General features: G+C 72.4%; 105 protein-coding genes and 1 pseudogene (1 of these 106 only partly in view). 39 read left to right on the forward strand and 67 right to left on the reverse strand.

All coding sequences use genetic code 11. From position 1 onward, the window contains the following. Nucleotides 1–1196: 1196 nt before the first annotated feature. The gene (locus ACI2LW_RS02340; protein WP_404729230.1) at nt 1197–2606 is read left to right on the forward strand and encodes a PspC domain-containing protein; all 1410 of its coding nucleotides are present in this window, start codon (nt 1197–1199) and stop codon (nt 2604–2606) included. Beyond that, nucleotides 2593–2844 carry a hypothetical protein gene (locus ACI2LW_RS02345; RefSeq protein ID WP_404729231.1) on the forward strand — a complete coding sequence of 84 codons (252 nt, stop codon included), beginning with the start codon at nt 2593–2595 and terminating at the stop codon, nt 2842–2844. Before ACI2LW_RS02340 ends, ACI2LW_RS02345 begins: the two co-directional genes overlap by 14 nt. 56 nt (nt 2845–2900) lie before the next feature. Here the strand turns inward: ACI2LW_RS02345 and ACI2LW_RS02350 are convergent, their stop codons facing one another. The 3 genes from ACI2LW_RS02350 to ACI2LW_RS02360 all read right to left on the reverse strand — a co-directional run bounded on the left by ACI2LW_RS02350 (nt 2901) and on the right by ACI2LW_RS02360 (nt 6120). Then, nucleotides 2901–3431 carry a DoxX family protein gene (locus tag ACI2LW_RS02350; RefSeq protein ID WP_404729232.1) on the reverse strand — a complete coding sequence of 177 codons (531 nt, stop codon included), beginning with the start codon at nt 3429–3431 and terminating at the stop codon, nt 2901–2903. Nucleotides 3432–3749: 318 nt separating this feature from the next. Continuing rightward, complete coding sequence (locus ACI2LW_RS02355; RefSeq protein WP_404729233.1) at nt 3750–5027, reverse strand: hypothetical protein; 1278 nt, start codon at nt 5025–5027, stop codon at nt 3750–3752. A 298-nt stretch (nt 5028–5325) separates the two neighbouring features. Then, a complete protein-coding gene (locus tag ACI2LW_RS02360; RefSeq protein ID WP_404729234.1) occupies nt 5326–6120 on the reverse strand; it encodes a class II aldolase/adducin family protein in 795 nt (264 codons plus the stop codon). 139 nt (nt 6121–6259) lie between these two features. Here ACI2LW_RS02360 and ACI2LW_RS02365 point away from each other — a divergent pair, with 139 nt between their 5' ends. After that, entirely contained in the window at nt 6260–6742 is a 483-nt protein-coding gene (locus tag ACI2LW_RS02365; protein WP_404729235.1) for a pyridoxamine 5'-phosphate oxidase family protein, read from the forward strand. A 9-nt stretch (nt 6743–6751) separates the two neighbouring features. On the opposite strand, the gene guaA is transcribed toward ACI2LW_RS02365, so the two are convergent. Next, the gene (gene guaA, locus ACI2LW_RS02370; protein ID WP_404729236.1) at nt 6752–8332 is read right to left on the reverse strand and encodes a glutamine-hydrolyzing GMP synthase; all 1581 of its coding nucleotides are present in this window, start codon (nt 8330–8332) and stop codon (nt 6752–6754) included. Between the two features lie 321 nt (nt 8333–8653). On the opposite strand from guaA, the gene ACI2LW_RS02375 reads away from it, so the two are divergent. After that, complete coding sequence (locus ACI2LW_RS02375) at nt 8654–8941, forward strand: chorismate mutase (protein ID WP_404729237.1); 288 nt, start codon at nt 8654–8656, stop codon at nt 8939–8941. A gap of 767 nt (nt 8942–9708) precedes the next feature. On the opposite strand, the gene ACI2LW_RS02380 is transcribed toward ACI2LW_RS02375, so the two are convergent. Beyond that, on the reverse strand, nt 9709–10896 hold the full coding sequence (locus ACI2LW_RS02380; RefSeq protein WP_404729238.1) for a hypothetical protein: 1188 nt from the start codon (nt 10894–10896) through the stop codon (nt 9709–9711). A 218-nt stretch (nt 10897–11114) separates the two neighbouring features. Between ACI2LW_RS02380 and ACI2LW_RS02385 the strand changes: the two genes are divergently transcribed. Next, nucleotides 11115–12110: an LAETG motif-containing sortase-dependent surface protein gene (locus ACI2LW_RS02385; protein ID WP_404729239.1), complete on the forward strand. Its 996-nt coding sequence runs from the start codon at nt 11115–11117 to the stop codon at nt 12108–12110. Nucleotides 12111–12305: 195 nt separating this feature from the next. Here ACI2LW_RS02385 and ACI2LW_RS02390 read toward each other — a convergent pair whose 3' ends face one another. From ACI2LW_RS02390 to ACI2LW_RS02425, 8 genes and pseudogenes are all read right to left on the reverse strand, one after another. Continuing rightward, complete coding sequence (locus ACI2LW_RS02390; RefSeq protein WP_404729240.1) at nt 12306–14138, reverse strand: GMC oxidoreductase; 1833 nt, start codon at nt 14136–14138, stop codon at nt 12306–12308. A gap of 40 nt (nt 14139–14178) precedes the next feature. Continuing rightward, nucleotides 14179–15792, reverse strand: a complete 1614-nt coding sequence (locus ACI2LW_RS02395) for a succinic semialdehyde dehydrogenase (protein WP_404729241.1) — start codon at nt 15790–15792, stop codon at nt 14179–14181. A 163-nt stretch (nt 15793–15955) separates the two neighbouring features. Further along, nucleotides 15956–17775 (reverse strand): annotated as a pseudogene (locus ACI2LW_RS02400) (protein kinase). 588 nt (nt 17776–18363) lie between these two features. Then, nucleotides 18364–20127, reverse strand: a complete 1764-nt coding sequence (locus ACI2LW_RS02405) for a serine/threonine-protein kinase (protein ID WP_404729242.1) — start codon at nt 20125–20127, stop codon at nt 18364–18366. Nucleotides 20128–20240: 113 nt separating this feature from the next. After that, a complete protein-coding gene (locus tag ACI2LW_RS02410) occupies nt 20241–21914 on the reverse strand; it encodes a protein kinase (protein WP_404729505.1) in 1674 nt (557 codons plus the stop codon). Between the two features lie 245 nt (nt 21915–22159). Next, the gene (locus ACI2LW_RS02415) at nt 22160–25108 is read right to left on the reverse strand and encodes a protein kinase (RefSeq protein ID WP_404729243.1); all 2949 of its coding nucleotides are present in this window, start codon (nt 25106–25108) and stop codon (nt 22160–22162) included. 152 nt (nt 25109–25260) lie between these two features. Then, on the reverse strand, nt 25261–27489 hold the full coding sequence (locus ACI2LW_RS02420; protein ID WP_404729244.1) for a serine/threonine-protein kinase: 2229 nt from the start codon (nt 27487–27489) through the stop codon (nt 25261–25263). 213 nt (nt 27490–27702) lie between these two features. Next, nucleotides 27703–29409 carry a glycerol-3-phosphate dehydrogenase/oxidase gene (locus tag ACI2LW_RS02425; protein ID WP_404729245.1) on the reverse strand — a complete coding sequence of 569 codons (1707 nt, stop codon included), beginning with the start codon at nt 29407–29409 and terminating at the stop codon, nt 27703–27705. Nucleotides 29410–29702: 293 nt separating this feature from the next. Here ACI2LW_RS02425 and ACI2LW_RS02430 point away from each other — a divergent pair, with 293 nt between their 5' ends. After that, nucleotides 29703–30911, forward strand: coding sequence for a nucleotide sugar dehydrogenase (locus ACI2LW_RS02430; RefSeq protein ID WP_404729246.1), 1209 nt, complete (start codon nt 29703–29705; stop codon nt 30909–30911). 144 nt (nt 30912–31055) lie between these two features. Here the strand turns inward: ACI2LW_RS02430 and ACI2LW_RS02435 are convergent, their stop codons facing one another. From ACI2LW_RS02435 to ACI2LW_RS02450, 4 genes are all read right to left on the reverse strand, one after another. Further along, nucleotides 31056–32180: a GuaB3 family IMP dehydrogenase-related protein gene (locus ACI2LW_RS02435; protein WP_404729247.1), complete on the reverse strand. Its 1125-nt coding sequence runs from the start codon at nt 32178–32180 to the stop codon at nt 31056–31058. A gap of 128 nt (nt 32181–32308) precedes the next feature. Next, nucleotides 32309–33811, reverse strand: coding sequence for an IMP dehydrogenase (gene guaB, locus ACI2LW_RS02440; protein ID WP_404729248.1), 1503 nt, complete (start codon nt 33809–33811; stop codon nt 32309–32311). 164 nt (nt 33812–33975) lie between these two features. Further along, nucleotides 33976–34563 carry a sigma-70 family RNA polymerase sigma factor gene (locus ACI2LW_RS02445; RefSeq protein WP_404729249.1) on the reverse strand — a complete coding sequence of 196 codons (588 nt, stop codon included), beginning with the start codon at nt 34561–34563 and terminating at the stop codon, nt 33976–33978. A gap of 830 nt (nt 34564–35393) precedes the next feature. Beyond that, nucleotides 35394–36005: a response regulator transcription factor gene (locus tag ACI2LW_RS02450; protein WP_003948568.1), complete on the reverse strand. Its 612-nt coding sequence runs from the start codon at nt 36003–36005 to the stop codon at nt 35394–35396. 381 nt (nt 36006–36386) lie between these two features. Here ACI2LW_RS02450 and ACI2LW_RS02455 point away from each other — a divergent pair, with 381 nt between their 5' ends. After that, the gene (locus tag ACI2LW_RS02455) at nt 36387–36716 is read left to right on the forward strand and encodes a WhiB family transcriptional regulator (RefSeq protein WP_404729250.1); all 330 of its coding nucleotides are present in this window, start codon (nt 36387–36389) and stop codon (nt 36714–36716) included. A 248-nt stretch (nt 36717–36964) separates the two neighbouring features. On the opposite strand, the gene ACI2LW_RS02460 is transcribed toward ACI2LW_RS02455, so the two are convergent. Continuing rightward, on the reverse strand, nt 36965–37861 hold the full coding sequence (locus tag ACI2LW_RS02460; protein WP_404729251.1) for a LysR family transcriptional regulator: 897 nt from the start codon (nt 37859–37861) through the stop codon (nt 36965–36967). A gap of 80 nt (nt 37862–37941) precedes the next feature. On the opposite strand from ACI2LW_RS02460, the gene ACI2LW_RS02465 reads away from it, so the two are divergent. From ACI2LW_RS02465 to ACI2LW_RS02485, 5 genes are all read left to right on the forward strand, one after another. Continuing rightward, the gene (locus ACI2LW_RS02465) at nt 37942–38658 is read left to right on the forward strand and encodes an MOSC domain-containing protein (RefSeq protein ID WP_404729252.1); all 717 of its coding nucleotides are present in this window, start codon (nt 37942–37944) and stop codon (nt 38656–38658) included. A 67-nt stretch (nt 38659–38725) separates the two neighbouring features. Next, on the forward strand, nt 38726–39499 hold the full coding sequence (locus ACI2LW_RS02470; RefSeq protein ID WP_404729253.1) for an SDR family NAD(P)-dependent oxidoreductase: 774 nt from the start codon (nt 38726–38728) through the stop codon (nt 39497–39499). A 149-nt stretch (nt 39500–39648) separates the two neighbouring features. Continuing rightward, nucleotides 39649–40356 (forward strand): ester cyclase, encoded by a 708-nt coding sequence (locus tag ACI2LW_RS02475; RefSeq protein WP_404729254.1) that lies wholly within the window; start codon nt 39649–39651, stop codon nt 40354–40356. 178 nt (nt 40357–40534) lie between these two features. Beyond that, on the forward strand, nt 40535–40753 hold the full coding sequence (locus ACI2LW_RS02480; protein ID WP_404729255.1) for a DUF6191 domain-containing protein: 219 nt from the start codon (nt 40535–40537) through the stop codon (nt 40751–40753). Between the two features lie 71 nt (nt 40754–40824). Beyond that, complete coding sequence (locus ACI2LW_RS02485) at nt 40825–41274, forward strand: DUF3995 domain-containing protein (RefSeq protein ID WP_404729506.1); 450 nt, start codon at nt 40825–40827, stop codon at nt 41272–41274. A 163-nt stretch (nt 41275–41437) separates the two neighbouring features. Here ACI2LW_RS02485 and ACI2LW_RS02490 read toward each other — a convergent pair whose 3' ends face one another. Beyond that, nucleotides 41438–41644, reverse strand: coding sequence for a DUF397 domain-containing protein (locus ACI2LW_RS02490; protein ID WP_404729256.1), 207 nt, complete (start codon nt 41642–41644; stop codon nt 41438–41440). Beyond that, complete coding sequence (locus tag ACI2LW_RS02495) at nt 41641–42480, reverse strand: helix-turn-helix domain-containing protein (RefSeq protein WP_404729257.1); 840 nt, start codon at nt 42478–42480, stop codon at nt 41641–41643. The genes ACI2LW_RS02490 and ACI2LW_RS02495 overlap by 4 nt, the downstream gene beginning before the upstream one ends. Before the next feature lie 256 nt (nt 42481–42736). On the opposite strand from ACI2LW_RS02495, the gene ACI2LW_RS02500 reads away from it, so the two are divergent. The 6 genes from ACI2LW_RS02500 (at nt 42737) to ACI2LW_RS02525 (ending at nt 47606) form a co-directional block, all read left to right on the forward strand. Beyond that, complete coding sequence (locus ACI2LW_RS02500; RefSeq protein WP_404729258.1) at nt 42737–43810, forward strand: hypothetical protein; 1074 nt, start codon at nt 42737–42739, stop codon at nt 43808–43810. Between the two features lie 37 nt (nt 43811–43847). After that, nucleotides 43848–44624 carry a hypothetical protein gene (locus ACI2LW_RS02505; protein WP_404729259.1) on the forward strand — a complete coding sequence of 259 codons (777 nt, stop codon included), beginning with the start codon at nt 43848–43850 and terminating at the stop codon, nt 44622–44624. 222 nt (nt 44625–44846) lie between these two features. Then, the gene (locus ACI2LW_RS02510) at nt 44847–45104 is read left to right on the forward strand and encodes a hypothetical protein (protein WP_404729260.1); all 258 of its coding nucleotides are present in this window, start codon (nt 44847–44849) and stop codon (nt 45102–45104) included. Then, nucleotides 45101–46366: an RNase A-like domain-containing protein gene (locus tag ACI2LW_RS02515; protein WP_404729261.1), complete on the forward strand. Its 1266-nt coding sequence runs from the start codon at nt 45101–45103 to the stop codon at nt 46364–46366. Before ACI2LW_RS02510 ends, ACI2LW_RS02515 begins: the two co-directional genes overlap by 4 nt. Before the next feature lie 23 nt (nt 46367–46389). Beyond that, complete coding sequence (locus ACI2LW_RS02520) at nt 46390–47058, forward strand: contact-dependent growth inhibition system immunity protein (RefSeq protein WP_404729262.1); 669 nt, start codon at nt 46390–46392, stop codon at nt 47056–47058. A 128-nt stretch (nt 47059–47186) separates the two neighbouring features. Beyond that, nucleotides 47187–47606: an ATP-binding protein gene (locus ACI2LW_RS02525; protein ID WP_404729263.1), complete on the forward strand. Its 420-nt coding sequence runs from the start codon at nt 47187–47189 to the stop codon at nt 47604–47606. Nucleotides 47607–47752: 146 nt separating this feature from the next. Here the strand turns inward: ACI2LW_RS02525 and groL are convergent, their stop codons facing one another. Continuing rightward, nucleotides 47753–49378, reverse strand: a complete 1626-nt coding sequence (gene groL / locus ACI2LW_RS02530; RefSeq protein ID WP_404729264.1) for a chaperonin GroEL — start codon at nt 49376–49378, stop codon at nt 47753–47755. A 119-nt stretch (nt 49379–49497) separates the two neighbouring features. After that, entirely contained in the window at nt 49498–49806 is a 309-nt protein-coding gene (groES, locus tag ACI2LW_RS02535) for a co-chaperone GroES (protein WP_009190181.1), read from the reverse strand. 298 nt (nt 49807–50104) lie between these two features. Here groES and ACI2LW_RS02540 point away from each other — a divergent pair, with 298 nt between their 5' ends. Continuing rightward, nucleotides 50105–50686 (forward strand): hypothetical protein, encoded by a 582-nt coding sequence (locus tag ACI2LW_RS02540; RefSeq protein ID WP_404729265.1) that lies wholly within the window; start codon nt 50105–50107, stop codon nt 50684–50686. On the opposite strand, the gene ACI2LW_RS02545 is transcribed toward ACI2LW_RS02540, so the two are convergent. Further along, nucleotides 50677–51552, reverse strand: a complete 876-nt coding sequence (locus ACI2LW_RS02545) for a polysaccharide deacetylase family protein (RefSeq protein WP_404729507.1) — start codon at nt 51550–51552, stop codon at nt 50677–50679. The genes ACI2LW_RS02540 and ACI2LW_RS02545 overlap by 10 nt on opposite strands. 128 nt (nt 51553–51680) lie before the next feature. After that, nucleotides 51681–52610, reverse strand: a complete 930-nt coding sequence (locus ACI2LW_RS02550) for a polysaccharide deacetylase family protein (RefSeq protein WP_404729266.1) — start codon at nt 52608–52610, stop codon at nt 51681–51683. 241 nt (nt 52611–52851) lie between these two features. Between ACI2LW_RS02550 and ACI2LW_RS02555 the strand changes: the two genes are divergently transcribed. Beyond that, nucleotides 52852–54036, forward strand: a complete 1185-nt coding sequence (locus ACI2LW_RS02555) for a methyltransferase domain-containing protein (RefSeq protein ID WP_404729267.1) — start codon at nt 52852–52854, stop codon at nt 54034–54036. Nucleotides 54037–54116: 80 nt separating this feature from the next. Here ACI2LW_RS02555 and ACI2LW_RS02560 read toward each other — a convergent pair whose 3' ends face one another. The 5 genes from ACI2LW_RS02560 to ACI2LW_RS02580 all read right to left on the reverse strand — a co-directional run bounded on the left by ACI2LW_RS02560 (nt 54117) and on the right by ACI2LW_RS02580 (nt 59272). Next, nucleotides 54117–54788: a Uma2 family endonuclease gene (locus ACI2LW_RS02560; RefSeq protein WP_404729268.1), complete on the reverse strand. Its 672-nt coding sequence runs from the start codon at nt 54786–54788 to the stop codon at nt 54117–54119. A gap of 185 nt (nt 54789–54973) precedes the next feature. Continuing rightward, on the reverse strand, nt 54974–56206 hold the full coding sequence (locus ACI2LW_RS02565) for an RNA polymerase sigma factor (RefSeq protein WP_404729508.1): 1233 nt from the start codon (nt 56204–56206) through the stop codon (nt 54974–54976). A 212-nt stretch (nt 56207–56418) separates the two neighbouring features. Continuing rightward, entirely contained in the window at nt 56419–56775 is a 357-nt protein-coding gene (locus ACI2LW_RS02570; protein WP_404729269.1) for a YciI family protein, read from the reverse strand. 174 nt (nt 56776–56949) lie between these two features. Further along, nucleotides 56950–57903 (reverse strand): LCP family protein, encoded by a 954-nt coding sequence (locus ACI2LW_RS02575; protein WP_404729509.1) that lies wholly within the window; start codon nt 57901–57903, stop codon nt 56950–56952. A 340-nt stretch (nt 57904–58243) separates the two neighbouring features. Further along, complete coding sequence (locus ACI2LW_RS02580; RefSeq protein WP_404729270.1) at nt 58244–59272, reverse strand: LacI family DNA-binding transcriptional regulator; 1029 nt, start codon at nt 59270–59272, stop codon at nt 58244–58246. A gap of 138 nt (nt 59273–59410) precedes the next feature. Here ACI2LW_RS02580 and ACI2LW_RS02585 point away from each other — a divergent pair, with 138 nt between their 5' ends. The 4 genes from ACI2LW_RS02585 (at nt 59411) to ACI2LW_RS02600 (ending at nt 65040) form a co-directional block, all read left to right on the forward strand. Next, nucleotides 59411–60721 (forward strand): ABC transporter substrate-binding protein, encoded by a 1311-nt coding sequence (locus ACI2LW_RS02585; protein ID WP_404729510.1) that lies wholly within the window; start codon nt 59411–59413, stop codon nt 60719–60721. Between the two features lie 155 nt (nt 60722–60876). Further along, on the forward strand, nt 60877–61692 hold the full coding sequence (locus ACI2LW_RS02590; protein WP_404729511.1) for a carbohydrate ABC transporter permease: 816 nt from the start codon (nt 60877–60879) through the stop codon (nt 61690–61692). Between the two features lie 4 nt (nt 61693–61696). Next, nucleotides 61697–62596 carry a carbohydrate ABC transporter permease gene (locus ACI2LW_RS02595; RefSeq protein WP_404729271.1) on the forward strand — a complete coding sequence of 300 codons (900 nt, stop codon included), beginning with the start codon at nt 61697–61699 and terminating at the stop codon, nt 62594–62596. Between the two features lie 44 nt (nt 62597–62640). Next, nucleotides 62641–65040 (forward strand): glycoside hydrolase family 3 N-terminal domain-containing protein, encoded by a 2400-nt coding sequence (locus tag ACI2LW_RS02600; RefSeq protein ID WP_404729272.1) that lies wholly within the window; start codon nt 62641–62643, stop codon nt 65038–65040. A gap of 467 nt (nt 65041–65507) precedes the next feature. On the opposite strand, the gene ACI2LW_RS02605 is transcribed toward ACI2LW_RS02600, so the two are convergent. From ACI2LW_RS02605 to tsaB, 4 genes are read right to left on the reverse strand one after another with little or no spacing between them, the layout of a single operon-like run. Further along, the gene (locus ACI2LW_RS02605) at nt 65508–65768 is read right to left on the reverse strand and encodes a hypothetical protein (RefSeq protein WP_404729273.1); all 261 of its coding nucleotides are present in this window, start codon (nt 65766–65768) and stop codon (nt 65508–65510) included. Further along, nucleotides 65765–66913, reverse strand: coding sequence for a tRNA (adenosine(37)-N6)-threonylcarbamoyltransferase complex transferase subunit TsaD (tsaD, locus tag ACI2LW_RS02610; protein WP_404729274.1), 1149 nt, complete (start codon nt 66911–66913; stop codon nt 65765–65767). The genes ACI2LW_RS02605 and tsaD overlap by 4 nt, the downstream gene beginning before the upstream one ends. Beyond that, the gene (gene rimI, locus ACI2LW_RS02615) at nt 66906–67433 is read right to left on the reverse strand and encodes a ribosomal protein S18-alanine N-acetyltransferase (RefSeq protein WP_404729512.1); all 528 of its coding nucleotides are present in this window, start codon (nt 67431–67433) and stop codon (nt 66906–66908) included. The genes tsaD and rimI overlap by 8 nt, the downstream gene beginning before the upstream one ends. A gap of 56 nt (nt 67434–67489) precedes the next feature. Beyond that, the gene (gene tsaB / locus ACI2LW_RS02620; RefSeq protein WP_404729275.1) at nt 67490–68143 is read right to left on the reverse strand and encodes a tRNA (adenosine(37)-N6)-threonylcarbamoyltransferase complex dimerization subunit type 1 TsaB; all 654 of its coding nucleotides are present in this window, start codon (nt 68141–68143) and stop codon (nt 67490–67492) included. A 133-nt stretch (nt 68144–68276) separates the two neighbouring features. Here tsaB and ACI2LW_RS02625 point away from each other — a divergent pair, with 133 nt between their 5' ends. Next, the gene (locus tag ACI2LW_RS02625) at nt 68277–68840 is read left to right on the forward strand and encodes a hypothetical protein (RefSeq protein WP_404729276.1); all 564 of its coding nucleotides are present in this window, start codon (nt 68277–68279) and stop codon (nt 68838–68840) included. 579 nt (nt 68841–69419) lie between these two features. On the opposite strand, the gene tsaE is transcribed toward ACI2LW_RS02625, so the two are convergent. From tsaE to ACI2LW_RS02645, 4 genes are all read right to left on the reverse strand, one after another. Continuing rightward, nucleotides 69420–69941, reverse strand: coding sequence for a tRNA (adenosine(37)-N6)-threonylcarbamoyltransferase complex ATPase subunit type 1 TsaE (gene tsaE, locus ACI2LW_RS02630; protein WP_404729277.1), 522 nt, complete (start codon nt 69939–69941; stop codon nt 69420–69422). Continuing rightward, nucleotides 69907–71139 (reverse strand): alpha/beta fold hydrolase, encoded by a 1233-nt coding sequence (locus ACI2LW_RS02635; RefSeq protein WP_404729278.1) that lies wholly within the window; start codon nt 71137–71139, stop codon nt 69907–69909. Before ACI2LW_RS02635 ends, tsaE begins: the two co-directional genes overlap by 35 nt. 22 nt (nt 71140–71161) lie before the next feature. After that, nucleotides 71162–72415, reverse strand: coding sequence for an alanine racemase (alr, locus tag ACI2LW_RS02640; RefSeq protein WP_404729279.1), 1254 nt, complete (start codon nt 72413–72415; stop codon nt 71162–71164). A gap of 978 nt (nt 72416–73393) precedes the next feature. Further along, nucleotides 73394–74947: an NAD(P)H-hydrate dehydratase gene (locus tag ACI2LW_RS02645; protein ID WP_404729280.1), complete on the reverse strand. Its 1554-nt coding sequence runs from the start codon at nt 74945–74947 to the stop codon at nt 73394–73396. A 317-nt stretch (nt 74948–75264) separates the two neighbouring features. Here ACI2LW_RS02645 and ACI2LW_RS02650 point away from each other — a divergent pair, with 317 nt between their 5' ends. Further along, a complete protein-coding gene (locus ACI2LW_RS02650) occupies nt 75265–77160 on the forward strand; it encodes a PP2C family protein-serine/threonine phosphatase (RefSeq protein WP_404729281.1) in 1896 nt (631 codons plus the stop codon). 139 nt (nt 77161–77299) lie between these two features. On the opposite strand, the gene ACI2LW_RS02655 is transcribed toward ACI2LW_RS02650, so the two are convergent. Next, nucleotides 77300–77671, reverse strand: a complete 372-nt coding sequence (locus ACI2LW_RS02655; RefSeq protein WP_404729282.1) for a holo-ACP synthase — start codon at nt 77669–77671, stop codon at nt 77300–77302. Between the two features lie 172 nt (nt 77672–77843). Here ACI2LW_RS02655 and ACI2LW_RS02660 point away from each other — a divergent pair, with 172 nt between their 5' ends. The 3 genes from ACI2LW_RS02660 to ACI2LW_RS02670 are packed head-to-tail and all read left to right on the forward strand — an operon-like array spanning nt 77844 to nt 78870. Beyond that, entirely contained in the window at nt 77844–78212 is a 369-nt protein-coding gene (locus ACI2LW_RS02660; RefSeq protein ID WP_404729283.1) for a Scr1 family TA system antitoxin-like transcriptional regulator, read from the forward strand. Continuing rightward, nucleotides 78163–78576: a DUF397 domain-containing protein gene (locus ACI2LW_RS02665; protein WP_404729284.1), complete on the forward strand. Its 414-nt coding sequence runs from the start codon at nt 78163–78165 to the stop codon at nt 78574–78576. Before ACI2LW_RS02660 ends, ACI2LW_RS02665 begins: the two co-directional genes overlap by 50 nt. A 39-nt stretch (nt 78577–78615) precedes the next feature. Further along, nucleotides 78616–78870 (forward strand): hypothetical protein, encoded by a 255-nt coding sequence (locus ACI2LW_RS02670; RefSeq protein WP_404729285.1) that lies wholly within the window; start codon nt 78616–78618, stop codon nt 78868–78870. Nucleotides 78871–79017: 147 nt separating this feature from the next. Here ACI2LW_RS02670 and glmS read toward each other — a convergent pair whose 3' ends face one another. Then, the gene (gene glmS / locus ACI2LW_RS02675) at nt 79018–80865 is read right to left on the reverse strand and encodes a glutamine--fructose-6-phosphate transaminase (isomerizing) (RefSeq protein ID WP_404729286.1); all 1848 of its coding nucleotides are present in this window, start codon (nt 80863–80865) and stop codon (nt 79018–79020) included. 184 nt (nt 80866–81049) lie between these two features. Next, nucleotides 81050–81832 (reverse strand): hypothetical protein, encoded by a 783-nt coding sequence (locus ACI2LW_RS02680; protein WP_404729287.1) that lies wholly within the window; start codon nt 81830–81832, stop codon nt 81050–81052. 424 nt (nt 81833–82256) lie between these two features. On the opposite strand from ACI2LW_RS02680, the gene ACI2LW_RS02685 reads away from it, so the two are divergent. The 9 genes from ACI2LW_RS02685 (at nt 82257) to ACI2LW_RS02725 (ending at nt 94751) form a co-directional block, all read left to right on the forward strand. Then, nucleotides 82257–86861, forward strand: coding sequence for a ricin-type beta-trefoil lectin domain protein (locus tag ACI2LW_RS02685; RefSeq protein WP_404729288.1), 4605 nt, complete (start codon nt 82257–82259; stop codon nt 86859–86861). Between the two features lie 119 nt (nt 86862–86980). Then, nucleotides 86981–88054, forward strand: a complete 1074-nt coding sequence (locus tag ACI2LW_RS02690) for a hypothetical protein (RefSeq protein ID WP_381827626.1) — start codon at nt 86981–86983, stop codon at nt 88052–88054. 70 nt (nt 88055–88124) lie between these two features. After that, on the forward strand, nt 88125–88475 hold the full coding sequence (locus ACI2LW_RS02695) for a hypothetical protein (protein ID WP_404729532.1): 351 nt from the start codon (nt 88125–88127) through the stop codon (nt 88473–88475). Further along, on the forward strand, nt 88400–88900 hold the full coding sequence (locus tag ACI2LW_RS02700) for a polymorphic toxin-type HINT domain-containing protein (protein ID WP_404729513.1): 501 nt from the start codon (nt 88400–88402) through the stop codon (nt 88898–88900). Before ACI2LW_RS02695 ends, ACI2LW_RS02700 begins: the two co-directional genes overlap by 76 nt. A gap of 502 nt (nt 88901–89402) precedes the next feature. Further along, nucleotides 89403–89780 (forward strand): hypothetical protein, encoded by a 378-nt coding sequence (locus ACI2LW_RS02705; RefSeq protein WP_404729289.1) that lies wholly within the window; start codon nt 89403–89405, stop codon nt 89778–89780. A 265-nt stretch (nt 89781–90045) separates the two neighbouring features. Further along, a complete protein-coding gene (locus ACI2LW_RS02710) occupies nt 90046–91293 on the forward strand; it encodes a hypothetical protein (RefSeq protein ID WP_404729290.1) in 1248 nt (415 codons plus the stop codon). Nucleotides 91294–91444: 151 nt separating this feature from the next. Beyond that, nucleotides 91445–92560 (forward strand): RNA-guided endonuclease InsQ/TnpB family protein, encoded by a 1116-nt coding sequence (locus ACI2LW_RS02715; RefSeq protein ID WP_404729514.1) that lies wholly within the window; start codon nt 91445–91447, stop codon nt 92558–92560. Between the two features lie 88 nt (nt 92561–92648). After that, on the forward strand, nt 92649–93677 hold the full coding sequence (gene coaA, locus ACI2LW_RS02720; protein ID WP_404729515.1) for a type I pantothenate kinase: 1029 nt from the start codon (nt 92649–92651) through the stop codon (nt 93675–93677). Nucleotides 93678–93785: 108 nt separating this feature from the next. Next, complete coding sequence (locus ACI2LW_RS02725; RefSeq protein WP_404729291.1) at nt 93786–94751, forward strand: DUF389 domain-containing protein; 966 nt, start codon at nt 93786–93788, stop codon at nt 94749–94751. A gap of 12 nt (nt 94752–94763) precedes the next feature. Here the strand turns inward: ACI2LW_RS02725 and glmM are convergent, their stop codons facing one another. From glmM to rplM, 3 genes are all read right to left on the reverse strand, one after another. Then, on the reverse strand, nt 94764–96122 hold the full coding sequence (glmM, locus tag ACI2LW_RS02730) for a phosphoglucosamine mutase (protein WP_404729292.1): 1359 nt from the start codon (nt 96120–96122) through the stop codon (nt 94764–94766). Nucleotides 96123–96289: 167 nt separating this feature from the next. Further along, complete coding sequence (gene rpsI, locus ACI2LW_RS02735; protein ID WP_030173946.1) at nt 96290–96802, reverse strand: 30S ribosomal protein S9; 513 nt, start codon at nt 96800–96802, stop codon at nt 96290–96292. Nucleotides 96803–96844: 42 nt separating this feature from the next. Continuing rightward, entirely contained in the window at nt 96845–97288 is a 444-nt protein-coding gene (gene rplM / locus ACI2LW_RS02740) for a 50S ribosomal protein L13 (RefSeq protein WP_030173943.1), read from the reverse strand. Between the two features lie 425 nt (nt 97289–97713). Between rplM and ACI2LW_RS02745 the strand changes: the two genes are divergently transcribed. After that, nucleotides 97714–98592: a hypothetical protein gene (locus tag ACI2LW_RS02745; protein ID WP_404729293.1), complete on the forward strand. Its 879-nt coding sequence runs from the start codon at nt 97714–97716 to the stop codon at nt 98590–98592. Nucleotides 98593–98948: 356 nt separating this feature from the next. Here the strand turns inward: ACI2LW_RS02745 and ACI2LW_RS02750 are convergent, their stop codons facing one another. The 24 genes from ACI2LW_RS02750 to rplP form a co-directional block, all read right to left on the reverse strand. Beyond that, complete coding sequence (locus tag ACI2LW_RS02750) at nt 98949–100268, reverse strand: UDP-glucose dehydrogenase family protein (RefSeq protein ID WP_404729294.1); 1320 nt, start codon at nt 100266–100268, stop codon at nt 98949–98951. Nucleotides 100269–100418: 150 nt separating this feature from the next. Then, entirely contained in the window at nt 100419–101273 is an 855-nt protein-coding gene (truA, locus tag ACI2LW_RS02755; protein ID WP_404729295.1) for a tRNA pseudouridine(38-40) synthase TruA, read from the reverse strand. An 87-nt stretch (nt 101274–101360) separates the two neighbouring features. Then, nucleotides 101361–101867 carry a 50S ribosomal protein L17 gene (rplQ, locus tag ACI2LW_RS02760; RefSeq protein ID WP_404729296.1) on the reverse strand — a complete coding sequence of 169 codons (507 nt, stop codon included), beginning with the start codon at nt 101865–101867 and terminating at the stop codon, nt 101361–101363. 128 nt (nt 101868–101995) lie between these two features. Continuing rightward, nucleotides 101996–103018, reverse strand: a complete 1023-nt coding sequence (locus ACI2LW_RS02765) for a DNA-directed RNA polymerase subunit alpha (protein ID WP_003966937.1) — start codon at nt 103016–103018, stop codon at nt 101996–101998. Between the two features lie 153 nt (nt 103019–103171). Beyond that, on the reverse strand, nt 103172–103576 hold the full coding sequence (rpsK, locus tag ACI2LW_RS02770) for a 30S ribosomal protein S11 (RefSeq protein WP_003956432.1): 405 nt from the start codon (nt 103574–103576) through the stop codon (nt 103172–103174). A gap of 69 nt (nt 103577–103645) precedes the next feature. Further along, nucleotides 103646–104026 (reverse strand): 30S ribosomal protein S13, encoded by a 381-nt coding sequence (gene rpsM, locus ACI2LW_RS02775; protein ID WP_388571531.1) that lies wholly within the window; start codon nt 104024–104026, stop codon nt 103646–103648. Nucleotides 104027–104220: 194 nt separating this feature from the next. Further along, on the reverse strand, nt 104221–104334 hold the full coding sequence (gene rpmJ, locus ACI2LW_RS02780; RefSeq protein WP_003998809.1) for a 50S ribosomal protein L36: 114 nt from the start codon (nt 104332–104334) through the stop codon (nt 104221–104223). Nucleotides 104335–104404: 70 nt separating this feature from the next. Further along, nucleotides 104405–104626: a translation initiation factor IF-1 gene (infA, locus tag ACI2LW_RS02785; protein ID WP_003948620.1), complete on the reverse strand. Its 222-nt coding sequence runs from the start codon at nt 104624–104626 to the stop codon at nt 104405–104407. A 177-nt stretch (nt 104627–104803) separates the two neighbouring features. Then, nucleotides 104804–105640: a type I methionyl aminopeptidase gene (gene map / locus ACI2LW_RS02790; protein ID WP_404729297.1), complete on the reverse strand. Its 837-nt coding sequence runs from the start codon at nt 105638–105640 to the stop codon at nt 104804–104806. 169 nt (nt 105641–105809) lie between these two features. Beyond that, nucleotides 105810–106472, reverse strand: coding sequence for an adenylate kinase (locus ACI2LW_RS02795; protein WP_404729298.1), 663 nt, complete (start codon nt 106470–106472; stop codon nt 105810–105812). Continuing rightward, entirely contained in the window at nt 106472–107785 is a 1314-nt protein-coding gene (gene secY, locus ACI2LW_RS02800) for a preprotein translocase subunit SecY (RefSeq protein ID WP_404729299.1), read from the reverse strand. The genes ACI2LW_RS02795 and secY overlap by 1 nt, the downstream gene beginning before the upstream one ends. A 180-nt stretch (nt 107786–107965) precedes the next feature. Continuing rightward, a complete protein-coding gene (rplO, locus tag ACI2LW_RS02805; RefSeq protein ID WP_361285571.1) occupies nt 107966–108421 on the reverse strand; it encodes a 50S ribosomal protein L15 in 456 nt (151 codons plus the stop codon). Nucleotides 108422–108423: 2 nt separating this feature from the next. Continuing rightward, complete coding sequence (gene rpmD, locus ACI2LW_RS02810; RefSeq protein WP_009190145.1) at nt 108424–108606, reverse strand: 50S ribosomal protein L30; 183 nt, start codon at nt 108604–108606, stop codon at nt 108424–108426. Nucleotides 108607–108608: 2 nt separating this feature from the next. Beyond that, nucleotides 108609–109214, reverse strand: a complete 606-nt coding sequence (gene rpsE, locus ACI2LW_RS02815; RefSeq protein ID WP_009190144.1) for a 30S ribosomal protein S5 — start codon at nt 109212–109214, stop codon at nt 108609–108611. Between the two features lie 36 nt (nt 109215–109250). Continuing rightward, nucleotides 109251–109634, reverse strand: coding sequence for a 50S ribosomal protein L18 (gene rplR / locus ACI2LW_RS02820; RefSeq protein WP_404729300.1), 384 nt, complete (start codon nt 109632–109634; stop codon nt 109251–109253). A gap of 3 nt (nt 109635–109637) precedes the next feature. After that, complete coding sequence (rplF, locus tag ACI2LW_RS02825) at nt 109638–110177, reverse strand: 50S ribosomal protein L6 (RefSeq protein ID WP_404729301.1); 540 nt, start codon at nt 110175–110177, stop codon at nt 109638–109640. A 24-nt stretch (nt 110178–110201) separates the two neighbouring features. Further along, on the reverse strand, nt 110202–110600 hold the full coding sequence (gene rpsH / locus ACI2LW_RS02830) for a 30S ribosomal protein S8 (protein ID WP_404729302.1): 399 nt from the start codon (nt 110598–110600) through the stop codon (nt 110202–110204). Nucleotides 110601–110813: 213 nt separating this feature from the next. Next, nucleotides 110814–110999 carry a type Z 30S ribosomal protein S14 gene (locus ACI2LW_RS02835; protein WP_059127180.1) on the reverse strand — a complete coding sequence of 62 codons (186 nt, stop codon included), beginning with the start codon at nt 110997–110999 and terminating at the stop codon, nt 110814–110816. 5 nt (nt 111000–111004) lie between these two features. Beyond that, complete coding sequence (rplE, locus tag ACI2LW_RS02840) at nt 111005–111562, reverse strand: 50S ribosomal protein L5 (RefSeq protein ID WP_190181495.1); 558 nt, start codon at nt 111560–111562, stop codon at nt 111005–111007. Further along, nucleotides 111562–111885 carry a 50S ribosomal protein L24 gene (gene rplX / locus ACI2LW_RS02845; protein WP_404729303.1) on the reverse strand — a complete coding sequence of 108 codons (324 nt, stop codon included), beginning with the start codon at nt 111883–111885 and terminating at the stop codon, nt 111562–111564. The genes rplE and rplX overlap by 1 nt, the downstream gene beginning before the upstream one ends. Before the next feature lie 2 nt (nt 111886–111887). Continuing rightward, entirely contained in the window at nt 111888–112256 is a 369-nt protein-coding gene (gene rplN, locus ACI2LW_RS02850) for a 50S ribosomal protein L14 (RefSeq protein ID WP_003998823.1), read from the reverse strand. Nucleotides 112257–112384: 128 nt separating this feature from the next. Further along, nucleotides 112385–112669 (reverse strand): 30S ribosomal protein S17, encoded by a 285-nt coding sequence (gene rpsQ / locus ACI2LW_RS02855; RefSeq protein ID WP_256525445.1) that lies wholly within the window; start codon nt 112667–112669, stop codon nt 112385–112387. Further along, on the reverse strand, nt 112669–112893 hold the full coding sequence (rpmC, locus tag ACI2LW_RS02860) for a 50S ribosomal protein L29 (RefSeq protein WP_018564811.1): 225 nt from the start codon (nt 112891–112893) through the stop codon (nt 112669–112671). The genes rpsQ and rpmC overlap by 1 nt, the downstream gene beginning before the upstream one ends. After that, nucleotides 112893–113156: the 3' portion of a 50S ribosomal protein L16 gene (gene rplP, locus ACI2LW_RS02865; RefSeq protein WP_029380975.1), read on the reverse strand. The gene runs 156 nt beyond the window's last position; the window shows 264 of its 420 coding nt (coding positions 157–420); the start codon falls outside the window, past its right edge — the gene reads right to left on this strand; its stop codon occupies nt 112893–112895. Before rplP ends, rpmC begins: the two co-directional genes overlap by 1 nt.

The following is a 113156-nucleotide window of genomic DNA, read 5'->3' on the forward strand; positions in this document are numbered from 1 at the left end:
CCGCAGCCCGACGACGCAGGCGGGCGGACGCCACGGCCAGGCGTCGCAGGCAGCCGGGCGTCGCGGGCGGCCGTCGCAGCCGGGCAGCGCGAGCGGGCGTCGCAGCCAGGCGTCGCGGCTCGGTGCCGCAGCCCGACGACGCAGGCGGGCGGACGCCACGGCCAGGCGTCGCAGGCAGCCGGGCGTCGCGGGCGGCCGTCGCAGCCGGGCAGCGCGAGCGGGCATCGCAGCCAGGCGTCGCGGCTCGGTGCCGCAGCCCGACGACGCAGGCGGGCGGACGTCACAGCCAGGCGTCGCAGGCAGCCGGGCGTCGCGGGCGACCGTCGCAGCCGGGTGGCGCGAGCGGGCATCGCAGCCCGGCGTCGCGGCTCGGTGCCGCAGCCCGACGACGCAGGCGGGCGGACGTCACAGCCAGGCGTCGCAGCGCGACGTCGCAGGCAGCCAGCCGTCACGGCCAGGCGTCGCCGCCCGGCGCCGCAGGCGGGCAAAACCGCGAGCGGGTTGCCGCGTGCCCGCACGCGCACCGGGCGTCGCAAGGCGTCGCGGCTCGGTGCCGCAGCCCGACGACGCAGGCGGGCGGACGTCACGGCCAGGCGTCGCAGCCGGGCGGCGCAGGGCGAGCGGGCGTCACGGCCGCGCGTCTCAGGCGGCCGTCACGGGCAGGCCTCACCGGCGACCGACCCAGCCCGGCGTCGCAGTCGGGCGGTCATCGCGGCTGCGTGGCGCGAGCGGGCGTAGCGGCCGGGTGGCGCGAGCGGGCGTCGCAGCCCGGCGTCGCGGCTCGGTGCCGCAGCCCGACGGCACGGGCGGGCGGGCGTCGCAGGCAGCCGGGCGACGCGGACGGCCGTCGCGGCCGGGCGGCGCAGCCCGACGACGCAGGCAGCCAGCCATCACGGACGGCCATCGCAGCCGGGCGGCGCGAGCGGGTTGCCGCGTTCCCGCACACGCACCGGGCGCCGCAGGCGGGCATCGCCGGCGGGCTGCCGCGTGCCCGCAGGCGCCCCGGCGTCGCAGCCCTGCGCCGCAGGCGGCCGGCACGGGCGGCGCAGCCCGGCGGCGCGGGCGGACGCCGCAGGCGGGCGGCGCGGCCGGGGTCGCGTAGCTCGGGCCCGGGCCGGGGCTCAGGGGCAGAATCAGGGTTTGTCCAGGGTCGCCCCCGCTGCCGTGGCGGCCGGGCGACCGTCACCATGGACCCCATGACGCATCACCAGCACACCGCGCCCGGCCGCGAGCCGGGCCGCGGTCCGGGGCCGGACGCGGGCCCGGCGGCGGCCGCGGAGGGGCCGCAGGGTGCCGGGAGCCCGGCGAGGTTCCGGCGGGACCGGCGCTCCAAGCTGATCGGCGGCGTCTGCTCGGGGCTGGGCAGGCAGTGCGACATGGACCCGGTGATCTTCCGGATCACGCTGGCCGTGCTCGCCGCGACCGGTGGCATCGGCCTCATCTTCTACGGCTTCGCGTGGCTCTTCGTGCCGTACGTGGGCGAGGAGGAGAACGAGGTGCGCAAGCTCCTGACCGGCCGGGTGGACGGGCAGGCGCTGGCGGCCGTGCTGTTCGCGCTGGTCGGCTGCGGGGTGTTCCTGTCCATGCTGAACAACGCCGGGGTGCTCGCCTTCGCCGTCGTCCTGTCCCTGCTGCTGGCGGGCGCGGGGTACTGGTCGCAGCACCGCGGCGCCCACGACCCCGATCCTTCCCCGAGCTCTGGGCCGCGCTCGAGCAGGGGAAGCCCCATCGCCGCCCAGGCGGTCGCCGACGCCCCGCCCGAGGCGCAGGCGCCGCCGGTCCCCGCGGCCTACCCGTCCTGGTGGCGGGACCCGATCGTCAAGGACGGCACGCATGTCGGCGGCACCGGCTATCTGTGGGGTCCGCCGGACGCGCACGACCGGGACGTCGCGGCGGCCGTGGGCATCGGTCCCGGCGACCGCGCGGGCGCCTTCGCCCGCTCCCCGGGCGCCGGGCCGCCCCGTCCGCGCGGCCCGCGCCGGACCGGCGGCTGGATCTTCCTGCTCGCGCTGCTCGCCGGCGGCCTCGGCACCGGCCTGACCTGGGACGGCCACGCGCTCGGCACCAGCTTGCAGACCGGGCTGGCCTGCGCGCTGGCCGTCCTCGGCCTCGGCATCGGGCTGAGCGCCTTCCTGGGGCGCACGGGCGCCGGCTCGGTGCTGCTGGCGCTCGTCACCGCCGCCCTGCTCACCACCTCTGCGGCGCTGCCGAAGGACATCGGCACCCACTGGGTGCACCGGACGTGGAGCCCGGCCGCGGCGGCGGACGTCCGGCACGGCTACGACCTGGGCACCGGGGAGGGCACCTTGGACCTGACCCGCATCCACCTGGGCAAGGGGCAGACGCTGAGCACCCGGGCGCAGGTGGGGGTGGGACGGCTGCGGGTGGTCGTCCCGCCGGACGTGACCGTGCGGGCCTCCGTCGACGTGGGGATCGGCGACATCCGGCTGCCGGGCGACGGCTCGAAGGACGTGGACGTGGCCCCCGGCCGGCACCGGCAGGTCACGCTGCCCCCGGCGTCCGGGGCGGCCCGGGGTGCGGGAACCCTCGACCTCGACCTGGAGGTCGGGCTGGGACAGGCGGAGGTGAGCCGTGCTGCGTCATGAGTTCCAGCCCGGGAGGCTGGTGGCCGGGATCGTGCTGACCGGCGCGGGCGTCCTCTACGCCGGGGACGCGGCCGGGACCTGGCAGATTCCGTGGTTCGCGGCGATCCCGCTGGTCGTGGGCGGCCTGTGCCTCGCGGGCGCGGTGGGACTCCTCGGCCGGGCCGTGCGCAGGCACCGGACGGCGCGGACGGCCCGAACCGGCCCGTCCTCCCCGGCCGGGGCCGGGGAAGCGGGCTGACGGGACGGCCGGTACGCGCTCCGAAGGGGCAGGCGGCAGGCGGCGGGGGGCCGGTGCTACCGGAGGTCCCCGGCCCCCCGCCCGCGCCGGGCCCGCAGCGCGGCGTCGAGGGAGAGGATCGGGGTGCCGGCCAGCACGAGCGGCAGCCACGCCATCAGATAGGCGAGGTCGTTGCCGTAGTAGTACGGGGTGGAGGCCCAGCTGACCGTGAGCCACAGGCTGAGGGAGATCAGCGCGCCGCCGAGCGCGGCCAGCCGGCCCAGCAGGCCGACGAGGACGCCGATGCCGACGGCCAGTTCCCCCAGGGCGATGGCGCAGCCGAAGCCGGCCGGGTTCTTCAGGGCCAGGTCGACCAGGGCGGGGATGGCGGCGGAGTCGCGGACCGCGCGCATCGTGTCGCCGATCGACCCGGAGCCGGCGGCCTTCAGGAAGGCGCTGTCGGTCAGCTTGTCGATGCCGGCGTAGATGAAGGTGACCCCCAGGAAGACGCGCAGGGGAAGAAGGGCGTAGCGGGCGAGGGTGTCCCGCCAGTCGCCGCGCCGGTCGACGTACGAGGTGTGCGTGTCCGTTCGAACGCCGTGCGTCATCACTACCAGCCGCCTCTCACCGCAAAGCCGTTGAGCCCTCAACAGTTCATACGTAGGCGGGGAAGGGCTCGCTCAATCCTGCGGGGGCGATTTTCCGACTTCCGTGCGACTTCGGCGCGCGCGTCCGGGTGGTCACCCCAGTCCGCGATACCCCGTGGGGCCGCGAGTACACGGATACCGGGTGAATCGCGCGCCTGATCCCCCGTACGGCCCACACCCGCCCGTACGGCCCACGTCCACCCGGACCGTCGGGACCGTCGGGACCGTCGGGGCAGCCCGGACCACCGGGACCGACGGGACCGCCAGGGCCGTCCGCCGTCACTCGGTGATGTCGATCGCGTACCGGTTGGTCTCCACGCCCGCCGCCGTCACCAGCTGCACCTCGACCCGGCCCGGCTCGACGTCCGCCGGGACCGGCACGGTGAGCACGGTGTCGGTGGGGTTGCTGAACCCGCCCGCCACCGGGACCAGGGGGACGTGCACGTTGACCGGGCCGATGCGCACCACCATCCGCGCCAGCCGGTCGGCGCCCTGAGCGCCGGGCGGGACGAAGCCCGCGCCGCGGATCTCGATGTCGTCGCCGGTGCGGACGGGCCCGTCCAGGTCGCCGGCCTCGCGGGCGCGGACCACCGAGAGGATCACCGGCCGGCCGCCCTCGGCGTACTTGCCGGCCAGATAGGTGGCCGCCGACACCAGGACCAGCAGGGCGAGCCCCCAGGGCAGGTCGGGCAGCTGATCGGGCCGCCGGGCCAGCCGTACCCCGGCGAACACCAGGGCCACGGCGCTGATCAGGACGTACTGGATGTCGGCGAAGGTGCCGCGCCCGGCGTCGTCGGTCAGCAGGTCGGCGGCGCGCGGCCGGTCCGCCGGCACCTTCTGCAGCCGCTGCCCGAGCACCCGCACCGCGACCACGCGCCGCACCAGCACCGCGACCGCGCACACCACGGCGACCACGCTCACCACCCCGGCGCCCCGGGCCAGATCCAGCCCGGAGAGCAGGGCGTCGCGCTCGGCGTGGCCGGAGGCCGCGGCGAGCCGGCCCGCCAGCACCAGGACCGCGTACACCGTGAACAGCACCCAGCCCGCGGCGACCGCGCGCGAGGTGGACAGCCGGTTGTCCTCGCCGATGACGGGGGCCAGCGCCCCGCCGCGCGCCCGGTGGAACCACGAGGCGGCGGTCAGTCCCGCGCCCACGACCAGCGCCGCGAGCAGCCCCGCCGTGCGCGCCGCGGTCCAGCCGGCGCCGATCGCGGTCAGCGCCTGCACCACCAGCAGCAGCACGACCGCCGTCCACACCGCGCACGCCGTCCGGCGCCACAGCCGCGCGAGCCGGATCCCGCCCTCGGCCCGGCCGCGCTCGGCGACGCGCTCCGCCGACTGCGTGAGCTCCTCCGAGACCCACTGCCGGGAGGCCGGCGCCGAGTGGGCCACCGCCGCGGGCAGCCCCTGGCCGGCCGCGAACTCGTCCCGCTTGCGCAGGAACTCGGCGACGGCCCGCCGGTGCCCGGTACGCGCCCCGTGCGGGCAGTCCCCGCACGTGCAGCCGCCCGCGTGGGCACCCGCGCCCGCGCCGTCTCTCGCTTCCTGCACCGCCACGCCCGATGCCCGCCTTCCCCGGAACCCGCAGCAGATCTGCGGACCACACCCCGCCGCCGAGAGCGCATTGTGCCCTACCCCACCCCGCCCTCGTCCGCCAGGTGTGGTCAGTGCGGGTGAAGCCCCCTTCCCCGGGTTGACCCGGCCGCGAGCATTCCCCTATGGCTCAGCCCCGAGCGGGCCAACTCAGCCTCGCGCGGCCGGCTCGGCCCGGAGCGGGCCAATTCAGCTTCGCGCGGCCGACTCGGCTTCGCCCGGCCGGCTCGGCCCGGAGCGGCCGGTCAGCTCGGCAGGCCGGTCAGCTCAGCAGGTCGGGTTCGCTGCGGCTGATGTCCTGCCACAGCGGCTGGTAGTTGATCCACGCCACCAGGTCGCCGCCGAGCTGCTCCCGGGTCGCCGCGGCCAGCTTGTGGTCGATCAGCACCGGCCGGCCCGCCGCGCGGGCGGTCAGCTGGACCTGGGCGGAGCGGTCCATCGACAGGAACCACCAGGCGGCGGCGTCCACCGAGTCGCCGACCGTCAGCAGGCCGTGGTTGCGCAGCACCAGCGCCTTGCGGGAGCCCAGGGCGGCGGCGATGCGGCGGCCCTCCTCCGCGTCGACGGCGACACCGGTGTAGGAGTCGTACAGGACGTGGTCCTCGTAGAAGGCGCAGCTCTCCTGGGTGATCGGGTCCAGCAGGTCGCCCAGGGCGGCCAGGGCCCGCCCGTGCACCGAGTGGCAGTGGGCGACCGCGACGACGTCCGGGCGGGCGGCGTGCACCTGGGAGTGCACCGTGAACGCGGCCTGGTTGACGTGGTAGCGGCCCTCGATGACCTGCCCGTCCTGGTTGGCGAGGACGAGGTCGCTCACGGTGACGTGCTTGAAGGGCATGCCGAAGGGGTTCACCCAGAAGCAGTCGCTGAACTCGGGGTCGCGGGCGGTGATGTGCCCGGAGACGCCGTCCTCGAGGCCGTGCCGGCCGAAGATCCGCAGCGCGCCCGCGAGCCGTTCCTTGCGGTGCCGGCGTTCGTCCTCGACGGACTCGTGCATCGGCGGCATCGCGAACTGCAGCTTGTCGGTGGGCAGGGGCGGGGGCGGAGTGGGGCCGTGCATGGGGGTCCTCCGGCGCGGAATCGGCGTACGGGCGGAAGTTACCGTCGGTCAGCCCCGGATGACAGCGCAGATTCGTAAAGATGAGGCAGCCACTCGATACCCGACAGAAGGTGTCGGGTATCGGCGGCACACTCGCCGCATGAAGACGAACTGGGCGGCCTTCGCCGCCGCGGAACCCGGACTGGCCGGCACCGTCGAGGAGCGCTTCGGCGCGTTCACCCACCATGTCCTGGCCACCCTGCGCAAGGACGGCTCGCCCCGCACCAGCGGCCTGGAGGTGCGCTTCCTGGACGGCGAGCTGTGGTTCGGCATGATGCCCGACTCGCTGAAGGCGCTCGACCTGCGGCGGGACGCCAGGTTCGCGCTCCAGGCCAACCCGGGTCCGGGCACCTCGATGGGCGGCGGCGACGTACGGATCGCCGGCCGGGCGGTCGAGGTGACGGAGGCGGCGGAGGCGGCGGTGAAGGCCGCGTACGTGAAAGAGGTGGAACCGCCGGAGCCGTTCCACCTCTTCCGCACCGAGCTGACGGAGGTCGTACGGACCTTCGTCGAGGACGACAGGTACCTGGTCACCCAGTTCTGGCGGCCCGGAGAGCCGGTGCGCACCCTCCGGCGGACCTGACCGGCGGGACTACTCCCACTCGATGGTGCCCGGCGGCTTGGAGGTCACGTCGAGGACCACGCGGTTGACGTCCCGCACCTCGTTGGTGATGCGGGTGGAGATCTTCGCCAGCACCTCGTACGGCAGCCGGGACCAGTCGGCGGTCATGGCGTCCTCGGAGGAGACCGGGCGCAGCACGATCGGGTGGCCGTAGGTGCGGCCGTCGCCCTGCACGCCGACGCTGCGCACGTCCGCGAGCAGCACCACCGGGCACTGCCAGATGTCGCGGTCCAGGCCGGCCGCCGTCAGCTCCTCGCGGGCGATGGCGTCGGCCTCGCGCAGCAGGTCCAGGCGCTCCTTGGTGACCTCGCCGACGATGCGGATGCCGAGGCCGGGGCCCGGGAAGGGCTGGCGCTGGACGATCTCCTCGGGCAGGCCGAGCTCCTGGCCGACCATGCGGACCTCGTCCTTGAACAGCTTGCGCAGCGGTTCGATCAGCTTGAACTCGAGGTCCTCGGGCAGACCGCCGACGTTGTGGTGGGACTTGATGTTGGCGGCGCCGGTGCCGCCGCCGGACTCGACCACGTCCGGGTACAGCGTGCCCTGCACCAGGAACTCCACCGCCGGGCCCTGGTCCGCGATGATCTCGGCCTGGGCCTGCTCGAAGACCCGGATGAACTCCCGGCCGATGATCTTCCGCTTCTCCTCGGGGTCGCTCACCCCCTTCAGCGCGGTGAGGAAGCGCTCCTCGGCGTCCACGACCTTCAGCTGGACGCCGGTGGCGGCCACGAAGTCCTTCTCGACCTGCTCGGTCTCGCCCTTGCGCATCAGGCCGTGGTCGACGTACACGCAGGTCAGCTGGGAGCCGATGGCCTTCTGCACCAGGGCGGCGGCGACCGCGGAGTCCACGCCGCCGGACAGGCCGCAGATGGCCCGCCTGTCGCCGACCAGCTCGCGGATGGCGGTGATCTGCTCCTCGATCACATTGCCCGTGGTCCACTCGGGCTTCAGGCCGGCGCCGCGGTACAGGAAGTGCTCCAGCACCTGCTGGCCGTGCGTGGAGTGCATGACCTCGGGGTGGTACTGGACGCCGTACAGCTTCTTGTCGTCGTTCTCGAAGGCCGCGACCGGCACGACGTCGGTGGAGGCGGTGACGGTGAAGCCCTCGGGGGCGGCGGAGCAGGCGTCGCCGTGCGACATCCACACGGACTGCTCGGCGGGGGTGCCCTCGAAGAGGGTGGAGGAGGGCTTGGACACGGTCAGGCCGGTACGGCCGTACTCGCGGGCCCCGGTGTTGTCCACCGTGCCGCCGAGCACCTGCGCCATCAGCTGGAAGCCGTAGCACATGCCGAAGACCGGCACGCCGGCCTCGAAGATCTCGCGGTCCAGGCGGGGCGCGCCTTCCTCGTACACCGAGGAGGGGCCGCCGGAGAGGATGATCGCCGCCGGGTTCCTGGCGAGCATCTCCCGGACCGGCATGGTGCTCGGCACGATCTCGCTGTAGACCCGGGCCTCGCGGACGCGACGGGCGATGAGCTGGGCGTACTGCGCGCCGAAGTCGACGACCAGGACGGTGTCGGGGGCGGCGGCGGCTGGGGACGCTGATGACACGGGGTGCCTTCCGGCGGTGGGGCGGGGTCCTTGTGCTTGCCGATTCTACCGAGACGGCCGCGGGAAGCCGTCCCCGTCCCGGCGGCCGGGCCCCGGGCCCCGGCCGGGCGGCGGGGGCCATGGCATACTGGGGCCATGCTCACGCACGCGACGACCTTCGTCTTTACCTATGGCATCCGGCCCGCCGGCTGCCATGGTCGTGCTGCTTGAGCTACTGACAAGCGACTTCCCAGGCGCCCCGGGCCGACAAGGCCCGGGGCGCCTGGCGTTTGCGGGACCTGTCGTTCCGGGGCACCGGCCCAGCTGTGAGGAGCCCCCGAGATGACTGCCACCACCACCGACAACACCGGCGCGCGCACCGCCGAGGCCGCGGACGCGATCACGGACGCCCGGGAGCGCGTCGACGCGCTCGACGACCGGATCATCGGCCTGGTCCAGGAACGGATGGCCGTCTCCGCCGTGATCCAGGAGGCCCGCATCGCCTCGGGCGGCCGGCGGGTGAACCTGTCCCGGGAGATGGAGATCCTCGGCCGCTACCGGGACGCGCTCGGCCGGCCGGGCACGGCCCTGGCGATGACCCTGCTGGAGCTGTGCCGCGGCAGGGTCTGAGCGGGGCCCCGGCCCGGCGCGCACCCGGCCGTCCCGTTCCCCCTCTCACCCGTACGGCGCGTGACCGCGGCCCGTGCCGCCTCGTTGATCGCGGTGTCCGGGCCGGCCAGGGGCCGGCCCCGACGGCGGCGCGTATGGCTCTCCGGAGCGATGAGGCGCACGGATCGCACCGTGCGCCGTGGGACCTCGCTCCGGGGAAGTGACCGGACGGCAGGGGACAGCAGCCCGGTCACCCGCCGCCGGCCGGTCCCGGGGACGCCTGGGACCGGCCGGCGGGAACAGGGGCGCCGCCGCCTCCGTGCGCCGGCGCAACGCCGCCCTGACGCCGAGGTCGACACCGAAGGCCAAGGGCCCTACGGGACCCGCGCCTGCGCGGCAAAGGGTCCCGCAGGGCCAGACTCCGCATGGCCAAGGGCCCTACGAGACCTGACCCCGAACGGCCAAGGAGCCCACGGGGCTTGGCGCCGCACGGCCAAGGGCCCCGCAGGGCCGGCCTCCGCACGGCGAGGAACCTCACGGGACCTGGCCCCGAACGGCCAAGGAGCCACGGGACTTGCCGCCGCATGGCCAAGACCCCGCCGGACCTGACTCCGCGGGGCCCCTCACCGCCGGGTGCGACTGGCCGTCGGTCGCGGTCGGCTGTCACCTGCGGTCGGCAGGCCGTCAGGTGCGGTCGGCAGGCCATCAAGTGCGGTCGGCAGGCCGCCAGGTGCGGCCAACAGGCCATCAAGTGCGGTCGGCAGGCCTCGGGTGCGGTCGGCAGGCCGTCAGGTGCGGGTGACCGTGCCGCAGGTTTCCGGGCGGGCGGGGTCCAGGTCCCGGCTGCGGTCGTACGGGTCGGCGGTGGGGCCGGTGGCCGGGGCGCCCGTGGCCCCGGCGCCCGAGCCGAACCGGGGGTGCAGGAAGCCGTCGTAGACCTCGCAGGCCGAGTTGCCGGCGGACTCGAGGTTGCGCAGCAGCGTCAGGCGCCCGGGAGTGGTCCGGTAGTGCGCCGGGTTCGGCAGCTGGAGGTCGAGGACGCGGCGCACGATGGTGCGGGCCACCTCGTCGCCGCCGGGGCGGACCAGCGGATAGACGAAGGTGTAGTCGGCGTGCACGGTCACGGACTCGTGCGCGCTCTCCCGGAAGGTCATGCGGCCGCGGAGCTTGACGACGTCACCGGCCGGCCGGACCTCCCTCGGGTCGAAGCGGGAGAACAGCGTCAGCGGGTCGTTCTCCCGGCTCGGGTCGCGCAGCGCCGCCTCGAGACGGGCCCGCACCTTCGGCTGGCGCGGATCGAGCACGGCGAGCGCGGCCGTGGGGTGCTCGCCGCGCAGGGTGGCGGGGTCGAGATTGGCCGCGACGAGCAGTTTCTTGGTCTGCGCCAGCGCCCCGGCCACCTGCCGCGCGGAGAAGGCGCCCGTCGCCCGGCCCTCGGGCACGACGATGCCGTCGGCCCCGTCGGCCCAGCGCTCCGCCGGGGAACCGGCGAACGGGTGGGCGAGGGTGGCCACGCCGGGCGCGGCGGAGGGCGGGCCGGTGGGCCGCGCGGTCTCCGCGGGCAGGGGCGGCGCCGAGTCCGCGGCGGCCGGGCCGCCCGCGCCGAAGGGGTCGCCCGGTATCAGCGACGGCCGGATCACCACGACGGCGACGGCCACCGCCAGCGGCACCCCGATCAGGCCCCAGAGGCGGCGCCGGCGCGTCGCGGCGGCCTGGGCCCCGGCGGGTGCGGTGCGCCAGCCCTCGGGCCGCCAGGCACCGTGCACGGCCGCCCGGTCGTCGCCCGAGCGCCGCCACCACCGCCGTCTGCCGCCGGACCTGCTCGCGTGCTCCTCGTCCAGTTGCCGCAGACGCTCCGTCACCATGCGGGCGCGGGCGGAGGGTTCCTTGGGGGCCGAGGCGCGGATCTCCTGTTCGCTGTCGCGCAGGAACCGCTCCCAGACGTCGTCGGGCACTTCGGGGGACTTGTCAGGCACGCTGCACAGTTGTACGGGGCAGGGAACTGCACCGGCAAAAGATCTCTCAATATGTGACACAGAGCACATGAGAAAGCTGTGAAAGGGAGCACAACCATTCACAGCCCTCCTTGGTCACATCTGCAGAACCAAGGCCCATGCCCGCGCCCCACACGCGGAGGCCTCCCCCCGACCTTCGCGCCGCCCTGGGGCAGCGCACAAAATTCCCGAGGTCTTCAATGAAGCTTCGCCGCGCCATGGTCACCGCGGCCACGACGGCAGTCATCGCTCCGCTCGCACTCCTGTCGGCTCCGGTCGCGTTCGCCGAGGACGGCGCCACCACGCCGACCGTGACGGCGTCCGAGTCGACGCCCGCGACGTCCACATCGTCGAGCAGCGCACCCGAGTCGACTCCGGCCACCACCCCGGAGACCACCCCGTCCGGCGGGACGACCGCCGAGGCCACGCCGTCCGCGACCGCCTCGGCCTCCACCCCGGCCCCCAAGCCGACGCCCACCAAGTCCGCCGAGCCCACCGAGGAGCCGACCGAACCCTCCGGCATCTGCGAGGAGAACGAGGGCTACCAGTCCAAGCTGGACGCCCGTCTCGTCGGGCTGCCCGGCAAGATAGCGGTCGGCAGCGGCTGGCACCCCTTCACGCTCTCCGTCAGCAACCCGACGAAGACCGACGTCAAGGACGTCGTCTTCTACGCCGGTGTCGGCCCGAACGACCCCAGCGCCGAGAACGCCTTCAGCACCGGCCAGGTCCAGCTCCAGGTCAAGCACGACGGTGTCTGGGAGAACGTCACGGACGGCGAGGGCCACTCCGTGGGTTACCTCGACCTGTCGGACATCGGCGGCGGCAGGACGGTCGACTACCAGCTGCGTCTGAACGTCAAGGCCAACGCCCCGGTCGGCGCCGGTCTGACCATCGGCGGCGGCCTCTACTTCGACGAGCAGGAGAACTGCATCGGCTCGGACGAGGCGCACTACATCCTGCAGATCGTCAAGGCCGGCACGGACACCACCGGCACCGAGCCGCAGGAAGGCGGCAAGGTCCCGCTCCCGTCCGAGAAGCCGAACTCCACCAACACCCACGACGTCACCGGCAGCCTCGCCGAGACCGGCTCCAGCTCCGTGCTGCCCATGATCGCGCTGGTCGGCGGCGCCGCGGTGGTCGCCGGTGCGGGCACCGTGTTCGCGGTGCGCCGCCGCAAGGCCGGCGCCAACGCGTAAGCGGCACGCCGAGAGCAGGAGAAGGACCTGTGCCAGGAGGGGGGCACAGGTCCTTCTCTCATGTCCGGGTGCTGCTGCCGGGCTCGGGCTGACCCGGGGTGAGGGCGGTCCCGGGGTGAGGGCGGTCCCGGGGTGAGGGCGGTCCCGGGGTGAGGGCGGTCCCGGGGTGAGGGCTACTTCTTCGGCGGGTGCGGGCTACTTCTTCGGCGGCACCGCCGGCATCCCGAGGAACGGCAGCCGCAGCGCGCCGAAGGCGCCCTCGGGCACGGCCGGGTGGCGCGGCTCGACCGGCTTCAGCCGCTCGTAGGCCGCCCCCTGCGCCGGACGCGGGTCCGCCTCGCCCTTGTTGGGCCAGTACGACATCGCCCGCTCGGCCTGCGCGGTGATGGTCAGCGACGGGTTGACGCCCAGGTTGGCCGAGACCGCCGCCCCGTCGACCACCGAGATGCCGGGGTGGCCGTAGAGGCGGTGGTAGGGGTCGATCACGCCGGTCTCGGGCGAGTCGCCGATCGGGCAGCCGCCGAGGAAGTGCGCGGTCAGCGGAGTGCCCATCAGCTCGCCGACGTTGGAGCCGGCGAAGCCGTTGATCTCGGCGGCGAGCGCGGAGGCGCTCTCGGTGGCCGCCTTGATCTGCTTGGGGTTGGGCGAGCCGTGGCCCTGGCGGGCGGTGAGCAGGCCCTTGCCGACGCCGTCCGGCTTCAGGTACGTGGTCAGGGAGTTGTCCAGGGACTGCATCACCAGGCCGATGATGGTCCGCTCCGACCAGCGGCGGTTGGACAGGGAGCGCAGCACCAGCAGCGGGTGGCGCACGGCGTTGCCCAGCCAGGCCGCGACCCGGGAGGAGCCCTCCGCGTAGGGGACCTGGAGGATCGACAGGCTGCCCATGGAGTTGGAGCCCTTGCCGTAGCGGACCGGCTCGATGTGGGTGTTCTCGTCCGGGTGGATGGAGGAGGTGATGGCGACCCCGCGGGTGAAGTCGGCCCTCGGCTCGCCGGTCGCCTTCCGGTAGCGCCGGTCGTCGGTCTGCGCGCCCACCAGCGCCTCGGAGTTGGTGCGGGTCAGCTCGCCCAGCCGGGGCGAGAGGTGGGGCAGCTGCCGGCCCGCCCTCATGCGGTGCAGCAGCGTCTGGGTGCCGTAGGTTCCGGCCGCCAGCACCACCCGGCGGGCCGTGAACAGGCGGCCCCTGCCCTTCTTCCTGTCGTCCGTCGGCAGCGTGGCGATGGCGTAGCCGCCCCGGGAGTCGTCGGTGACCGAGACGACCGTCGTCATCGGGTGGACCACCGCGCCGGCCTTCTCGGCCAGGTAGAGGTAGTTCTCGTTGAGCGTGTTCTTCGCCCCGTGGCGGCAGCCGGTCATGCACTCCCCGCACTCCGTGCACGCCCTGCGCTCGGGCCCCGCACCGCCGAAGTACGGGTCGGGGACCCGCTGGCCGGGCTCGGCCCGGGCCGTGCCGTCGCCGTCCTCGCCGTCGCCGAAGAACACCCCGACCGGCGCCATGTGGAAGGTGTCGCCCACGCCCATCCGCTCGGCCGCCGCCTTCAGATGCACGTCGGAGGGGGTCGTCGTCGGGTTGAGCCGGACCCCGAGCATCCGTCTGGCCTGGTCGTAGTAGGGGCTCAACTCCTCCTGCCAGTCGGTGATGTCACGCCACTGCGGGTCCTCGAAGAAGGCCTTCGGCGGTACGTAGAGGGTGTTGGCGTAGTTGAGGGAGCCGCCGCCGACGCCCGCGCCGGCCAGCACCATCACATTGCCCAGCAGGTGGATGCGCTGGATGCCGTACATGCCGAGCTTCGGGGCCCACAGGTAGTTCTTCAGGTCCCAGGAGTTCTTCGGCAGGGTCTCGCGGGTGAAGCGGCGGCCCGCCTCGAGCACGCCGACCCGGTAGCCCTTCTCGGACAGGCGGAGCGCGGAGACGGACCCGCCGAACCCCGACCCCACGACGACGACGTCGTAGTCGTACCCGTCCTCGTCGTACCCCTCGTCGTACCCGTCCTGGTCCCGGGTCTGGACGGACTTCTCCTGCGACACGTGCTCTCCTCGTTGAGAACCGGCGTGGGGAACCGGCGGCCTAGCGGAAACGGAACGTCTTCATCAGCCTCAGGCTGCGGCTCATGAACGCCGCGTACCTCTCGTCGTCCATGCCGAGCGAGGGCGCCATGGGCAGCAGCCGCTGCTGGGCGACGGTCTGCGCCTCGGTGTACTTGAGGATGCCCTCGGAGCCGTGCCGGCGGCCGAGTCCGGAGTCCTTCATGCCGCCCATCGGGGACTGGACGCTGCCGTAGGCGGGGGCGTAGCCCTCGTTGATGTTCACGGTGCCGGTGCGCAGCCGGGCGGCGATCTCGCGACCCCGGCGGGCGTCCCTGGTCCACACCGACGCGTTCAGGCCGTACGGCGTGGAGTTGGCGCGCTCGACCGCCTCGTCGTCGCTGCCGAAGCGGTAGACCGAGACGACGGGGCCGAAGGTCTCCTCCGTGCACACCGACATCGGCGCCTCGACGCCGTCGAGGATGGTCGGCTCGAAGAAGTACGGGCCGACGTCCGGGCGGGCGACGCCCCCGGCGAGCACCTTGGCGCCCTTGGCGACGGCCTCCTCCACGTGCCGGGTGACGGTCTGCAGCTGGCGCTCGCCGACCAGCGAGCCCATGTCGGCGCCGTAGGCGAGGGAAGTGCCCAGCCGCATCGCCCTGGTCCGGGCGGCGAAGCGCTCCAGGAAGGCGTCCGCGATCCTTTCGTGGACGTACAGCCGCTCGATGGAGATGCACAGCTGGCCGGCGGAGGAGAAGCAGGCGCGGACCGCCCCGGCCGCCGCCTTGTCCACGTCGGCGTCGTCGAGCACCAGCATGGCGTTCTTGCCGCCGAGTTCGAGGGAGACGCCGACGAGGCGGGCCGCGGCGCCCTGGGCGACCTCGCGGCCGGTGCGGGTGGAGCCGGTGAAGGAGACGTAGTCGGCGTGCCGGACGACCTCCGGGCCGACGACCGGGCCGTCGCCGATGACGACCTGGAACACCTCGGCGGGCAGCCCGGCCTCGATCAGCAGGTCCCTCGCCCACAGGGCGGTCAGGCAGGTCTCGGTGTCGGGCTTCATCACCACCGCGTTGCCCGCGACGAAGGCGGGCAGCGCGTCGCCGACGGACAGCTCCAGCGGGTAGTTCCAGGGGGCGATCTGGCCGACGACGCCGCGCGGGTGGCGCAGTTCGGTGACGCGGGTGAGGGTGGGCATGGCGCCGGCGTGCCGCTTGGGCCGCAGATAGGCGGGTGCCCTGCGGCCGTAGTGCCGGGCGGCCACGGCGACCGCCTGCACCTCCTCGTGCGCGTGCAGCCGGGCCTTGCCGGTCTCCAGCTGGATCAGGTCGAGGACCTCGGCCTGCCGCTCCAGCACCAGGTCGTGGAAGCGCAGCAGGACGGCGGCGCGCTGCCGTACCGGGGTGTTCGCCCACACCGCCTGGGCGGCGCGGGCGCGTTCGAAGGCGGTGGCCACGTCCTCGGGGGTGGACTCGGGCAGGTCGGCGAGCTTCTCACCGGTGAACGGCGTGTGGTTGGCGGTCCGGCCGGAGCCGACGACGCCCTTGGTGAGCTGGGCGACCAGTTGCGGGGTCACCACGTCGGCGGCGGTGCGGGCGCCCGCGGGGGCGGGTGCCAGGGGATTCGTGCCGGTCTGTGCCGGGGCCTGCGCGTCCGTCATGAGGCGCAGGGTATGCCGCGGCGGGGTCTTTGTGTACCCGTCGGTAATGGGATTCACCGACTGCACACACGGCGCCAGTGATCACTGGCAACGAATGCCCTGATCAGCGCGTTGTGGGCGCGGATGGCCCGGTGCGGGCCCGGCGCCGGCCCGGTGCCGGGCGCTACATCTTGTCCACCTTCAGGTTCTCGATGGCCGTACGGGCCACTTCGCGGCCGCGTGCGGTGAAGTCGCCCTTGCCCGGGTAGCCGACGGTGAGCTTGTACAGGTCGCCGCCGGAGGTCTTGTAGTAGAAGATCCGCAGTTCGCGCGGCAGCGGGTTGCGGCTGTCGTCGGTGGTGTACGCGATCGTGTTCTCGGCGGCCTGTTCGCCGTGGAACGTGGCGTCGCGGGGCTCGGTGCGCGGGCCGGCCGGCATGCCGAGGCCGTAGTCGCCGGACTGCTTGAAGTCGCCGTTGTCCTTGTACATCTGGGCGGCGGCGGTGTCCTGGATGGCGTGGCCGTGTCCTCGGCCTTCCGGGTCAGGCTCAGGCCCACCGAGATGCTGCCGCTCAGGTCGCTGTAGGAGACCCAGTGGCTCTTGTCCGTCCGCCGGTCGGGGTAGGTGGCGCGGTAGCCGTCGGGCACCGCGAGCGTGGCGGCCACGTCCTTCTCGTGGTGGGTCGACCAGTGGTCCGGCAGCGGCCCCGCGAACGGGTCGGCGACCAGGACGTACGCCGTCACCGCCGCGGCCGCCAGGCCCGCGCCGAGGCCGGTCCAGGTGCGGCGCCCGGGCCGGAAGGCCCGTCCGTCCCCCGCGGTCCGGTGGATCACCTGCGTGGGCGCCGGGGCGGGCGGCGCGGCGGCGGCCTGGAGGAGGGCGCGGACCCGGGCGGCGTCCGGGCGGTGCGCCGGGTCCTTGTGCAGCAGGCCGGTGACGGCCTCGGCGAGCGGGCCGGCCGCGGCCGCCGGCGGGGCGGGGGTGGCGTTGAGGACCGACTGGATGGTGGCCGGGGTGTTGCTGCGGCGGAACGGCGAGACGCCCTCCGTGGCCGCGTACAGCACCACGCCGAGGGACCACAGATCGCTCGCCGGGCCCGGCCGCCGGCCCAGCACCCGCTCCGGCGCGATGTACTCCGGCGAGCCGACGAAGCCGCCGGTGTCGGTCAGGCTGGTCTCGCCCTCGATCTGCGCGATGCCGAAATCGGTGAGGACGGTCCGGCCGTACCGGCCGAGCAGGATGTTGTCCGGCTTGACGTCCCGGTGCAGGATGCCCGCCGCGTGCGCGGCCTCGAGCGCGCCCAGCACCTCCAGACCGATCCGGGCCGCCTCCCGCACGTCGAGGGTGCCCTCCTGCAGGGCGCTGCCCAGCGAACGGCCCTGGACCAGTTCCATGACGATCCACGGCTGTCCGTCGACGACGGCGACGTCGTGCACGTTGACGACCGCGGGGTGGTCGAGCCGGGCCGCGGCGCGGGCCTCGCGGCGCATCCGCTCGAAGGCGTTGGCGCGTTCCCGCTCGGGAAGGTGGTCGGGGACGCGCGGCTCCTTGACGGCGACCTCGCGGTCCACGGTCTCGTCATGGGCCCGCCAGACGGTGCCCATGCCGCCGTGCCCCAGCTTGGCCAGCAGGCGGTAGCGCCCGGCGATCAGCCGCCCGGCGCCCGGGTCCTGCGACGGTGCGCCCGCGGTCGCGCCCCGCGGGTCCGCGCCTTGCGGGTGCGCGCCTTGCGGGTCCGCGCCCTGCGGGTGGCCCTGCGCCGCCTGGCCGCCCGACGGGTGTGCGCCCTGCGGGTGGCCCTGCGCCGCCTGGCCGCCCGACGGGTGTGCGCCCTGCGGATGTCCGCCCTCGGGGGCGGGCTGTCGCGGACCGTCCCCGGGGCCCGGCGCCGGTGTGGCGTACGGGTTCTGCGGATGGGGCACCCGCGCCTGCGGGTCGGGCGGTCGCAGAGCGAAACTCGTCGGCTCGTCGGACCCTGGGCGGGCTCCCCCGTTGCTGCTCATACGTCCATCCATATCGCGACCGGCACCCCCGTCTCCACCGCGTGGGGCCCGTGGTCACAGACCCGTGACCTACGGGGAACGGACCTGTGCGGGCCCGGGCCGGACCGGACGCCCCCTGCCAGGACGACCTGCCGGGACCACCCGCCGGGGCTACTTGGCGGGGCCACCCGCCGGGACCGCCCGCCAGGGCTACTTCGCGGGACCACCCGCCGGGGCCACCCGCCAGGGCTACTTCGCGGGACCACCCGCCGGGGCCACCCGCCAGGGCTACTTCGCGGGACCACCCGCCGGGACCGCCCGCCAGGGCTACTTCGCGGGACCACCCGCCGGGACCGCCCGCCAGGGCTACTTCGCGGGACCACCCGCCGGGACCGCCCACCAGGGCTACTTCGCGGGACCACCCGCCGGGACCGCCCGCCAGGGCTACTTCGCGGGACCACCCGCCGGGACCGCCCACCAGGGCTACTTCGCGGGACCACCCGCCGGGACCGCCCACCAGGGCTACTTCGCGGGACCACCCGCCGGGGCCACCCGCCAGGGCTACTTCGCGGGGCCACCCGCCGGGGCAGCACCGCACCGCGCCCACGCTCAGTGCGGGGCGAAGGTGTCCACCGCCACGTCGAAGTACTCCTTCGCCTCCCGCACCTTGCCGACCGGCGCCGACACCCACACGTCGTACATCCGCCCGTCCTGCTCCCAGCACAGGTCGTAGGTGTGGCGCGGGCCCTCCAGGGCGCTGAAGCCGTTCCAGGAGAACTCCCACAGCGCGGCGGGATGCCCGCGGTGGGAGGTGCCGGTGACCCGGCCGTCGTGGTAGCCCGGGTTGGTGTCCGGGCCGGCGGCGTCCGCACGGCGCATCACCGCCAGCGGGCCCCCCGTGCCCGGACGGGTGACCTTGATGCCGAGCCGGAAGGTCTCCCCGGGTGACAGGTAGAAGATCCGCTCGCCCTGCCGGTCGCGGGTGAACTCGTCCGGTACGGCGACCGAGAAGCCGGCCGGGTCCCGCACCACGTGGTAACCCGACGGCGCGCCCGCGCCGTTGGCCGCCGAGGCGCCGGAGCCGGTGGTGGCGGTGGCGGGACGGCCGGTCGTGGCCGTGGACGACGGCGAGGCCGTCGACGCGTGCGGCGGAGACGGCCGGGACGCCGTGCCCGTGGTGGCGCTCACGGCCGAGTGCGGGGCCGGGGTCGTCGGCCCCCCGTCCGCGTCGCCGCCCGACCGCATCAGCAGGGCCGCCGCGGACACGCCCGCCCCGGCCATCGCGGCCACCAGCAGCGCCGCCACCAGCACCCCTCGCGTGGAGTGCCGCTCGGGCGCCGCGCCCTCGCCCGCGACCGTCGCCGGGCCCGCGCCGGCACCCGTCCCCGGCCCCGCACCGGCACCGGCACCGGCACCGGCATCTGTCCCCGATACGGCGGCCCCGGACGGCGTGCCGGCCGGCACCGGCGGGGTCGCCGGCGCCGCCGTGCGCGGCGTGTCACGCCGGGTCGCGCTGTAGCGGGCGGACGGCTTCGGCGGGCGGCCCGTCTCCAGGAAGGCCCGCAGCATCCCCTCCGCCTCGGCCGCCGTCAGCCGCCGCTCCGGATCGCGTTCCAGCAGGCCCCGGACGACGGGAAGGATCGGGGCGGCCTGTGCGGGCGGCCGGATCTCGTCGAAGACGACCGCGTGCAGGATGCCGCCCAGCGAGTCGCGCCGGAACGGCGACTCGCCGCTGAGCGCGGTGCACAGCAGCGCGCCGAGCGACCACAGGTCCGACTCCGGACCGGTCCTGGCCCCGGACATCCGCTCGGGCGCGGTGTACTCGGGCGATCCGACGAAGGAGCCGGTCTCGGTGAGCGTGGTCGCGCCCGCCACCTGGGCGATGCCGAAGTCGGTCAGAACCACCCGGTCGGTGCCGGACTCCATCAGGACGTTCGCGGGCTTGATGTCGCGGTGCAGGACCCCCGCCGCGTGCGCCGTACGCAGCGCGCTCAGCAGGGCGACACCGATCCGGGCGGCCTCGGCCGCGTCCACCGGCCCGCGCCCGGCGATCCGGTCGGCCAGCGAGCCGCCGTCGATCAACTCCATGACGATGAAGGGGCGTTCGTTCTCCTCCACGATGTCATGGACGACGATGACGTGCGGATGCCTCAGCTGGGCGACCGCGCGGGCCTCGCGCAGTGTGCGCTCGCGCTGGAGCCTGGCCTCCTCGGCGGACAGCGTCTCGTCGAACGGCAGTTCCTTGACCGCCACCTTTCGCGCGAGCAACTGGTCGGTCGCCCGCCACACGACTCCCATGCCCCCGCGCCCGAGCCGCGCCTCCAGGCGGTAACGGCCCGCGATGACACGGCAGTCGTCCCCCTCGGTCCCCATGCGCCCCATCATGCCGCATCGAACCTCCCCTTCCGGGGCGCCGACCGGCCAAGCACGCGCACGGGGGACTCCCCGTCCGGCGGGGTGCTCGCCGTCGCGCCCGTTGGGGGACGTCAGCCGGACTCGGGCCGCCAGCTCTGCAGCACCGACGTGAACTGCCGCTGCGTGGTGGCCCAGTCCTTCTCCGGCGACGACATGTAGATCGCGTACTCGGTGCCCTCGCGGGAGCGGTACGTCTCCTCGATCGCGTGCCGCGGCCCGGGGAACGGGGTGTCCTTGGCCAGCGCCCTCCAGGTGTACTCCCACAGGGAGCCGGCCCGGTCGCGGAAGGTGTTGGCCTCGAGGGTCACCCTGCGGTAGTCGGCCAGCCGGCCCAACTGCTCCTCGAGGTCGAGCTGGTGGTCGTGCGCGGTCGGGAAGTCGGGCGAGTCGTCGACCGCGATGCGCAGGAAGTGCTTGCCGCCGTCGGGGGTGTAGTCGACCTGGTGCAGGGCCGGGCCGGACTCCTGGCGCTTCCAGTCGGCGCCGGGCAGGGCGACGCTGAAGCCGTACGGGTCGTTCACGCGCACCCACCCGTCCGGCAGGTCGCCCGCCGGTTCGGCGCTGCCCGAGGCGGACGGGCGGGGCGTGGGCGAGGCCGGGGCCGAGGTGGACGCCGACGCGGACGAGGACGCGCCGGCGTCCGGCCGGCCGCGCCCGTCCCACTTCTGCAGCACCACCGCGGTGCCGCCGCCGATGAGCGCGGCGAGCACCACCACGAGCGCGAGGGTGCGCAGCCCGCGCCGCCGGGGCGGGGCCGCGGTGCCGGCGTGGCCGTGGGGGGCGGGGTGCCCGGGCACCGGTCCGACCGTCGTGGGCGTGGTCACCGGCTGGTACTGCGCGGTGGCCGCCGTCCCCGGGCCGGGCCGGCCGGCGGTGTCCGGGTGGCCGGGGTGCCGCTGGGTGGGCACGTACGCCTGGGCGGTGGCCGGGCGGCGCCCCTCCGCGGCCTCGGCGAGCATGTGCTCGGCGGCGGAGGCGTCCGGGCGGGTGGCCGGGTCCTTGCGCAGCAGCGCGGTGATGACCGGGGCGAGCGGGCCGGCGTACCGCGGGTCGCGGGGTTCCTCGTCGACGACCGCCTGCATGGTGCTCAGCGGCGAGGTCCGGCGGAACGGCGAGAGGCCCTCGACCGCCGTGTAGAGGGTGGCGCCGAGCGCCCACAGGTCGGAGGCGGGGCCCGGGTCGTGGCCGCGGACGCGCTCGGGGGCCAGGTAGTCGACCGAGCCGACGACCTCACCGGTGCGGGTGATGGTCGTGTCGCCCTCTATCTGGGCTATGCCGAAGTCGGTGAGCAGGACCCGGCCGTCCTGGCCGAGCAGGACGTTGCCGGGCTTGACGTCGCGGTGCAGCACCCCGGCGGCGTGCGCCGCGCGCAGGGCGCGCAGCACCCACAGGCCGATCCGGGCGGCCTCCGCGGGCTCCACCCGGCCGCGCTCCTTGACCGCGTCGGCCAGCGACTGCCCCTCGACCAGCTCCATCACGATCCAGGGGCGGCCGTCGTGTTCGAGCACGTCGTGGACGGTGACGACGGCCGAGTGGTTGATGCGCGCCGCCGCGCGGGCCTCGGCCCGGGTGCGCGCCAAGAGGACCGGCTGCTCGCTCTCGGACACGTAGAGCGCGGCGGTCAACTCCTTGATGGCCACGGCGCGGTGCAGCACCTCGTCGTGTGCGCGCCACACCCGGCCCATGCCACCGCTGCCGATGGCGTCGACGAGCCGGTAGCGGCCCGCGAGGAGCAGGCCCTGCATCTGATTCACGTTTCCCCGCAATGGTCTTGACAGGGTCAGAGTAAGGACCGGCCCCCTCGCAGGGAACCGGCGGGGTCCCACGGAGACCGCACTGTGACGGTTGTCGCTTTCCGTGACAGGCGGCAACCAGGGGACGCGCGGGGACCCGGCCGGGGCCCGGCCTGTGTCCAGCCGGCGTCCAGCCGGTTTTCCGCCAAAGTCCTGCCCCTGTTCAGCCGGAGTTACGGCCCTGATCCGCCCCGCGTTCAGCCGGTGTAGCGGTACGTCGCCGAGGCCTGCTCGAACACCCGGCTCACCTCGTCGCGCTGCGCCTCCGGTCCCCGTACCTGCACCACGTGGTAGCGGCCGCCGATCAGGACGGCCAGATTGCGCACGAACAGCCGCCGTCCGGACGCGTCGGTCCAGGTGAACTGCCCCTCGGCCATGGTGCGTCCGCCCACCTGGATGGTTCTCAGACCGGAGGAGGTCGCCCAGCTGGAGTCGCGGTAGCCCTGCAACTCGGCCTCCTTCTCCCGCTGGTAGACCATCGGGTCGCCGCCGAACGCGCCGGCGCCGTCCCGTCCGACCACCACGAGCAGCTCGAAGTCGCCGTGGGAGTACACCACCTGGCGCCGGTCGTTGGGCGGGGTGCGGGTCCAGCCCTTGGCCACCGCGACCTGGAAGCCGGCGGAGTCCGTGCGCAGGGCGAAGCCGGAACCGGTGCTCTGCGTCCCGGCCGAACCGGCCGTACCGCCCGGTGCCGTGGGGGCGTCGCCGCTGCCGGGCGTGCCGTGTCCGGCGCCGGGCGTGCCGTCGCCGCTGCCGGGCGTGCCGCTCGCCCGGCCGGAGTCGCCGCCCGGCTCGGCCGGGGCCGGGCCGGCCTCGCCGGCGGTTCTCGTGCGGTCGCCGCCCGGGCCGCCGCCGCGGGCGTCCGACTTGGGCATGAAGAGCACGGCGTACGCCACCGCCGCGGCCAGCAGGAGCAGGACGAGCAGCAGCAGGGTGCGGCCCAGGCTGCGCGGCGAACGGGTCTGCCGCCGGGCCCGCTTGTGCCGTCCGTGCGGCGCGGGCAGCCCGGCGCGCCGTCTGCGTACCAGCTCGCCGCGGCGGCGCACGATCGGCAGCCGGCTGGGGTCGGCGGGCGGGGCGGCGACCACGTGCGCGCCGGCCTCCGGCTCGGGCGCGGACCGCACCAGTGAGCGCAGCCAGCCGCTCAGTTCCTCGAAGTCCGGGCGCTCGGTGGGATCCTGACGCAGCAGCGACTCCACGACCGGCCGCAGCGGCCCGCACTCCTCCGCGAAGGCGGGCGGCTCGGCGCACACCATCTGCACCAGCTCGGCCGTCGACTCCTCCGGGTAGGGCGCGTGCCCCTGCACGGCCCGGAACAGCAGCGCGCCCAGCGCCCACAGGTCGGTGGCGGGGCCGATGGGCGCGGCCAGCTGCCAGTTGTCGTGCACGGGTCCGGCCTGCTCGGGCGCCCACCGCTCGGTCACCGGCCCCACCACGGTCATCCGGGCCTGGCGCGCCCGCTCGGCGGCCAGCGCGGTGGCGGGTCCCCGCCGCGGGGCCGCACCGGCGGCGAGGTCGTCCCAGCGGGCGGGGGACACGGACCCGGGGGTGGATCCGGGGGTGGGTCCGGGGGCGGATCCGGAGGCGGGTCCGGGGGCTGATCCGGGGAACGGTCCCGGGCCGGGCGCCGGGTCGTAAGGGGGCGTGGGGGCGGGGCCGACGGCGGGGGTGAGGCCGTGGCCGCCCGCCGGAAGTGCCCTGGGCCGCGCGCCCGCGTTGCCCGTTCCGTTGCCGGCGGCACCGCCCGCGGAGCGGGGCGCTCCGTCGGCGGTGGTGCCGTTCCACGGGCCGGTGCCGACGCCGTAGGGGTCGGCGATCTGTCCGGGAGGCCGGCTGCCGGGCCGCTGCTCCCGGCCGGCCACCACGCCGTACGGCCGCTCGCCGGTGCCCTCGAAGGGGTCGCCGTCCTCGGCGGGCGGCCGGGCGCCGGGCAGCGCGGCGCGCGCGCCCTGCTGGGCCTCCTGCACCCGGGCAGCCGCCCGCGCGCCCGCACGGTAGGCGGCGATGGCCCCGGCGCGCGCGGCCCTGATGTCCTCTCCGGCGGCCGGGGTGCGCGGCGCGGGCGCCCCCGGCCTTCCCGGGGTTCCCGGCGCCCCGGCCGGGTCCGCCGCGCCGGGCGCGGTGCCGGGCAGGGGCAGCGCCCCGGCCGCCCGGGCCTCGATCGCGGCCCGCCGTGCGGCCTCGGGGTCTTCGGGGGCCCGTCCGGCGCCCACGGGACCGCCCGCGCCCAGCGCGAGCCCGGACCCGCCGGTGAGGCCGCCCCCGGGACCGCTCCCGACGCCGCCGAGGCCGGCCCGGCCGTTGTCGGGCCCGCCCCGGCCCTCATACAGGCCTGCGGCCGGGCCGCCACCGGGACCCTCCGGCGCCCGGCCGGCCCCGGGCTCGCCCGCACCGGTTCCGGTACCGGGCTCACCCGCGCCGATTGCGGTGCCGGTTGCGGTGCCGGTTGCGGTGCCGTCCGGCGCTGGCACCGGGTCGTATCCGCACAGCGCCTCCTCGGCGGCGCCGACCGCGAGGCCCGTGAGCATCACCCGGCCGTCGTCGCAGACGAGGACGGTGCGGGGGGTGAGGTTGCGGTGCACCCAGCCGTGGGCGTGCAGCACCCGCAGGGCCATGAGGAGGTCGGAGGCGACCTCGGCCGCCCGGTACGGCGTCAGCGGCTTCTCGGCGAGCAGCGCCGCCAGGGGCCGTGCGGCGACGAGTTCGCTGACGATCCACAGCGAACCGCCCTCCGCGAACACGTCGAAGACCTGGTCGAGGCGCGGGTGGTCGGGGATGCGCGCGGCGGCCTGGGCGGCCTCGAGCGCCCGCCGCACCGCCGGGTCGGAGGGCCGCCGGGTCGCCGCCGCACGGTCCCCGCGCGCCGGCCGCCCCGTCCGCCCGTACGCGGTCTGCCCGTACCCCGCCGGTCCCGTGCGGGCCGGGGCCCGGCGGGCGGAGCCGTCCCGCGCGGTGAAGCCCTCGGGCAGCCCGTCCGCGTCGAGCACCTCGGCCTCGACGACCTCCGGCAACGGCACCTGGCGGACCAGGACTTCCTGCCCGCTGTAGGTGTCGAAGGCGCGGCTCTCGGTGAGTTCGTACTCGTCGGAGGGCGGCAGCGGCAGGCGGTAGCGGTCGGCGAGGACCCGCCCCGCATAGTCGTCCACGTTGCCTCCCCCGGCCGCACGGTCGGTCAAATCCGTTCGCCACGCGTCCCGTTCCCGATGCTTACGGTCCGCAACCACTCACGATACGTGCCGGAGGCAACCCGCAAAGAGGGGATGCGAGATCTGGTGCTTCAAACCGGGACGGCCCCGGGTCAGGACTTCGGCCGGAAGGTCTTCGTCAGCGTCCGCCAGGTGTTCCTGCGCAGGTCGCTGTCCCAGTCGTCGGCCCGCGCGGTGTACATCAGGGCGTATCCGAGGTGGCCGTTGACCACGAAGCCCCGGTCGACGGTGCGGTACTTGGTCCCGCCGTCGACGTAGGTGAACTCCCAGTCGGCCGCGTTCCAGCCGCGGTAGTCCACCTTCTCTATGCGGATGCGGTGGTACTGCGAGCGGACCATGTAGTTCTCCTGGTTGCGCCAGTCGGCGACCGGGTCGCCCTTGGGCGTGGAGGTCCAGGCGACCAGCAGTTTCTGGCCCTGGGGTCCGGTGAAGCGCACCCCGGCGTCGTCGGTGCTCGCGTACTTCCAGCCCTTGGGCAGCCCGATGGTGAACCCCTGGGCGCTCCGGTACGTCGTGGCCGCGCCGTCGTCCCCGGAACCGGAACCGGAGTCCGAACCGGAGCCGGAGCCGGAACCCGGGCCGGAGCCGGAGTCGTCGCCCTCCTCGCCGGTGCCGCCGCCCTGGGCGGGCGCGCCGCCCGGACCCGCCGCCGCGCCCTGGGAGCCGGTCTGCTTGCCTCCGGTGGCGCCGCCCGCGGAGGTGTCCTCCTTCGTCGAGGCGCTCGCGGACGGCCCGGCGGTGGCGGCGCCACGGCCGGAACCGCCGCCGTTCTTCGCGCCCTTGTCGTCCCCGCCGAGCGTCAGGGCGAGGACGGTGCCGAGCACGGCGAGCACCACGACCACCGCGATGATCACCAGGGTGCGCCGGGGCACCACGTCGGTGAGCGGCGCCCTGGGCACGGGCCGCGGCGGCAGGTCCAGGTCCGGCGGCGGCACCACGGGCCAGCCGGAACCGGTCCGGCCGCCCTTCGCACCCGTACCCGTACCGGTCCCGGTGGTGCGGGTGGTGCCGGTGGTGCCGGTCCCGGCCGTCCCGGCACCGGAGGTGCCCGGCGCGGCGGGCGCCGCGCTCCCGGTGCCGCCGGCACCGTCCTGCTTCCGGTCGGCCGTCGTCGAGGGCCGCTCACCGGCCGGCGGCGGCACGGAGGGCGCGGACGTCGCGGAGGACGCAGTGGCGGCGGTGCTCGCCGGGCCGGCGGACGCCGGCAGCGAACCGGTTTTGCCGCCCGAGGTCCTGGTGCGCGCCGCGACCGCCGAGGTGGCCGCGCCCGCCGCCACGGCGGCCCTGCGCACCGAGCGCAGCGCCCCGCGCAGCCGCTCGGCGGCCTCCTCGCCCTTCCTGGGGCCCGGCGCACCGCCCTTGCCCCCGGGCGCGTCGGGCTGCGCGGGCAGCGGGACGACCCTGGTCGCGTCGGCCGGCGGCTCCGGCTCGCCCTGCTTCGGCGCGGGCGCGTGGACGACGGCGTCGAGCATCGCGCGGGCGCCCGCGTCGTCGAGCCGCTTGTCCGGGTCCTTGTTGAGCAGGCCGTAGATGACGTCCCGGAGCGGGCCGGCGTTCTTCGGCTCCTCCAGCGGTTCGGTCATCACGGCGGTGAGGGTGGCGATCGCCGACCCCTTGTCGTACGGCGGGGCGCCCTCGACGGAGGCGTACAGCAGGCCGCCGAGGGACCACAGGTCGGCCGCCGGGCCGGGCTTGTGGCCGCGGGCCCGCTCCGGCGAGATGTAGGAGGGGGCGCCGACGAGCATGCCGGTCGAGGTGATGGACGGGTCGCCCTCGACCTGGGCGATGCCGAAGTCGGTGAGCACGACGCGGCCGTCCTCGGCGATGAGCACGTTGGACGGCTTCACGTCGCGGTGGAGGATGCCCTGGCGGTGGGCCGAGCGCAGCACGTCGAGGACCGCGAGCCCGACCTCGGCCGCCCGCCTCGGCTCCAGCACGCCGTCCTCACGGATGACCTCGGCGAGGGACTTGCCCTCGACGAGCTCCATGACGATCCACGGGCGGTCGTCCTCGTCGACCACGTCGAACACGGTCACCGCGCTGGTGTTGCGGATCCGCGCGATCGCCTTGGCCTCGCGCAGGGTGCGCGTGATCAGGCGGCGCTTCTCGTCCTCGTCGATGTTCGACGGGAAGCGCAGCTCCTTGACGGCGACCGTGCGGCCGAGGGTTTCGTCCTCCGCCCGCCACACCGTGCCCATGCCACCGCGGCCGAGCACGTCCCCCAACCGGTAGCGCCCGGCGAGAAGACGCTCGCTCCGGTCCCGGAGAGTGTCCTGACGAGTGTCCTGACGGGATGTCCCCGCCCGCTCCGCCTCCGACATGCGTCCCCTCATGCAACCCGCCCTGACAGAGGCTCCATTGTCCCTCACGCGACAAGTGCTCGACGCCCAGGGTGCCCCTGGGGACGTACGCGCCGGGAGTGAACGACGCGCTGCGTGCGGCGGCATGACGGGCCGTGACAAACGCGCGGCGACGGCGGCCGACGCTCCGGGACACATCCTCCCTTAACGGTCCGGTCCCGGGATCCGGGACTGTTACAAGGGCACGATGTCCGGCGCGCCCAGCCGGGCCGCGTCGGCGGTCAGGTCGTCGGGCTGGCGCTGCGACTCCCGCTCGGCCTCGACGCGCTTGTCGTAGTGCTCGACCTCGCGCTCGATCTGGTCCTTGTCCCAGCCCAGCACCGGCGCCATCAGCTCGGCGGCGTCCCGGGCGCTGAGCGTGCCCCGGTCGAAGGTCTCTATGGATATGCGGGTGCGGCGGGTGAGCACGTCGTCCAGGTGCCGGGCGCCCTCGTGCGAGGCGGCGTACACGATCTCCGCGCGCAGGTAGTCGTCGGCCGCCGGAAGGGGCGCCGCCAGGGCGGGGTCGGCGGCGATGAGGGCGAGGATCTCCTGGGTCGCCGAGCCGTACCGGTTCAGCAGGTGTTCCACGCGCACCACGTGCAGGCCGGTGTCGACGGCGATGCGCGCCCGCGCGTTCCACAGCGCCCGGTAGCCCTCGGCGCCGTACAGCGGTATGTCCTCGGTGACGCAGTCGGCGACCCGCATGTCCAGGCCGTGCACCGCCTCGTCGACGGCATCCTTGGCCATCACCCGGTACGTGGTGTACTTGCCGCCCGCGACGACCACCAGGCCCGGCACCGGATGGGCCACGGTGTGCTCGCGCGACAGCTTGCTGGTGGCGTCGGACTCGCCGGCCAGCAGCGGCCTGAGTCCCGCGTACACGCCCTCCACGTCGTCGCGGGTGAGCGGGACCGCGAGCACCGAGTTGACGTGCTCCAGCAGGTAGTCGATGTCGGCGCTGGAGGCGGCCGGGTGGGCCTTGTCCAGGTCCCATTCGGTGTCGGTGGTGCCGACGATCCAGTGCCGGCCCCAGGGGATGACGAACAGCACGGACTTCTCGGTGCGCAGGATCAGCCCGGTGGTGGAGTTGATGCGGTCCTTGGGGACGACGAGGTGGATGCCCTTGGACGCCCGGACGTGGAACTGGCCGCGCTCGCCCACCATCGCCTGGGTGTCGTCGGTCCACACGCCGGTGGCGTTGACGACCTGCCTGGCCCGGACCTCGTACTCGCCGCCGCCCTCGACGTCCCGCACCCGCGCGCCGACCACGCGCTCGCCCTCGCGCAGGAAGCCGGTGACCCGGGCCCGGTTGGCGGCCTTCGCCCCGTACGACACGGCGGTGCGCACCAGGGTGGCCACGAAGCGGGCGTCGTCCATCTGGGCGTCGTAGTACTGAAGGGCGCCGACCAGGGCGTCCTTCCTCAGGCAGGGGGCGACGCGCAGGGCGTGACGGCGGGTCAGATGGCGGTGCAGGGGCAGGCCCCGGCCGTGCCCGCGGGCCATCGCCATGAGGTCGTAGAGGGCGACGCCCGCACCGGCGTACAACCGCTCCCAGCCCTTGTGCCGCAACGGGTAGAGGAACGGCACCGGCCTGACCAGGTGGGGTGCGATGCGCTCCAGCAGCAGCCCCCGTTCCTTGAGGGCCTCCCGCACGAGTGCGAAGTCGAGCATCTCCAGATAGCGCAGCCCGCCGTGTATCAGCTTGCTGGAGCGGCTCGACGTGCCCGACGCCCAGTCGCGGGCCTCGACGATCCCGGTGGTCAGACCGCGCGTGACGGCGTCCAGGGCCGTGCCCGCGCCGACCACGCCGCCGCCCACGACCAGGATGTCCAGCTCACGCTCGGCCATTCCCGCCAGTGACTCGGCGCGCTGCGCCGGCCCCAGTGTCGCTGTCCTCACCGCTGCCTCCCGCTGTCGGTCGCACCGGCCGCACCCGTCGGGCGAAGCCCGTTCTCGTCCCTCCCCTGTCCCCCCTCATCCGTCCCATGCCCAAATTCTGACCGGCTTGCCCGCCTTCAGCCACCAGTCGCCCCCAGCCTGTGGACAACTCCTCCCGGTTGACCGAGAAACACGCTGGTCAATCCCACAAAACGGTCATATTTACTCCTAGTCTGACATTGCAACTCGCTCGTCCTGTCCACAGGACTTGCGTGCCTGCCATGCCTCGGTTATTGGGAAGGACGGCCCACGCCATGCCCGCAGATCTCGCCGTCATCGGACTCGGTCCTTACGGCCTGCCCCTGGCGCAGGCCGCCGTCGCCGCCGGCATTCCCACCCTCGGGTACCGGACCGGCGACGAGTCCGGCTCCCTCAGCCCCGCCGAACTGCGCCGGATGCTCTCGGGGGGCTTCCGGCCGGCCACCAGCCCGGCCGAGCTCGGCCGGGTGCGCACGGCGGTGATCTGCGCGCCGACCCCGCGCGGCGCCGACGGCGGCCTCGACCTCGGCCAGGTCGAGGCCGCCGCCCGCGCCCTGGCCGAGCGGCTGCGCCCGCACACCACCGTGATCCTGGAGTCCCCCGTGCATCCCGGCACCACGGAGGACTTCCTGCTCCCGCTGCTGGAGAAGGGCTCGGGCCTGCGCGCGGGCCGCGACTTCCACCTCGCCTACTCGCCCAGCCGCGTCGACCCCGGCAACCGCGAGTTCACCCCGGCCAACACGCCCAAGGTGATCGGCGGTCTGACCCCGGCCTGCACCGAGTCGGCCGCCGCCTTCTACGGCCGGATCACCGACAAGGTGGTCCGCGCACGGGGACTGCGGGAGGCCGAGACGGTCCAGCTGCTGGAGACCAACTACCGGCACGTCAACATCGCCCTGGTCAACGAGATGGCCGTGCTCTGCCACGACCTGGGCGTCGACCTGTGGGACGTGGTGCGCTGCGCCGAGACCAAGCCGTTCGGCTTCCAGGCGTTCCGCCCCGGACCCGGCGTCGGCGGCCACGGCCTCGGCCAGGACCTCTCCGGCCCCAGGAGCCACGGACTGCGCATGGTGGAACTGGCCCAGCAGGTCAACAGCCGCATGCCCCGCTACGTCGTGCAGCGCGCCGCGACCCTGCTCAACGAGCACGGCAAGTCGGCCCGGGCGGCCCGCGTGCTGCTGCTCGGCGTCACCTACAAACCCGACCTCGCGGACCTGGAGGGCACCCCCGCCGAGGAGATCGCCGTCCGGTTGATGGGCCTGGGCGCCTCCGTCAGCTACCACGACCCGCTCGTGCCCGCCTGGAGCGTCCTGGACCGTCCCGTGCCGCGCGCGGACTCCCTGTACGAGGCGGTGGCCGACGCCGACCTGACCATCCTGCTCCAGCACCACCGCACGTACGACCTGCAGGGCCTGTCGGTGAAGGCCCAGCTCCTCCTCGACACCCGCGGCGCGGCACCCACAGGGGCGGCGCATCGGCTGTGACGGGGGCGCGCGGGAGCGCCGGGGCCGGGACTGGTGGCACCGGAAGCGCGGCGCGGGTACCTTACGAGGCGGGTTTGCGAAACGCCAAAGGGCCCGGCCGCTCGCCTTCGCGAGTGGCCGGGCCCCTGGGTGAGCGCCGGGCGGCTACCGCTTGTGCTGGGCGTCCGCCACCGTCACCTCGACCCGCTGGAACTCCTTGAGCTCGCTGTAGCCCGTGGTGGCCATCGCGCGGCGCAGCGCGCCGAAGAAGTTCATCGAGCCGTCGGGGGTGTGGGAGGGGCCGGTGAGGACCTCCTCGATGGTGCCGACCGTGCCGAGGTCGACCTTCCGGCCGCGCGGCAGCTCCCCGTTGACGGCCTCCATGCCCCAGTGGTGGCCCTTTCCGGGCGCGTCCGTGGCACGGGCCAGCGGGGAGCCCATCATCACCGCGTCCGCGCCGCAGGCGATCGCCTTGGGCAGGTCGCCGGACCAGCCGACGCCGCCGTCCGCGATCACGTGCACGTACCGGCCGCCGGACTCGTCCATGTAGTCACGGCGGGCCGCGGCCACGTCGGCGACCGCGGTGGCCATCGGCACCTGGATGCCCAGCACGTTGCGCGTGGTGTGCGCGGCGCCGCCGCCGAACCCGACCAGCACGCCGGCCGCGCCGGTGCGCATCAGGTGCAGGGCCGCGGTGTAGGTGGCGCAGCCGCCGACGATGACCGGGACGTCGAGTTCGTAGATGAACTGCTTGAGGTTCAGCGGCTCGTGCGAGGACGACACGTGCTCGGCGGAGACCGTCGTACCGCGGATGACGAAGATGTCCACGCCCGCGTCCACGACCGCCTTGGAGAACTGCGCGGTGCGCTGCGGCGAGAGCGCGGCGGCGGTGACCACGCCGGACTCGCGCACCTCCTTGATGCGCGCGCCGATCAGCTCCTCCTTGATGGGGGCCGCGTAGACCTCCTGGAGGCGGCGGGTGGCGGCCTCGGTGGGCAGCTCGGCGATCTCGTCGAGCAGCGGCTGCGGGTCCTCGTACCGGGTCCACAGGCCCTCGAGGTTGAGCACGCCCAGGCCGCCGAGCTCGCCGATGCGGATGGCGGTGGCCGGGGAGACGACCGAGTCCATGGGAGCGGCCAGGAAGGGCAGCTCGAAGCGGTAGGCGTCGATCTGCCAGGCGATCGAGACCTCCTTCGGGTCCCGCGTACGGCGGCTGGGGACGACCGCGATGTCGTCGAAGGCGTACGCCCGGCGGCCGCGCTTGCCGCGCCCGATTTCGATCTCCGTCACGTCTGTGGCCTTTCCCTGATGCGTTGCGGCGTCTTCCAGTATCGCCGACACCCATGCCGAGGGCGGCCCCGGACCGTTCCGGGGCCGCCCTGGGACGTGCTCCGCCGCGCGCTACGCGCGCGTGCGCGTCACTTGCTGCTGTAGTTCGGCGCCTCGACCGTCATCTGGATGTCGTGCGGGTGGCTCTCCTTCAGGCCCGCCGAGGTGATCCGGACGAAGCGGCCCTTGGACTCCATCTCCTCGATGGTGGCCGCGCCCACGTAGCCCATGGTCTGCCGCAGGCCGCCGACGAGCTGGTGCAGCACGTTGGCCAGCGGGCCGCGGTAGGGCACCTGGCCCTCGACGCCCTCGGGCACGAGCTTGTCGTCGGAGGCGACCTCGGCCTGGAAGTAGCGGTCCTTGGAGTACGACCTCGCCTGGCCGCGGGACTGCATCGCGCCGAGCGAGCCCATGCCGCGGTACGACTTGAACTGCTTGCCGTTGATGAAGAGCAGCTCGCCGGGCGACTCCTCGCAGCCCGCGAGGAGGCTGCCCAGCATGACCGTGTCCGCGCCGGCGGCCAGCGCCTTGCCGATGTCGCCGGAGTACTGCAGGCCGCCGTCGCCGATCAGCGGGACACCGGCCGGGCGGGCCGCGAGGGAGGCCTCGTAGATGGCGGTGACCTGCGGGACGCCGATGCCGGCGACCACGCGCGTGGTGCAGATCGAACCGGGGCCGACGCCCACCTTGATGCCGTCCACACCGGCGTCGATCAGGGCCTGCGCGCCGTCGCGGGTGGCGACGTTGCCGCCGATCACGTCGACGGAGACGCTCGACTTGATCTTCGACATCCAGCTCAGGGCGTTGCTGTTGTGGCCGTGCGAGGTGTCGACGACCAGGAAGTCCACTCCCGCCTCGGCGAGCGCCTGGGCGCGCTCCAGGGCCTCGGGGCTGGCGCCCACCGCGGCGCCGACGAGCAGCCGGCCCTCGGCGTCCTTGGCCGCGTTCGGGTACTGCTCGGCCTTGACGAAGTCCTTGACCGTGATCAGGCCCTTGAGGATGCCCGCGTCGTCGACCAGGGGCAGCTTCTCGATCTTGTGGCGGCGCAGCAGTTGCATGGCGTCCACGCCGGAGATGCCGACCTTGCCGGTGACCAGCGGCATCGGCGTCATGACCTCGCTGACCCGGCGGGAGCGGTCGGGCTCGAAGGCCATGTCGCGGTTGGTGACGATGCCGAGCAGCTTGCCGGCCGGGTCCGTGACCGGGACGCCGCTGATGCGGAACTTGGCGCACAGCGCGTCGGCCTCGGCGAGCGTCGCCTCCGGGTGCACCGTGATCGGGTCGGTGACCATGCCGGACTCGGACCGCTTGACCAGGTCGACCTGGTTCACCTGGTCCTCGATCGACAGATTGCGGTGCAGCACGCCCACGCCGCCCAGACGGGCCATGGCGATCGCCATGCGGGACTCGGTCACCTTGTCCATCGCCGCGGACAGCAGCGGGATGTTGACCCGGACGTTGCGGGAGATGCGGGACGAGGTGTCGACCGCGTTGGGCAGCACCTCGGATGCGCCCGGCAGGAGCAGCACGTCGTCGTAGGTCAGCCCGAGTGTCGCGAATTTCTCGGGCACTCCGTCGACGTTGGCAGTCATGACACCTTCCCCAAATGGCCTTGATCGGTGCGGATGTCCATGCTAACGGGAAGCGGAGGTGTCTCATTCCACGATCGGCGGCGACCCTGGGCTTCGTAGGTTCGTACGGAAACGGCGTGCGGCCCGTTCAACCGGGCGTGGGACCGCGGCCTTTCCGGCTGCGGCTACTGCTCGGCCAGCGCCCGCAGCCTGCTGAGCGCGCGGTGCTGGGCCACCCGGACCGCACCCGGTGACATTCCCAACATCTGTCCCGTTTCCTCCGCAGTCAACCCCACGGCGATGCGCAGCAGCAGCAGTTCGCGCTGATTCTCCGGGAGGCTGGCCAGCAGCTTCTTGGCCCACTCGGCGTCGCTGCTGAGCAGGGCCCGCTCCTCGGGACCGAGGGAGTCGTCGGGGCGCTCGGGCATCTCGTCCGAGGGCACGGCCGTGGAGCCCGGGTGGCGCATGGCCGCGCGCTGCAGGTCGGCGACCTTGTGGGCGGCGATGGCGAAGACGAACGCCTCGAAGGGGCGGCCGGTGTCCCGGTAGCGCGGCAGGGCGAGCAGGACGGCGACGCAGACCTCCTGCGCGAGGTCCTCGACGAAGTGACGGGCGTCGCCCGGGAGCCGGGACAGCCGGGTGCGGCAGTAGCGGAGCGCCAGCGGGTGCACGCGCGCGAGCAGATCGTGGGTGGCCTGCTCGTCGCCGTCGACCGCGCGATGCACGAGCGCGCCGATCGCCCCCTGGGCAAGTGCCGCATCGTCGTCGCGCATCGGTCCATGGTGCCTTGGCGCCGTACGATCCGTGGCACCGCCTCCGCGGTTGTGCACCGAAGCGTTATGAGCAGGTGCGCCGGAACTCATCCCTTGCGCCCTCCCCTTCCGCTCGACCGACTCGTCCCCGAGGAACTCCACACCTCCAAGGATGCGGCATCCGCGCCGAAACGAGCACAGGCCGTCCGGCGGGCCGCTTTGCACAGGCGCCTGTCCTGCGGTATTGGACTGTGCCGGGCCCGGCGGCCGCCGTCCGTTCCGGCCTGTGCGCCTGTCCGCCTGCGCGCCGGCCACGGACACAGGACCCTGGCGCGGGAGTCGCCCGCCGCCGGGGCGGAGCGCCGTGTCGGCACCGCTGTCGCACACCGCGGCACGCTGCTGAACGGGCGCTGCACGGACGCAGTACGGGCGCTGGCACGGACGCCGTACGGGCGCTGGCACGGACGCCGTACGGGCGCTGGCACGGACGCCGTACGGGCGCTGGCACGGACGCCGTACGGCCGGCCGCTGCACGGGCGCCGTACGCCCGCCGCACCAACGCCGTACGCAAGCTGTACGGCTGCCGTACCGGGCCGCCCGGCGAGTCGTACGCATGTGGGCCCAGCCGTCACGCGCCCGCACGCGTACGGACGGTACGTGCCGTACGGGGCCGCGAGCCGTGCAGACGCGTGTACGAGGGGACGCTCCCCCACGCCGGGTCCGCGCGTGGGGGTGCCACCGTGCCGCCACTGAGCCGTCGCCGGAACACCGGACGCCGTATCGCCGTATCGCCGGATCACCCGACACCCGACACCGGCTCACCGCGAGGAACGCACGACCTCAGGCGGGGACTAGCGGACCAGGCCCCAACGGAAGCCGAGCGCCACCGCGTGCGCGCGGTCGGACGCGCCGAGCTTCTTGAACAGCCGGCGGGCGTGCGTCTTGACGGTGTCCTCGGAGAGGAACAGCTCCCGGCCGATCTCCGCGTTGGACCGGCCGTGGCTCATGCCTTCCAGGACCTGGATCTCACGCGCCGTGAGCGTGGGCGCGGCGCCCATCTCGGCGGAGCGCAGCCGGCGCGGGGCGAGCCGCCAGGTGGGGTCGGCCAGCGCCTGCGTCACCGTGGCGCGCAGCTCCGCGCGGGAGGCGTCCTTGTGCAGGTAGCCGCGCGCGCCGGCGGCCACGGCGAGGGCGACACCGTCGAGGTCCTCGGCGACGGTGAGCATGATGATGCGGGCACCGGGGTCGGCGGAGAGCAGCCGCCGGACGGTCTCCACACCGCCCAGACCGGGCATGCGCACGTCCATGAGGATGAGGTCGGAGCGGTCGGCACCCCAGCGGCGGAGGACTTCCTCGCCGTTGGCCGCCGTCGTCACGCGCTCGACGCCGGGCACGGTCGCGACCGCGCGGCGCAGCGCCTCTCGGGCAAGCGGGGAGTCGTCGCAGACGAGGACGGATGTCATGGCCGCCCTCCGCAGCTGATGCGCGTCACCTTGAGCCTCCAGGCTGGTACGAAATCGTCACCTGTGCGGTCGACCGTCTCGGACGCCTGCCCGAGCACTTGTGTTTTCAACCGCCTCCGCACTCTCAACGACGGTCACTCGAAAGAGTTACGGGGCTGTGTGCCATCTTCGGCACTCTACGTGAGGGAGCGGATACAGCGCAGACACAAACGTCATACCCTCAACTTTTCATCACAAGGTATGCCCCATTTAGCCCCTTTTCTTCCCGTTTCCAGGTGTCTAGGGCTAGATTCGCAATGAGTCATATTTTCATCTCCTTAGATCGGAGATGTACGGTCGTTGGCACCGTATCCGCCACGAACGGCTACAAGGGGTCACGTAATGGCAGATTTCTCCCGCCTTCCCGGACCGAACGCGGATCTGTGGGACTGGCAGCTGCTGGCTGCCTGCCGCGGCGTGGACAGCTCGCTCTTCTTCCATCCCGAGGGCGAGCGCGGGGCGGCTCGGAGTGCTCGAGAGAACTCGGCCAAAGAGGTCTGCATGAGGTGCCCGGTCCGTGCGGAGTGCGCGGCACACGCCTTGGCGGTGCGCGAGCCGTACGGAGTGTGGGGCGGCCTGACCGAGGACGAGCGCGAAGAGCTCATGGGGCGGGCACGGAACCGGCTGGTGCCGGCATCGTCGACCAGCGGGGACACCGCCTCGAACACCTGAAGGAACGTTTCTTCATGCACTGCATCCTCTGATCCACTGCATGGATTGAGCCCATCCGACCATCACAGGGGCACGCCAAGGCGTGCCCTTCCGTTGCCCACGTTGTTCTTCCGCTGCCCACGTGCCCTTCCGGCACGGCAAGCGCGGCGGGGCGGGGCGGGGCCGGGGCGGGGCGGGGTCAGCGGACCGAGCGGCACGGCGCGGCGCGGCAGGGCCGGCCGACCGCGGCACGGCGTGGCGCCCCGGGCTCAACGGACCGCGGCGCGCTCCAGCTCGGCCAGGGTCGCCGCCACCGCCGGCACCTGGGCCAGGTCGGGCAGGGTGAGCGCGACGATCTCCCGCCGCACCGCCGGTTCCAGGTCGACCACCCGGGCGCCCCTGGGCCGTACGGACTCGATCGCCAGCCGGGGCAGGACGGCGACCCCCAGTCCCGCCCCCACCAGCCCGACCACCGCGGGATAGTCGTCGGTGGCGAAGTCGATCCGGGGCGCGAAGCCGGCGCCCTCGCAGACCCGCACCAGCTCGCCCCGGCAGCGCGGGCAGCCCGCGATCCACGGCTCGCCGGCGAGTTCGCCGATGGCGACGGACCGCGCGCGGGCCAGCCGGTGCCGCTCCGGCACCAGTCCCACCAGCGGGTCGGTCAGCAGCGGCCGTACCGCCAGGTCCGCCCACTCGTCCGGGCCCGCCGCCCCCGCGTAGCGGAAGGCGAGCGCCACTTCGCAGTCGCCCGCGCGGAGCATCTCCACGGACCTCGGCGGCTCGGCCTCCTCCAGGGACACCCGGGTGCCGGGGTGCGCGGCGCGCAGCGCGGCGAGCGCGGTCGGCACGAGGGCGGAGCTGCCGCTGGGGAAGGAGACGAGCCGCACCCGCCCCGCCCGCAGGCCCGCGATCGCGGCCACCTCCTCCTCGGCGGCGGTCAGCCCCGCGAGGATGCCGCCCGCGTGCCGGACGAGCGCCTCACCGGCCTGCGTCAGGCGCATCTCCCGGCCGGCGCGGACGAGCAGCGGGGTGCCGACGGAGGCCTCCAGAGCCTTCATCTGCTGGCTGACGGCGGGCTGGGTGCAGCCGAGTTCGCGCCCGGCCGCCGAGAAGGAGCCGGTGGTGGCGACGGCGCGCAGCACGCGCAGATGTCGGGCCTCGATCACCCTTCGAGCATAAGGGAACCTTGGGTCGCCAGCTCAATAATCCGTCGACGCTTTGACGCCGGCTCGCCTACCGTGCTCGCATGAAGCTTCTCTCGGTCAATCTGGGCCGCCCGCTGGCCGTTCCCTACACCGACCAGCCGCAGGGCGTCACCGGCATCGACAAGCGGCCCGCCGACGGGCCGGTGCGGGTGGCGGCGCCCGGGCCGAAGGGGACCGGCGGCAGCGGGCTGGCCGGGGACGCGGTGTGCGAGAGGCGGCACCACGGAGGGAACGACCAGGCGGTGTACGCGGTGGCCCGCGAGGACCTCGACGACTGGGAGCGCGAGCTGGGCCGCACCCTGCGCAACGGCGCGTTCGGCGAGAACCTCACCACCGAGGGCCTCGACATATCGGGCGCGCGGATCGGCGAGCGCTGGCGCATCGGTTCCGGCACCGGTTCGCCGGTGCTGCTGGAGGTCACCAGCGGGCGGATCCCCTGCCGCACCTTCCAGGGCCATCTGGGGGAGCGTGGCTGGGTGAAGCGGTTCACGCGAAAGGGTGCGCCGGGGGCGTATCTGCGGGTGCTCGAGCCGGGCGAGATCCGCGCGGGCGACCCGGTCGAGATCGTGCACCGCCCGGACCACGACGTGACGGTGGCCCTGCAGTTCCGGGCCGTGACCACCGACCGGTCGCTGCTGCCGCGGCTGCTCGCGGCGGGCCCGGCACTACACCCGGAGTCGCTGGCGGCGGCGCGGAAGTACACGGAGACCCACGCCACGGGCCCGGCCGGCTCGCACCTCCGTCCTCCGCTCACCTGATCGTCACCGATCGGGAGGGCGTGTGCGGAGACCGGAGTGTGTCGGTCCCGGCCACTAATCTTTCGCCATGACAACGGCTCTGATTACGGGATCGACCGCGGGCATCGGCGCCGCGTTCGCGCGGCGGCTGGCGGCGGACGGACACGACCTGGTCCTGGTGGCCCGGGACACCAAGCGGCTGCGGGACCAGGCGACCGAGCTGCACGACCGGCACGGCATCGAGGCCGAGGTGCTGACCGCCGACCTGGCCACGGACGAGGGCATCGAGGCGGTGGCCGCGCGGCTGGGCGACCGCCGCAACCCCGTCGACCTGCTGATCAACAACGCGGGCTTCGGCAACAAGGGGCGCTATCTCGAGGTGCCGATGGCCGACGAGCTGACGATGCTCAAGGTGCACGTCGAGGCCGTGCTGCGGCTGACGTCGGCGGCGGCCGAGGCGATGCGCGAGCGCGGCCGGGGCGGGATCGTGAACGTCGCGTCGGTGGCCGCCTTCGTGCCGCGCGGCACCTACGGGGCGTCCAAGGCGTGGGTCGTGCAGTTCACCCAGGGCGCCGCACGGGACCTGGCGGGCAGCGGCGTACGGCTGATGGCGCTGTGCCCCGGCTTCGTCCGCACGGAGTTCCACCAGCGGGCCGGAATGGGCACGGACAACATCCCCGGCTGGATGTGGCTGGACGCCGACAAACTGGCCGCGGCGGCCCTGGCGGACCTGGCCCGCGGCAGGACCGTGTCGATCCCCGACCCGCGCTACAAGGCGCTGATGGGCCTGGTGAAGCTGACCCCGCGCGGCCTGCTCGGCGGCGTCACGTCCCGTACGGGCCGCAAGTACGGCCCCCAGTGAGGCCCCGGGCCGCCCGGTGGTCCCGGACCGCGGTGGTCCCGGACCGGGCCCGGCCCTCGGGCGACCTCGGCGGGCGCGGAGGTGGCGCCGGCGCCCCGGTGGGAAAATGACGGGGACGGAACCGCACCAGGGGGGCCGGAGGCGGCGCCATGACCTTCGTACAGCTCATCGAGTGCAGGACTAACCGGCTGGACGAGATGAACCGGCTGATCGACACCTGGGTGGAGAGGACCGGGGGCAGGCGGACGGCGACGCACGCGATGGTCGGCAAGGACCGCTCGGACGCGGCGCACGTCGTCGAACTGGTGGAGTTCCCCTCCTACGAGGAGGCGGTGCGCAACTCGAAGCTCCCGGAGACCGACGAGACCTTCCGGAACATGATCGCCCTGTGCGAGGAGACGCCGTCGTTCACGGACCTCGACGTCGTACGGGACGAGTCGCTCTGCGCGACGGCCGCGCGGCGGCTGCTGGACACCCTGGCGGCCGAGGGCGAGCTGCCGCCGCTCAACGACCTGCTGGACGAGGACGTGCACAGCCACGACCCGATCAACCCGCAGGACACCATCGGCCTGGACGCGGTCCGCGCCGAGTACCGGATGTGGCGCAACGCCTTCGACTTCGCCTTCACGGTCGAGGACCTGATCGCGCAGGGCGAGAAGGTGTGCGTCCGCTGGACCTGGGACGCCACCCACAAGGGCGACTTCCTCGGCATCGCCCCGACCGGCAAGCGCGTCACGATGACCGGCACGACGATCCTCCACTTCGCCCCGAACGGCAAGATCACCGAAACCTGGTGGCAGCACGACCAGCTCGGGCTGCTGCAACAGCTGGGGGCGCTGGACGAGTTGGAGCACTAGACGATCACGGGAACTTCCGGCGCGGGTGCCGCGTTTCTTCCGCATGCCGGCTATGTGGGGCGCCGCGCTTCCGTCACTGGTCTTTCTCCTGTTCGTCGGCGGTGCGGCCGAGTTGATGATGCGGCGCTTCAGGCGGCACGGCGGCCTTCACCGTGGCCGTGGTGCTGAGCAGCGCCCCTTGACAGGTTCCGCCTTCAACGAGCTGGACCTGGTCTTCAACGGCAACAAGTCGATCGAGATCGAGCGGCAGCGACGTGAGGCGAACCGCCGCGACGACCAGGACGACGGCGCCCCGCCACACACCCGTATCGACCTGGCCGGCGGCACGGCTCGCATCGTCCTCCCGCCCGGCCGCCAAGCCGCTCCCCGGCCGCGCGGAGGTGCGCGGCAACGGTGAGGATCCCCGGAGTGAACCCCTCCCGGCCGCTGCGAGGCCAAGGCGGCGTCCCCCTCGCGGAATCGGCGGGCGTGTGGGGGCGAATCGCGTGCGCTTGGTCGGTCGCTTTCGCCACCCTTCATTTCTACTGGGCACTGGGAGGCACCTGGGGTCTGAGTGTCTCGGCGGGACCCCTGGCCGAGACCCGCCCGGCGTGGTTCGTGGCGGGGGGCTTATGGGGCGTGGGGATGCTGTGCCTCGCCGGCGCGGCGCTGGGACGGCTTCTCACCCGGCCGCGGCCCCATGGCATGCCCGGACGGGCGCTCAAGGCTCTGGGCTGGTCCGTCTGCGCCGTACTGCTGGTGCGCGGCATCGCGGTCGAAGTGCTGCTGCTGACGGGAACGGCGGGCCAGGAGGCGTCCGTCGGCCCGGAACAGCGACTGTGGACGCTGGCGCTGTGGAACCCCTGGTTCCTGCTCGGCGGCCTCGCCTTCGGCCTGTCCGCCCGGGGGTTCGGAAGAGCGGACGGTTCCACGGTTTGAGTGGCGAAAGCGCGTGAATGGCGCCAGGGATGACGAGTGACTATCGCTGAAGCCGGTGCAGCAGCTGATCGAGCCCGTGAACGACACGCTGAAGGGCCGGTTGGACCTCTGAGGGACGCAGAAGGTGGGGCAGTCGGGTGCCGACCGCCCCACCTTGCTCGCCTCAGCCGCGCGCGGCCATCCGCACGAACGCGGTCCACTGGTCAGTGCCGACGGAAAGAAACGCCTCCCCCGGCCGCTTGGAGTCACGGACCAGCACGGCCGTACCGGCGTCCGCGACCTCGACACAATCGCCACCATTGCCCGCGCTGTAGCTGCTCTTGAACCACCGCAGTGTCGCAGCGGCAGGCGCGGGACTGCCTGTCTTCATAGCTCTCCCAACAGCTTCTCGATGAAGGCCAGCGACTCACGGGGAGTCAACGCCTGAGCACGGAGAACACCGTACGTCGCTTCGAGCGGGCTGACCTTCTTCGGCTCCGCGTACAGGGCACTCACGTCCTGCACTTCCATGTAAGCCATCCTGCGCTGGTCCTTCGAGTGGATCAATGTCAACGGCCCTGCAAGACCGGCATGTTCATCCCGCTCCATCGGCATGACCTGCAACTCGACGTTGCGCTGATGCCCGTAGATCAGAAGCTGTTCCAGTTGGCCCCGCCAGACATCACGGCCGCCCAGGGGCCGCCGAAGCACATGCTCATCAATGACGAAGCTCAGCAGCGGTGCGGGACGCCGACCGAACAGCTTCTGCCGTTCCATGCGCGCCGACACGCCCTGCTCGATGGCCTCCTCGTCCAGCAGAGGCCGCCACATGCGGAACACCGCACGCGCGCACTCCTCCGTCTGCAAGAGGCCCTTGACCACGTGGTTCATATAGGCGTGCAGCTCGATGGCCTCCGCCTCCAGCTGCACGTACCGCCGAAAGAACGACGGATACCGAGCCTTGGCCACCTCCTCCTTCATCGCCACCAACACCCCCCGCGCCCCCAGCACCCGATCCGCCGCGTCGATCAGCTCCGGCTTGGGAATCCGCCGCCCTTGCTCCACCGCCGCGATCTGCGCCTCGCCGTACCCGACCCGCTCCCCCAACTGCGCCTGGGTCAGCCCCGCAGCTTCCCGCAGCAGCTTCACCTGCCGCCCGAAGCACCGCAGGAACTCCCCGCCGGCCTCTCCCTCCACGCCCGCACCCGAGTCCGCCCCCGACTCCATACGGCCCTCCTCACCCACTGCTCACTGTCCGTGATCGCAGAGTAGGAGCGGCGTACGTCAACCGATCGCAAACTCGGGCAGGTTGACTCGTGTGAGTGAACACTGACCAGCGAAAGCTTTCTTCACTCAACGCATCCTTTCGTGCACTCTCCGTACGGTACGGTCACCCCGACAGCACACAAAAAAACTCGGCCCCCGCAACGGCTGCAACCGTTCGCGAGGGCCTGAACCACCAGTGGAAGGCACTGATTCCACCGTGATTTACCGGCACTGTATCGCGCCCCCGCGCGCCTACACCCAGTTCTCGCACGACATCATCCGGCACCCGCGCCTCTCCTCGGACGCGGTCCGCCTCCTGACCTGGCAACTCTCCCTCCCTCAAGGCGCACGCGAATCCCTCTCCCGAACCGCCGAACGAGCCAACATCGGCGCCACCGCCTTCACCCGCGCCAAGCGCCAGCTCAAGGACGAGGGTTTCGTGCACGAGAGGCGCGTCCAGGGCCCGGGCGGTCACTGGGTCACCCAACAGCTCGTCTCCAACGTGCCGTTGAGCCCCGCCGAAGCCGCCAAGCTCCTCGCTCAGATGCCCCTGTCACCGCAGGTCGCACCGAGTAGGCTGCATCCGGTGGTCGGTGAGCGGACCGGTCGGCTCACCGACGGTCTTCCCTACGGCGACACCCACGGGAACACCCACAACCAACCCCCCAAACCCCCCGAGGACGCATCCGATGCCCCCGCACCCGCCGAAGCCCCCGAAGCCGCGCACGCCTCGCCAGCCCCGGAAGCCGCGCAAGCCCAGGTAGACCGCGAGGGCCGCGCGGACGGCAGGGAGGACGGAAGGCTCGATCCCCCGAACTCCCGCCTCGAAGAGGCCCGCGCCCTCGCCGCCTCCTACCCCGACCTCGACCCGGCCCTGCGCACCATCCCCCGCGCGATGCACGCCGAGCTGACGGCCCTCACCGCCCGCTGGCTCACCGCCGGGCATCCGCCCGCCGCGATCCGCGCCCACATCCTGCGCAACCTCCCCGACGGCGACACCCGCGTCCGACGCCCCGGCGGCCTCCTGCGCTACCTGCTCGGCGAGGTACCGCCGGTGCCGCCCGCGCCCACCTCGCCGCCACCGCGAAACGCGCCTCCGTACGCCCTGCCGGAACACCCCGGCCTCTCCGCCCGGCTCGCCCCCCTCCGCGAATGCGAGGGCGACCACGTCCAGGCGACCCTCTTCCGGCCGGTCGGCGACGAGACGCTGTGCCGCCACTGCCTCAACTCAGCACCGGTCGAGGACAGTCGGCGCACATCACCCACGCCACGGCCTCCGGTGCCTGCATGACTCCCCGCTGTCAGTGGTCCCTGACAGGATGCGCGCCATGGGAGCGAGAGACGACAGCGACGAGACGTATGTCATCGGCCTGTGCAATCAGATCCTCGGCGAAACGGCCCTGCCGCAGCACAGGTTCGACTGGCTGCTCGGGGATCCTGGGGCCGGGGGCCGCCGGGTCAGGCTGCCGGTCGACGCGTACTGGCCCGGTCACCAGCTCGTGGTCGAGTACCGGGAGCTTCAGCACGACCAGCCGGTGCCGCACTTCGACAAGCCGGACCGGCTCACCGTCAGCGGTGTCCACCGGGGCGAGCAGCGGGCCCTGTACGACGCGCGCCGTGAGACCGAGATCCCCGCTCACGGGCTGCGGCTGGTCGTGGTCCGGCCCGCCGACCTGGACGCGGACGGACGCGGGCGGCTGCGCCGCAACGAGGAGGCCGACCTGGCCGTCCTGCGGAAGATCCTGGCCCGGGACAGCGACGAGGACCGGGTCACCGACACCTTCCGCGCCTGGCTGCTCGGCCGGGGCTGGACGCCGGTCGAGCCCACGGACCGCTGGACCGACCTCGAAGCGGTGCGCGGCGAGGAGCGGCTGATCTGCGAGACCAAGGGCCGCACCAGCGAGAAGGGCATCGACGCCGACATCGCCTACGGGCAGCTGCTGCGCCGTATGACGAGCCAGGACGCCCGGATACGGTACGCGCTCGTCGTGCCGTCCTCGTCCGTGAAGGCCGTCGAGCGCGTCCCGGGCCACGTCCGCGACCTGCTGCGGATCGATGTGTACGAGGTGACGGACTACAACAGGGTGCGCCGGCTGTCCGCGTGACCGAGCCGCACCCACACCCCTCCAACAGCCTTTGCTCCGCCTTTGCAGTGATCGAACTTGTGCCCGACGCAGCCGGGTTAGAGTCGAACGGTCCGGGCAGCCGATGGAGGGGGCGGAGACCAAGTCATGGGCGACAACGGCGAGATACTCGACATCAAGATCGCTGACATCAAGAGAACAGCACCGCATTTCGGCCATGAGAGCGTCGCGCTCGCACACGCTTTGACCAAGCTGAAGACCGGTCTGTCCGCGGCCGGCGCGCCCTGGGGGGACGACGAACAGGGCACCAAGTTCCACGAGACCTACGGCCCACTGGTCAAGCGCATCGAGAAGTCCGCCAAGATCCTCACCGACGGACTGGCCAGCATTCACACGGCGATGGTCGACATGGCCGACGGCCACATCGACAACGAGCAGCTGATCCGCGCCATGTTCAGCAGAATCGACGTCCCCCACGACACCACGGGCCACGACAAGTGAGCGTCGCCGACAAGGCCCGCAAGGTCGTCCAGGACCTGACGGGCATGTGGTGGCCCGCGGCCGACGTCGACGGGCTGCGGGACGCCGCGAAGGCGTGGCGGGACTTCGCCGACGACGTCGACGACGTCACCTCTGCCGCCAACAAGGCCGCCCGCTCCTTGATCGAGCACAACAAGGGCGAGGCCATCGCCGCCTTCGACGACCCGTTCTGGCGCCGCTACTACTACGACAAGCACGGCTGGCTGAAGGACCTGTCGGACGGCGCCCGCGACATGGCCAAGGCGCTGGACGCGTACGCGGACGCCGTGCACGGCGCGAAGAAGAAGATCGAGCACGAACTGGAAATCGTCGGCGCCACCCTCGTCGGCGGCACCCTCCTGGCCGTCTTCACCGCGGGCCTGTCGGAGGGTGCGGCCCTCGCCGCCGCGGGGACCGTCACCGAACTCGCCGCGGGCCTGGGCATCACCGTCTCCGCCGAGGTCGCCTCCATCGCGGGCACCACCCTGGCCACCGCTGCCCTCGCGGGCATCGAATCCGTCACCGTCGACCTCGCCGTCGCCCAGCCCATGTCCATCGCCCTGGGCGAGCAGAAGGGCCTCAGCCTCGACGAGGCCCGCGAGGCGGGGGTTTACGGCGCGCTCCTGGGCGGCGCCTTCGGCGGCGGAGGCGCTGCCGTCAGGGCCGCGAGCAGGGCAGGCGGCTGGACCGAACTCCTGGGCGGCGTCCGGCTGCCCGGCCTCTCCCCCGAGTTGGCCCTGCCGGGCGGTGTGACGGCGTCGGCGGACGACCTCGGCCTGCTCATGAAGGGCGACGGCGAGCCGAACGCCTGGCCGCGCAGCAAACGCAAGGGTGCGGTCAAGCCGAAGTACCGGGTTGACGTCGCCGGCGACGAGGGGAAGAACGGATCCCACACCCTGGCCAAGCACGTGGAGGTGACCACCCGGGATCTGCGTGCGCGGCTGCGAGCGGAGCCGGAGAGGGACACAGTATCGCGGTACGTGGACGAGGCGTCCGCGCAGAGGGCCACCGACGGCGTGGTGCTCAGACGGCAGAAGGAGATCGAGGCGTGGCTCGCCAAGAACAAGAGCCGCAAGCTCGAGCTGGAAGCCCACTTCGACGATCACACCGGCCTGAGCCTGTCTCGTGCGAACTTCGTGCAGGGAGCCCCACCGGAGTGGGTGAAGGGTGCCAGAGTCATCCTCAAGCGCGACCCATCGGCCGAGATGGGCTACCGCGTCCTCACCTCCTATCCCGTCCCCTAGAACCAGACAGGCCGACAGCGACGATGACACCGGTGGATGACCGCTTTCACGAACTACGTCACCTCCTTCGGGCGTACGAACAGCCCGGTCACGCCTTCGACGACACGTTGGAGGCGGCCGGTACAGCCCTGAGCGCATATCTCCGGGCAGCTGCCTACGCACCGGAACGTGCGGCCGAAGCAGCGCGGGAGATCAAGGACCTTCTGGCACTTGGACTCTTCAGCGAAGAGATCGCGGACGATGTCGATCTGCTCCCGCACATTGCGCCACCCCAGGGCGTCGGCGTGGAGGACTGCCTTCGCGTCGTCCTGCACCATCTGGAGCGCTTCCTCGCCTCTCCGGCGGCTCCCCGCCCCTCGGTGCGCCCTGCGATCGCGTGGGAATGGCGAGAGCGGTTTCCGGCACTGGCCCACCTGCTCGGAGCGTACTTCTACCAGGACAGCCTGGAAGTCGAGTACCAGTCTCATGCCGAGGCCCTGGATGACTACCTTTCCGGCGAACCGGTCGAGGACGTGAGGCGAGCCGCGTCCGACATCACGGAATTCCTGGCTCTGAACCCGTCAGAGGACGAGCTCCGCGAGGCGGCAGCCGCACTAGGCCTCAGCGAGCCCGCGCCTGCGGGCGTCTCGCTGCGCCAGTGGCTCATCGACATCCGGAACATCATCATGCACCGGCACCGCGCCGAGTCGTGACGGCGGGCGGGTGAGGCACCCCAGTTCCCCGACAGGCCCCACAAGGCGGCCCCCCGCCCCCACAGCCGCCGACCGTAGGGCCGTCCCCCCTGGTCAGGGCAGCCTCGGGAGCGGAACGCTCAGGTCCCATGACCACCTTCACCCTCCGCTTCACCGCCACCCCCCGCGGCGCCCGGCTCGCGAGGCGTCTCGCCTCCCACCAGTTGGACGTCTGGGGCTGGCCCTACGGCACACCGGCGCACGACGCCGTCGAGCTGGTCGTCGCGGAGCTGGCGGCGAACGCCGTCACCCACGGACGGGTCCCCGGGCGGGATGCCGAGCTGCGACTGAGCGAGGACGACGGGCAGGTGCGGGTGGAGGTGAGCGACATGCGCGGTGAGCGGCTGCCCGTGACACAGGACGCCGCAGCCGACGGGAACGGCGGAAGGGGGCTCGTCCTGGTCGCGGCCCTCGCCAAGGAGTGGGGCGTGACGTCCCGCGCCGGCGCTCCTGGCAAGACCGTCTGGGCCGTCGTACCCACCGGGTGCGGGACGCGGGCGGGCCCGTGACGGCGTGACCCCCGCCACGGCATGCGTACGGCACGACGGAGCCGCACCCGGCGACGAACCCGTCAGGCAGAGACAGACCCGCCGTACAACGCCGGATGCCCAGCCCCCGCAGGGGACTGGGCACCGTGGCTCAGCTCAGCGCACGCTCAGTGGGCGTGGCCGTGGCCGTGGCCCGCGGCGGCCGGCTCTTCCTCTTCCTTCTTCTCGACGACCAGGGTCTCGGTCGTCAGCAGGAGGGAGGCGATGGAGGCGGCGTTCTCCAGCGCGGAACGGGTCACCTTGACCGGGTCGATGACGCCGGCCTTGATCAGGTCGGCGTACTCGCCGGTGGCGGCGTTGTAGCCGCTGCCCTTCTCGAGCTCGGCGACCTTGGAGACGATGACGTAGCCCTCAAGGCCGGCGTTCTCGGCGATCCAGCGCAGCGGCTCGACGGCGGCGCGGCGGACGACCGCGACACCGGTGGCCTCGTCGCCGGTCTTGCCGAGGTTGTCCTCGAGGACCTTGACGGCGTGGACCAGCGCGGAGCCACCACCGGAGACGATGCCCTCCTCGACCGCGGCGCGGGTCGCGGAGATGGCGTCCTCCAGGCGGTGCTTCTTCTCCTTCAGCTCCACCTCCGTGGCGGCGCCGACCTTGATCACGCACACGCCGCCGGCCAGCTTCGCGAGGCGCTCCTGGAGCTTCTCGCGGTCCCAGTCGGAGTCGGTGGACTCGATCTCGGCCTTGATCTGGGCGACGCGGGCCGCCACGTCCTCCTTCTTGCCGGCGCCGTCGACGATCGTGGTGTCGTCCTTGGTGACGGTGACACGGCGGGCGGAGCCGAGGACGTCCAGGCCGACCTGGTCGAGCTTGAGGCCGACCTCCTCGGAGACGACGGTGGCGCCGGTGAGGGTCGCCATGTCCTGCAGCATCGCCTTGCGGCGGTCGCCGAAGCCGGGGGCCTTCACGGCGGTGGCGTTGAAGGTGCCGCGGATCTTGTTCACGACCAGGGTCGACAGGGCCTCGCCCTCGACGTCCTCGGCGATGATCAGCAGCGGCTTCGAGGAGTTCGCCTGGATGATCTTCTCGAGCAGCGGGAGCAGGTCCGCGATCGCGGAGATCTTGCCCTGGTGGATCAGGATGTACGGGTCATCGAGGACGGCCTCCATGCGCTCCTGGTCCGTGACGAAGTACGGCGACAGGTAGCCCTTGTCGAAGGCCATGCCCTCGGTGAAGTCCAGCTCCAGGCCGAAGGTGTTGGACTCCTCGACGGTGATGACGCCGTCCTTGCCGACCTTGTCCATCGCCTCGGCGATGAGCTCGCCGACCTGCTGGTCCTGCGCGGACAGCGCGGCCACGGCGGCGATGTCGGACTTCTCGTCGATCGGGCGGGCCGAGGCGTGCAGGTCGTCGGAGACGGCCTTGACCGCGGCGTCGATGCCCTTCTTCAGGGCGGCCGGGGAGGCGCCGGCGGCGACGTTCCGCAGGCCCTCGCGCACCAGCGCCTGGGCCAGCACGGTCGCGGTGGTGGTGCCGTCACCCGCGATGTCGTTGGTCTTGGTCGCCACCTCCTTCACCAGCTGCGCGCCGAGGTTCTCGTACGGGTCCTCGATCTCGACCTCGCGGGCGATGGTGACGCCGTCGTTGGTGATGGTCGGGGCGCCGAACTTCTTGTCGATGACGACGTTGCGGCCCTTGGGGCCGATCGTCACCTTCACCGTGTCGGCAAGCTTGTTGACGCCGCGCTCGAGGGCGCGACGGGCGTCCTCGTCGAACTTCAGGATCTTCGCCATGGCAGCGGGAGCCCTCTCGGAAAAAGATCTGGGTGAAAACGGCACTGCGCCCCGGGCGCCCGGCTTCTTATCGGTCGCGGGGGCCAGGGGCGCAGCTCACAGCGGAAACGCTGAGGTGATTACTTCTCGATGATCGCGAGCACGTCGCGAGCCGAGAGCACGAGGTACTCCTCGTTGTTGTACTTCACCTCGGTGCCGCCGTACTTGCTGTAGAGCACGACGTCGCCGACCTTGACGTCGAGCGGAAGGCGGTTGCCGTCCTCGAAGCGGCCCGGGCCCACGGCCAGGACGACGCCCTCCTGGGGCTTCTCCTTGGCGGTGTCCGGGATGACCAGGCCCGAGGCCGTGGTCTGCTCGGCGTCCAGCGGCTGGACCACGATGCGGTCCTCGAGCGGCTTGATGGCAACCTTGGAGCTGGCGGTCGTCACGATCCGACCTCCCCCTTCGGAGATCTCACGGGGTTAACTGTCTGAGGTGGCGACCAGGTCGATCCGTCGTCGCGGGTGCCGGACCTGCCCGTCGCTTTGTTGGCACTCTCCCAAGGGGAGTGCCAGAGCCGAGACTATGACCGCGGTTAGCACTCGGTCAAGCGGAGTGCCAATTGCCCCCCGGCGCGTCGGCCTCGGACCGCCATAAGCCGCCGGGAGTCCGGGGTGCGGGGGCCGTCGGGAGTTTCGGCGCGCCGCACCCCTTCCGTACCCACGCGTTTAGTACGACCGTACGTTCATGCACTCACGCTCCACCGCCGCGGACGGCGCCCTCACCGGTGGCTGTGTCCTCCTGCTCGTGCTGGTGGCGGATGCGACGGCCGCGCTGCTGGTGCTCATCGTGCTGGCCCTGCGCGGGCTCGGCCGGCTGGACCTGCCCGGCGGTACGGCGGACGGGGCGCCGGCCGTCGACCGGGTGCCCGCGCTGTGCTGTGTCGGCTTCGCGGTGGCGGCCGCGGTGGCCGGGGTACTGCTGGTGCGGGGCGGCAACCGGCTCACCGGCGCGCTGCAGTTGGCCCTGGCGGTCGTCGTCGCCTGCGCCGCGCTGGGGGTCTGGCACGACGCGCGCGACCGCTCCCGCTCCCCGTCCACCCCTCCGGCCGACCGGCTGGTGGACGCCTCGGGGGACGTTTTGGGGGACGTTTCGGGGGACGTTTTGGGGGACGTTTCGGGGGGCGCTTTGGGGGACGTTTCGGGGAGTGTCTCGCGGTATGCCGCGCGGTACGCCTCCGGGAGCGTTTCGCGGGGCGCCTCGCCGTACGCCTCCGGGAGCGTCTCGCGGGGCGCCGCGGAGGTGGCCTCGTGGCCGCCTCAGAGGTAGTCCGCCAGCCGGCCCACGGTCAGGCCGCGCTCCTGGATACGGTGCAGCAGCCGTACCGTGCGCTCGTGCAGGGTGGGGCCGTCGAGGTCGTCGTCGTCCGAGGCGACCAGCAGGATGTCGCCGGGGCGCAGGCGGCGGGGGCCGCGGGTGAAGTGCAGTCCGCCCTCCGTGGTCGAGGCGCGCCACAGGACGACCGCCGCGACCCCGCAGTCGGCCGCGGCACGCAGGGTGGTCCCGTCGTACGCGGCGTAGGGCGGGCGGAAGAGGCGGGGGCGGACGCCGAAGCGTGAGTGGAGCTTGTCCCGCTGCCCGCAGATCTCGGCGCGCTGGCCGGCGTAGGGCAGGCCGCGCAGCGCGGGGTGGTCGAGGGTGTGGTTCTGCAGGTCGGCGCCGACCGACAGCAGCCGCGCGAAGTGCCCGTATCCCGGCCCGGCCACGCCGTCCGTGAGGAACATGCTGACCGGCAGCCGCAGTTCACGGACCATGTCGACGAACCGCGGGTCCTGCTCGGCGCCGTCGTCGTAGGTGAGGAAGACGACCTTGTCGGTGGTGTCCACGTGGTCCACGACCGGGGGCGCGGCGGGGGACGCGGTACCGGCGGAGGACGCGGTACCGGCGGAGGACGCGGCGCCGGCGGGGAGAGCGAGCGGGCGCGCCTGGGGGCGGCCGGGGGGACGGGCCGGCGGGCGCGGCGGTGGGGGCAGCGGGGCGGCCAGACCCCAGCGGCGGTACGGCTGTTCGGCGGCCGGGCGCTGCGAACGCACCCCCTGGGCCGCCTTCCGGCCCAGCCGCTCGATGGGGTCCACGGACTGCGCGCACCCGGTCAGCAGCGCGGCCGCGAGCAGCCCCGCGGCCGTGCGCCGCAGCCGGGACCCCGGGCGGAGTGGGTGCCGGGGTCCGGGCCGGAGCAGGGGTCCGGGCCGGAGCAGGGGTCCGGGCCGGAGCAGGGGTCCGGGCCGGAGCAGGGGTCCGGGCCGGAGCCGCACACCTCGCCTCACAGGTAGTCCTCCAGCCGGGCGACCGCGAATCCCTTCGCCGTGACCGTGTCCAGGAACCGCCGCATGTCGTCGACCATCGTGCCGTTCCACTCGTGGGGGCCCCGGAAGTGGGTGAGGACGATGTCGCCGCGGCGCATCCGCTGGTCGTCCTCGCGGTACTCCCAGTGGTCGACGAAGACCTCCTCGTTCCAGATCGGCGCGTAGGCGATGCCGCAGGACTTGGCGGCGCGCAGGGTGTCCTGGTTGTAGTTGCCGTAGGGCGGCCGGAAGAGCCTCGGGCGCCTGCCGAACTGCCGCTCCATCACGTCCTGCATGTCGCAGATCTCGTGCCGCTGCTCGTCGTAGGACAGGCCCGGCAGGTAGGGGTGGTGCAGGGTGTGGTTGTTGAGGGTGATGCCCGAGGACTGCATCCTGCGGAAGTAGCCGTAGTCGTCCTCCACCAGGTAGTTGCTGAGGAAGGCGGTGTACGGGATCTTCAGGTCGCTCATCATGCGCAGGAACGCGGGGTCCTTCTCCGCGCCGTCGTCGATGGTGAGGAAGACGACCTTGTCCCTGGTGGGGACGGTGGTGAAGACGGGGGGCAGGTTCCAGTCCTCCTGGTGGTCCACCTCGAAGCCCGCGCGGGCGGTGATGCGGGGTCTGGCCTTGGGCGGGCGCGGGGGCGTCAGCGGTACGTGGGCCAGGCCCCAGCGCCTGGCCGCGGCGGAGCGGGCGGCGTAGGAGGCGTGCAGACGGGTGGCGTAGGAGTCGAGGGCGCGGGCCTCGGGCGCCTGGAGGCGCTGCTGGCCCTGGGCGGGACGGACCGGGGTGTCCGGCTGCGAGGAACAGGCGGAGGCCAGGGCGGCGACGGCGAGGACGGCCAGGGTCACGCGGGCGCCGTTTTTCCGATATCCAGTCTTTTTGTCATTTTGTACTACTAGTCTCATGGCGCCGGATCCTCCCAGGCCGCCGCGCCGATCCCGGGACGACACCGCGGCCGGCGGCACACCATCCACCGACCGGCCCAACAGCCCCAGCTGCCCAACGGCCCAAGCAGCCCGACCCGCCCGGCGGTCCGACCTGGCCGACGGGCCCGACCGGGTGCGCCGGCGCCGCCCGCCCCGCCCGCCCCCATGGCCCCGATGGCCCCGTGAGCCCCCGCGCCGCCCGCTGCCCGACAATGAGCCGGTGACCGAACCGCTCCATGCCTTCGCCTCGCTGCTCACCCCCGAGGGCCGCGCCCTCCTGGACGAGGTGCGCGGCACCGACCCCGCCGACGAGCTGGCGGTCGCCACCCGGCTGCGCCGCACGCACCCCGCCGAACTGGTGTCGGCGGCCCTCGGGCAGGCGCGGCTGCGGCAGCGGGCGGCGGCGAAGTTCGGCGAACGGGACGCGGAGCGGATGTTCTTCACGCCGAACGGGGTGGAGCAGTCCACCCGGGCGAGCGTGGCGGCGTACCGGGCGGCGCGGCTGAGGGAACTGGGCGTGGCCTCCGTCGCCGACCTGTGCTGCGGGATCGGCGGCGACGCCATCGCGCTGGCCCGCGCGGGCATCCGGGTCCTCGCCGTGGACCGGGACCCGCTGACGGCCGCCGCCGCCCGGGCCAACGCCGAGGCCCTGGGGCTCGGCGACCTGATCGAGGTGCGGGAGGCGGACGTCACGGACGTCGACACCGCCGCCCACGACGCCGTGTTCGTGGACCCGGCGCGGCGCGGCGGGCGGGGCCGGATCTTCGACCCGGAGGCGTACTCACCCCCGCTGTCCTGGGCCGTCGGGGCGGCCCTCGCCGCCCCGCACGCCGCCCTGAAGGTCGCGCCCGGCATCCCGCACGAGGCGGTCCCGGCGGAGGCCGAGGCCGAGTGGATCTCCGACGGCGGGGACGTGAAGGAGGCGGTGCTGTGGTTCGGCACCGAGCCGGGCCTGGTGCGCGCCACCCTGCTCCCCGGCCCCCACAGCCTGCGCGGCCGCGGCCTGCCCGACCCGGAGGTCCGCGCTCCGGGACGCTATCTCTACGAACCCGACGGCGCCGTCATCCGCGCCCATCTGGTCGCCGAGGTCGCCGCCGGACTCGACGGCGGCGGACTGCTCGACGCGACGATCGCCTACGTCACCTCCGACGAACTGCGCCGCACCCCGTACGCGACCGCCTACGAGATCACCGACCGGCTCCCCTTCAACGTCAAGAGGCTGAAGGCGCTGCTGCGGGAGCGGGCGGTCGGCGTCCTGACCGTGAAGAAGCGCGGCTCGGCGGTCGAGCCGGAGGAACTGCGCCGCAAGGTCCTGCCGAAACCGCACGGCCCGAACGCGGTGACGGTCTTCCTCACTCGCGTCGCCGGAGCCCCGACGATGCTGCTCGGCCACCCGGCGGACTGACCCACCCACCGAACCGAGCGGCCCCACCGACCGGCGGACCGGCCGACCCGGCGGACCGACCGACCGGCCGGCCCCGCCGCTCAGGACGCGACGATCGCCCTGCCCACGGCGAACCCCTTGGCCGGCCCCTCCGGAATGATCGCGTCACTGCCGTAGGGGACACGGTGCTCGTCGGTGTACCTGGCCTTCTTCGGGTCGGGGGAGGTCAGGACGACGACGGCGCCCTCGTCGTCGAAGTCGTCGAAGCCGTCGAAGCCGTCGAAGCCGTCGAAGCCGTCGACGATCACGTACACCGGGATTCCGGCCCGCGCGTACTCACGGTGCTTGCGCGCGCGGTCCCGCTGAAGGTTCCGGTAGCCGGGCGAGGTGACCTCGACGACCAGCTTCACCCCGGCGGCGTCGACCCCGAGGCCCTCCTCGTCGGGGATCTCGTCCAGGTCCAGGGGGGCGACGAAGAGGTCGGGGATCCAGGACTTGCGGTTGTGGACGAGATTCACGTCCTGGTGAGCGGCGTAACCGCTCCTGGCCAGATGAGCGTCGAGCGCCCTCCGAAGGCGGTTGACAAGTACACCATGACGACGGCGACCTGTGGGCGAGACCTCGATGGCCCCCTCGATGATCTCGGCGCGGTAGCCCTCGGGGAGATCCATGGCCTTCCACGCCTGCCACAGGACCTCGTCCAGATCGGAACCCGGTTCGGAAACCGGCTTGTCTGCCACCACCGGGGCCACCTCTTCTGCGAGAGCGGTCATCGAGAAGCACCTCCTCCTTCAAGGGTGGGCGGGAGCGCCACTACGGCACAAGCGACGGCCGTGACGCTACGCATACGCGCCCGCCCGCGGGGCCCGATCCGTGTGGATCATCCGAACGAGTGATCATGCTCCCGGCCCCCGGTCCCCCGGTCCCGGTTCCCCGGCTCCCCGGCGCCCCGGTCCGCTCAGTCACATTCCGCGGCCCGGCGCAGCAGCAGCTCGCGTTCCCGTTCGTTGCGGGTGAGGGACGCGGCGCGCCGGAACTCCGCGCGCGCCTGGGCCGTGCGGCCGAGGCGGGCCAGCAGGTCGGCGCGGACGCTGGGCAGCAAGTGGTAGTCGCGCAGGGCGGGTTCGGCGGTGAGGGCGTCGACGATGTCCAGGGCGGGTCCCGGGCCGTCGGCCATCGACACCGCGACGGCGCGGTTCAGCTCGACGACCGGGGACGGGGAGCGGGCCGCGAGCAGACCGTAGAGGGTGGCGATGGCCGGCCAGTCGGTCTCCTCGTAGGTGTGGGCGTGCGCGTGGCAGGCGGCGATCGCCGCCTGAAGGGCGTACGGCCCCAGGGCGCCCGCCGCGGTGGCCTCCGCGCGGGCCAGGGCGGTGACGCCGCGGGCGATGAGCATGCGGTTCCAGCGGCGGCGGTTCTGGTCCCTGAGCAGGACCGGCGTGCCGTCCGGGCGGGTGCGGGCGGCGGCCCGGGACGCCTGGAACTCCAGCAGCGCGGTCAGTCCGTGCACCTCGGACTCCTTCGGCATCAGCCCGGACAGCAGGCGGGCCAGCCGCAGCGCGTCCTCGCACAGGGCGGGACGCAGCCAGTCGTCGCCGGCCGTGGCGGCGTAACCCTCGTTGAAGATCAGGTAGATGACCTCCAGGACCGAGCCGAGGCGGGCCTCGCGGTCGGGGCCGTACGGCACCTCGAAGGCGACGTTGCGCGTGGCCAGCGTCCGCTTGGCGCGCACGATCCGCTGGGCGACCGTCGGCTCGGGCACGAGGAAGGCGCGCGCGATCTCGGCCGTGGTCAGGCCGCCCGGCAGCCGCAGTGTGAGAGCGGTGCGGGCCTCGGCGGACAGCGCGGGGTGGCAGGTGGTGAAGACCAGACGGAGCAGGTCGTCGTCGATGTCGTCCGGCGCGGGGAGTTCCTCGTACTCGGCCGCGGCCGCGGCGGTCCGCAGGTCGCGGCCGATCTCGGCGAGCTTGCGGGCGTAGTTCTCGCGGCGGCGCACGAGGTCGACGGCGCGGCGGCGCGCGGCGGTCATGAGCCAGGCGCCGGGGTTGTCCGGCACGCCCTGTGCCGGCCACTGCTCCAGCGCCGCGACCAGCGCGTCCTGGGTCAGTTCCTCGGCGATGCCGATGTCCCGGACGATGCGGGCGACGGCGGCGACCACCCGGGGCGACTCGAGCCGGAACACGGTCTCCAGCGCCCCGGCGGCCCGGAGGGGCCCGCCACCCCGGGCCGCCCCGGCACGCTCCCCCGCCCCGGCGGACTCGCCCGGTACGGCGGACTCGCCCGATGCGGGGGGCACGGCGGGTGCGGGGGGCTCGGCGGGCTCGCTCGGCGCGGCCGGGCCGGTGGGCTGTCGTTCCACAACCCCCCATGCAACACCCCCGGCCGCCGCCGGCCAAGCGGGACTCAGCCCTCGGCGATCTCCCGCACCTCGCAGGTCACGGTCCAGTGGTCCTCGTGGACCCGCACGAACCGCTTCGTCCACTCCAGGGCCTCGTCCATGTCCTTGCACTGCATCAGCGCGTAGCCGCCGACGACCTCCTTGGACTCGGTGAACGGCCCGTCCGTGACGGTCAGCCGGCCGCCCTCCCAGTGCACCCGCTTGCCCTGGTCCTGCGGGGTCAGTCCGGCGGTGTCGAGCATGACGCCCGCCTTGGTGATCTCCTCGATCAGCTCACCCATCCGCCGCATCAGCTCGGGGCTCGGGCCCTCGGCGGGCGCGGTGGTCTCGTCGACGCGCACGAGCGACAGATAACGGGGCATGGTGACTCCTCCGGGTCGGGCGGCGGGGCTTCCCATTTCCTTCTCCCCGCCTCTCACCCAGTGCGTCGAACGGCGACGCCCCGGATCGACACCTCGCCGGAAATTCCCGGGATTTTTCCGAGATTCTTTTCCGGGAGTCTTCTCCGGAGCCGGCTCCGGGAAGGTCGTCGCAGGTCAGCGCAGTGACTCCCACAGCCTGCTCGCCGCCGGCTCCTTCGCGACCACCCGGTTGGGGTCGGAGGGGGCCGGCACCACCGGCATGGTCACCGTCCGCACACGGTCCGCCGTCAGGCCCTTCAGGCTCCGGGCGAAGTCCGTCAGCTCGCCCAGCGAGTCCAGGCCGGTGTCGGTGGTCAGGCTGCCGGTGACGGCGTCCGCGACCCGGTAGAGCCCGGCCGGGTCGGACGGCAGACCGCTGCCGGAGACCCGCTCCAGCAGCGCCCTGACCAGTTTCTGCTGCAGCCCTATGCGGCCGAGGTCGCTGCCGTCGCCTAGGCCGTGCCGGGTGCGGGCCAGCGCGAGGGCCCGGGTGCCGTCGAGGTGGTGGGTGCCCGCGGGCAGGTGCAGATGGCTCTTGTCGTCGTCGATGTCCTCGTCCGTGGTGACGCTCACCCCGCCCAGCGCGTCGACCAGCCCGGCGAAGCCGGAGAAGTCGATCTCGACGTAGTGGTCCATGCGGACACCGGTGAGCGACTCTGCTGTCTTGACCGCGCACACCGGCCCGCCCACCTCGTAGGCGCTGTTGAACATGGTGCCGTACGCCACCGCCGTGGTCCGGCCCGACGGCAGCGGGCACGACGGGCGGGTGACCAGGGTGTCGCGCGGGATGCTGACCACGGTGGCGGAGGTACGGCCGGGGTCCACATGGACCACCATCGCCGTGTCGGAGCGGGCGCCTCCGCTGTCGCCGCCGCCGAGTGCGGCGTTCCGCCCGCCACTGCGCGAGTCCGAGCCGAGCACCAGGATGTTCACCGCGCCGGTCGGCAGCGGGGACGCGGCGGCCGGGCCGGCGGGCGAGGAGGCGGCGGCCGGCCGTTCGCGGGGGCGGTCGTCGCCGAGGGCGTGATCGATGTCGACGCCCTGGATGTTGTGGTCCAGGTGCCAGTACGCCCAGCCCGCCACCGCCATCCCCGTCACCAGGGTTCCCGCCAGGGTGAGGCCCAGGGCCCTCAGCACGTTTCGCGTCACGGCGAGCAAACGTACGTCCGAATTATGAGCGTCCTGTTAGGACGGGGGACCAAGAAAGCCTTCTTCGTAAAATCTCACCTTCAACGGCCCTTCGACCGCCCCAACGGCCCTTCGAGGCCCTTCGAGGCCCTTCGAGGCCCTTCGACGGCCCCCACCGGTCCTTCCACGGCCTTGCACGGCCTTGCACGGCCTTGCACGGCCTCGCACGGCCCACCGGCCGTCCGTCCTCGAAACTTTCGAAGGCCCGCGACCAGCCACTATCAGCCGCGACCGGCCGCCCTCACACCCCCGGCGCGGCCGTGCTGCTGCGCACCACCAGGCTCGTCGCCAGCTCCACCCGGGTCGCCACCGGCGACTCCTGCTCGCGGCCGAGGTCCAGCACCAGCCTCGCCGCCGCCTCGGCCATCTCGGTCAGCGGCTGCCGCACGGTCGTCAGCGGCGGCCCCACCCAGCGCGCCACCGGCAGGTCGTCGAAGCCGACCACGCTCAGGTCCTCGGGGATGCGCAGGCCCAGCTCGCGCGCCGCCTCGTACAGACCCAGCGCCTGGAGGTCGTTGCCGGCGAAGACGGCCGTCGGCCGGTCCTCGCGGCGCAGCAGCTCAAGGCCGAGCCGGTAGCCGGCCTCGTGGTGGAAGTCGCCGGTGAGGATCAGGGAGGGGTCCACCGGGAGTTCCGCCGTCTCCAGCGCGGCCCGGTAGCCGTCGACCCGGGCGCGGCTGCACATCATCCGCGACGGCCCGCTGATCGCGCCGATCCGGGTGTGGCCGAGCTCCACCAGGTGCCGGGTGGCGGCGAGCCCGCCCTGCCAGTTGGTGGCGCCGATCGAGGGCACGTCGGCGCCTGGGTCGCCCGCCGGGTCCATCACCACGAACGGGATGGAGCGGCTGGTCAGCAGGGCCCGCTGGGACTCGTCCAGCCCGGACAGCACCAGGATCACGCCGTGCGGGCGGCGGGCGGCGACCTGGTCGGCCCAGGTGCGCCCCGGGGTGAGCCGGCCCGCGCTCTCGGAGAGCACCACGCTCAGGCCCGCGTCCCGGGCGACGTTCTCCACGCCCCGGATGACCTCCATCGCCCAGGCGCTCTCCAGCTCGTGGAAGACCAGGTCGATCAGCGGCGAGCGGGTCGCCTCGGCCCGCCTGCGCCGGTAGCCGTGGGTGCGCAGCAGCTCCTCGACGCGGGTGCGCGTCCCCGGGGCGACATCGGCGCGCCCGTTGAGGACCTTCGAAACAGTCGGAGCCGACACCCCGGCCGCGCGGGCGATCTCGGCGAGCGTGGCGGTCTGTGTTCCTGCGGTCTTCGTCGGCTTCATGGCGGCGATCGTATCTCTGCGCGACCCCTTGACGAACCCCCTCGGCCGCCTTACGTTCCCGGAACATTCGTAATGACAACCGAAACATTCGACCACTCGGCCACGTTCGACAACGACCTTCGTGAGAGGTGCCGTCACATGGAGTCCTACAGCAGGCGCTGGTTCCTCGGCGCCGGCGCCACCACCCTGATATCGGCCGCCGGTCTGACCGCCTGCGGTTCCGGCAGCGGCTCCGGCGGCTCCGGCGGCACGCTCACCGCGTTCGTGTACGGCGACGACGCGGTCAAGGTGCAGGCCAAGGCCGTCAGCCGGTTCAACTCCTCGGCGGCGGCGAAGAAGGCCAAGGGCACGGTCAAGCTGGAGAAGGTGCCCGGCTCCGACTACCCGGCCAAGCTGCGCACCGCGATGGGCTCGCCCCACGCCCCCGACATCTTCTTCAACTGGGGCGGCGGCTCCATCAAGGCGTACCAGGAGGCCGGACAGCTCGTCGACCTCACCGACACCATCAAGTCCGACGCGGTCCTCAAGGACGGCTTCCTGCCCTCCGTGCTCGCCGCCGGCGCGCTCGGCGGCCGCAACTACGGCATCCCGATGCGCGGCATGCAGCCGGTGATGCTCTTCTACAACAAGACGCTGTTCACCGAGCACAAGCTCCAGCCGCCCACCACCTGGGACCAGTTGCTGGACACCAACGCCAAGCTGAAGAAGGCGGGGATCACCCCCTTCGCGCTCGGCGGCGCGGACATCTGGCCGGAGCTGATGTGGCTGGAGTACCTCGTCGACCGCATCGGCGGCCCCCAGGTCTTCGACAGGATCAAGAACGGCGACTCCTCCGGCTGGGGCGACCCGGCCGTCCTCAAGGCCGCCGAGACCGTCAAGCAGCTCATCGACGACGGCGCCTTCGGCAAGGGCTTCAGCTCGGTGGCGTACACCAACGGCGGCGCGCCCGCGGTCTTCGCCAAGGGCAAGGCCGCCATGCACCTGATGGGCTCCTGGGAGTACTCCACGCAGCTCGGCAAGTTCCCGGACTTCGCCAAGAAGGACCTGGGCTGGTGCGCCTTCCCGAAGTACGACGGCGGGGCCGGCGACATCCGCAACGTGGTGGGCAACCCCACCAACTACTGGTCGGTCAACGCCCGCACCTCCAACAAGGACGCGGCGCTGGCCTTCCTGCGCGACTGCGCCTCGGAGAGCTACGCCGGGGACCTGGTCGCCAACGGCGACATCCCGACCACCTCCAACGCGGCCAGGCTCCTGGACGCCTCCCCCAACCCCGGGTTCGCCAAGTTCCAGTACCGGATGGTGCAGCAGGCCCCCGCGTTCACGCTGAGCTGGGACCAGGCGGTGGACCCGGAGTCCTCCACCCCGATGCTCACCGAGATCAACAAGCTGTTCGTGGGGAAGTCGACGCCGGCCCGGTTCGTGGCCGCGCTCAAGGAGCTGAAGTGAGCGTCACCGCCGCCACGAAGACCTGCGGGCCCCGGCGGCCCGCCGGGGCCCGCAGGTTCGGCAGGTCCGGCACCCCCGGCAGACCAAGCAGAGAGGGCACGTCCGGCAGGCCCCGGAAGGGGGTGCGGCCCGGGCGCCCGCACGCCTCCTGGGCCCTGCCCGCCGTCCTGTTCTTCACCTTCTTCGCCGTGGTGCCGATGGCCCTGGCCTTCTGTCTCTCCTTCACCCAGTGGAACGGCCTGGGCGATCCGCAGCCGGCCGGCCTCGCCAACTGGCGCAAGCTGCTGGACGACGACCGCCTCACCCAGTCCCTCACGGTGACCGTCCTGCTCACCGTGGTCAGCTGGGCGTTCCAGACGGTGGTGTCCCTGCTGCTGGGTGTGTGGGCGGCGGGCCGGCAGCGCAACCGCGCGGTCCTCTCGGCGGTCTTCTTCGTGCCGTTCCTGCTCTCCTCGACGGCGATCTCCCTGCTCTTCTACGCGCTGCTCGACCCGAACTTCGGCATCGTCCACCAGGACACCCTCGGTTCGACCTCCGGCGCGTTCCTCGCGATCGTCTTCGTCGGCGGCTGGCAGTTCATCCCCTTCCACACCCTGATCTACCAGGGCGGGGCCCGGCAGATCCCCGAGGTGCTGTACCAGGCCGCGGCCATCGACGGCGCCGGCCGCTGCCGGCAGTTCTTCTCGATCACCCTGCCGCAGCTGCGCAACACCGCCACCACCTCCGGCGTGCTGATGCTCGTCGGCTCGCTGACGTACTTCGAGACCGTGCTGATCCTGACCCAGGGCGGCCCCGGCACGGACACCGCGATCCTGCCGTACCTGATGTACGAGGCGGGCTTCAAGAGCTACGACTTCGGCTACGCGAGCGCCGTCGCGACCTTCCTGGTCGTGGCCGCCACCGCGCTGTCGCTGCTGCTGGTGCGGCTGACCGGCTTCGGCGCCATGCGCAGCACCAGGGAAGGAATGTGACGCAGTGTCGCACGACACCTTGCCCCGCCCGGTGAGGACCGCCGGGCGCCCCGCACCCGCCGGACCCGGGCGGCACCGCCGCCACTGGACCAGGCGCCCCAACCCGCTGGCCGGGATCGGCTCGGCGGTGTGGCTGGCCGTCGTGATCGTCCCGATCTACACGATGATCTCGATCTCGCTGACCAGCCAGGACAAGGCACTGGGCAACAACGCGCTCCAGCCGCCCACCGACCCCACCCTGGAGAACTACAACACCGTCCTGCACAACGGCTTCCCCCACTTCCTCCTCAACACGGTGATCGTGGCGGCGGCGGTCGTGGCGATCGTCCTGGTGCTGTGCGTCCCGCTGTCGTACGTGGCCGTGCGCTCGCGCGGCTTGTGGTCCGGCGCCGCCTTCCGGCTGTTCCTGCTGGGCGTGGCCATCCCCGCGCAGGCGGTCGTCGTCCCGCTCTATCTGATGATCGCCAAGCTGAACCTGTACGACAGCCTCGTCGCCGTCATCCTGCCGACGGCGGCCTTCGCCATGCCCGTGTCCGTGCTGATCCTCACCGGCACCCTCCGGGACATCTCCGAGGAGATGTACGAGGCGATGGCGCTGGACGGCGCCTCGCCGGCCCGGATGCTGTTCCAGCTCGTCATCCCGATGACCAAGGGCGGCATCGGCACCGTCGTCATCTACTCGGCCCTGCAGGCCTGGAACAACTTCCTCTTCCCGCTGATCTTCACCCAGTCCGACGGCCCGCGGGTGCTGACCCTCGGCCTGTTCAACTACGTCAGCCAGTTCGGTGTGAACATCCCCGCCCTGCTCGCCTCGGTCGTCCTCTCCGGCGTCCCGATCCTCGCCGTCTACCTGGTGGCCCGGCGTGCCCTGGTGGGCGGCCTGATGGGCGTGGGCGGCAAGTGACCGCCCCGCGCACGCCCTGCCCCGACGTCTCCGACAGGAGTTCCATGACCCCCGCCCCCTGGCGTGACCCCGCCCTGCCCGCCGCCGCCCGCGTCGACGACCTGGTCTCCCGGATGACCCTCCGCGAGAAGACCGCCCAGCTGTACGGCGTGTGGGTGGGCGCGGCCACGGACGGCGACGGGGTCGCCCCGCACCAGCAGGCGATGAACACCGACCACGACTGGGACGAGCTGATCACGCATGGTCTCGGCCAGCTGACCCGCTCCTTCGGCACCGCGCCCGTGGACCCGGCGCTCGGCGCGCGGGCGCTGGCCCGCGCCCAGCGCGGGATCGCCGGGGCGGGCCGCTTCGGCATCCCGGCCGTCGCCCACGAGGAGTGCCTGGCCGGCTTCACCGCCTGGGGCGCGACCGCCTACCCGGTGCCGCTGGCCTGGGGTGCGGCCTTCGACCCGGAGCTGGTCGAGGAGATGGCCGCCCGCATCGGCCGCGACCTGCGCTCGGTGGGTGTGCACCAGGGCCTGGCGCCCGTGCTCGACGTGGTCCGCGACCTCCGCTGGGGCCGGGTGGAGGAGACCATCGGCGAGGACCCCTACCTGGTGGGCACGATCGGCGCCGCGTATGTGCGGGGCCTGGAGTCGGCGGGCGTCGTCGCCACCCTCAAGCACTTCGCCGGGTACGCCTCCTCGGCGGGCGCCCGCAACCTGGCCCCGGTGCGGGCCGGCACCCGGGAGTTCGCGGACATCACGCTGCCGCCCTTCGAGATGGCGCTGCGCGAGGGCGGCGCGCGCTCGGTGATGGCGGCCTACACGGAGACCGACGGCGTCCCGGCCTCCGCCGACCCGGCCCTGCTGACCGGGCTGCTGCGCGAGGAGTGGGGCTTCACCGGCACGGTGGTCGCCGACTACTTCGCCGTCGACTTCCTGCAGACCCTGCACCGGGTCGCCGCGAACCCGGCGGATGCCGCCCGGCTGGCCCTGGAGGCCGGCATCGACGTCGAGCTGCCGACGGTGCAGTGCTACGGCGACGACCTGGTGGCCGCGGTGGAGGCCGGACGGATCCCGGAGTCGCTGGTGGACCGCGCGGTCCGCCGGGTGCTGCTGCAGAAGTGCGAACTGGGCCTGCTCGACGAGGACTGGAGCCCCGAGGCCGGCGGCGCGGACGGCGCCGCCGGGCCGGTCGACCTGGACTCCCCGGGGAACCGGGCGGTGGCCCGGCGGCTGGCCGAGGAGTCGGTGGTGCTGCTGGCGAACCCGGACGGCGTCCTCCCCCTGGCGCCGGACACCCGGATCGCCGTCGTCGGTCCCCGGGCGGCGGACGCGCTGGCCATGCTCGGCTGCTACTCCTTCCCGTCCCATGTGGGCACCCAGCACCCGGACGTGCCCATGGGCATCGCGATCCCGGCCCTGCTGGACGCCCTGCGCACCGAACTGCCCGACGCCAAGGTGTCGTTCGCCGAGGGTTGCGACGTCGTGGACCCGGACGCGTCCGGCTTCGCGGAGGCGATCGCCCGGGCCTCGGAGGCGGACGTGTGCGTGGCCGTGCTGGGCGACCGCTCGGGGCTGTTCGGCCGCGGCACCTCCGGCGAGGGCTGCGACGTGGCGGACCTCGAACTCCCCGGCGTCCAGGGGGAGCTGCTGGACGCCCTGGTCGCCACGGGCGTGCCGGTGGTCCTGGTGCTGCTCACCGGCCGTCCCTACGCGCTCGGCCGCTGGGCGGACCGGCTCGGCGCGGTGGTGCAGGCGTTCTTCCCCGGCGAGGAGGGCGGCCCGGCGGTGGCCGGCGTGCTCTCCGGCCGGGTGAACCCCTCCGGGCGGCTGCCGGTGAGCGTGCCGCGCGGGCCGGGCGGCCAGCCGTGGACGTACCTCCAGCCGCCGCTGGGCCTGGCGGGCGAGGTGAGCAGCCTGGACCCGACACCGCTGTACGCGTTCGGCCACGGCCGCTCGTACACCACGTTCGCCTGGGACGACTTCGCCGGTACGGCGGCGGGAACGCCCTCGGGCACCGGCACCGCCACCGGCGCGGGCGCGGGGGCCGGGGCCGGTCCGGGCAACGGTGTCACCGAGATCACGACGGACGGCTCGTACGACCTGTCGCTGACCGTGCGCAACACCGGCGACCGCCCCGGCGCGGACGTGGTCCAGCTCTATCTGCACGACCCGGTGGCCTCGGTGACCCGCCCGGACGTCCGTCTGGTGGGCTACCAGCGGGTGGACCTGGCCCCGGGCGAGGCACGGCGGGTGACCTTCCGCTTCCACGCGGACCTGTCGGCGTTCACCGACCGGGCCGGCCGCCGGGTGGTCGAACCGGGCGCCCTGGAACTGCGGCTGGCGGCCTCGGCGGCCGACGTGCGCCACACGGCCCGGCTCGAACTGACCGGCCCGGTACGGGAGACGGGACCGGACCGCGTGCTGCGGTGCGCCACGGAGGTCACCGCGACGGACTGAACGCCCCGCGTTCGCGGCCGGGAGCGCGCCTGGCCCCCGCACCTCGCCGGCCGGCCCGCCCGCGGCGTCGGCGGGGGCGGGGGCGGGGGCGGGGGCGGGGCGGGACGGGGGCGCTCAACGCCGCCTCGCCGAAGCGGACTCAGGTGCGCGCCCCGGCGCACGCGGGGGCCGGAACTCCTGGAGGATCCTGGATGGAGGGCCTGCGCTCCGGCTCCTGCGCCGCGGGCGTGCCGGAGCTTCGGAGCCGCCGCGGCGCGACCCGCGAAACGCCTCCGCCCGCCACCGGGAACCGGTGACGGGCGGAGATCATGGAGCGCCGGGCAGGCCTTGCACCTGCATCTCCCCGCAGGAAGCGGGGCGTCTTTCCTTGGACCACCAACGCATCGCGTCCGTACCGGAGTTCCGGCCGTTCGCGTGTGATGATCGTAGCGCACGGGAGGGCGACCGCGCCAATCGGCGGCGGCCGCCTACCGCTCCCCGACCGACTCGAACCGCCACCGGTGCACCGGCCGGGCCACCAGTTCGCCGTCCGGATCCGGCAGCTCGGGCAGGTCCGCGGCGTCGGGGTCCGCGTCCCACCAGGTGATGACCAGGACCCGGTCCCCGGGCGCGCGGAAGGTCTCCCGGCGCAGCGGAGTGCGGGGCAGGCCCTGTTCCTGCGCCCAGGCGCGCAGTTCGTCGGCGCGGCCCGGCACCGCGCGGGCCTCCCACATCAGCGCGACCGTCATGAGTAGAGGTTCTCCCCGCTCACCTCGTGCGCATGGTCGTGAGAACGCGCGTGCGGGCGGCCGTGCGCGGTGGCGTCGGCTTCCCGCCGGGACTCGCCCGGGACATGGGGGTCGGTCACCGGCAGCGACGAGTCCGCCGACAGGTCCCAGTCCGAGGCCGCGCGGCCGCGTGCCACCATCTCCGCGCCCAGGGCCGCCACCATCGCGCCGTTGTCCGTGCAGAGCTTGGGCCGCGGCACGCGCAGGCGGATACCGGCCGCCTCGCAGCGCTCCTGGGCCAGGGCGCGCAGCCGCGAGTTGGCGGCCACCCCGCCGCCGATCATCAGGTGGTCCACGCCCTCGTCCTTGCAGGCCCGTACGGCCTTGCGGGTGAGGACGTCCACCACGGCCTCCTGGAAGGAGGCGGCCACGTCACGGACGGGCACCTCCTCGCCGGCCGCCCGCCGGGCCTCGATCCAGCGGGCCACCGCGGTCTTCAGGCCGGAGAAGGAGAAGTCGTAGGCCGGGTCGCGGGGGCCGGTCAGGCCGCGCGGGAAGGCGATCGCCGCCGGGTCGCCCTCGCGCGCGTACCGGTCGATGACCGGGCCGCCGGGGAAGCCGAGGTTCAGCACCCGCGCGATCTTGTCGAAGGCCTCGCCCGCCGCGTCGTCGATGGTCGCGCCCATGGGCCGTACGTCGGCGGTGATGTCCGAGGACAGCAGCAGGGAGGAGTGGCCGCCGCTGACCAGCAGCGCCATCGTCGGCTCCGGGAGCGGGCCGTGCTCGAGCTGGTCGACGCAGATGTGCGAGGCGAGGTGGTTGACGCCGTACAGCGGCTTGCCCAGGGCGTAGGCGTACGCCTTGGCCGCGGAGACGCCGACCAGCAGGGCGCCGGCCAGTCCGGGGCCGGCCGTGACGGCGATGCCGTCCAGGTCCCGCGCGGTGACCCCGGCCTCCTTCAGCGCGCGCTCGATGGTGGGGACCATCGCCTCCAGGTGGGCGCGGGAGGCCACCTCCGGCACCACGCCGCCGAACCGCGCGTGCTCGTCGACGCTGGAGGCGACGGCGTCGGCCAGCAGGGTGGTGCCGCGCACGATGCCGACGCCGGTCTCGTCGCAGGAGGTCTCGATGCCGAGGACGAGCGGCTCGTCCCGGGTGTCAGCCATGGGTCTCGGTTCCTTCTACGCCGTCGTCTTCGGTTGCGGGGGGCACGGGGCCCACGGGGGTCACGGGGGTCACGGAGGCGGCGGGGTCGGACAGCCGCATGACCAGGGCGTCCACGTTCCCCGGCTGGTAGTAGCCGCGCCGGAAGCCGATCGGCTCGAAGCCGAAGCGCTCGTAGAGCTTCTGTGCCCGTACGTTGTCCACCCGGCATTCGAGCAGGACCTCGGTGCACTCGAAGTCCGTGGCCGCCCGCAGCAGCTCGGCCAGCAGCCGGGAGCCCAGGCCGCTGCCCCAGTGGTCGCGGGCGACGGCGATGGTCTGGATGTCGCCCTGCTCGCCGGTGGCGGCCAGGCCGGCGTACCCGACGATCCTGCCGTCCTCCTCCGCGACCACGTAGCGCCGGGTGGCGTTCGGGCCGCGGGAGTGCGCGAGCTCGGACCAGAACATCCCCCGGGACCAGGTGTCCTCGGGGAACAGCTCCTTCTCCAGCTCCAGCACCTGGTCGATGTCCCACCAGCGCATCTCGCGCACCACGGGGGTGCCGGGTGCCGTCGTCGTCCGTCCGGTCACGTGTCCCGTCACCTCGGGGTGACCACCTTGTAGTTCTTGGGCACCTGGGCGTCGGGCCGCCGCAGGTACAGCGGCCGGGGCGGCGGCAGCTCCTCGCCCGCGGCGAGCCTCTCGGCGGCCAGGCGGGCCAGGGCGGCGGCCGAGACGTGCTCGGGCTCGTGCGCCTGGGGGAAGGTGTCCGGGTACAGCAGCGCGCCCGCGCCGACCGCGGGCAGGTCGCGGACCTGGTCGGCGATGTCGGCGGGCCGGTCGACGGCCGGGTCGGTGAGGCGGGTGCGGGAGTCGGCGTAGCGCGCCCAGTAGACCTCCTTGCGCCGGGCGTCGGTGGCCACGACGAAGGGGCCGGGCAGGTCGGCGGCGTAGGCGAGGCCGTCGAGGGTGCACACGCCGTGCACGGGGACGCCGAGGGCGAGCCCGAAGGTGTCGGCGGTCATCAGGCCGACGCGCAGCCCGGTGTACGGGCCGGGGCCGATGCCGGCGACGATGCCCGTGACGGCGTCGAGCGAGAGCCCGGCCTCGGCCAGGACCCGGTCGACGGCCGGCAGCAGCAGCTCTCCGTGCCGGCGTGCGTCCACCTGGCTCGACGAGGCGATGACGGCCGAGCCGTCGTGCAGGGCGACGGTCACGGCGGGGGTGGCGGTATCCAGAGCGAGCAAGAGCACGCAAACAGCCTACGGCTCCCGCGCCGCGCGCACGGCCGCCCGGGTCGGGCGCGCTGCGGCTGCTACCGTCCCGGACCAGGGACCGGGTTCCGCTACCGTCCGACTACAGCGAGTGATCCAGAGGTGGACGACCGTGGCAAGGAGCAGCTCCGGATTCGTGGCCGTCCTCACCGCCGCCGCCGTCGCCGGGGTCGGCTTCCTCGCCTACCGGGCCCAGGCGACCGTTCCCCCCGGCCTGGGCGGCAGGCCCGGCGCCACGGCGACCGCGGCGGCGAGCGCGACCAAGGCGCCGCGCGACAAGCGGAACCCGACCGCGCTGCCCGGCGGTTCGGGCACCGGCGAGCGGGTGGTGTACTCGGTGGACGACGACCGGGTGTGGCTGGTCGGGCCCGGCGGCCGGGTGGAGAACACCTTCAAGGTCCGCCCCGGCACCGTCGACCCGCCCCCGGGCACCTACGCGGTCACCTCGCGCTCGAAGGCGATCACCGGGACCGACGGCGTTCCGGTCGAGCACGTCGTGCTGTTCACCAGCGTCGACGGGGTCGTCATCGGCTTCAGCGCGGCGGTGGACGACGCCACGCCGGTCACCGGCATGGGCGGGGCCGTGAAGACCGGCGGCATCCGGGAGTCGCGGGAGGACGGCGCGGCGATGTGGATGTTCGCGACGATCGGGCAGAAGGTCGTCGTCATCCGATAGGGCTACGAGGGCTACGAGGGCTACGCGGCTTCGGGCCGTCCGTCCACCCTGGGGATTCCGGGGGCGGGGGCCGTTCGGGTGCCGGGGGCGGGGACCGTTCGGGTGCCGGGAGCCGGGGCCGTACGCGTGCTCGCGGCCGGAGCCGTACCAGTGCTTCGGGCCGGTGTCCCGGGCCGGGGCGGGCGGCCCGCGGGCCGCGCGGAAGCGCACGCGTGCGCGGGCTCAGCGGGCTGTACCGGCTCCGCTGCCTGTACGGGCTGTACCGGCTCCACGCCCTGCACGGACCCCAGGGGCTCCGGGGCACGGGGCGGGCGGGAGACCGCGTCCGCCGCCGCGCACGAGGCGAGCAGCTCACGCATGGACACACCCCCGGCGCCGTACGGCCGCGAGGGCCGCGGCTGGTTCTCGGTGGCCGGCATGGGCGCCTCCTGGGATCGGGGGCGGACGTGGTTAGGCTTGCCTAACCACGGGCTGGGGACCATGTGACCACGGCCGACGGCCCCGGCGCAAGGAGGGCCGGGCGTCCCGCTCCCGCGGGCCCGTCCGGCCCCCGGCTCGGGCGGTCGTCCGGCCCCCGGCTCAGGCGCTCAGCACCCCGAGGTCCACGGCCGTCCACCGCTGCCCGATCCCGGTGACGGTCACGTGCCGCACCTCGTCCGCGGTGTCGCCCACCGCCCGGTGGATGACGACCCGCAGCCGGTCGTCGGTCAGCTCCTCCACCTTGCCCTCGCCCCACTCCACGACGATCACCGAGTCCGGCAGCGAGACGTCGAGGTCCAGGTCCTCCATCTCGTCCAGCCCGCCGGACAGCCGGTAGGCGTCCACATGGACCAGCGGGGGGCCGTCGCCGAGCGAGGGGTGCACCCGGGCGATCACGAACGTCGGTGACGTCACCGCGCCGCGCACGCCGAGGCTCTCGCCGAGCCCGCGGGTCAGGGTGGTCTTGCCCGCGCCGAGTTCACCGCTGAGCATCACGAGGTCGCCCGCGCGCAGCAGCTTGGCCAGACGCCGGCCCAGGTCCCGCATCTGCTCGGGGGAGTGGACGGTGATCTCGACGGACCCGGGATCAGCCGGGCTGTGCGGTGCCGCTGGTGCTTCCATAGCCACCCACGGTAGTGCCTGCCGGGACCGCTCCCGCGCGGGCGAGGAGGTCGGCGAGCCGGTCGGTGACGACCTCGGGGTGCTCCAGCATCACCAGGTGCCCGGCGTCCGGCACCAGCACCAGCTCCGCCTCCGGCAGCAGGCCGGCGATGGCCTCGCTGTGCTCGCTGGGTGTGACCAGGTCCTGGACGCCGGCCAGGACGAGCACCGGCAGGCCGGTGAAGCAGGCGAGCGCCTCGGTCTTGTCGTGGTCGGTGAAGGCCGGGTAGAACTCGGCGACCACGTCGATCGGCGTGCTCTCGATCATGCGCTCGGCGAACCGGGCGACGGCCGGGTCGATGTCGCGCCCGGCGAACGAGTACCGCTTGATGATCCCGGCGAACAGGTCGGCGGTGGCCCGCCGTCCCCGCTCCACCAGCTCGGCGCGCTGCCCGAGCGCCTTGAGCACCCCCGGCAGCACCCGGCGCACCGCGTTCACGCCGGCCACCGGCAGACCGAAGTTGACCTCGCCGAGCCGCCCCGACGACGTTCCCACGAACGCGGTGGCCACCACCCGCTCGCGGATCAGCTCCGGATACTGGGCGGCCAGGGCCATCACCGTCATGCCCCCCATGGAGTGGCCGACCAGCACGATCGGCCCCTCGGGCGCGGCCGCGTCGATGACCGCGCGCAGGTCCCGGCCCAGCTGGTCGATGGTGAGCGGCACGCCGTCGCGGTGCTGCGCCACGCCCCGGCCGGACCGGCCGTGGCTGCGCTGGTCCCAGTGCACGGTCCGCACGACGCCGCGCAGGGCGGCGCGCTGGAAGTGCCAGGAGTCCTGGTTGAGGCAGTAGCCGTGGCTGAAGACGACGGTGACCGGGGCGGGGGCCCTGCGGCCGAACAGCCGGCGGCGGCGCGGGCCGAGGTTGGCGTCCGCGGCGGACTCGATCTCGTCGACCTCGTAGTAGAGCTCGGTGCCGTCGTCGGCGTAGGCCCTGCCCGGGCTGCCGCGCAGGGACCCGTACGGGCCCGCCGAGTCCAGGGCGAGGCGGGCCTTCCTGCGCATGTCCCGCCCGACGGTCATCCTTTCTATGGCGACCCCGGCGGCGGCGCCCGCGGCCACCACGCCTATCGCCGCGCCCGCGAGGCCGGTCGCCCTGCGCCAGCCACCGCCCGCCCCCGCGGCGGAGGCCAAGGCCTCCGCTGTGCTCTCGCTCACGTACCGCTCCTCCTCGTACGGGTCACCCGTCGTGCGCGGCGCCTGTCCCGTCCCGCTCGGCGTGTGTCCCGTCCCGCTCCCCGGGCCGTCGCCCGTCTCGTTCCCGCTCGGGTTCCTCATCCACATGGACGCGGGGAACGCGCGTGCCGATGCGTGTGACGATCTCGTACGCGATGGTGCCCGCGGCCTGCGCCCAGTCCTCGGCGGTGGGCTCCCCCCGGTCGCCGGGCCCGAAGAGTACGGCCTCGGCCCCCGGCTCGGGCTCGTCGCCCCCCAGGTCGACGACGAACTGGTCCATGGCGACCCGGCCCGCGACCGTGCGCCACTTGCCGCCGACCAGCACCGGGCCGGTGCCGGAGGCGTGGCGCGGGATGCCGTCCGCGTACCCGACGGGGACGAGGCCGAGGGTGGTCTCGCCCGGGGTGACGTAGTGGTGCCCGTAGCTGATCCCGTGCCCGGCCGGCACGTGCTTGACCAGGGCCAGCGAGGCGGACAGGGTCATCACCGGGCGCAGCCCGAAGTCGGCCGGGGTGCCGATCTCGGGGCTGGGCGAGATGCCGTAGAGCGCGATGCCGGTGCGGACGAGGTCGAAGTGGGCCTCGGGGAGGGTGAGCGTCGCGGGAGAGTTGGCGATGTGCCGCACCTCGGGACGCACGCCCTGCCGCTCGGCGTGGGCGACCATCTCGCGGAAGCGGTCGAGCTGCGCGGCGATCGAGGGGTGGCCCGGCTCGTCGGCGCAGGCGAAGTGGGACCACAGCCCGGTGACGCGGAGCAGCCCCTCGCGCTCGGCGCTCAGGGCCGCCGCGACCAGCTCGGGCCAGTCACCGGGCTGGCAGCCGTTGCGGCCGAGCCCGGTGTCCGCCTTGAGCTGCACGCGTGCGGGGCGCCCGGCGGCACGGGCCGCCTCGCGGGCCTCCGCCAGGGCCCACATCCCGCTCACGGACACGTCCAGGTCCGCCTCGACGGCCTCCCGCCAGGGGCCGCCGGGCGTCCACAGCCAGCACATGATGCGCACCTGCCCGGGTGCCAGCCCGGCCGCGCGCAGGGCGAGGGCCTCCTCGGGTGTGGCGGTGCCGAGCCAGGTCGCCCCGGCGGCGACGGCCGCGCGGGCGCACGGGACGGCGCCGTGGCCGTAGGCGTCCGACTTGACCACGGCCATCAGGGCCGCGCCGGGGGCCCGGCCGCGCAGGGCGCGCACATTGGCCCGCAGAGCGGCCAGATCGATCTCGGCGCGGGCGCGCAGGGGTGCCGTCCGCGGCTGTGCTGTCTCAGTCATGGCGCCCTCAGTCTCTCAGAGCACCCGCCCACCTCTACGGCACCGTCCCAGCGACCTGGGTCACGCCGGGGCCGGGGCCCGCCCCTGTGGCGCGGGGGCGACCGGGGCCTGCGCCGCGGCGCGGGGCCGCGGGGACGACCGGGGCCTGCGCCGCGGCGCGGGGCCGCGGGGACGACCGGGGCCTGCGCCGCGGCGCGGGTCTGCCTGGGGCGCTTGCTCTGCGGCGCCGGGGCCGTCCTGGGGCCTGCCCCGTGGCGCGGGTCTGCCTGGGGCGCTTGCTCTGCGGCGCGGGGCCGTCCTGGGGCCTGCCCCGTGGCGCGGGTCTACCTGGGGCGCTTGCTCTGCGGCGCGGGGCCGTCCTGGGGCCTGCCCCGTGGCGCGGGTCTGCTTGGGGCGCTTGCTCTGCGGCGCCGGGGCGGACCCGGGCCTGCCCCAGCGGCCCCGTGGCGCGCGGCCGCGGGGGCCGCTGCGGGCAGGTCGCGGTGGCGTGGAGGCACGCTGCCCCACCGCGCGGGGAGCGGCTCGGGGAGCGGCGAGCGGCGCGGGGCCGTCCTGGGGCCTGCCCCCGTGGCGCGCGGCCGCGGGGGCCGCTGCCGGGCAGGTCGCGGTGGCGTGGAGGCACGCTGCCCCACCGCGCGGGGAGCGGCGAGCGGTCCGTGGCGCGCGGGGCGGGTCGGATGCGGTCCACGCGGAGTGCCGACAGAGGGGGCTGCGGTCGCCGGCGCGGTGGCGCGCGCGGCCCGCCGGTCACCGCAACCCGAACAACCTGCAGTCCACAGCACCGAGGACGGGCCGGCTACCGTCCGCGCGCGGTTCCGCCACGGGCCTGCGGCCGCCCGCCCGGTGGCACGCGCGGGCCGCGGTGGCCACCTGCGGCCCGGCGCGCGGGGCGCGGCCGGCGGGGCGAGTGGTGCGGTTGCGCGGGGCCGGGGCGCTGGGCGGCCTGGCGCCCGGCGCGCGCCTCGCCGCCGCCCGGTTTCAGCTCAGTACGTCCCGCCAGGCCTCCGGGATCATGTCCGCCACGTCGTGCGCGCCCGCGGGGGCGCCGTTCGCGGCGAAACGGCCCGCCAGGCCGTGCAGGTACGCCGCCACGCTGCCCGCGTCGCGCGCCGTCAGGCCGGAGGCGAGCAGCGAGCCCGCCAGGCCCGACAGCACGTCCCCGCTGCCGGCCGTGGCGAGCCAGGGGGTGCCGGTCGGGTTGACCCGGACCGGGCCGCCGTCCGGGTCGGCGATCAGTGTGGTGGACCCCTTCAGGAGGACCGTCGCACGGTAGCGGGCGGCCAGTTCCCGTACCGCGGCGAGGCGGGCGCCCTCCACTTCCCCCCGGGTCACGCCGAGCAGGGCGGCGGCCTCGCCCGCGTGCGGGGTCATCAGCGTGGGCGCCGTACGGGCGCGTACGGCCTCCCGGTCGGCCAGCCGCAGCCCGTCCGCGTCGATCAGCACGGGCACGTCCGTGTCCACCACCTCGGCGACGGTCCCCGCGTCCTCCCCCGCGCCCGGACCGACCACCCACGCCTGCACCCGGCCCGCCTTGTGCGGCCCCTGGTCGGAGACGAGGGTCTCGGGGAAGCGGGCGATCACGGTCTGCCCGGCCGGGCCGACGTAGCGCACCGCCCCCGCGCCGCCGCGCAGCGCGCCCGAGACGGCCAGCACGGCCGCGCCCGGGTAGCGGGCCGAGCCCGCCGCGACCCCCACGACACCCCGGCGGTACTTGTCGCTCTCGGCGACCGGCCGCGGCAGCAGCGCGGCCACGTCGGCGTGCTGCAGCGCCTCCAGTTCGGGCTCGGCGGGCAGTTCGGGGCGCAGGCCGATGTCGACGAGGCGCACCGTGCCGGCGTACTCGCGGGCCGGGTCGACCAGCAGCCCCGGCTTGTGCGTGCCGAAGGTGACGGTCAGGTCGGCGCGTACGGCGGCCCCCAGCACCTCACCGGTGTCCGCCTCGACCCCGCTCGGCAGGTCCACGGCGACCACGGCCGCGCGGGAGCGGGCGGCGCGCTCGGCCAGCGGGGCGGCGGCGGGCCGCAGCCCGCCCTTGCCGCCGATCCCGACGATGCCGTCGACGACCAGGTCGGCCCGGTCGATCAGCTCCCCGGCCACGTCGGATACGGCCGAGCCGGAGCCCGCCGCGCCGGACCCCGCGGTGCCAGAACCCGCAGTGCCGGAACCGGTCCCGGTCCCGGAACCGCTCCCGCTCCCGCTCCCGCTCCCGCTCCCGTCGAGGCGTACGACGTCGCCGCCCGCCCGGCGCAGTGCGGCGAGTCCGCCGGGGTGGGTGTGCTCCGGGGCGAGCGCCACCGCCGTCACCCCCGCACCCCGGCGGGCGAGCCGGGCGCCGGCGTACAGGGCGTCACCCCCGTTGTCCCCGCTGCCCACCAGCAGCACCACCCGGCGCCCGTAGACCCGCCCGAGCAAGTCCGCGCAGGCGGCGGCGAGTCCGGCGGCGGCACGCTGCATGAGCGCGCCGTCGGGGAGCCGCGCCATGAGCGCGCGTTCGGCTGTCCTGACCGTCTCAACGCTGTACGCGGTACGCATGCCGTCGAGTCTGCCCCGGATGCGTACGGCGCCGCACACGAACCGCGCCGTGTCCCCGCCCCGACGGCGGCGGCCCCCGCCCCGGAGCCCGCACGGCCCCGGACCTCCCGGCGCCGTACCCGTATCCCCTCCCAACGGGCCGCCGCACCGCGCGCCCCTGCCCGGCGGCTGGGGGCCCGGCCGGCGCGCCCCACCGTGCGGGTGGGGCCTCGGGCCGCCGAGTGGCCCCCGCCCCGCGGCTCCACGACCATGGAAGGAACCGGCCGGCACCCACGCATGCCGCACACGGTGCCGCACCCCGGGGAGACGCCGGAGAAATGGGGCGCGAGCGCATGGTCCACGACCCGGGTGAGTCCGGCGCGCGCACGGCCGACGACCCCGGCGAGCCGCCCGGCCACCACGACCACGAGAACCACGAAGGCAACGAAGCCAACGAAGGCAGCGGAGGGCGCGAAGGGCCCGAAGGCCACGGCTGGGTCGAGGCACTGGAGTTGCTGCTGAGCGAGCAGGGCATCCGCATCGGCCGGTACGTCGCCTCGCACGCCGTTCCGGTACGGCGGCCGCACCGGCGCTCGCCCGCGCCCTCACGGGACCTGCGCGTGCCCGAGCCCACCGCCCGGCAGGTGCTGGACGCGCTGCCGAACCCGGCCATGCTGATCCTCCCGGTGCTCGACGCGAGCGGCGCGGTGGAGGACTTCCTGTACGTGGCCCAGAACGCCGCCGTGCTGGACTACTCCGACCGGCACATCCCGCCCGGGACGCTGCCGCCGTGGACGGGGCCGGTACCGCTGTTCGAGCGGTTCCCCGACCTGGCCGGCACCCCTGTCCCCCGGCTGCTCGCCACGGCGTACCGGACCGGACGGCCCCAGGGCCCCGAGCCGGCCGAGTGGTCGCTGCCCGGGCCGGGGAAGGGGCAGTCCGTGCGTCTGAGCAGCAACGTGCACGCGGCCCCCTGCGGCGACCTGCTGCTCCTCACCTGGCAGGGCAGGAACAGGACCCAGCTGGCACGGGCCGCCCGGCACCTGGCGCGGGTGTGCTGGGCGGAGTGGAACTTCGGGGACGGTTCGGTCGAGGCGTCCGGACTGCGCGGCATGCTCGACCTGCCCGCCTCGCGGCCGCTGCCCGACCTGCCGGCGCTGGCCCGCATGATGACGCCGGAGAGCCGGGAGCTGCTGTACCGGGCCGTCCACGACCTGCTGCTGCGCGAGCGCGAAGTGGTGGACTGCGAACTGTTCCTCGCGCCCCCCGCCGACCGGGTCGTCCGCTTCATCGCCGAACCGGTACGCCCCCGGGCGGGGCCGGTGTGGGCGGTGCGCGCGGTGTGCCGGGACGTGACCGCCGACGTGCGCAGCCGGGCGCTGGCCGGGTGGGCCGTACAGGAGGCCCGGGCCCAGCGGGAACGGGCGGACGCGGTCGCCGTGGTCGCCGAGCGGCTGCGGGCCGCCGTACTGCCGTCCTTCCCGGCGGAGCTGGCCCTGCACGGGGTGGAGGCCGCCGCCGTGTACCGCCCCGACTCGCACACGGCCCGGGTCGGAGGCGACTGGTACAAGACGCGCGTGCTGCCGACGGGGGACGTCCTGATCGCGCTCGGCGACGCCCGCGGGCACGGGCTGGCGGCCGTCACCCTGATGGCAAAGCTGCGGTACGCGCTGGCGGGCCTCGGCTACACCGGCGCGCTGGTCGAGCAACTGACCGGCTGGCTCAACGAGGTGGCGAGCGACGACGGCGCGGAGTCCACGGCCACGGCGGTCGTCGCCCACTTCCTGCCCCGCGCCGGCCTGCTGCGCTGGACCTGCGCCGGTCACCCGCTGCCGGTCCTGGTACGCGACAGGCGGGCCCGGCTGCTGGACCCGCCGCCGGGCGGTCCGGGACTGCCGCTGGGCGTCCTGCCCGGGCACGTATACGTCTCCGCCGAGACGCCGTTGCGCTCCGGCGATGTGGTACTGCTCTACTCGGACGGCCTGATCGAGCGGCGCGGCTCGGACCTCGACCGCGACATCGCGCGCCTGCTGCGGGCGGTCGCGGACTCGGCGCGCGACGGCATCCCACCGGGCCGCGAGGCGCTCGACGCGTACGTCCGCGCACTGGTCCACGACCTCACCGGCCCCCCGATCGACGACGACGCGACGCTACTGGCCTTCCGCCGCCTGGGCGGCGAAACCCGCGGGGTCGACGGCATCCCCGGAGCCACCGGAGCCGCCGGAGGCACCTGAGCCACCGGAGAGACCGGAGGCACAGGAGCCACCGGAGGCACAGGAGCCGCGGGAGCCGCCGGAGGCACTTGAGCCGCCGGAGCCGCCGCCCGAAGCGAATGACGCCCGCGGAGTCGGCCCGCCGGGGCCCGGGGCCCCCTCACCCCTCGGCGACCACCACCGCCGACGCCACCCCGGCGTCATGGCTCAGCGAGAGGTGCCACTCGCGCACCCCGAGCGCGGCCGCCCGCGCCGCGACCGTGCCCCGCACCTTCAGCCGGGGCCGGCCGGAGTCCTCGACGTACACCTCCGCGTCCGTCCACAGCAGCCCGGCCGGCGCGCCCAGGGCCTTGGCCAGGGCCTCCTTGGCGGCGAACCGCGCGGCCAGCGAGGCCATACCGCGCCGCTCCCCGCTCGGCAGCAGCAGTTCCTCCGCCACGAAGAGCCGCCGGGCCAGTCCGGGCGTCCGCTCCAGCGACGCCGCGAACCGGTCGATCTCCGCCACGTCGATCCCGACCCCGATGATGCTCATGCGGAGCACCCTACGGTCACCCACGGACCGTCCCCGCAAATCCCCGCGCAGGACATGGCACAGCCCGGAAGCCGCGGCGGTGCGGGAGACTCCCATGGGCGGTGTCACTCGACCCCGCTCGGTCGCGTGACCTCATCCACCGGCTGGAAATGAGGCGGCGCTCCGCATCAGGGTGGCCGGGCGCGGCGCCACCCGCACCCAGCTGGCCCGCATCCTGGAGATGTCCGAGACGGACCACGTAACGGTTCGGGTAGTCCCCTTCGAGCTCGACGACTTCCCCGGAGCCGGAAGCACCATGGTGCACCTCGGCGGCGCACTCCCCCGCCTGGACACCGTGGTCCGCGACGCCCCGCACGGAACCGCCTTCGTCGACTCCGAAGCACAGCTGGAGCATTTTCGAAAGCTCTTCCGTAAGGTGAAAGAGGACTTCCTTTCCCCGGAGCGGTCGCGTGACCTCATCCACAAGATTCCAAGGAACTGTGAGGAGCAGCATGACGCCCCCCGCCGAGTGGCAGAAGTCGTCCTTCTCCGGTGGCGGTGAGGGCAACGACTGCGTCGAGATCGCCCGCACGCACCCGCGTATAGGCATACGCGACTCCAAGGCCCCGGCCGGGGCCGTCCTGCGCGTCCCGGCCGGGGCCTTCGGGGTCTTCCTCGCGGCGGTCAAGAGTGGTGACCTCGGCGGCGATCCGACCGGTCCCAGGGGTGATCTCCAGGCGGAGGGTCCGGGGCCGAGGCGCAGGTCCAGGTGGGGCCAGTGCTCGGCCCACCGGGTGAGGTCGCCGGCGGTCGGCGTGTACGGACGTGTGCGCAGGCGCGCGTCCGGGAGGAAGCGGACGAGGGTGCCCGTGGTGCCGTCGGCGGGGACCGGTTCCAGGCCCGTCACCGGGACGCCGTGCTCGTAGCGCTGCGTCCACGCCCCGCCGAGGCGGCGGTTGGTGTGGGTGAGCCACTCGCTGAGCGCGGCCACGACCGACATGCCGCGCCGCGGATGGCCGTCCGGCAGCCGCTCGGCGTCGGGGACGTCGAAGAACCGCAGGTCCTTCGTCGCCATGACCGGCTTCCTCACCGGCCGGCCATGCTCGTCGACGCGCGTGTCGGTGCCCCGTCCGTCGTCCGCGACGGACACCGAGCCGTCACCGCGCGCGGTGACCACGCACCGTCCCCCGCCCCGGCTCGCCGCCTCGTCGGCCGCGTAGGCGACGACCTCCAGGAGGAGGTGCGCCGGGCCGCCGGGGGCGAACCGGGCCGGGTCCCGGCGGACCCGGTCCAGGTGGCCGAGGTCCACGGTGGCGGCCCAGTCGTGGGTGGTGTTGGTCCAGGAGGCCCTCGGCGCGCCCACCCGCTCACTCCACCGTGACCGACTTCGCCAGGTTGCGCGGCTGGTCCACCTCGTTGCCGCGCGCCGTGGCCAGTTCGCAGGCGAAGACCTGGAGCGGGACCGTGGCGACCAGCGGCTGGAGGAGGGTCGGCGTGACCGGGATGCGGATGAGGTGGTCGGCGTACGGGACGACCGCCTCGTCGCCCTCCTCGGCGATGACGATCGTGCGGGCGCCCCGCGCCCGGATCTCCTGGATGTTGGAGACGATCTTGTCGTGCAGCAGGGACCGGCCGCGCGGCGACGGGACGACCACGACCACCGGCAGGTCCTCGTCGATCAGGGCGATCGGGCCGTGCTTCAGCTCGCCCGCCGCGAAGCCCTCGGCGTGCATGTACGCCAGCTCCTTGAGCTTCAACGCGCCTTCGAGGGCCACCGGATAGCCCACGTGGCGGCCTAGGAACAGCACGGTGTTCTTGTCAGCGAGGGAACGCGCCAGCTCCCGCACCGGCTCCATGGTCCGAAGGACCTGCTCGACCGCGCCGCCGATCCGGGACAGGTCGCGGATGACGTCCTGGATCTCGTCGCCCCACTTGGTGCCGCGGACCTGGCCCAGGTACAGCGCCACCAGGTAGCAGGCCACCAGCTGGGTCAGGAACGCCTTGGTGGAGGCGACCGCGACCTCGGGCCCGGCGTGGGTGTAGAGGACGGCGTCCGACTCGCGCGGGATCGTCGAGCCGTTGGTGTTGCAGATGGCCAGCACCTTCGCGCCCTGCTCACGGGCGTGGCGCAGGGCCATCAGGGTGTCCATGGTCTCGCCGGACTGGGAGATGGCGACGACCAGGGTCTGCTGGTCGAGGATGGGGTCGCGGTAGCGGAACTCGCTCGCCAGCTCCACCTCGCAGGGAATGCGGGTCCAGTGCTCGATGGCGTACTTGGCGATCATGCCGGCGTGGAAGGCCGTACCGCAGGCGACGATGACGACCTTGTCCATCTCGCGCAGCTCCGAGGCGGAGATGCGGACCTCGTCGAGGGTCAGGTTGCCGGCCCCGTCGATACGGCCCAGCAGCGTGTCGGCGACCGCCTTGGGCTGCTCGGCGATCTCCTTGAGCATGAAGTAGTCGTAGCCGCCCTTCTCGGCGGCGGCCGCGTCCCAGTCGACGTTGTAGGAGCGCACCTCGGCCGGGCGCCCGTCGAAGCCGGTGACCGTGACCCCGTCGCGGCGCAGCTCGACCACCTGGTCCTGGCCCAGCTCGATCGCCGAGCGGGTGTGCGCGATGAACGCGGCGACGTCCGAGGCGAGGAACGCCTCGCCCTCGCCGACGCCCACCACCAGCGGGGAGTTGCGGCGCGCGCCCACGACGACGTCCGGCTCGTCGGCGTGCACGGCGACGAGCGTGAACGCGCCCTCCAGGCGCCGGCACACCAGCCGCATGGCCTCGGCGAGGTCGGCGCACGCCGAGAACTCCTCGGCGAGCAGGTGCGCGACGACCTCGGTGTCGGTCTCGGAGTTCAGCTCGTGACCGCGCTCGGCCAGCTCGGCGCGCAGCGCGGCGAAGTTCTCGATGATGCCGTTGTGGACCACGGCGACCCGGCCCGCGTTGTCCAGATGCGGGTGGGCGTTGGCGTCGGTGGGGCCGCCGTGCGTGGCCCACCGGGTGTGCCCGATGCCCGTCGAACCGGTCGGCAGGGGCCGGTCGACCAGTTCCTTCTCCAGGTTGACCAGCTTGCCGGCCTTCTTCGCGGCCGCCATTCCGCCGTCCGCGAGCACGGCGACGCCGGCCGAGTCGTATCCCCGGTACTCCAGTCGCTTCAGCCCGGCCATCACGACCTCGAGCGCCGACTGCGACCCTACGTATCCCACGATTCCGCACATGGGCGGCAGCCTACGGGCCGGTGCGCGCCGGAAACGGCGTCTGCGTGCCCGAAATCGGAAATTCCCACCGGGGCGGGTAGCCCCGGTGCGCTTCCGCCGGCAGCACGCCCCGGCAGGAAGCGCACCGGTCGTCAGGCCGGTTCAGCCCCGGGTCAACCGGTCGTCAGGCCGGTTCAGCCCCGGGTCACTTGAGCTTGGCGAGCTGCGCCTGGGCCAGGTCCGCCGGGAACTCGAAGTCCTTGCCGGTGGCCGCGGCGGCGAGGTTGACCGCCGGGAAGTAGGCGAGGGTGGCGCCCTGGCGGACGACGACCGCCTTCACCGGGGCCTTCACACCGTCGGCCGACATGGTGAGCGTCAGCGCGAGCGCGTCGTCCGCGCCGGCGGGCGCCTGGGTGGTGGCGACCTTCTCGTACTGGCTCTCGTCGCCGGTCACGGCGTAGGAGAAACCGCCGGCGCACTTCTGCGCGGCCGCCTTCAGGTCCTTCATGGCCTGCTCGGCGCCGCCGTCGGCGTAGGTGGCGAGGGTGACGACGACCTTGGACCGGTCGAGGCCGGCCATCAGCTTCTCCTCGGCGTTCGCGCCGGCCGCGGGCTTCTTCGCGTCGCCGACCCAGGTCCGCTTCACGGAAGCGGCGGGCTTGCCGGCGTAGCTGCCGACCATGAGGTAGGTGAGCGGGGCGCAGGCCGGGTCCTTGGCCTTGGCCTTGTCCTGCGCGACATCGTCCTTCGCGGCGACCTCGGAGACCTTGCCGCTCTTGACGTCCGCCTGGGTCAGCGCGGCCTTCTCCAACTCGGCGGCGGTGAGCGCCTTGGCGGGGGCCGCGGACGGCGACTTCTCGGCCTGGGCGGTCTTGCCGTCGCCGCCCTTGTCCCCGCCGTCGGACGAGCCGCCGCAGGCGGTGACCAGCAGGGCGAGGGCGGCGGCGGAGGCGGCGAGGGCGGTGCGGCGCAGGGCGGTGACTCTCAAGGGACCGGCACTTTCTCTTCGGCTCAGCACCGGCTTGCCCGATGCTTTGCCCGCACTTTAGACACAGCCACCGCACAGTTGATCATCGAACCATCACCCGGTACCCGACCGTGACGCCCGCGTGATCTCCACCGACGGGCAGCATGGGCGAACCCCTGTTCGGTCAAGGTTACTTGTGCGTATATTGTGGCCGCGCTTGAACGGATCTTGACCAATCCGTTGCCGCGCACATCAACCAGCGACCGGGGGAACACCGTCGCACACGGGGAAGGGTCGCTTCGTCATGCGGTCTGACCAACTGCTTCCGCACACCGGCACACCCGGCGCCGAGCGCCGCTGAGCCCTGCCTGCTCACCACCGCGCGCGTCGGCCCCTGCTCTTCGAGCGGCTCTGAGTCCCCCTTGACGAAGAAGAGGATGCTTCTTTGCGCCCCAGACCCGGGTTTCGCCGACCACGAACCCACAAGTCACGACTTCTCGCCCCCGTCATCACCTCCGTCACCGCACTTGCGGTCCTCGGCGGTCTGGCGGTCCGGCCCGACCTGCTGGACCTCGGCCGGGACGCCGATCCGGTGAGCGACTCGTACGACTGGTACGAGGACACAAAGGCCGAGCAGTTGCGGCAGGACCAGTGCCTGATGGCCGACGTACTGCGCCTGGGCGGGTCGTCCATGACCGCGACCGCTCAGGACGGACTGAATCAGCCGCCGGAGAAGCTGCACGATCTGGCCAATCGTGAGCACTGGCAGCAGACCCCGCTCGCCCAGTCGTATGCCAAGGACCGCGACGCGGCGGGAAAGGAACTGGACGCGCTGACGTCCCTGCGCGGCGGCTGGGCGAAGCCGCTGGACGGGCTGGCGACACCTGCCGGCTTCACCGTGGCCGACTTCCACTGGCCGCCCGGCTCGCCGGGGGACGGCAAGCAGGACTTCTACTCGCAGACGGGACTGGCCGGCTGGGTGGCCGGCCGGTTCTGGAAGAGCGAGGACGACTTCTACGACGATCCGACCCCGCGGGCCGACGACAAGAGCCTCAAGGCCGTCGACGACCTGGGCACACCGCTCTACGGACGTGACCCTGACCCGTCGGGGACGCCGGACGAATGGAACCGCGCGCTCGCCGAGCAGAGCGCCTTCCAGTGGCTGCACACGGCCGCGAAACGCGCGGGCGCGGATGACGCCCGCATCTTCCTGTCCTCTGGTGGCTTTCCCCGCACCGCCCCTCAGCCGGACACCGCGGAGTTCCGTATCGCGGTCGAGGACCTGAAGTCCCGGTTCGCCTCGTGCGCGTGGCGTGACCCGCTCGACCCGGACAAGGTGCTGGGATCGGTCACGGACACCGCCGCCAAGGAGTGGCAGCAGGAGGTCGCCGGCCAGTCCACGCAGCGTGACAGGATCCTGGACGCCAACAAGGACGCCACCAAGGCCCTGGCCTCCGGCGCGAAGACGCTGGGAGACCTGCTCGGCCAGTCGTGGGTCGCCGACCGCCTCGCCCGCTGGCAGGACTACTGGGCTCCCGGCGGTCTGGGCTGGGTCGGCGACAGTCCGGTGGTCGTGGAGGTGCACGCCGCCAAGGACAAGTGCCTCGACGTCCAGGGCGGCAAGAAGGACAACGGCACTCCGGTCCAGGTGTACAAGTGCAATGGCACGGCGGCGCAGAAGTGGCTGCTCTACGGCAGTGAGCAGAGCCTTCACCTGCGGAACGTCAACGCCTCCAAGTGCCTTGACGTCGCGGGGAACAACGCGGCCAACGGCACGAAGATCCAGATCTGGTCGTGCCACGACTCCCCCAACCAGACCTGGCAGTCCAACGTCAACGCCGCCACCAGCCTGAAGCACGTCGGCACGGGCAAATGCCTGGACCTGCACACCTTCGACAACGGCGATGACGCCCAGCTGTACGCCTGCAACGGCAGCAGCGCGCAGCAGTTCGACATCAAGCCGACAGGCCACGAGGGTTCCGGCGATCTCGAGTACCCGGACAAGGCGCAGTTCGACAAGGCGAAGAAGGGCGTCACGGACGCGCGTGCGGGCGCCAAGAAGCAGCTCGACGCACTGAAGGCCCAGCTTTCCGCCGCGCAGAAGGCCGCCACCGCCTCCGACACCGCGGAGCAGGCCGCCTACGCCGTCGCCGACCAGCAGGGGGCGCCGCGCGGGCGAGGCCTGCTGGTGGGGCAGCAGAAGGCGCAGGTCACCAAGGGGGCAGTCGCCGCTCTGCAGGCGATGGTGCGGGCCGGTGAGACCGCCGAGGCCGCCACCCGCGCGTCCGCCGGTGACAGCGAGACCGTCGCGCAGCGCGCGCTCGCGCAGGCCGCGCAGGTGCGGACGGAGTTCCGCAACGAGGCGGCGAAGAAGGCGGAGTCGCAGGCGAAGGCCGCCGCCGACGCCGCCAAGGTGCACCGCGACAACGCCAAGAAGGACAAGGAGCTCGCGGAGGCCAAGCTGGCCGAGGCGACCAAGGCGGAGGCGGACGCCAAGTCCGCCGCCGCAGAGGCCCACGCCAAGCGCCTCGCCGCAGAGGCCGAGGAGGCGACGGCCAAGGCGGAGAAGGAGACCGCCGCCGCCAAGCAGGCCGAAGCGGCCCAGCACAAGCTGAACGCCCAGGACCAGGCGACGAAGGCGAAGGACGCCAAGGACAAGGCCGAGCAGGCCGAAGCCACGGCCAAGGGCAAGCGCGACGACGCGGTCAAGGCGCGCGACGACGCGAAGTCCAAGCGCGACGACGCCTGGGACGCCGAGCAGAAGGCGGAAGCGGCCCGCGCGAAGGCGGATGCGAAGGACGCCTACGCCGACTCGCTGGACGCCGGTGACGCGGCCGATGCCGCTCGCACCGCCGCCAATGAGGCGGACAAGCACGCCGACGACGCCGAGACCGCGGCCAGGAAGGCCCGTTCCGAGGCCGATGCCGCGACCGAGGCCGCCGCCGAGGCGGACGCGGCCGCCACCCGCGCCGAGGCGGCCGCCAAGCGGGCACGCGCCGACGCGGACGCCGCGCAGGCGGCGAAGCTGAAGGCCGACGCGGCGGTGAAGACCGCGACCAGCGCCGCCGCCGACGCGATCAAGGCCTCGCAGGACGCCGCGTCCGAGGCCAAGACCGCGGTCAAGCTGGCGGACGAGGCGGAGGGCAAGGCCAAGGACGCGAAGTCCCAGGCGGACGAGGCCGGCAAGGAGGCCGGCAAGGCCGTGGTGGCGGCGGCCAAGGCCGCGGGGTTCGCCCACGTCACCGCCCAGGCGGCCGTCGACGCGGGCAACGCCGCCAAACAGGTGGCCGCCCCGGCCAACGACGCCGTGCAGCTCGGCTCCCCCTACGTCACCACCGACTCCGCCGCGGGTCTGGTCGTGCTGACCGGTCAGGCGTCCAAGACGCTCGCCGACCAGCAGCAGGCGGTGGCCGACGCCCACGCCAAGAACGCCCAGGAGGAGGCCGCCGCCGCCAAGAACATCGCCGACCAGGCGAAGGGCGACGCGAAGGAGGCCTACCAGCACGCGGCGAACGCCGCCGGCTACGCGGCCGACGCCCGCACCTACTCGAAGCAGGCCCTCGGCTACGCGGCCGACGCGGCCAAGGCTGCCTCAGCGGCAGCCGCGTCCCTGGCCCGCACCATCGAGTACGACAAGCAGGCCGCGCGGGACGCCGCGGCGGCCGACAAGGCAGCCGGCCGCGCCGAGGGCTACGCCAAGGACGCCCGCGACTCCGCCGACCAGGCAGCCCTGGACGCCGAGGCCGCCCGCACGGCCGCATCCGAGGCAGAACAGGCCGCCAAGGACGCCCGAGCGGCAGCCGACCGCGCCGACGCGGCAGCGACCGAGGCAGAACAGGCGGCGAAGGACGCCGCCAAATACGCCAAGGAGGCCCAGGAGGCGGCCGACCGGGCGGAACGGGAGGAGGCCAACAAGGAACGCTCTGGGGGCTCCGGTACTGGCATTCCCGGTGTTTTCTCCGTTCCGGACGAGTCCACTGTCGAGATCGTCAGCTCGAAGCAGATCGGCACGTGCCCGGGGATGCCGGAAGCGGCCTTCCAGGGCTGCAACGCGATGTACGACCTCGTCGTCACCTACCAGGCCGACTTCTACCTGTGCACCGACGACCAGGCCCAGGCCACAGCCGACGGGTGTCCCAAGTCGGCGTGGGAGTTCCTGCAGCGGGCCACACTGAAGAACATCAAGATTGACAACTGGACGCACAAGTTCTCCGGCAAGGAGATCGTTCGCGCCGGATGGCAAAGCCTCTTCGGTGATGTGCCCGGATCGATCCTGTTCTCCTTCTTCGCCGAAGACCTGATGGACTGCTGGCACGGCAGCAAGGCCGCCTGCGCCTGGAGTCTCGCCACGTACGTTCCGGTCGAGGGCCTTCTCGCCCCGATCGCCCGTGCCGTCAAGGCCCTTGACGCAGCTGCCAGGACAGGAGTCGCCTTCGAGGACGCCTTCAAGGCGCTCCGCACCCTCGACGGGCTGCCAGAGGCGGCCAAGGCCGGTATCGGCCTCAAGGCGCTCGACAAGTTCGTCAAGACATGCACCAGGCTTCCGCGTGCACTGCTTGCCGCCGGTGCGCGCGCGGCCGCCGCGGGCAGCTCATGTCCGCTGGCGCTGATCGCCTACAACAGCGACGAGATGAGCCACCTCGCCTACCGGTACCGGGTGGAGAACGGATACTTCGGGGCGGATCACAACGTGGCCGTGGCGAGGGTGCCGGGATGGAACGACCCCAAAACCGGGGACTACGTGGTAGCCAACAGCAAGTTCAGCGGCCACTCCGAGACCGAGATCCTGGACCAGTTGAAGGCAAAGGGCGTCGACCCGAAGAGGATCACCGCTCTATACACCGAGCGGCAGCCGTGCCCCGGCTGTGACGACGCTCTCGGCAAGGCTCTCAAGGAAGGGACCGTGATCACCTATTCCGTGCCCTATACGCCGGAGATCGCGTCCTATGCGAAAAGCCTGCTCGCGAACTACGTCAAGCGGGCGAACGGTGGACGGTTGACTCGGTCCACGCTGAGCGACCACGGCCCCGAGGAACCAAAGCACGACTGACCGAGGGCAGTGGACAGACCGCTGTTGTGCCCCGCCGGGACTTCCATCCTGGCGGGGCGTTCCGCATCCGTAACCTGGTGCCGTGCCCGCGGTAACAGGAGAGCCCCATAGGAGATCCGGTGACGTACATCGATACCGAAAAACGCGCCCATGCCGAGAAGAACGGCACGCCGCATGCTGCCGAAGAGGTCATCGCCGAATGGCACGCGCTGGCGGATGCGGTGTGCCGGGAGCTCCTGCACGCGGGCCTCCCCGCTCACGTGGAACGCCCTGGGGCCCCCGCCTGCATACAGCCTGGAGCATGCGTCCACGTCGACACTGGCGAGGGCCCGGCAGGTGGCGTCCACATAAGCTGGAACGCGGGTGAATCCCTGACCGAGGCTGTCTTCGACTGCATGCAACCGGAGCGGCTGGATCTCCAGGCACCGGTGATCGCGCACGGTACGCGGGTCGTCTCGCTGATGGAAGAGACGATCAAAGAGGTGCTCAAACTCTCCGGTTTCCGCACCTGCGCCGCGGTTGAGTTCGACAACCCTGCCCCGGAGACCCACGTGGCAGGCCGGCAGCCGAGACAGTGGTTCATCGAACACATCCTCACGGAAGTAGTACTCGGCCTCATCGCTGCCATCCGTTCACCCGAGCCGCGCGGTGACGGATCCGGTGAGCCGGCCGGCATCAGCGTGGAGGGCAAGTCCCGGCTCACGGGGCGGAGCATCAGGGTCGTGCAAGAGGGTCTCCATCGTCTGGCGGACGACGACCGGCAGGAACTGGCCCGCACCTTCCGTAGGCTCTCCGGAACAATGCACAGCCAGGACAGCGCGTTCAGCGGGTTCTGGAAGGCAGACCGGTCGCTTCTGGAACTTCCGGACGAACTCTGCCTCCCATCTCAGCAACCGCCGACTGTGACGCGTGCGTCGATCACTCCGGCTCACGTGTTGGCAGCCGCGTACATGTCCCTGCTCGCCACTCTGAAACTGGCCGACGAAGACACCATCGCCCACGATGTTGCCGTCAAGATCACCGGAGCTTGGACGGGGACTCTTCTGAGGCGGCTGGATCAAGCGCCTGACGAAGACCGGCAGGAGCTGATCCGTCTCTTCCGGGAGGCCGCCGACGAGGAGACCGACCCCGTGCACAAGGCCTTCCCCTCCGGCTTCCCGGAAGCCATCGGTTTGGTCGAGGAGGGCGACTGAGCAACAAGGAACTGGTGGGAGAGAACGCCTCAGGCGTTCTCTCCTGTTCTCCTTCTTCGCCGAAGACCTGATGGACTGCTGGCACGGCATCGGCTTCACCGACGCGTGGAAAGCCCTTCGCGCGCTCCCCCTGACCGACGAAGCCATCGCTGGGATCGGCGCCAAGGCGATCGAGGCTCTCGGTAAGGCGCGGAAGTGGTGCACTCGCAACAGTTTCCCCGGCACCACGCGCGTGCTGATGTCCGACGGCACGACCAAGGAGATCAAGGACGTCGCCGCACCGAAACCCACACCGTCTCCCGCACCATCCACACACCGGACGACACCGACTTCGTCGACATCACGATCGACGTCGGGCATGCGCGGATCACCGCCACGCAGCACCACCCCTTCTGGTCACCCGGCACTCATCACCGGATAGACGGAGGCGACCTTCGGCCCGGGCAAACGCTGCGTACCAGCAGTGGTGCGACCGTCACCGTGCTCCGCGTCCACCGCTTCCACCGGCTTCACTCGGCCTACAACCTCACTGTCGACAGCCTCCACACCTACTATGTGTTGGCCGGAACGACACCGGTTCTGGTGCACAACACAAATGGTTGCCCGGCCGGCACCATGGTGCTCGGAATCGGCGAGCACTCGGAAGCGCTGGCCAAGGAAATCCACCGGGGGGGGATACCTTCAACGGCGACGAATTCAGGTAAGTGGTCGGCAGGTCCAACGGGAAGCCGATCGCCCTGTGGATGGCCGAGATGTCGAACGTCCTGCGCAACAATGGCAAGGTCGCAGTCAGCTGAAGGGTTTCCACGGAGATACCCCGGCCGAGCAGTATGCGCTCGCCTATAAGGCCTGGCGCTCGGGAGACTGGGCAGCCACACCATGGGACATGGGCCAAATCGGCCTCCAGATACAGCTGGGGAAGTTTGGATGGCGTAATATCACGTTCTACAGCAAAGAAGGCAACGTTGTGGATATACCCGAACCGAACTGGGAAGCGCTGAATGGGTGAGGTGGCGCCGGAGTCCACCGGTTCCGAAATGTTTCGATCAGAGAGGAGCTTCGTCGTTTCGGCGCCTCCACAGTGGCATGAGGACGAGGGCGAGATGCGCGATCCATCATGGTTCGGCCCCATGATGGGAACGCGCTGAGAACTGATCGGGAGGCTCCTTCGTGAAGGAGCCTCCCGATGCGTGCGCTCCTCTGAGCAGTAGAGCGTTTGTAGGGTGTGGTGGGTGACGACAGTCGGCCTACCACACCCTCCCTGAGATGAAGAAGAGACGTGTCCTTCTAGGGCTTCTGCCGCGCGTCCGATGAGGTTCTCGCCGCTCGGAACGCACTCGCTCATCAAGTGGTCCAAGCCCTCGAACGGGCCGTCCTTCCGGCCTTCCACGAGGAAGACGCCGTTTGCGAGAACCTGTCGGGCGCCGCAGTGTGCATGGAGCCCGATGCCGAACTGGCTTCGGCGTCCGTGTCCGTGGGGTGGAGATGCCGTCCGGACATGCTCGAAGCCGCTTCCGACGCCCTCACCCCGCCGGTCACGACGCGCCGACCGTCCGGTATCCGGGACATCGGCCTCCACATGCAGAGCGCACTCGTCAAAATTCTGCTGTCGGCGGGCATCATCGCCACACCGGAGAACGACAACGTGAATCCGGAGCGGGTGCTTGTTTTCGGAACAATGCCACCGGCGTTGAGACCCGTCTTCGTACCACCTGGAACCTATTAATACGGGATATCCATGATTGCGAACCGTTCGACGAGTTGAACCAGAGAGGCCCGTTCCTGGAACTCGACGAATTCACCAGGGCGCTCAACAGCGGAAAGCCGACCTCTTCGCAGTGGTCCGGCCTCCTGTCGTCGGACTTCCACCGCCGGCAGATGAAGGCTGAACACCACGAAGGCGGGGCGCCCACGATGGCAGAGGGCGTGAGCGGTACAGCGTTCTCTACGGGGGCGATTTCGGGCTCAGCGCGCTCGCCGGGGAACTGTCCATGACAGACAGCCCAGACGAGGCCGAGTCGCTCCGCCTCGCGGGCGAGGTCGACGCCGGCGCCGAGGGCGAGGGCGCGGTCGAGCTGGGCGTCGACGTGCGCTGTCTGCTGGACTCACCGTTGCCGGACGGCGTCATCCGCACGGCCTTGCTCGCCGCCACGCGCGGGCGTTTCGACCCGGGGCACTGCGAGTCGGGCGTACGGGGCTGGCTGCGGCGGCTCGCCGGGAACCTGCCGGCAGCCGGGCGCGAGCATGCCTCCGGACAGGGGTGGGGCGCGCGGCCTGGCGTCGACGAGGACGAGCTCCGTACGGCCGTCGTCGCGGAGATCCGCGCATCAGCGGGCGCACTGGGCCCGCGCGTCGCGCTCCCGTCGGGCGCCGTCGCCGCATCACTGGAGGCCGTCGCCCAGCAGGGCGACGCAGACCTCGGACTCCAACTGCTCCTGCGGGTGTCGAAGGCATACGACGTACCGGTCGGCAAGGAGCAGTACGACCGCCTGATGGCGTTGGACACCGCGCTCGGCTTTCCCGGGCCGCTGGTGTACGACGGCCTCAGCGTGATGTGGCCGCCCATCGACCCGGCCCGCCGCGACGCCTCCAGCGACTTCGGTCTCTCGGCGCTGACGTCGTGGTTCGAAGGGGCCTGGCAGGAGGACACCGCACGCGAACGCGTCCGGCGGGCCGCGGCTGCCGACGACAGCGCCCAGACCCCGGGGTCGGCAGCGGCACTGCTACTCACGGACACACAGCGTCTGCTCGCCTCCCCGCTGCCCGGCCGGACGATCGAGACGCTGTGGCTGTCCGCCACGGCCCGCGGCTACAACATCGACCAGCTCGGAATCGACGCGAGGGACTGGCTTCGGCAGATCGAGCACGTCTGCGAGGAACACCTGCGCCAAGCCGCCCCGGGTACCACCACGTCACCCCGCCGCCCCACGCCGACCCGCATGACGCCGTACGGCGAGCGGTCCGGGAGCGGCAGCACTCCTGACGGACGCGCGCATCAGCCCCTACTGGGAGCCGATTCCCGGCCCGCTCGCGCTGGCCGCCGTCGAGGAGGCCATCGCCCAGGTGGACGCCGACCTCGGGTTCCGGCTGCTGCTGCGGTTGCTTCACATGACCTGCCCGTCCCTCACCGCGGAGCAACTCGGCCGCTTCCGGGCGCTCGGGAGACGGTTCGGCTACGGCGACGTCCACATCGCCGAGGCACTGGACCTGTGACCGCACCCGTATTCGTCGCGGCGTGACGGAGCACACCCCACAAGGTGTTCAAACTCCGTTAACAATGGAATGTGATCACGAGCGTTAAGGCCGCGAACCCCGTCCTTCAGGGCGGGGGCAAGCCGGTACCGGCCCGCACTCCGCGCTTTGACACGATCATGAGCTATCGTGTCAATTCTGTCCCAGGCGATCAAGCGGGCGTACAAGTACCGCTTCTACCCGACCACCGAACAGGCGGCGCTCCTGCACCGCACGTTCGGTTGTGTCAGGTACGTCTGGAACAGGGCTCTGGCCGAGCGGACGCGCCGCTACAAGGACGAGGGCAAGAACACTGCCTACGTGGATACGGCGAAGTGGCTGACGGCGTGGAAGCAGGGCGAGGAGTCCGGGTTCCTCCGCGAGGTGTCGAACGTGCCGTTGCAGCAGACGCTGCGGGCTCAGCAGGTGGCGTTCAACAGCTTCTTCGCCAAGCGCGCCAAGTACCCGCGCTTCAAGTCGAGGAAGAAGTCCAGGAAGTCGGCGACGTTCCAGAACAACGCCTTCACTTTCCGGGGCGGCGTGCTCAAGCTGGCGAAGACCGCAGAGCCGCTGAACATCGTGTGGCACCGCCCCCTCCCGGAGGGTGCGGAGCCGTCCACGGTCACGGTCTCCTGCGACAGTGCGGGCCGTTGGTTCGTCTCGCTCCTGGTGGAGGAGACCATCGAGCACTTGCCCGGCACGGGTGCGGTGGTCGGTCTGGATGCCGGGCTGGATCACCTGCTCACCCTGTCCACCGGAGAGAAGATCAGCAACCCTCGTCACGAACGACGCGACCGGCACAAGCTCGCCAAGGCACACAAAGCCCTGTCGCGGAAAGCGAAGGGGTCGAACAACCGGGCCAAGGCGCGTCAGCGGGTCGCCCGGATTCATGCGCGGATCGCCGACCGGCGCCGCGATCATCTGCACAAGGTCACCACTCGGCTGGTACGCGAGAACCAAGCCTTGGCCATCGAGGACCTGACCGTGCGGAGCATGCTCAAGAACCACTCCCTGGCCCGCGCCATCAGCGATGCGGCATGGTCGGAGTTGCGGAGCATGCTGGAGTACAAGACCGGCTGGTACGGGCGGGAACTTCTGCTCGTGGACCGCTGGTTCCCCTCTTCCAAGCTGTGCTCCACCACGGGGTGCAGCCACATCCACAAGAAGATGCCGCTGAACGTCCGCGGGGGGACGTGCCCGAGCTGCGGCACGCACCACGACCGCGACGTGAACGCGGCGACCAACATCCTCGCGGCCGGGCTGGCCGAGAGGTAAAACGCCTGGGGAGGGCTGGTAAGACCGGCTCCGGAGTCCTCCGGGGAGGCGCGGCCCGATGAATCAGGAAGATCGTTCCCGCCAGGGAATGAAGCCCCGGCCTTCAGGCCGGGGAGATGCCACCTCTCCGGTCCCCTCGACAACAACAAAGCCCCGGAGCGCCCACCGGCAGCGGCCGGAGGCGACTCCCTACGTCGACCTCACCCGTGCCGAGTGGAGCGCGCTGCGCGACAAGACGCCGCTGCCGCTGACCGCGGAGGAGGTCGAACGGCTGCGCGGGCTCGGTGACGTGATCGACCTCGACGAGGTGCGGGACATCTACCTGCCGCTGTCCCGGCTGCTGAACCTGTACGTCGGCGCGACCGACGGGCTGCGCAGCGCGCTCAACACCTTCCTCGGCGAGCAGGGGTCCCAGTCGGGGACGCCGTTCGTGATCGGCGTGGCGGGGTCCGTGGCCGTGGGGAAGTCGACCGTGGCGCGGCTGCTGCAGGCGCTGCTGTCCCGGTGGCCCGAGCACCCCCGCGTGGAGCTGGTGACGACGGACGGCTTCCTGCTGCCCACGCGGGAGCTGGAGCGGCGGGGCCTGATGTCGCGCAAGGGCTTCCCGGAGTCGTACGACCGGCGGGCTCTGACCCGGTTCGTCGCCGACATCAAGGCCGGGAAGGCGGAGGTCTCCGCGCCCGTCTACTCCCACCTGATCTACGACATCGTGCCCGGCGAGCGGCTGGTCGTGCGCCGGCCCGACATCCTCATCGTCGAGGGCCTCAACGTCCTGCAGCCCGCCCTGCCCGGCAAGGACGGCCGCACCCGGGTCGGTCTCGCCGACTACTTCGACTTCAGCGTGTACGTCGACGCGCGCACCGAGGACATCGAGCAGTGGTACCTCAACCGGTTCCGCAAGCTGCGCGCCACCGCCTTCCAGGACCCCTCCTCGTACTTCCGCAGGTACACCCAGGTGTCCGAGGAGGAGGCCCTGGACTACGCCCGCACCATGTGGCGGACCATCAACAAGCCCAACCTGGTGGAGAACATCGCCCCGACCCGGGGACGGGCCACGCTGGTGCTGCGCAAGGGGCCGGACCACAAGGTGCAGCGGCTCAGCCTGCGCAAGCTCTGACGGCGGGGCGCCCCACGGGCACGGGCACCCCACGGGTCCCGGCAGCATCCCCGGCTCGGGCCCGGGCCCGAGCCCGCCGGCGCCTGCCCGGCGTCTACGCTGCCTGCCATGCTGCATCTGCGACTGATCACCCCCGCCGACCGCACCGAGGACGTGGTGCGGCTGATCGAGGGCACGGTGGGCACCACGCACCTCGTCGTGCTGCGGGGGGCGGCCCGCAATCCGTCCGGGGACCTGGTGCTGTGCGACGTGGCGCGCGAGGCCGGGGACGAACTGCTGAGCAGCCTTCAGGAGTTGGGCATCGACCGCAGCGGGGCCATCGCCGTGGAGAACATCGATCTGTCGCTGTCCGAGCGGGCCGAGAAGGCCGAGGAGGAGGCTCCCGGCGAGGCGGCCGACGCGGTGCTGTGGGAGCACCTGTCGGAGGCCACCCACGAGGAGTCGGCGCTGTCGGTGACCTATCTGTCGTTCATCACGCTGGCCACCATGATCGCCGCCTGTGGCGTGGTGCTCGACAACGCGATCCTGATCGTCGGGGCGATGGCGGTGGGGCCGGAGTTCGGGCCGCTCGCGGGGATCGGCACGGCGCTGGTGCAGCGGGCCCCGCGGCTGGCGCTGCGCTCACTGGTGGCGCTGCTCGTGGGATTCGCCCTGGCGATGGCCGTGACCGTGGGCTTCAGCCTCCTCATGGACGCCGCCGGGCTGTTCACGAAGGCCCAGCTGGAGGGCGAGCGGCCCAACACCACCTTCGTCTACGCCCCCGACGCCTTCTCCTTCGTCGTGGCGGTGCTCGCCGGCGCCGCCGGCACGCTGTCGCTGACCTCGGCCAAGTCCGGCGCCCTGGTCGGCGTCGCCATCTCGGTGACCACCGTCCCGGCCGCCGCCAACGCGGCCGTCGCCCTCGCCTACGGCGACACCCGCCAGACCTGGGGGTCGACCGAGCAGCTGCTGCTGAACCTGTTCGGCATCGTGCTGGCGGGCACGCTCACCCTGCTCGCCCAGAAGTGGTTCTGGGGGCGGCAGCGCGAGCGCGCCCGCCGGGCGCCCGGAGCGACGGCGCGCTCGCGGGCGTAGAAAGCAACGGGCTCAGCCCAGCGCGGACTTCACCACGTCGGCCAGCCGGCCCGCCACCGAGCGGGCCTGGTCGATGTCCTGGGCCTCGACCATGACGCGGACCAGCGGCTCGGTGCCGGAGGGGCGCAGCAGCACCCGGCCGGTCTCCCCCAGCTCCCGCTCCGCCTCGGCCACGGCGGTGGCCAGCTCGGGGGAGGTCTTCACCCGGGACTTGTCGACGTCGGGGACGTTGACGAGCACCTGCGGCAGGCGCTCCATCACCGACGCCAGGTCGCGCAGCGTACGGCCGGTCTCGGCGACCCGGGCCGCCAGCAGCAGACCGGTCAGCGTGCCGTCGCCGGTGGTGGCGTGGTCGAGGATGATGACGTGGCCGGACTGCTCGCCGCCCAGGGCGTAGTCCTTCTCCTTCATCTCCTCCAGCACGTAGCGGTCGCCGACGGCGGTCTGCACGAGGTGGATGCCCTCGCGCTCCATGGCCAGCTTGAAGCCCAGATTCGACATCACGGTCGCGACGACGGTGTCGGAGCGCAGTGCGGAACGCTCCCGCATCGCCAGCGCGAGCACGGACAGGATCTGATCGCCGTCGACCTCCTCGCCGGTGTGGTCCACGGCCAGGCAGCGGTCGGCGTCACCGTCGTGCGCGATGCCGAGGTCGGCGCCGTGCTCGACGACGGCGGCCTTCAGCTGCTCCAGGTGGGTGGAGCCGCAGCCGTCGTTGATGTTCAGGCCGTCCGGCTCGGCGCCGATGGTGACGACCTCGGCGCCGGCCCGCCGGAACGCCTCGGGCGACACCCCGAAGGCGGCGCCGTGCGCCTCGTCGAGGACGATCCGCAGCCCCTCGATGCGGTTGGGCAGGACGCCGACGAGGTGGCCGACGTACCGGTCGAAGCCCTCGTCGTAGTCGCGTACGCGGCCGACGCCGGCGCCGGTCGGGCGGTCCCAGGGGGCGCCGGTGCGGTGCTCCTCGTAGACCTTCTCGATCCGGTCCTCCAGCTCGTCGGCCAGCTTGTGGCCGCCGCGGGCGAAGAACTTGATGCCGTTGTCCGGCATGGCGTTGTGGCTGGCGGACAGCATCACGCCGAGGTCCGCGCCGAGCGCGCCGGTGAGGTACGCCACCGCGGGCGTCGGCAGCACGCCGACCCGCAGCACGTCCACGCCCGCACTGGCCAGGCCGGCGACCACGGCGGCCTCGAGGAACTCCCCGGACGCGCGCGGGTCCCGCCCGACCACGGCGGTCGGCCGATGGCCCTCGAAGGTGCCCGCCTCGGCCAGTACGTGGGCCGCCGCGACGGAGAGACCGAGCGCCATCTCGGCGGTCAGGTCCGCGTTGGCGACGCCGCGCACGCCGTCCGTGCCGAAGAGTCGTCCCACTTGTCCTCCTGAGGAAACTTCAGTTCGTGCCGCCGGACCGGGCATCCCGTCACACCAGCCTTTGAGCACCTTGTGCCGTTATACGCCCGAGTCCTGTGATATACGAACGCCCCGGTGGCACTGTGGCGTGCCGCCGGGGCGTTCGGAGTACGAGCAGGCAGCTGCGATCAGCGCTTGCTGTACTGCGGGGCCTTGCGGGCCTTCTTCAGACCGGCCTTCTTCCGCTCGACCGCACGGTCGTCGCGGCGCAGGAAGCCGGCCTTCTTCAGCGGGCCGCGGTTGTTGTCGACGTCCGCCTCGTTCAGCGCGCGGGCGACACCGAGACGGAGCGCACCGGCCTGGCCGGAGACACCGCCACCGGCGATGCGGGCGATGACGTCGTAACGGCCCTCGAGCTCCAGCACCTTGAAGGGCTCGTTGACTTCCTGCTGGTGCACCTTGTTCGGGAAGTAGTCCTCGAGGGTGCGACCGTTGATCTTCCACTTGCCGGAGCCCGGGACGATCCGGACGCGGGCGATGGCGTTCTTGCGGCGGCCCAGGCCGGCGGCCGGCTGCGGCTCGCCGAAGCGGGAGGCCAGGGACTCCGAGGTGTACTCGCCCTCGACGGGGACCTCGGACTCGGTGGTGTAGCTGTCGATGTCAAGCTCTTCGAGCGGCTGCTCGGCAGTGGTCTCGGCCACGATTCTCCTCAGATTCTCTTCAGTCTTAGGGGGTGGCCGGACTTACTGCGCGACCTGGGTGATCTCGAACGGCACCGGCTGCTGGGCGCCGTGCGGGTGCTGGTCACCCTTGTAGACCTTCAGCTTCGAGAGCATCTGACGGCCCAGGGAGTTCTTCGGGAGCATGCCCTTGACGGCCTTCTCGATGGCCTTCTCCGGGTTCTTGTCGAGCAGCTCGTCGTAACGGACGGAGCGCAGACCGCCCGGGTAACCGGAGTGGCGGTAGGCCATCTTCTGGGTCCGCTTGTTGCCGGAGAGGTGCACCTTGTCGGCGTTGATGATGATGACGAAGTCACCAGCGTCGACGTGCGGCGCGTAGATCGGCTTGTGCTTGCCCCGCAGGAGGGTGGCGGCGGTGGACGCCAGGCGGCCCAGGACGACGTCCTGGGCGTCAATGACGTGCCACTGGCGCGTGATGTCGCCGGGCTTGGGGCTGTACGTACGCACGGTTCGTAGCCTTCGCTTCTTCAGTGAATGGTCCTGACAAGGTCACCGAAGACGATCACGACAGCCTTGACCGCACCGCGGTGACGCAAACCGCGTGCTGGTCGCTGGTCATCGGCCCGGTGGACCGGTGTAAGGGCCCGTCCCGTGAGAATGAGCAAGCCAATACACAACGAACATGCAGGATACCCGCGGCGCCGCGGCCGGGTCAAAACGGTGGCGCCGCTGCTGGTCCTGCGTGTTTCGCACCCAGTGTAGGCGTACCGGCGCCCGCACGCGGCCGCGCCGCCGCGGCGGGCCGGCCGGAGCACACCCGGAGAACCGCCGGAGAACCGCCCGGTCGCTTTGTACCGGGCTGCACCGAAGGTGCCCCGCGGGCCCGCCGCGGGCGGCGTGAGCACCCGCAACCCCCGTCTAAGATGCGCCCCATGAGCTATGGGCAGGGGGGCTCGCAGTCCCAGTGGGATCCCTGGAAACCGAATTCCCAGCAGTCGTGGAGCGGCGGCGGCCAGACGCCTGACTGGGCCGCGCTCGCGGAGGCGTCCGAGACGCGCAACAAGCGGCGCCGGATGCTGTTCGTCGGCGGTGGCGTGCTGGCCACCGTCGGGATCGGCGCTGCCGTCGCCATGGCCGTGGTCTCGGCGAACGGGGACAACGGCGCCTCCGGCCGGCCCTCCTCCCAGCTGCCCGGCACCGCCGCGCTGCCGAGCGGCTCCGGCGCGGCGCCGTCCTTCGCGCCCACCAGCGCGCCGCCCCCGCTGGACCCCAAGGAGTTCATCTCCAGCGCCAAGAAGGACACCGCCCCGCTCAGCCCCGACACGCTCTTCCCGGGGACCCAGCTGACCATGGGCGACGCCGTGTACAAGAAGGGCCCGACGGCCGACGCGAAGAACTGCGCCTCGGCGGCCCAGGGCACGCTCCCCAAGATCCTCTCCGCCAACGGCTGCACCCGTCTGATACGCGTGACCTACTCCAAGGACGGCATCGCGGTGACCGTCGGTGTGGCCGTGTTCGACAGCGAGGCACAGGCCACCAAGGCCAAGGGACAGGCCGACAAGAAGAGCATCGTCAAGCCGCTCCCGGGCGGCGGGGTGAAGGCCTTCTGCAACGGGGCGATCTGCCGCTCCACCACCAACTCCCTCGGCCGCTACGCGTACTTCACCCTGACCGGCTTCCCCGGTGACAAGGACGTGACGGCCAAGGACACCAAGGTCTTCCGCACCGGCGACGACCTCGCCGAGTTCGCGTTCCGGCAGATCCGCCGGCGCGGCGAGGCCCAGGCGTCCGCGGCGGCGGCCACCCAGTAGGCGGCCCGCGCACCGGCGGCGGCGGCCCGCGCACCGGCGGCGGTCCGGTCACCGGCGCCGCTCCGGCCCCGTGCCCCGGCGCCGCTCCGGCCCGGTCCCCCGGCGCCTCTCCGGTACGGAAGCCCGCACCGGCCCCGGCGGCGACACGTGCGTCGCCGACGGCGCCGACGAGGGAGCCGGCCGGCCCACACCGGCGGCGACATCGGCGCACCCCGGGTGCGGTGCCCGGTCCGCGCCGGACAGCGGCCCCGAGGCCCGGCATCCCGAGGCCCGGCAACGCGACGCCGGCACCCACCCCAGGGCCCCGGCATCCCGTCGCCGGCACCCACCCCGAGGCCCACCCCCCGCCGCCCCGCTCACCCCCGCCGTCGCTCCCCTCCGGCCCCCTCCGGTGCGGGTCTGCCCAGGGCGCGGAAGTGCCAGCCCGCCGCCGTCCAGCGGTCCGCGTCCAGTACGCCCCGGCCGTCCACGACCCGCGGGTGCCGCACCAGCCGCACCGCCCACCGCGGGTCGATCTCCCGGAACTGCGGCCACTCGGTCAGATGCAGCACCAGCTCCGCCCCGCGCAGCGCCTCCTCCAGCGACACGGCGTAGCCGAGCAGCGGGAACGCCTTGCGGGCGTTGTCCATCGCCTCGGGGTCGTAGACGGTGACGTCCGCCCCCTCGAGGCCGAGGCGCGCGGCCACGTTCAGCGCGGGCGAGTCGCGGACGTCGTCGGAGTCCGGCTTGAAGGCCGCGCCCAGCACGGCCACCCGCGTCCCGAGCAGCGTCCCCCCGCACAGCTCCCGGGCCAGGGCGACGGCCCGGTCCCGGCGCCGCATGTTGATCGCGTCGACATGGCGCAGGAACCCCAGGTCGACGCCCAGCTCGGCGGCGCGGTGCGTGAAGGCCCGGATGTCCTTGGGCAGACAGCCGCCGCCGAAACCGACCCCGGCACCCAGGAACGCCCCGCCGATCCGCTCGTCGCGGCCCAGCGCCCTGGCCAGGTCCCGCACGTCACCCCCGGCGGCCTCGCACACCTCGGCCATCGCGTTGATGAAGGAGATCTTGGTGGCGAGGAAGGAGTTCGCGGCCGTCTTGACCAGCTCCGCGGTGGCGAAGTCGGTCACCACCAGCGCGGTCCCGGCGGCCAGCACCGGGGCGTACACCTGGCGCAGCAGCCGCTCGGCGCGCGGGGTGCGCACCCCGAACACCAGCCGGTCGGGGCGCAGCGTGCCCCGCACGGCGAAGCCCTCGCGCAGGAACTCCGGGTTCCAGGCGATCTCGACCGGGTGCCGGTCCGCGAGCCGGGCCGCCGTGCCGACCGGCACCGTGGACTTGCCCACCAGCAGGGCGCCCTTGCGCGCGTGCCGCGCGATCCGCGCGAAGGCCTCCTCGACGCACGTCAGGTCGGCGCCGTCGCAGTCCCCGCGCTGCGGGGTGCCCACGCACACGAAGTGCACCTGCCCGAAGGCGCCCGCCTCCTCGTAGGAGGTGGTGAACCGCAGCCGCCCGCTCCCCGTGTGCCGGGCCACCATGGCGGCCAGCCCCGGCTCGTGGAACGGCACCCGGCCCGCGCGCAGTGCGGCGACCTTGCCCGCGTCGACGTCGACGCCGACCACCTCGTGCCCCAGGTCCGCCATGCAGGCGGCGTGCGTGGCACCGAGGTAGCCGGTGCCGATGACGGTGAGCCGCATGGGTGTGCCCGCCTTCCTCGCCGTACGCTCCCTGCCGCCGCCGTGCGGCGGCAGGTCGGTGCAGCGAGTTCCCGCCCGGCGGCGACCGTACCGTCACCCACTGTGACCTGCGGGTTCGCCGCTCGGCAGCAGCCGCTCGGCAGGGGCTGTTCAGCAGCAGCCGGCCGGGGGCAGCGTCCTGCGGTTGCGCGCCTCGGCGCTGCGCGCGGCCAGCAGCTCGTCGGCCGGGTAGCCGACCTCCTCCAGCGTCAGCCCGTGCGGGCGTACGACGTGCACGGCGGAGTCCCGCACCCCGGCGGCCAGCACCTTGGCGGGCCAGTCCGGCGTACGGTGGCCGTCCCCGACGAACAGCAGCGCCCCGATGAGCGAGCGCACCATGTTGTGGCAGAAGGCGTCCGCGCGGACGGTGGCCGTGACGATCCCGTCGTCGCCGCGCTCCAGGCTCAGCTCCTGAAGGGTGCGGATGGTCGTCGCGCCCTCCCGCTTCTTGCAGTACGCGGCGAAGTCGTGCTCGCCGAGCAGGCCCCGGGCGGCCTCGTTCATGGCGTCGACGTCGAGCGGCCAGTCGTGCCACAGGACGTGGCCGCGCAGCAGCGGGTCCACGCCGCCGGGGTTGTCGGTCACCCGGTAGGCGTAGCGGCGCCAGACGGCGGAGAAACGGGCGTTGAAGCCGTCGGGGGCGGGCCTGAGCGCCCAGACGCGCACGTCCCGGGGCAGTCGCCCGGCGAGCCGCTTGAGCAGCTTCTCGTGGTGCTCGCGCCACACCTCCTCGGGCAGGTCCACGTGCGCCACCTGGCCGCGGGCGTGCACTCCGGCGTCGGTGCGCCCGGCGACCGTCAGCTCGTACGTGCGGTCCGACCGGGTGACCGTGCGCAGTGCGTCCTCGATCTCGCCCTGCACGGTCCGTTTCCCGCCGGCCTGCTTGGCCCAGCCGTGGAAGGCGGTGCCGTCGTAGGACAGGTCGAGGCGGATGCGGACATGGCCGGGCTGTACTTCGTCGCTCACGTGCAGATCCTCTCAGGGCCCGGTCCCTCCCGGGTACGCGAAAGCGGGCCCGCCCCGAAGGGCGGACCCGCTCGGCGAGGGAGTGCCTCAGGCGTCCTTGGACTCCTCGGCGGCCTCCTCGGCCGGAGCCTCGGTGGTGTCCTCGGCCTTGGTCTCCTCGACCTTGGCCTCGTCCGCCTCCTTGACCGCGCGCTTGGTGGCGGCCTCGGCCTCACCCACGGCCTTCTGCTGCACCGTCAGCGCCTCGACCAGCTCGATGACCGCCATGGGCGCGTTGTCGCCACGACGGTTGCCGATCTTGGTGATCCGGGTGTAGCCACCCGGACGGTTCTCGTACCGCGGGCCGATCTCGGTGAAGAGCGTGTGGACGACGCCCTTGTCCGTGATGACCTGGAGCACCTGGCGGCGGTTGTGAAGGTCGCCCTTCTTCGCCTTGGTGATCAGACGCTCGGCGTACGGGCGCAGGCGGCGGGCCTTCGCCTCGGTGGTGGTGATACGGCCGTGCTCGAACAGCGCCTTCGCGAGGTTCGCGAGGAGCAGCTTCTCGTGCGCGGCGCTGCCGCCCAGACGGGCACCCTTGGTGGGCTTCGGCATGGTTCTTCTCCTGTGTGTCTGCCCCGGCCGTATCAGGTACCGGGGTCAGTATCCGAGCAGGCGGTCGCCTGTCGGAGATCCGGGGGCCTCCGCGAGACCCCCGGAAGTGGGTCACGCCCAGTACCGGATCAGTACTGCTCGGTCTCCACGAAACCCGCGTCCGCGTCGTCGTCGGCGCCGAAGGCGTCGGCGGCGGCGGTCGGGTCGAATCCGGGCGGGCTGTCCTTCAGGGCCAGGCCCATGCCGGCCAGCTTCGCCTTGACCTCGTCGATGGACTTCGCACCGAAGTTGCGGATGTCCAGCAGGTCGGCCTCGGAGCGGGCGACGAGCTCACCCACGGAGTGGATGCCCTCGCGCTTGAGGCAGTTGTAGGAGCGGACCGTGAGCTCCAGCTCCTCGATCGGCAGCGCCAGGTCGGCGGCGAGGGCGGCGTCCGTCGGGGACGGACCCATGTCGATGCCCTCGGCGTCGATGTTGAGCTCGCGGGCCAGACCGAACAGCTCGACCAGGGTCTTGCCGGCCGACGCCATGGCGTCGCGCGGACGCATGGCCTGCTTGGTCTCGACGTCGACGATCAGCTTGTCGAAGTCGGTGCGCTGCTCGACACGGGTGGCCTCGACCTTGTACGTGACCTTGAGCACCGGCGAGTAGATGGAGTCGACCGGGATCCGGCCGATCTCCTGGCCCACCTGCTTGTTCTGCACGGCGGAGACATAGCCGCGACCGCGCTCGACGGTCAGCTCCATCTCCAGCTTGCCCTTGCCGTTGAGCGTGGCGAGGACCAGGTCGGGGTTGTGCACCTCGACACCGGCCGGGGGCGCGATGTCGGCGGCGGTGACCAGACCCGGGCCCTGCTTGCGCAGGTACATCACGACCGGCTCGTCGTGCTCCGAGGAGACGACCAGCTGCTTGATGTTGAGGATCAGGTCGGTGACGTCCTCCTTGACGCCCGGCACGGTGGTGAACTCGTGCAGGACGCCGTCGATGCGGATGCTGGTGACGGCGGCACCGGGGATCGACGACAGGAGGGTACGGCGGAGGGAGTTGCCGAGGGTGTAGCCGAAGCCCGGCTCCAGCGGCTCGATCACGAACCGGGAGCGGAACTCGTCGACGACCTCTTCGGTCAACGAGGGACGCTGAGCGATCAGCATGTGTGGATCAGATCCTTCAGTCGGGGGCGCCCGCTATATGACGCCCGACCAGCCGCCCGGTGGAAAGGGGCGGGTACTGCAAGGGTACGGGCGGTACGACCCGTGTACGGACCGTACCGCCCGATGACCGCGCACCGTGGAGGCGCGAACGCGTCAGACGCGGCGGCGCTTCGGCGGGCGGCAGCCGTTGTGCGGGGTCGGGGTGACGTCCTGGATGGAGCCGACCTCGAGACCCGTGGCCTGAAGCGAACGGATGGCGGTCTCACGACCGGAACCCGGACCCTTCACGAACACGTCGACCTTGCGCATGCCGTGCTCCTGGGCGCGGCGGGCGGCCGACTCGGCGGCCATCTGCGCGGCGAACGGCGTGGACTTCCTGGAGCCCTTGAAGCCGACGTGGCCGGCGGAGGCCCAGGAGATCACGTTGCCGGACGGGTCGGTGATCGAAACGATGGTGTTGTTGAACGTGCTCTTGATGTGCGCGTGGCCGTGAGCGACGTTCTTCTTTTCCTTGCGGCGCACCTTCTTGGCAGCGCCCTGACGTCCCTTGGGGGGCATGTCGAAAACTCCTACGGGAGGTGGTCGGTCCTACAGCGAAGACCGCTGGACGGCGAGTGTCGCTGCGGACTACTTCTTGCCCGGCTTCTTCTTGCCGGCGATGGCGCGACGCGGGCCCTTGCGGGTACGGGCGTTGGTGCTGGTGCGCTGACCGCGGACGGGCAGACCGCGGCGGTGCCGCAGACCCTGGTAGGTGCCGATCTCGACCTTGCGGCGGATGTCGGCCTGGATCTCGCGACGGAGGTCACCCTCGGTCTTGATGTTGTTGTCGACGTACTCGCGGATGGCGACGAGCTGCTCTTCGGTCAGGTCGCGAACGCGGGTGTTCGGGTCGACGCCGGTGGCGGCCAGCGTCTGCTTCGAGAGGGTCCGGCCGATGCCGAACACGTAGGTGAGGGCGATCTCCACGCGCTTTTCGCGCGGGATGTCAACACCGGAAACGCGTGCCATTCAATGGCTCCTGGTGATCTTCGGAGGTCTTCCACAGGACCGGTTCCCAGCCGCCGTACCAGGTACGAACTGGGTCCCCGGCCTCCGAACCGGGGGTGTCAGGCGCGTTGGACGCCTGGGCCCTGCGTATGAACATATTCAGCTCGCGTCGCGCGAATCCCTGCGGAGGTGCAGAGGGAGCGGTCGGTCGTGCGTCAGCCCTGGCGCTGCTTGTGGCGCGGGTTCTCGCAGATGACCATGACCCGGCCGTGACGGCGGATCACCCTGCACTTGTCGCAGATCTTCTTGACGCTCGGCTTGACCTTCATGGGATGTGAGGTTCTCCGGGTCAGTTGCCGGCGGCCCCGCGCCACGGCGGACACGGGACGTGGGCAAGATCTACTTGTACCGGTAGACGATCCGGCCACGCGTCAGGTCGTACGGAGACAGCTCCACCACGACCCGGTCGTCAGGGAGGATGCGGATGTAGTGCATGCGCATCTTGCCGCTGATGTGTGCCAGGACCTGGTGGCCGTTCTGGAGCTCGACCTTGAACATGGCGTTCGGCAGAGACTCGACGACAGTGCCCTCGATCTCGATGGCACCTTGCTTCTTGGCCACGCTTCGCCCTTCGAATCGACTACCTTGATCGACTCCCGTTGCTTCCCTTGCGGGCGCATGCGGACATGCGGGTGCACGAGAGCCGACGAGTCAGTCTACGTCAGCGCACCCTGAAAGACGAATCGGGGAAGTCTGCCCCACGGGGGAGATCGACATGCACCGCGGGCGGGGCCGTTCTCAGCCCAGCGGGTCCGGGGCCGCCGTGACGCCGAGCTCGGCCAGCTTGGCCTTGCCGCCGTCCGGGGCCGTCAGGACCAGCGGGCCCTGCTCGGTCAGCGCGACCGAGTGCTCCCAGTGCGAGGACCAGGTCCCGTCGGTCGTGATGACCGTCCAGTCGTCCTCCAGCACCCGGGTCTTCGGCGTGCCGAGGGAGACCATCGGCTCGATGGCCAGGCAGAAGCCGGGGACCAGCTTGGGGCCCTTGCCGCGGCGGCGGTCGACGTAGTTCAGCAGGTGCGGGTCCATGTGCATCTCGGTGCCGATGCCGTGGCCGCCGTAGTCCTCGATGATGCCGTAGCGGCCGCCGCCCGGCTTGGGCTGGCGGCGGATGTAGGTCTCGATGGCCCGGGAGATGTCGACCAGCCGGTGGCCCTGCCGCATCGCGGCGATCCCGGCCCACATCGACTCCTCGGTCACCCGGGACAGCTCGACCAGCTCCGGGGCGTGACCGGACCCGACGAAGGCCGTGTAGGCGGCGTCGCCGTGCCAGCCGTCGACGATCGCGCCGCAGTCGATGGAGATGACGTCGCCGTCCTTGAGGACCACGTCGTCGGAGGGGATGCCGTGGACCACGACCTCGTTCACGGAGGTGCAGATGGTCGCCGGGAAGCCGCCGTACCCGAGGAAGTTCGGCTTGGCGTTGTGCTCGGCCAGCACCTTGCGGGCCACCTCGTCCAGATCCTTCGTGGTGGCCCCGGGAACCGCGGCCTCACGGGTGGCCGCGTGAATGGCGGCGACGACCAGCCCCGCCGCTCGCATCTTGGCGATCTGCTCGGGGGACTTGATCTGCACCATGGGGTGAGCGCCTTTCTGGGTCCGGAAGAGGGACGGCTGTAAGAGGGACGGCTGTAAGAGGGACGGCCACGCGGGCGGCTATGTCAACCATACGGGGGTGCGCGCCCACCCCCACAGCACAGCCGCGGCCCCCGGAAGGGAACCGCGGCTGCAACCGGCGTACCACGAACTACTTGGCCGCGTCCTCGCGCTTGAGCGCCTCCAGCGCCCGCCGGGTGATCTCGTCCACCGGCCCGAGCGAGGAGATCGTCACGACGAGCCCCTGGGCCTTGTAGTAGTCGATGATCGGCTCGGTCTGCGTGTGGTACACCTCGAGCCGCTTGCGGACCGTGTCCTCGGAGTCGTCGTCGCGCTGGTACAGCTCACCGCCGCAGACGTCGCACACGCCCTCCGTCCTGGGCGGGCTGTACGTGACGTGGAAGACGTGGCTGGAGTCCTTGCGGCAGATCCGCCGGCCGGCGATCCGCTTGACGACCTCCTCCTCGGGCACTTCCAGGTCGAGCACCGCGTCGAGCTTGATGCCCTGGCTCTGCAGCAGCGCGTCCAGCGCCTCGGCCTGCGAGACGTTGCGCGGGAAGCCGTCCAGCAGGAAGCCGTTCCGGGCGTCCGGCTGCTCCATGCGGTCCTTGGCCATGGCGATGGTGACCTCGTCGGGCACCAGGTTGCCGGCGTCCATGTAGGACTTCGCGAGCTTGCCCAGCTCCGTCTGCCGGCTGATGTTCGCGCGGAACAGGTCGCCCGTGGAGATGTGCGGGATGCGCAGCTTCTCGGCAAGGCGCGCGGCCTGCGTTCCCTTGCCTGCACCCGGCGGACCGACGAGGACGATTCGCATCAGCGGAGGAACCCTTCGTAATTGCGCTGCTGGAGCTGGCTCTCGATCTGCTTCACCGTCTCGAGGCCGACACCCACGATGATCAGGATGCTGGTCCCGCCGAAGGGGAAGTTCTGGTTCGCATTGAAACCGACCAACGCCATTGTCGGCACGAGAGCGATCAGACCCAGGTACAGCGAACCCGGCCAGGTGATCCGGTTGAGCACGTACGACAGATACTCAGCGGTCGGCCGACCGGCCCGGATGCCCGGGATGAAGCCACCATACTTCTTCATGTTGTCGGCGACTTCCTCGGGGTTGAAGGAGATCGCCACGTAGAAGAACGCGAAGAAAACGATGAGCAAGAAGTACAAAGTGATGTAAAGCGGGTGATCACCCTTGGTCAGGTTGGCCTCGATCCAGGTCTTCCAGCCGGAGGTGCCGCCGGAGAACTGGGCGACCAGCGCCGGGATGTAGAGCAGCGACGAGGCGAAGATGACCGGGATCACACCGGCCTGGTTCACCTTGAGCGGGATGTACGTGGACGTACCGCCGTAGGAACGGCGGCCGATCATGCGCTTGGCGTACTGCACCGGGATACGGCGCTGCGCCTGCTCCACGAAGACCACCAGGCCGACCATGACCAGGCCGACCAGGATCACGGTGCCGAACTCGATCCAGCCGTCGGCCAGGGTGCCCTGCTTCTTGATGGCCCACAGCGCGGACGGGAAGGTGGCGGCGATCGAGATGAACATCAGGATCGACATGCCGTTGCCGATGCCGCGGTCGGTGATCAGCTCGCCGAGCCACATCACCATGGCCGTACCGGCGGTCATGCAGATCACCATGGTGATGGTCGAGAAGATCGCCCGGTCCGGCACAATGCTGCCGGCGGCCGTGCAGCCGCTGAACAGGGCGCCGCTGCGGGCGGTGGCCACCAGGCCGGTGCCCTGCAGGATCGCCAGCGCCACCGTCAGGTAGCGGGTGTACTGGGTGATCTTCGCGGTGCCGGCCTGGCCCTCCTTCTTGAGGGCCTCCAGACGCGGGATCACCACGGTCAGCAGCTGCAGGATGATGCTCGCCGTGATGTACGGCATGATCCCGAGGGCGAAGACCGTGATCTGCAGCAGAGCGCCGCCGCTGAACATGTTGACCAGCCCGAACAGTCCCTGGTTGCCCGATGCCTCGGTCACGCACTGCTGGACGGCCTTGTAGTTGACGCCCGGGATCGGGATGTGGGTACCGACGCGGTAGACCACGATGATGCCGAGCGTGAAGAGCAGCTTCTTGCGCAGGTCGGGCGTCCTGAACGCCCGGGCGAAGCCGGTGAGCACGGTGCCTCCTGCGACCCCCGCGCACGTGCGTCAAGGGTGACGGTCTTGAGGTTCGATGAAAAGAACAGTGCAGGCCACCTTACCGGCGACACTGCCCCCCTTGGAACGACCGACCGGGGATACCTCATTGTGAGGTATCCCCGGTCGGGATCGTCTACGTCATCGAGGCGCCTGAGCGGGTCAGACGAGCTCGGTGACCGAACCGCCGGCGGCGGTGATCTTCTCCTTGGCGGAGCCGGAGACGGCGTCGACCGTCACCTGCAGCGCCACGGAGACCTCGCCCTGGCCCAGGACCTTGACCAGGCTGTTCTTGCGAACGGCGCCCTTGGCCACCAGGTCCTCGACCGTGACCTCGCCGCCCTCGGGGTAGAGCGCGGCCAGCTTGTCGAGGTTCACGACCTGGTACTCGGTCTTGAACGGGTTCTTGAAGCCCTTCAGCTTCGGGAGACGCATGTGGAGCGGCATCTGGCCACCCTCGAAGCTCTCCGGAACCTGGTAGCGGGCCTTCGTACCCTTCGTACCACGACCGGCCGTCTTACCCTTCGACGCCTCACCGCGACCGACACGGGTCTTCGCGGTCTTGGCACCGGGGGCGGGACGGAGGTTGTGGATCTTCAGCGGGTTCTGCTCCGCCATGATCAGTCGACCTCCTCGACCGTCACGAGGTGGCGGACGGTGTGCACCATGCCGCGGAACTCGGGGCGGTCCTCCTTGACGACCACGTCGCCCAGGCGCTTGAGGCCCAGGGAACGCAGGGTGTCACGGTGGTTCTGCTTGCTGCCGATGTAGGACTTCGTCTGCGTGATCTTGAGCTGCGCCATGATTACGCACCCGCCCCGGCACGCGCACGCAGCAGGGCCGCGGGGGCCACGTCCTCGAGCGGCAGACCGCGGCGGGCCGCGATCTCCTCGGGACGCTGCAGGCCCTTCAGGGCCTCCACGGTCGCGTGCACGATGTTGATGGCGTTGTCGGAGCCGAGCGACTTCGACAGCACGTCGTGGATACCGGCGCACTCGAGCACGGCGCGCACCGGACCACCGGCGATCACACCGGTACCCGGGGACGCGGGCTTGAGCAGCACGACGCCGGCAGCCTTCTCACCCTGGATGGGGTGCGGGATGGTGCCCTGGATCCGGGGGACCTTGAAGAAGTGCTTCTTGGCCTCCTCCACACCCTTGGCGATGGCGGCCGGCACCTCCTTGGCCTTGCCGTATCCGACACCCACGGTGCCGTCACCGTCGCCCACCACGACCAGCGCGGTGAAGCTGAAGCGACGACCACCCTTCACAACCTTGGCGACGCGGTTGATCGCGACGACGCGCTCGACGTACGCGGTCTTCTCGGCGGCAGCAGCGCCGCCGTCACGGCCCTTCCGGTCCCGCCGCTCGCCGCCACCGGCGCCGCCACCGCGGCGCTGGGGTCCAGCCATTGGATTACCTCTCTCTTTCCGCTAGCTACAAGCGGCTCAGAACTTGAGCCCGGCTTCGCGGGCGGCGTCCGCCAGGGCGGCGATGCGCCCGGCGTACTGGTTGCCACCACGGTCGAACACGACGGCCTCGACACCGGCGGCCCTGGCACGCTCGGCGACCAGGGCGCCGACCTGCTTGGCCTGCGCGGACTTGTCGCCCTCGCCACCGCGGATCGAGCTGTCCAGGGTGGACGCCGACGCCAGGGTGTGACCCTTCAGGTCGTCGATCACCTGCGCCACGATGTGGCGGTTGGAGCGGGTCACGACCAGACGGGGACGCTCCGCCGTACCGGACACCTTCTTGCGGATCCGGATGTGACGGCGCTTGATCGCGGCGCGCTTGTAGGCGTCGCCCTTGAGGATCTTCTGCCCGTATGCCATGGCTTACTTGCCCGCCTTTCCGACCTTGCGGCGGATGACTTCGCCCTCGTACTTGACGCCCTTGGCCTTGTACGGGTCGGGCTTGCGCAGCTTGCGGATGTTGGCCGCGACCTCGCCGACCTTCTGCTTGTCGATGCCCTCGACCTGGAAGCGGGTCGGGGTCTCCACCTTGAAGGTGATGCCCTCGGGCGCCTCGACGGTGATCGGGTGGCTGTAGCCGAGCGCGAACTCGAGGTTCGAGCCCTTGGCGGTCACGCGGTAACCGACACCGCTGATCTCGAGCTTCTTCACGTAACCCTGGGTCACGCCGGTGATCATGTTCGCCACCAGCGTGCGGGACAGGCCGTGGAGAGCCTTGTTCTGACGCTCGTCGTTCGGGCGGGTGACGTTCAGGACGCCGTCCTCACCCTTGACGATCTCGATCGGCGCGGCGACGGTGTGGGTCAGCTCGCCCTTGGGGCCCTTGACCTTGACCGTACGGCCGTCGATGGTGACGTCCACGCCGGCGGGAACCGCGATGGGGAGCTTGCCGATGCGCGACATAGCTGTTTCCTCCGTTCCCTTCCGTTACCAGACGTAGGCGAGGACTTCCCCACCCACGCCCTTCTTGCCGGCCTGCTTGTCGGTGAGGAGCCCGTGCGACGTGGAGATGATCGCCACGCCGAGGCCGCCGAGCACCTTCGGCAGGTTGGTGGACTTCGCGTACACCCGGAGACCGGGCTTGGAGATCCGCTTGATGCCCGCGATGGAGCGCTCACGGTTGGGGCCGAACTTCAGCTCCAGGACGAGGTTCTTGCCCACCGGGGCGTCCTCGACCTTCCAGCCCGTGATGAAGCCCTCCTGCTGGAGGATCTCCGCGATGTGCGACTTGATCTTCGAGTGCGGCATCGACACGGTGTCGTGGTATGCCGAGTTCGCGTTCCGCAGACGCGTGAGCATGTCTGCGATCGGATCAGTCATGGTCATGAATTGGCCTTCGGCCTCTCTCGCCGGGGTTTCCTGGTGCGCCATCCCTCTCCCCGATCCGAGACGGGACGGGTGCGGCGCGGTGGACCTACGGCGTAGTAAGTCGTACGGGCGCGGCAGGCGCCCAACCCCACAAGCCTAAGGCATGCGGGGCGGGCCTCCTGCCGGACCCAGTTGCTTACCGAGAGCTTCCGGAACCCCTCAAACGGGGGGTTACCAGGAGCTCTTGGTCACGCCCGGCAGCTCGCCACGGTGAGCCATCTCACGGAGGCACACGCGGCACAGGCCGAACTTGCGGTACACGGAGTGCGGACGGCCGCAGCGCTGGCAGCGCGTGTAGCTCCGCACACCGAACTTGGGCTTGCGAGCAGCCTTGGCAATCAGAGCCTTCTTCGCCATCTCGCTCACGCCTCCTTGAAGGGGAAGCCGAGGTGACGAAGGAGCGCACGGCCCTCAGCGTCGTTGGTCGCCGTGGTGACCACGGTGATGTCCATACCCCGGACGCGGTCGATCTTGTCCTGGTCGATCTCGTGGAACATGACCTGCTCCGTGAGACCGAAGGTGTAGTTGCCACGGCCGTCGAACTGCTTGGGGGACAGGCCGCGGAAGTCGCGGATGCGCGGCAGCGCGAGCGACAGGGTGCGGTCCAGGAACTCCCACATGCGGTCGCCACGGAGCGTGACGTGGGCACCGATCGGCTGGCCCTCGCGCAGCTTGAACTGCGCGATGGACTTGCGGGCCTTGGTGACGGCCGGCTTCTGACCGGTGATCGTGGTGAGGTCGCGGATGGCGCCCTCGATCAGCTTGGAGTCGCGGGCGGCGTCGCCCACACCCATGTTGACCACGATCTTGACGAGGCCCGGGATCTGCATGACGTTCTCGTACTTGAACTCGTCACGCAGCTTCGGGGCGATCTCGTCGCGGTACTTCTGCTTCAGACGCGGGGAAGTGGTGGTAGCCATCAGATGTCCTCACCCGTCCGCTTGGCAACGCGGATCTTGTTGCCCTCTTCGTCGAAGCGGTAACCGACACGGGTCACGACCTTCTCGCCGTCCTTCTCCACGACCAGCTGGACGTTGGAGACGTGGATCGGCGCCTCGGTGGTGACGATGCCGCCGGCCTGGGAACCGCGAGCGGTCGGCCCGGCCTTGGTGTGCTTCTTGACCCGGTTGACACCCTCGACCAGGACGCGCTCCTCGCGCGGGTAAGCGGCAATGACCTTGCCCTGCTTGCCCTTGTCCTTGCCGGTGATGACCTGGACCAGGTCGCCCTTCTTGATCTTCATGCTCACAGCACCTCCGGCGCGAGGGAGATGATCTTCATGAACTTCTTCTCGCGCAGCTCACGGCCGACGGGGCCGAAGATACGGGTGCCACGAGGGTCGCCGTCGTTCTTGAGAATGACGGCGGCGTTCTCGTCGAAGCGGATGTACGAGCCGTCCGGACGGCGGCGCTCCTTGACGGTGCGAACGATGACCGCCTTGACGACGTCACCCTTCTTCACGTTGCCACCGGGGATCGCGTCCTTGACGGTGGCGACGATGACGTCACCGATGCCCGCGTAGCGGCGACCGGAGCCACCGAGCACACGGATGCAAAGGATCTCCTTCGCACCCGTGTTGTCGGCGACACGCAGTCGCGACTCCTGCTGGATCACGTCTATCTCCTGTTTGTCTGCCGGTTCCCCGGGGGCCGCTCACCGAGCGGCCCCCGGAGCCTGGCGGAACTGTCCTGCGGAGAATGCCCCGCAGGAACGTACTTGGGGAATTCCCTCGCGGGAATTGCCTACTTGGCCTTCTCGAGGATCTCGACGACGCGCCAGTGCTTGGTGGCGGACAGCTTCCGGGTCTCCATCAGGAGGACGCGGTCGCCGACGCCGGCGGCGTTCTGCTCGTCGTGCGCCTTGAGCTTGTTGGTACGGCGGATGACCTTGCCGTACAGCGCGTGCTTCACGCGGTCCTCGACGGCGACGACGACGGTCTTGTCCATCTTGTCGCTGACGACCAGGCCCTCACGGGTCTTCCGTGCGTTGCGCTCAGTCTTCTGCTCAGTCACGTTGTTCTCGCTCATCAGGCGTTCTCCACCGTTTCGATGCCCAGCTCACGCTCGCGCATCAGGGTGTAGATCCGCGCGATGTCCTTGCGGACCGCCTTGAGACGGCCGTGGTTCTCGAGCTGACCGGTCGCCGCCTGGAAGCGGAGGTTGAACAGCTCTTCCTTGGCCTCGCGGAGCTTGCCCAGAAGCTCCTCGTTGCCCAGCTCGCGCAGCTCGGACGCCTTGGTACCGGCCGACATCACGCTTCACCTGCCTCGCGCTTGACGATCCGGCACTTCATCGGCAGCTTGTGGGCCGCACGGGTCAGCGCCTCACGGGCGATCTTCTCGTTGGGGTACGACAGCTCGAACATGACGCGTCCGGGCTTGACGTTGGCCACCCACCACTCGGGGGAACCCTTACCGGAACCCATGCGGGTCTCGGCGGGCTTCTTGGTGAGCGGGCGGTCCGGGTAGATGTTGATCCAGACCTTGCCGCCACGCTTGATGTGGCGGGTCATGGC

This window comes from Streptomyces sp. NPDC004065 (assembly GCF_044903565.1).
In the GTDB taxonomy this organism is placed as follows: Bacteria; Actinomycetota; Actinomycetes; order Streptomycetales; family Streptomycetaceae; genus Streptomyces.

Excerpts from the sequence above, each read along its gene's own strand:
- ACI2LW_RS02340 (WP_404729230.1), top strand. The coding sequence starts at position 1,197 with ATGACGCATCACCAGCACACCGCGCCCGGCCGCGAGCCGGGCCGCGGT.
- ACI2LW_RS02350 (WP_404729232.1), bottom strand. The coding sequence starts at position 3,431 with ATGACGCACGGCGTTCGAACGGACACGCACACCTCGTACGTCGACCGG.
- ACI2LW_RS02360 (WP_404729234.1), bottom strand. The coding sequence starts at position 6,120 with ATGCACGGCCCCACTCCGCCCCCGCCCCTGCCCACCGACAAGCTGCAG.
- ACI2LW_RS02365 (WP_404729235.1), top strand. The coding sequence starts at position 6,260 with ATGAAGACGAACTGGGCGGCCTTCGCCGCCGCGGAACCCGGACTGGCC.
- ACI2LW_RS02375 (WP_404729237.1), top strand. The coding sequence starts at position 8,654 with ATGACTGCCACCACCACCGACAACACCGGCGCGCGCACCGCCGAGGCC.
- ACI2LW_RS02385 (WP_404729239.1), top strand. The coding sequence starts at position 11,115 with ATGAAGCTTCGCCGCGCCATGGTCACCGCGGCCACGACGGCAGTCATC.
- ACI2LW_RS02395 (WP_404729241.1), bottom strand. The coding sequence starts at position 15,792 with ATGACGGACGCGCAGGCCCCGGCACAGACCGGCACGAATCCCCTGGCA.
- ACI2LW_RS02405 (WP_404729242.1), bottom strand. The coding sequence starts at position 20,127 with ATGGGGACCGAGGGGGACGACTGCCGTGTCATCGCGGGCCGTTACCGC.
- ACI2LW_RS02410 (WP_404729505.1), bottom strand. The coding sequence starts at position 21,914 with ATGCAGGGCCTGCTCCTCGCGGGCCGCTACCGGCTCGTCGACGCCATC.
- ACI2LW_RS02420 (WP_404729244.1), bottom strand. The coding sequence starts at position 27,489 with ATGTCGGAGGCGGAGCGGGCGGGGACATCCCGTCAGGACACTCGTCAG.
- ACI2LW_RS02430 (WP_404729246.1), top strand. The coding sequence starts at position 29,703 with ATGCCCGCAGATCTCGCCGTCATCGGACTCGGTCCTTACGGCCTGCCC.
- guaB (WP_404729248.1), bottom strand. The coding sequence starts at position 33,811 with ATGACTGCCAACGTCGACGGAGTGCCCGAGAAATTCGCGACACTCGGG.
- ACI2LW_RS02445 (WP_404729249.1), bottom strand. The coding sequence starts at position 34,563 with ATGCGCGACGACGATGCGGCACTTGCCCAGGGGGCGATCGGCGCGCTC.
- ACI2LW_RS02450 (WP_003948568.1), bottom strand. The coding sequence starts at position 36,005 with ATGACATCCGTCCTCGTCTGCGACGACTCCCCGCTTGCCCGAGAGGCG.
- ACI2LW_RS02455 (WP_404729250.1), top strand. The coding sequence starts at position 36,387 with ATGGCAGATTTCTCCCGCCTTCCCGGACCGAACGCGGATCTGTGGGAC.
- ACI2LW_RS02465 (WP_404729252.1), top strand. The coding sequence starts at position 37,942 with ATGAAGCTTCTCTCGGTCAATCTGGGCCGCCCGCTGGCCGTTCCCTAC.
- ACI2LW_RS02470 (WP_404729253.1), top strand. The coding sequence starts at position 38,726 with ATGACAACGGCTCTGATTACGGGATCGACCGCGGGCATCGGCGCCGCG.
- ACI2LW_RS02475 (WP_404729254.1), top strand. The coding sequence starts at position 39,649 with ATGACCTTCGTACAGCTCATCGAGTGCAGGACTAACCGGCTGGACGAG.
- ACI2LW_RS02490 (WP_404729256.1), bottom strand. The coding sequence starts at position 41,644 with ATGAAGACAGGCAGTCCCGCGCCTGCCGCTGCGACACTGCGGTGGTTC.
- ACI2LW_RS02495 (WP_404729257.1), bottom strand. The coding sequence starts at position 42,480 with ATGGAGTCGGGGGCGGACTCGGGTGCGGGCGTGGAGGGAGAGGCCGGC.
- ACI2LW_RS02505 (WP_404729259.1), top strand. The coding sequence starts at position 43,848 with ATGGGAGCGAGAGACGACAGCGACGAGACGTATGTCATCGGCCTGTGC.
- ACI2LW_RS02520 (WP_404729262.1), top strand. The coding sequence starts at position 46,390 with ATGACACCGGTGGATGACCGCTTTCACGAACTACGTCACCTCCTTCGG.
- ACI2LW_RS02525 (WP_404729263.1), top strand. The coding sequence starts at position 47,187 with ATGACCACCTTCACCCTCCGCTTCACCGCCACCCCCCGCGGCGCCCGG.
- groL (WP_404729264.1), bottom strand. The coding sequence starts at position 49,378 with ATGGCGAAGATCCTGAAGTTCGACGAGGACGCCCGTCGCGCCCTCGAG.
- ACI2LW_RS02540 (WP_404729265.1), top strand. The coding sequence starts at position 50,105 with ATGCACTCACGCTCCACCGCCGCGGACGGCGCCCTCACCGGTGGCTGT.
- ACI2LW_RS02550 (WP_404729266.1), bottom strand. The coding sequence starts at position 52,610 with ATGAGACTAGTAGTACAAAATGACAAAAAGACTGGATATCGGAAAAAC.
- ACI2LW_RS02560 (WP_404729268.1), bottom strand. The coding sequence starts at position 54,788 with ATGACCGCTCTCGCAGAAGAGGTGGCCCCGGTGGTGGCAGACAAGCCG.
- ACI2LW_RS02570 (WP_404729269.1), bottom strand. The coding sequence starts at position 56,775 with ATGCCCCGTTATCTGTCGCTCGTGCGCGTCGACGAGACCACCGCGCCC.
- ACI2LW_RS02575 (WP_404729509.1), bottom strand. The coding sequence starts at position 57,903 with ATGGCGGTGGCGGGCTGGGCGTACTGGCACCTGGACCACAACATCCAG.
- ACI2LW_RS02580 (WP_404729270.1), bottom strand. The coding sequence starts at position 59,272 with ATGAAGCCGACGAAGACCGCAGGAACACAGACCGCCACGCTCGCCGAG.
- ACI2LW_RS02585 (WP_404729510.1), top strand. The coding sequence starts at position 59,411 with ATGGAGTCCTACAGCAGGCGCTGGTTCCTCGGCGCCGGCGCCACCACC.
- ACI2LW_RS02600 (WP_404729272.1), top strand. The coding sequence starts at position 62,641 with ATGACCCCCGCCCCCTGGCGTGACCCCGCCCTGCCCGCCGCCGCCCGC.
- ACI2LW_RS02605 (WP_404729273.1), bottom strand. The coding sequence starts at position 65,768 with ATGACGGTCGCGCTGATGTGGGAGGCCCGCGCGGTGCCGGGCCGCGCC.
- tsaD (WP_404729274.1), bottom strand. The coding sequence starts at position 66,913 with ATGGCTGACACCCGGGACGAGCCGCTCGTCCTCGGCATCGAGACCTCC.
- rimI (WP_404729512.1), bottom strand. The coding sequence starts at position 67,433 with ATGCGCTGGTGGGACATCGACCAGGTGCTGGAGCTGGAGAAGGAGCTG.
- tsaE (WP_404729277.1), bottom strand. The coding sequence starts at position 69,941 with ATGGAAGCACCAGCGGCACCGCACAGCCCGGCTGATCCCGGGTCCGTC.
- alr (WP_404729279.1), bottom strand. The coding sequence starts at position 72,415 with ATGACTGAGACAGCACAGCCGCGGACGGCACCCCTGCGCGCCCGCGCC.
- ACI2LW_RS02645 (WP_404729280.1), bottom strand. The coding sequence starts at position 74,947 with ATGCGTACCGCGTACAGCGTTGAGACGGTCAGGACAGCCGAACGCGCG.
- ACI2LW_RS02650 (WP_404729281.1), top strand. The coding sequence starts at position 75,265 with ATGGGGCGCGAGCGCATGGTCCACGACCCGGGTGAGTCCGGCGCGCGC.
- ACI2LW_RS02655 (WP_404729282.1), bottom strand. The coding sequence starts at position 77,671 with ATGAGCATCATCGGGGTCGGGATCGACGTGGCGGAGATCGACCGGTTC.
- ACI2LW_RS02665 (WP_404729284.1), top strand. The coding sequence starts at position 78,163 with ATGACGCCCCCCGCCGAGTGGCAGAAGTCGTCCTTCTCCGGTGGCGGT.
- glmS (WP_404729286.1), bottom strand. The coding sequence starts at position 80,865 with ATGTGCGGAATCGTGGGATACGTAGGGTCGCAGTCGGCGCTCGAGGTC.
- ACI2LW_RS02695 (WP_404729532.1), top strand. The coding sequence starts at position 88,125 with ATGGACTGCTGGCACGGCATCGGCTTCACCGACGCGTGGAAAGCCCTT.
- ACI2LW_RS02710 (WP_404729290.1), top strand. The coding sequence starts at position 90,046 with ATGACAGACAGCCCAGACGAGGCCGAGTCGCTCCGCCTCGCGGGCGAG.
- coaA (WP_404729515.1), top strand. The coding sequence starts at position 92,649 with ATGAAGCCCCGGCCTTCAGGCCGGGGAGATGCCACCTCTCCGGTCCCC.
- ACI2LW_RS02725 (WP_404729291.1), top strand. The coding sequence starts at position 93,786 with ATGCTGCATCTGCGACTGATCACCCCCGCCGACCGCACCGAGGACGTG.
- ACI2LW_RS02745 (WP_404729293.1), top strand. The coding sequence starts at position 97,714 with ATGAGCTATGGGCAGGGGGGCTCGCAGTCCCAGTGGGATCCCTGGAAA.
- ACI2LW_RS02750 (WP_404729294.1), bottom strand. The coding sequence starts at position 100,268 with ATGCGGCTCACCGTCATCGGCACCGGCTACCTCGGTGCCACGCACGCC.
- rplQ (WP_404729296.1), bottom strand. The coding sequence starts at position 101,867 with ATGCCGAAGCCCACCAAGGGTGCCCGTCTGGGCGGCAGCGCCGCGCAC.
- ACI2LW_RS02765 (WP_003966937.1), bottom strand. The coding sequence starts at position 103,018 with ATGCTGATCGCTCAGCGTCCCTCGTTGACCGAAGAGGTCGTCGACGAG.
- rpsK (WP_003956432.1), bottom strand. The coding sequence starts at position 103,576 with ATGCCCCCCAAGGGACGTCAGGGCGCTGCCAAGAAGGTGCGCCGCAAG.
- rpsM (WP_388571531.1), bottom strand. The coding sequence starts at position 104,026 with ATGGCACGCGTTTCCGGTGTTGACATCCCGCGCGAAAAGCGCGTGGAG.
- rpmJ (WP_003998809.1), bottom strand. The coding sequence starts at position 104,334 with ATGAAGGTCAAGCCGAGCGTCAAGAAGATCTGCGACAAGTGCAGGGTG.
- map (WP_404729297.1), bottom strand. The coding sequence starts at position 105,640 with ATGGTGCAGATCAAGTCCCCCGAGCAGATCGCCAAGATGCGAGCGGCG.
- ACI2LW_RS02795 (WP_404729298.1), bottom strand. The coding sequence starts at position 106,472 with ATGCGAATCGTCCTCGTCGGTCCGCCGGGTGCAGGCAAGGGAACGCAG.
- rplO (WP_361285571.1), bottom strand. The coding sequence starts at position 108,421 with ATGGCGGAGCAGAACCCGCTGAAGATCCACAACCTCCGTCCCGCCCCC.
- rpmD (WP_009190145.1), bottom strand. The coding sequence starts at position 108,606 with ATGGCGCAGCTCAAGATCACGCAGACGAAGTCCTACATCGGCAGCAAG.
- rpsE (WP_009190144.1), bottom strand. The coding sequence starts at position 109,214 with ATGGCTGGACCCCAGCGCCGCGGTGGCGGCGCCGGTGGCGGCGAGCGG.
- rplR (WP_404729300.1), bottom strand. The coding sequence starts at position 109,634 with ATGGCATACGGGCAGAAGATCCTCAAGGGCGACGCCTACAAGCGCGCC.
- rplF (WP_404729301.1), bottom strand. The coding sequence starts at position 110,177 with ATGTCGCGCATCGGCAAGCTCCCCATCGCGGTTCCCGCCGGCGTGGAC.
- rpsH (WP_404729302.1), bottom strand. The coding sequence starts at position 110,600 with ATGACCATGACTGATCCGATCGCAGACATGCTCACGCGTCTGCGGAAC.
- ACI2LW_RS02835 (WP_059127180.1), bottom strand. The coding sequence starts at position 110,999 with ATGGCGAAGAAGGCTCTGATTGCCAAGGCTGCTCGCAAGCCCAAGTTC.
- rplE (WP_190181495.1), bottom strand. The coding sequence starts at position 111,562 with ATGGCTACCACCACTTCCCCGCGTCTGAAGCAGAAGTACCGCGACGAG.
- rplX (WP_404729303.1), bottom strand. The coding sequence starts at position 111,885 with ATGAAGATCAAGAAGGGCGACCTGGTCCAGGTCATCACCGGCAAGGAC.
- rpsQ (WP_256525445.1), bottom strand. The coding sequence starts at position 112,669 with ATGAGCGAGAACAACGTGACTGAGCAGAAGACTGAGCGCAACGCACGG.
- rpmC (WP_018564811.1), bottom strand. The coding sequence starts at position 112,893 with ATGTCGGCCGGTACCAAGGCGTCCGAGCTGCGCGAGCTGGGCAACGAG.